Source organism: Methylobacterium sp. NPDC097929, assembly GCF_049543375.1.
Lineage (GTDB): Bacteria > Pseudomonadota > Alphaproteobacteria > Rhizobiales > Beijerinckiaceae > Methylobacterium.
Window position 1 is genome coordinate 223,168 of sequence record NZ_JBMVEP010000002.1, and the last position, 111,739, is coordinate 334,906.

Sequence of the window (111,739 nt, forward strand, 5' to 3'; positions counted from 1 at the left end):
CCGATGATCGCGGGCAGGGCGCCGAACTGCTCGGTGCCGATGTTCCAGGCGGAGGAGGTGACGAAGCCGAAGCCGAACTCGGAGAAGGCCGGCCACGCTCCGTAGATGATCGAGCCGAGGATGCCCGCGAGCACCAGCAGCACGAGGAGGGCGGAGGCGTAGGCGGCACCCTGGAAGAGGCGGTCGCCGGTCTTGCTCGGCGCGATACGGGCCACGCTGCTCTCGCGGGCCACGGTGAGGGTCTGGGTCAAGGCGGTCATCCGCGGAGGCTCTTCGGCTGGTGAGCGTTTAGCGCGACGTCGCGCGCGAGGCGAGCGGACCACTTCGGGAAAGGCCCCCTTCCGGCTGGAAGAGGGCCCTTCTCTCTACGCTTACTTGCTGGCGAAGACCGGCTTGCCGTCCTTGCCCTTCACGGCCTTCCACTCCTCGTGGATCAGGCCGACGACGGTGTCGGGCAGCGGCACGTAGTCGAGCTCGGTCGCGAGCTTGTCGCCGTGCTTGTAGGCCCAGTCGAAGAACTTGAGCACGTCGGCAGCCTTGGCCGCATCCGCCGGCTCCTTGTAGACGAGGATGAAGGTGGCGGCCGTGATCGGCCACGCCTCGTCGCCGCCCTGGTTGGTCAGGGCGATGCCGAAGCCGGGGGTCGACTTCCAGTCGGCACTGGCGGCGGCGGCCTGGAAGGCCTTGTCGTCGGGCTGCGGGAACTTGCCGGCCTTGTTCTCGATCAGAGCGTGGGCGAGCTTGTTCTGCTTGGCGTAGGCCGACTCGACGTAGCCGATCGCGTTGGGGACCTGCTTGACGGTGGCGGTGACGCCCTCGTTGCCCTTGCCGCCCTGGCCGACCGGCCAGCTCACCGTGGTGGCCGCACCGAATTCCTTCTTCCAGGCCTCGGAGACGGCCGAGAGGTAGGTGGTGAAGATGTTGGTCGTGCCGGAGGCGTCTGAGCGGTAGACCGGGGTGATGTTCGCCTCGGGGAGCTTCAGGCCCTCGTTGAGCTTGGCGATCTTCGGGTCCGACCACTTCAGGATCTTGCCGGCATAGATCTCGGCCAGGATCTCACCGGTCAGCTTGAGCTTGCCCGGCTCCAGGCCGGCGATGTTCACGACCGGAACGACGCCGCCCATCACGGTGGGGAACTGGAGAAGGCCGTCCTTCTCGAGCTGGGCAGGCTTCAGGGGCGCGTCGGTCGCGCCGAAATCGACCGTCTTGGCCTGGATCTGCTTGATGCCGCCGCCCGAGCCGATGGACTGGTAGTTGAGGCCCGTGCCGGTCTCCTTGCGGTAGGCTTCGGCCCATTTCGAGTAGACGGGGAAGGGGAAGGTGGCGCCGGCGCCGGTGATGTCGGCGGCCAGGGCCGAGGTCGCGAGCTGAGCGGCGGCGAGGCCGACCGCCAAGGCGTAAGCGAAGGGTTTCACGAGAATCTCCGTAGGGTGTCAGGCTCTGATCCCGGCCGGCATCGGACCGGAACCGGCCTCGCTGCGGCAAGGCTGCCGTCTAGTTCACCGACGCGCCGCCTCTATGACGGCGACATGACGAAGACATGACAGGCCCCTTCTGCGCCGAATTCTACAGAGGATGGGACCGCTTGCGGCCTGTCGAGCGTTGTTCCGACAGCGCCCGGGCCGCGAGGTTCGGGCTGACGAGCCTCAGGAGGCTTTCGGCGTGACCGAGCCGGACGTGAAATCAGACCGGGATCGCTTCCTCGATCCCAGCGATCCCCAAGAGGCGGCTTATGAGGCGGCTTATCTTGCGCTCCATGCCGAGCGGGCGGCCCTGGAGGACGAACTCGTGCTCCTCCAGCACCGGCAGCGGTTCGGGAGCGACGAGGACGAGGTTGCCTCCGCGCGGGCGACCGAATCCGCCCTCTTGAAGGATCTCGACCGCGTGCTGACGATGATTCGGGCGGCCGAGATCAAGCGCCAGCAGCCGCAGGCGCGGCGCTGGCAGTAGCGTAGGATCGGCCTCGCCGTCCTGGGGGCGGACGCGTCTCAGCCCGCCCGGCGCTGGTCGCGTTCCTTCTGGCGCAGGCGCAGCAGCAGCTCGACCTGGGCATCGGTGATCGGCTGCGCATCGCAGCGGTCGACGTAGACCTCGCGCAGCCCCTTGCCGATCCGGTCCCGCGTCTCGCCGTTCAAAGCCGGCATCGCGGCCTCGACGATCGAGCCTACGGAGCAGTTCGTCGCGAGATGTGCCATGGATCGGCAGGGCCAAATCTGAAGGAACGGTGTTGCTCCGGGACGAATGGAGCGGCGACGGCCTATCTTGCACGAGGATGGTTAACGAGAACTTACCGTTGCAGAGGTCCGGTGCCGTGTAACGAACGACCTTCCCGCCGTCGGGCGCGCCGCTCCAGAGGAGCCCTGCCGGAATGCGTCGGCCCGAGGCTCGGTTCCCGTCGGACGTCGCACCCCTCTTCGGGTCTTTTGGGGGGTGCGATCAACCGACGGATGAAACGGCGTCCTTGAGCCGTTCCTTCCTATGTCGTCGGGCTGCCCGCCCATCTGCGGTACGCAAGCGACGGGCGGATCGGCCCATTATCGGAATGGCCCGATCCGCCGCGCCCGGCGTTTCCACGCCCCACCCGCAGGCTCACTCCGCGCCGGCTCGCAGCGAGCGACGCGAGGGACAGTGCGGTTTTCTGACGGTACGGCAGGCGCCACCAGCGCGGCTCTCGAAGCCGGAGCGGGGTCTGTGCGGATGAGGATCTGCGGAGCACGCCGACAAGCGAAGCGGACGGCCTGAGCCGACGCAGAGGCAAGATCATCGGCCCGGCGAGGGGTCTGCCCGAAGATCAGCGCGTTGCTTGAAAGGTTTTGGCTCCCCGAGCAGGACTCGAACCTGCGACAAAGCGATTAACAGTCGCTTGCTCTACCAACTGAGCTATCGGGGATCACCCGGCCGCCTCGGCGGCGCTGGCGGGTCATTAGCCGTCGCCGGTTGCGGGCGCAAGGGTCCTGGCGAAGGTTTTTGCACCTGCGCGCCCGGCGCAGCGGTCGGGCTCTCCCGGCGCCCCTGCGAAACCGCATCTTGTATCGTTTTCGTTTGATCGCCTCGGCCTTCACCCCACTCCGTCATCGCGAGGCGGAGCCGAAGCGACCCAGAGCGCGACCTGTCCGGAAGGGACGGTGCCCTGGATTGCTTACGTCTCGCCTCGCAAGGACGACGGAAGAGACCGAAGCGATCAAACGGAAACCCTATTATGCCCGCTCTTCCGTCGATCGCACGACAAGACCGTTGCCGAGCGGGCAGAGCCTCTGCTAGAGACGCCTCGCTCCGGAGCGGCCGCTCGGCCCGGAGCGTCGCGCCTCGGCGCGGTGAGGCCTCGTGGCGGAGTGGTTACGCAGAGGACTGCAAATCCTTGCACCCCGGTTCGATTCCGGGCGAGGCCTCCAAAATTCCCGGCAGTGCCGGACCTCCTCCATCATCGCCCGTGACGACAGGCCGGAAACCGTCGCGATAGCGCGGGACGTCCGTCAGCCTGAGCCTTGCAATTCCGAGGGCGATCCACGACAACGCGCCCGCTCGCATCGGCGCCGCTCGACGGGCGGGCTGAAGGACGGTCTGGCGCAGCGGCGAGGGATGGACGGCTCATGCTCGATTATGCCCAGGCGCGGCGCCTCATGGTCGATTGTCAGCTCCGGACCTTCGACGTGAACGACGTCGCGGTGCTCGATGCCTTCGATTCCGTTCCGCGGGAGCGCTTCGTGCCTCCGGGCCGCGCGGATTTCGCCTATATCGATCAGACGCTGACCTTCGACACCGGGGCGGACGGGGCCCACGCGATGCCCGCGCCGATGGTGCTGGCCCGCATGATCCAGGCACTCAAGGTCCGTCCCGGCCTGCGCGTCCTCGACGTGGCCAGCGGCTACGGCTACGGCGCGGCCATCCTGCAGCGTCTCGGGGCGGAGGTCGTCGCCCTCGAATCGACCGCCGAACTCGCGGATGCCGCGCGCGAGCGCCTGGGCGGTGGGGTCGAGGTGATTCACGGCGCGCTGGACGCCCCGTTGAAGGGCGATCCCTTCGACGCGATTCTCGTCGAGGGCCGCGTCGAGACACGGCCCCAGGCCCTGCTCGACCAGTTGCGCGACGACGGACGACTCGTCTGCGTGTTCGGCCCCCATCGCAACGCCAAGGCGACCCTGTTCGTGCGGGCGGGCGACGCCTTCGGATCGCGCGCGCTGTTCGATGCGTCGCTGCCGGGCCTGAAGGCGTTCGCGACCGAACCCGGCTTCGCCTTCTAAAGAACACGCCACGACGGCCTCAGTCACGCAGCGTCCGGCCGGAGTCTTGCCGGGCGAGGCGGAGGCTTTTCGCGCCGTTCGCCAAGACTGGTCCCGCCGCCGAGAGCGGCGGGGTACCTCGGTACACAACTTCGCGGGCGTGGATTAAGCGGGACCGGGTGTCGCTTTTTTGAGCCACCCACCGGCAATCCACCATCGCAGTGCGGTAACCCCTGTCACCGGCGCCACAAGCTCGGCTACTCTTCCGCTTGAGGCGGGCTGGCCATCCCGACGCACGAGTGTGCGAACGACGGTCACGTCGCGACCCTTGCGGAGCGGATCGTTCGACGGGCGTCCTCGGGGGCGGACCGGAAGACGACCGACCGGGTCGGACGCGACGGTGCGGCGGGACGGCAAATCGAGAAACCGCAAGGGCTGATCGACGTGAAAGAACGCAACCTTGCGGCGCGGTCCGCGCTTCGGCTGGCTGGCGCCGTCGCTTCGGTGCTGGCTGCCGCAAGTCCGGCTGCCGCCGAGACCCTCGAGAGCGCGCTGTCGCGCGCCTACCAGGCGAACCCTGCCCTCAACGCGGCGCGGGCCAACCTGCGCGCGACCGATGAGGACGTGAACCGCTTCCAGGCCGGCTACCGGCCCAACGCCGCGATCTCGGCCGACATCGGCATCCAGCAGTTCCAGGGCAAGATCGGTGGCATCGGCACAAGCGGCCCCATCAACCTTCTCACCCGCCCGGGCGGCGCCGGCCTGACCATCAACCAGAACGTCTTCGACGGGTTTCAGACCGACAACCGCGTCCGTTCGGCCGAATCGACCGTGCTCAGCACGCGCGAGGGCCTGCGCCAGACCGAGATGAACACGCTGTTCAACGCGGCCCAGGCCTACATGAACGTGCTGAGCGACACGGCGACGCTCGAATTGCAGCGCAACAACGTCGAGGTTCTGGAGGAACAGCTCCGCCAGACCCGCGACCGCTTCAACGTCGGCGAGGTGACCCGCACCGACGTGGCCCAGGCCGAGGCGCGCCTCGCCGGCGCCCGCTCCCAGGTCAGCGCGGCGGAAGCGGCCCTGCGCGCCTCGATCGGCATCTATCGGCAGATCGTCGGCGTCGAGCCCCGCCAGCTCGCCCCCGGGCGACCCCTCGACCGCTACGTGCCGGCCTCGCTGGATCAGGCCATCCTCATCGGCCTCAAGGAGCATCCGCAGATCCTCGCCTCCTTCCACGCGGTGGACGTGGCGGAGTTGCAGGTGAAGGTGGCCGAGGGCGCGCTCTACCCGCAGGCGCAGATCACCGGCGCGGTGCAGCAGCGCTACGATCAGCAGTTCTCCGGCGACAACGGCGTGACCGCTTCGATCGTCGGGCGGGTCAACATCCCGCTCTACCAGGGCGGCGGCGAGTACGCGGTGATCCGCCAGGCCAAGGAGAATGCCGGGCGCGCCCGCCTCATCGCCGAGCAGGACCGCGACACCATCCGCGCCTCCATCGTCCGCACCTGGGGCAATCTCGAAGCCTCGAAGGCGCAGGTGATCGCCTCCCAGGCGCAGGTCCAGGCCAACGAGGTGGCGCTGAACGGCGTGCGCGAGGAGGCCCGCGTCGGCCAGCGCACGACTCTCGACGTGCTGAACGCGCAGCAGGAACTGCTCTCGGCCCGCGTCGCCCTGATCCGCGCCCAGCGCGACCGGGTCGTGAACTCCTACGACGTGGTGCAGGCCGTCGGCCGGCTCACGGTGCGCTTCACCAGCCTGCCGGTGACGCCCTACAGCGCCCGCGAACACCTCGATCAGGTCCGCGATCTCTGGTTCGGCGTGCGCACGCCCGACGGGCGCTGAGGAGCACCCGCGCCCGGAACTTTCCTGTTGGCCGGCGCGGGATCATGGTTGATGCGGCACGAGATGATGAAATAGTTCGTTAACCGTTTCGTCGTCTTGTCAATCGTCACCGAGTATCGTCCAGATGAGCGCAGCGAGCCCGAAGGTTCAGGACAAGACGCAGGAACCCTCCATGGAGGAGATCCTGGCTTCGATCCGCCGCATCATCGCCGACGATCAGGCGCCCAAGCCGGCCGAGGCCGAGGCTCCGCCGCCGCCCCCGCCCGCCCAGGACGACGACGTGCTCGACCTCGCCGAGGTAGCCGAGCCCCTGCGCAAGGCCGAGCCCGTCGATTTCGACATGCCCGAGATCGACTTCCGGATGCCGGAATTCGACCCCGAGCCGGAGCCCGAACCCGCCTTCGAGCCGCCGCCGAAGCCCGAGCCGGCCTTCGTGCCCGAGCCGGAGCCCGCACCCGCCCCGAGGGCCGCCGAGCGCATCCGCGCGGCGGTGGAGGAGGGGGTGAGCGAGCGGCTCGTCTCCTCGCACACGGTCGAGAGCGTGGGGCAGAACTTCCAGCTTCTGGCCCAGACGGTCCTCTCGCAGAACGCCCGCACCCTGGAGGATCTGGTCCAGGACATGCTGCGGCCGATGCTGAAGGGCTGGCTCGACGAGAACCTGCCGCACATGGTCGAGCGGCTGGTGCGCGCGGAAATCGAGCGGGTCGCCCGCGGGCGCTGAGCCGTGCCCCGGCGGGTGACGGTTGACGGGGACACCGCCCCGGGCCGATAGCGGCGGCATCTCCCTGACGACGCCGCACGCCTGAAAAGCCCGCCCCGCCCATGATGGACAAGATCTTCGACCCCGCCGCTGTCGAGGCGCGCGTCTCCACGGCCTGGGACGAGGCCCAGGCCTTCCGCGCCGGCCGCCCCGAGCGGGCCGGCGCCGAGCCCTTCAGCATCGTGATCCCGCCGCCGAACGTGACGGGCTCGCTGCATATGGGCCACGCGCTCAACAACACGATCCAGGACATCCTCGTCCGCTTCGAGCGGATGCGCGGGCGCGATGTGCTGTGGCAGCCGGGCACGGATCACGCCGGCATCGCCACGCAGATGGTCGTCGAGCGCCGGCTCGCCGAGACGCAGCAGCCCGGCCGACGCGAACTCGGTCGCGAGGAGTTCCTGCGCCGGGTCTGGGCCTGGAAGGAGGAATCCGGCGGCACCATCATCGGCCAGCTCAAGCGGCTCGGCGCCTCCTGCGACTGGTCGCGGGAGCGCTTCACCATGGACGAGGGCCTGAGCCGCGCCGTGCTCAAAACCTTCGTCGATCTGCATGCGCAGGGACTGATCTACCGCGACAAGCGCCTCGTGAACTGGGACCCGAAGTTCCAGACCGCGATCTCGGATCTCGAAGTGCAGCAGGTCGAGGTGAAGGGCCATCTCTGGCACTTCGATTACCCCGTCGTGGACGAGACCGGCGCCCCGACCGGCGCGGTCATCACCGTGGCGACCACCCGTCCCGAGACGATGCTGGGCGACACCGCGGTGGCGGTCCACCCGGACGACGAGCGCTACCGCGACCTCGTCGGCCGCCGGGTGCGCCTGCCGCTCGTCAACCGGCTGATCCCGATCGTCGCCGACAGCTATTCCGACCCGGAGAAGGGCACCGGCGCGGTCAAGATCACGCCCGCCCACGACTTCAACGATTTCGAGGTCGGGCGCCGCCAGGGCTGCCGGCCGATCAACGTGCTGGACCCCGAGGCGCGGATTCAGATCGCCGGCAATGCCGACTTCCTCGACGGCGCCGAGCCGGAGGAAACCGCGCTGGCGCTCGACGGCCTCGACCGCTTCGAGGCGCGGAAAGCGGTCGTCGCGTTAATGGAGGAGCGCGGCCTCTTGCGCGCGGTCGAGCCCAACACCCACGCCGTGCCGCACGGCGACCGCTCGGGCGTGGTGATCGAGCCGTATCTGACCGACCAATGGTACGTGAACGTCAAGCCGCTGGCCGAGCGGGCGCTCCAGGCCGTGCGCGACGGGCAGACCCGCTTCGTGCCCGACAACTACGAGAAGATCTTCTTCCAGTGGCTGGAGAACATCGAGCCGTGGTGCGTCTCGCGCCAGCTCTGGTGGGGCCATCAGATCCCGGTCTGGTACGACGGGGAGGGCGGCATCTTCGTCGCCGAGAGCGAGGCCGAGGCCGCCGCCCAGGCCAGGGCCAAGCACGGCACGGACGTCGCGCTGACCCGTGACCCGGACGTGCTCGACACGTGGTTCTCCTCCGCGCTCTGGCCGTTCTCCACGCTCGGCTGGCCGGACAAGCCCCCGGATCTGGCCCGCTTCTACCCCACCAACACCCTGGTGACGGGCAAGGACATCATCTTCTTCTGGGTCGCCCGGATGATGATGATGGGCCTCCACCTCACCGACCGGGCGCCCTTCGAGACGGTCTACCTGCACACCCTCGTCCGCGACGAGAAGGGTGCCAAGATGTCGAAGTCGAAGGGCAACGTGGTCGATCCGGTCGATCTCATCGACCGCTTCGGCGCCGATGCCCTGCGCTTCACCCTGGCCGCGCTCGCCGCCCCCGGCCGGGACATCAAGCTCGGGCCCCAGCGGGTCGAGGGCTACCGCAACTTCGCGACCAAGCTCTGGAACGCGGCCCGCTTCGCCGAGATGAACGGCTGCGAACTCAAGGCCGATTTCCGGCCCGAAGCCGTGCGCGAGACGCTGAACCGCTGGGCGCTCACCGAGGCCGCCAAGGCGGTGGCGGAGGTGGCGCAGGGCATCACGGTCTACCGCTTCAACGATGCGGCGGCCGCCGCCTACCGCTTCGTCTGGAACGTGTTCTGCGACTGGTATCTCGAACTCGCAAAGCCGGTGCTTCAGGGCGAGGGCGTCGATCCGGCCGCGCGCGCCGAGACGCAAGCCACGGTCGCCTTCCTGATCGACCAGATCGCCAAGCTCCTGCACCCGTTCATGCCCTTCCTCACGGAGGAGCTGTGGGCGATCAAGGGGCAGGCTCTTCCCGGGTCGCGCGGACTGCTCACACTCGAATCCTGGCCGGATCTCTCGGCCTATGCCGACGCGCAGGCCGAGGCCGAGATCGGCTGGCTGGTCGATCTGATCTCCGAGGTGCGCTCGGCCCGCTCGGAGACGAACGTGCCCGCCGGCGCGCAGGTGCCGCTGGTGCTGGTCGGCGCCGACGAGGCGGTTCGCGCCCGCGTCGATCGCTGGAGCGAGACGCTGACCCGGCTCGCGCGCCTGTCCGAGATCGGCTTCGCCGAGACCGCCCCGAAGAACTCGGTGCAGCTCCTCGTGCGCGGCAGCGTCGCCGCCCTGCCGCTGGAGGGCATCGTCGATCTCGCGGCGGAAGTCGCGCGGCTGAAGAAGGAGGCGGGCAAGGCGACGTCCGAGATCGCCAAGATCGAGGGCAAGCTCGGCAATGCCGACTTCCTCGCCCGCGCCCCCGAGGAGGTGGTGGACGAGCAGCGCGAGCGCCGCGATGCGGAGGCCGCGCGGCTGGCCAAGATCGAGGAAGCGCTGGTCCGCCTGAGCGACGCATGAGGTGGCGGCGGCGGCTCGGCGCGCTCGTCGCCGGGCTCGCCGCCGCGCTCATGGGGCTCACCTTCTGGACGGCGCGGCCGGGCGATCCGGCGCTCTATCCCGCCTCCGGCCCGGAGGCGGTCACCGTTCTCCTCGTCAGCCACGGCTGGCATTCCGGCCTCGTCCTGCCCCGCGACCGGCTGATGGGGGAGGGCGCGGGCGCGGCCTTGCGCAGCATCGCCACGCGCTTTCGCGCCTACGGCGATCTGGAATTCGGCTGGGGCGAGGCCCGCTTCTACCGGGCGACGCCCACCTTGCAGGCGTTCGACGGGCGGCTCGCCCTCGAAGCCCTGTTCACCCCCGGCGGCAGCGACGGCGTGATCCAGGTGGTCGGCCTCGAACGCCCCGCCCGCGAGAGCTTTCCGCAGGCCGAGATCGTGCCGGTCCACGTCTCGCGCGAGGGCCTGACCCGGCTGCTGGCGCGGCTCGAGGCCGGCTTTCGCCTCGGCGATGGCCAGCCCGTCGCGTTGGGGCCGGGCCTCTACGGGCCGAGCCTGTTCTACGTCGGCGCGGGGCGCTTCTCCTACGCCAACCTCTGCAACCACTGGGCCGCCGACCTGCTCAACGCGGCGGGCCTGCCGGTGACACCGGTGCTGGACACGCATCCGTTGGGGCTCATCGCCGATCTGCGCTGGCGGGCCGGCGCGCGGGCGATGGAACGGCCCGACCTGTCCAAACCGTAATCTTCGCGCCATCCGGCGGTCAGGCGGGACAGCCTAGATCTTCGCTCACGGCACCGCCGCCCCTCGCCCGGCCCCCTTGTCCGGCGCGCGCGGGCGGCACGCCCCAGCGATCGATCCTCGGAGATTTCCATGACCCTGACTGTCCGCCGCCGCGCCATCGCCTCCGTCGCCGCGGCCGCCCTCGTCGCGGGCGGCGCGGCCGGCTTCGGCCTGAGCGAGTCCGTGACCCCGGCCTACGCCCAGGCCCTGCCCAAGACCCCGATCGAGGCCCCCGAGCACCCGCCGGGCTCGTTCGCCAGCGTCGTCGACAAGGTGAAGCCCGGGGTCGTCGCCGTGAAGGTGAAGCTCGACGACAGCGCCGGCGACGACGACGACGACAGCCCCGGCGGACCCAACATGCAGCAGGTGCCGCCGCAACTGCGCGAGTTCTTCAAGCGCTTCGGCCAGGGCGGTCCCGGCGGGCGCGGCATGCCGCAGCAGCGCGGCCAGCGCGGCGCGGTCGGCTCGGGCTTCATCATCTCGGCGGACGGCTACGTGGTGACCAACAACCACGTCGTCGACAAGGCCAAGACCGTGCAGGTCACGCTCGACGACAACCGCACCCTCGACGCCAAGGTGATCGGCAAGGACGCCAAGACCGATATCGCTCTCCTGAAGATCAGCGAGAGCGGCAGCTATCCCTACGTTCAGTTCGGCAAGGGCGCGCCCCGCGTCGGCGACTGGGTGGTCGCCATCGGCAACCCGTTCGGCCTCGGCGGCACGGTGACGGCGGGCATCGTCTCGGCCCGCGGCCGCGACATCGGCGCCGGCCCCTACGACGACTTCCTGCAGATCGACGCGCCGATCAACAAGGGCAATTCCGGCGGCCCGACCTTCAACGTCAGCGGCGAGGTCGTGGGCGTGAACACGGCGATCGCCTCGCCCTCGGGCGGCTCGGTCGGCCTCGCCTTCGCGATCCCCGCCGAGACCGTGCAGACGGTGGTCGAGCAACTCCGCACCGACGGCAAGGTGGTGCGCGGCTATCTCGGCGTGCAGGTCCAGCCGGTGACCAAGGACATCGCCGACGGCCTGGGCCTCGACAAGGCCAAGGGCGCCCTCGTCGATCACGCCGAGAGCGGCACGCCGGCCGCCAAGGCGGGCCTCAAGTCGGGCGACGTGATCGAATCGGTCAACGGCGCGCCGGTCAACGACGCCCGCGAGCTCTCGCGCCGGATCGCCGGCCTCAAGCCCGGCACGGAGGTGAAGCTCGCCTATCTGCGTGGCGGCAAGAGCGACGTGGCCACCGTCGAACTCGGCACGCTGCCGGGGGACGGCAAGGTGGCGAGCCGCGGCGAGAGCAGCTCGAGCGGTCAGGCCCGGCTCGGCCTCAACCTCGCGCCGGCCAGCGAGATCGGCCTCGGCGACGAGGGCGTCGCGGTGATGGATGTCGACCCGACCGGGCCGGCCGCCTCCAAGGGCATTTCCCAGGGCGACGTGATCCTGGATGTCGGCGGTACCAGCGTCTCGAAGCCTTCCGAGGTGCAGGCGCAGATCCGCGCCGCGGAATCGAACGGCCGCAAGGCCGTGCTGATGCGGGTGAAGAGCGCCAAGGGACAGACCCGCTTCGTGGCCGTCTCGCTCAGCAACAAGGAGGGGTGATCTCGTCTCAGGCGGGACCGCGACGGTCCCGCCGCTCCTGCGGTTTCCTCACGACTTCGCGCCCGCTCCTCGGAGCGGGCTTTTTTCTGCCGCGGCTCTCGCCATGTGTGGCGTCGGCGCCACGCTCGGCCGGGCCGTAGTTTAACCTCAGGTTTACAACACGCGATTTGTTGACGTTGAGTTAAGTCACGACTTATCTCGCGACCTGAGGTTGGGTCGGGGGCGGTTCCGTGGTGCGGCGTCGGCGGAAGGGCGGAAGAGCGGTGTGGGCGGCCCTGGCCGTTCTGCTGTCAGCCCCCGTCTGCGCCGCCGGGCAGGATCGAATTCTGTCCTGGCCCGAAACGGTGCAGATCGAGCACGAGGACCGCCTCACGCGGCTCAGGTCCCTGGCGATGCGCAGCCTCGGCGCGGTGCCGCGGATCGACACCTACCGCGTCGACCGCTCAGCGCTCCCGCGCTCCATTCCCGTCGACATCCCGATCTCGCGCTGGGTCTTCGACCAGCGGGTGTTCTTCGACACGGATTCCGACCTGCTCCGGCCGGAGGGGCAGGCGGTGATCGAGGTCGTGGCCGAGGTGCTGCGGGGCGAGGCGGCCGACACGGCGGTGTTCGTGGCCGGCCATACCGATTCCCGCGCCGACGACGGCTACAATTACGCCCTCTCGGTGCGCCGTGCCCGCAGCGTCGCCCTGGCGCTCCACGCCCGCAAGGTCCGTCAGGCCCAGATCTGGCAGGTCGGCTTCGGCGAGGCGATCCCGCTCGCGCCCAACACCTCCGAGACCGGCATGGCCCGCAACCGGCGGGTCGAATTCCTGTTCGGGCGCAAGGCGGAGGCCGTCGGCGTCTGGCTGTCGCGCCAGCGCGACCTCGTCTGCGCGGGAGCGAGCGCGGCGCAGCGGCAGGTCTGCCTCGACGCCTTCGAGCGCCTGCCCGGCGTCGTCGCCACGCCGGTCCAGCAGGCCGCCCCGATCGCGCCGCCCGCGCTGCCGCCCCCCACGATCGCCCGGGCGCCGGTGGTGATCGGGGAACAGACCTTCGTGCCCCTCGAGAACCGCCAGACGGTGACGCTGGAAGCGAAGCGCGCCGTCGAGGTCGAGGGGCCGGCCGTGCCGAAGGAGGCGGTCGCAGCCCCGCCCAAGGCCCCGCCGGCCGAGGTCGTCATCGCCCGCAACACCCCCGTCCTGATCGACCTGCGCGAGCGGCGCGTCCTCGTCGAGAGCCTTGAGCGATGAGTCCGATTGTCATGAGGCGAGTTCCATGAGTCTGGTCGAGTACCAAGCCCTGGATGTCGGCCCGGAGGGCGTCCTCGCGCGCGATCTCGCGGCCCGGCTCGAGGCGGAGGCGGATCAGCCGATCCTCTCGTTGTCCGCCCCCCACGGCGCCAGCGCCGAGAGCCCCGCCCTCCTCACCAGCGCGATGCGCGCGTGGTACCAGCAGCACGTCGCGGCGGCCCGCCAGTCGGCGCTGGGCGAGGTGCGGCGCGGCCTCGCCGACGAGAAGACGGCGGCCGGCAACGAGGGCTTCCTGCTGGAGGCCGAGAAGGACGGCATCGAGCAGGCAAAGCAGAACAACCTCGCCACCGAGCGGGCGAACTTCTTCCAGCGCAAAGAGATCATCGACCTCAACGCCGAGATCGCGCGCCTCCACACCGAGTACGAGCGCAAGCGCGCTGAGCACGGCCGCGACGCCCAGACCTGGCGGCCGGGTCTGTATTACTTCGGCCTGTTCCTGTTCGTGATGGCCGAGTTCCCGATCAACCTCTCGGCCTTCCTCAAAATCGACTTCCTGACGCCCGCCTTCGCGACGATGAGCGTGACGCTGATCGCCTTCGGACTGGCCTTCTCCAGCCACCTGATCGGTCAGGTGATCCGACAGTGGAGCGAGCGGTTCGGCGAGAACGTCACGGGGCGGCTCAAGGCCGAGAGCCTGCGCCTCCTCGGGGTCGGCGTGCTGCTTCTGCTGATCGGCGCCGCGGCCATCGTGTTCAGCCGCTCCTACCTCGTTGCGGAGGCGGTCGCGCGCTCCGATGCGCTCGGGGAGGGGGGCGCCAGCACCGTCTCGATCTACGGGCTGGCGCTGATCATGAACGTGTTCGTCTACGCGATCGGGCTGGCCTGGGCGATCGTGTTCCACGATCCGGTGCCGAACTTCATGGAGGAGCGTCACCGGCTGGAGGTGCTGCGGGCGCGGCTGCGCAAGCGCTACCGCACGCTGCTGGAGCCCAAGCAGCGCCAGCGCATCGAGGAGGCGCAGCGCGCCCGCGACGGGGCCGACCGGCGCGAGGCGGACCAAACCAAGAGCCTGCGCAACCACACGCGCCACCGCGCCCGCTTCGAGGAGGTGCGCAAGCTCGACGCCCGGGTGCTGGCGCTGCTGGAGAACTACCGCAGCCGCCTGCTCGCCGCCGCCCGCCAGCGCGGCCTCCACACCCGCTTCGTCTACGAGGACCTGACCTCGGGCGATGTCGACACCAAGCGCGACCTCGACGGCGAGGCCTACCTGCGCCAGCGCCTCCACCTCGGCTACGTCTGACCCGGGGCTCCTGCCATGCGTGCGACCGCTCTCTCCCTCCTCGTCCTCGCCGCGGCCCTGTCCGCACCCGGTGCAGCCGCCCAGACCGGCTACGAGGCCGTGCGGCAGGAATCCGCCTGCCCCCGCGAGCGGGAGCCGAGGCCCCTGCGCCAGACCGTCGTCGTGCTCGACGAGGCGATGGTGGAGGCCAAGCCCGAGGCCAACGCCCTGTGGAAGCGCATCGTCGTCGAGGCGGCCGATGCCCGGGAGGTCGGGACCGGCACGCTCGGCCCCCGCGAGCGCCTGACCCTGCTGGTCGCCCGCCGCGACGGCAGCGAGGTGCTGCCGCTCTTCGTCGGCTGTTCGCCCAACCTTCCGACGGAAGAGATCGAGCGGGCGCGGGCGGCCGACACCCAATGGGACATCTTCACCGGCGGCGACAGCGGCGCGCGCCTCAAGAAGACCCGCGAGGCCTTCTCCAACGGCCTCGCCCGGGCCATGGCGCAGGTCGCCAAGCGCGCCGAGGCGATCGCGGCGGTGCCGCCGCCGCCCGGTGCCCTGCTGCGCGCGCTGCAGAACGCCGGACGCCTCGCCGACCCGAACCACGGCCTGCCGCGCTTCATCCTGGTCAGCCCCTTCGCCGTCGCGGCCAAGGGCGAGGCGGCCGAGGCGGCGACGGCCCGGGAGAAGGGTTTCGCGCTCGCCGAGCGCAGCGGCCTCGATTTCGGCCGGGCCGAACTCTACCTCGCGGGCGCGCAGCTGGGGGAGGGGGCGAGCCTCGAATTCGCCCGCGCCCTCGTGCTGGGCGCCAAGGGCGTGCTGGTCGCGGCCCGCTCGGATGGGCTGCCGCGCCTCCAGCCGGAGCCGGTCTCGCTGCGGACCTATGCCGGCTTCATCGACTACGTCGACCAGCGCGTGCCGCTTCAATTTCGGCTCGCCGCCACCGCCCAGGGCGATCTCGTCAACAGCTGGATCGAGACGACCTTCTCGAAGAGCACGGCGACGCCGGTCGCCGGCAAGATGCTGTGCCGGGGCAGCGCCTGCGAGGTGCGCGGCGACGGACGCTTCGCGCAGGTCTGGTTTTCCGCCCCGCACGGCGAGCCGAAGAACCGCTCGAAGCTTCCCTTCGGCGGCGCGCGCAATCTCGAATTGACGCTCAAGGGCACGACCGCTTCCGGCCGGATCTCCGACCCGGCCGTCGTCTTCGGCGGCTCCGACGCGACGAAGCGGGACGACCTGCGCTTCGAGATCGAGCGGATCGAGGACGGGCAGTTCTGACGGATCGGAGCGGCACGGGCCGGGCCGCTCCCCACTCGACGAGACGGCCCCGGGGCACCCTTCGATGTTGCGACGTTCCATCAAGGCAGGCGGCACGGCCGTCTGCGCGGGCCTTCTCGTGGGCGGGCTGCTCGGAGGCTGCGTCAGTTCGCGGCCGGCCGGGTCCGGGCCCGCTTCCGCCGATCCGGTGGCGGAGGCGATCGGGCGCTGCGCCGCGGCCACCATCGGCGGCGCCGTGGTCGGCACCCTGATCGGCGCGGCGGCGGGCGGTGGCCGGGGGGCGGGAACAGGCGCCCTCATCGGCGGGGCGGTCGGCGGCGTCGGCTGCGCCGTGCTCACCGCCCTCGATGCGCAGGACAAGGAGCGCATCCGCAACGCCCAGATCGCCGCGGCGGCGACCAACCAGCCGCGCTACCTCAACTACCAGGGCAGCGACGGGCGCCCGCGCCAGATCACCGTGCGCCCGCAGGCGGCGCAGGCGGCGGAGACCGGGCGCCTCTGCCGGGTGCTCGACACCTCCGCCTCGATCGGCGGGGGCTCGGCCGAGCTGCCGCCGGCCAAGGTCTGCCGCACCGACAGGGGCGAGTGGCTGCCGGCCTGACCGGGCGCCGTCCCGACGGGCGAGGGGTGGAACGGGTTGCTTCCCGGGCGATCCGTTTCGCTCGAACGAGGCCGGCGGATTGGCGGGCCACCCCTCGGCGTCTATCGGGGAGAGCGCGACCTCACCCGGAGCGGAAAGCCCACGATGCCGCCGTCAGCGTGCCTGGAGAGAGGCCCGGTCCTCGACCGTGTGCCGTCCGACGCGACGGCGCGGCGGGCGTTTCGTGGGAGGCGCTGAGCCGGTTCGGGCCGGCACGGAGCCCCGCCTGATCCGGCCCGGCCTCGCAAGGGTGCTGATCGGCTGCGCGGCCTTGAGCGCCGCCCATGGCGGCTCCGCTCGAGCGGAACCGCTCGCCGCGCAGCGGCCGCTCATTCCCGAGCCGATGGTGTTCGACCTCGTCCGGCCCCTCGGCGCCCGGGCGGGGGAGCGCGAGGTCAACGTGCTCGCCATCCGCCCCTTGCGCCGGGGGCCGACGGACTGGGCGCCCGAGATCGAGATCGCCTATGCCGACGGCCAGTCGGTCGAGTTCGAGCTTCCCTTTACCGACGGACGCCTCGCACAGGTGAAGGCCGCGCTCCAGGGCACCTTCGGGACGGGGGCGGACGGGCGCTGGATTCACGGCTGGCAGTATATCGGCCTGTACGACCGCGACCGCGCGAGGGCCGAGAATTCCCTGCTCTACATCTCCGGCTACCGCTTCGACGCCCGCTGGAGCAGCCTCTCCATGGCCGGCCTGAGGCAGGTCGGGCTCCGGCCGCTCGGGCCGACCGACCTTCTGCTCAACCAGTCGATCTTCTACGATCTCGGGCCGGCGACGGTCCTCGGCCTCGAACTCAATCTCCGCCGGGGCCTCGCCGCCGCCGGGACGACGCGCCTCCTCGTCATCCCGCAGCTGCATGTCCGCCTCTCGCAGGCGACGAGCCTTCAGGCGGGCCTGGGCGCGGAATTCCGGACCGGGCGCGCGGCCGGCCTCGTGGCGGCCCTGCGCCTGATCCGCGATTTCTAGGGCGCCCGCCGCCGCCGGATCGGACACGCCGGCCCTCTCCGGGGTTGGACCGGCACCGGGATTCGGCCCGGGAAGGAGACAGGCATGGCGGGCGTCCAGGCATCCGGCACCTTCGCGCTGGGCGGAGATCTCACGGTCCACCGGTTCGGCTTCGGCGCGATGCGCATCACGGGCGCCGGCATCTGGGGCGATCCGCCGGACCGCGCGAAGGCCCTGGCCACGCTGCGGGCCGTTCCCCGCCTCGGCATCGACCTGATCGACACCGCCGACAGCTACGGTCCTTTCGTCAGCGAGGACCTGATCCGCGAGGCGCTCCACCCCTATGACGGCCTCGTCATCGCCACGAAGGGCGGCCTGACCCGCCACGGCCCCGATATCTGGCGGCCCGTGGGCAATCCCGACTACCTGCGCCAATGCGTGCTGATGAGCCTGAGGCGCCTGGGCCTCGAGCGCATCGATCTCTGGCAGCTCCACCGGATCGGACCGGACTGCCCCCGCGAGCTGCAGTTCGAGGCCATCGCCCGGATGCGGGACGAGGGGCTGATCCGCCATGTCGGCCTCTCCGAGGTGTCGGTCGAGGACATCGAGGTCGCGCAACGCGTCTTCCCCGTGGCGAGCGTGCAGAACCGCTACAACCTCGTGGATCGCACCAGCGAGGCGGTGCTCGCCCATTGCGAGCGGCACGGCATCGGCTTCATCCCCTGGGCGCCGCTCGACAAGGGCGCCCTGGCCGGTCCCGGCTCGACGCCGGAGACGGTGGCGAGCCGCCTCGGTGCCAGCGGCGGCGCGGTGGCGCTGGCGTGGCTCCTGAAGCGCTCGGCCGTCATGCTGCCGATCCCCGGCACAGGCGATCCCGATCACCTCGCGCAGAACGCGGCGGGCGCCGACATCACCCTCAGCGACGAGGATTTCGACGCCCTCGACCGGGCGGGCCGCGCGGCGTGGCAGACGGCGTCGGCCTGAGCCGGATCGCGTGTTCCCGCGCACCCGGCGTCCGGCCGGCGAAGGAACCCGGCGCTGGCGCGGGGCTTGCTTACCGGTTGCGGACCTTCGGTTCGCCGGGCAGGGAGCCACGGACGCGATGACGGCAGCGCACTTCGTTCGTCTCGGCCTGATCGGCGGCCTCGCCGTCGCGGCTCTGGGAGCCGGTCCGGTGCAGGCGCGGACCGGCTGGGTCTCGGGCACCTACGTCTATGCCGACCTCTGCACGCTGCCCGAGGACGGCGCCCGGGCGGGGCGGCGCGTCACGCTCAAGCGGTGGCCGACGGGCGACAACCTCGTCTACGAGGGCGCCGGCCTGTCCGCGCCGATCGAGACGGCCGTCACCGTCGACGACACGACCAAGGACGTGGCGTTCCATCTCCAGACCGGGGCGGGCCTCGTCAGCTTCCGCGGCACCGCCGGCCCCGATGCCCTGGTCGGCACCCTGCACAGCGCCGACGGCTCCGAGCCCGTGCGCCTCAAGCGGATGATGCGAACCCGCGCCCCCGAAGCCTGCCCCGGGGAGACCACGGGCTCGATCAACTGACGCCCGCGCCGCATCGCCGCCATTGACGCCGCCGCGCCCCGGCGCGAGGGAAGCGCCGGGGCTTCCAGCGAAGGCGAGCGGCATGGGCGAGGCAAAGCGCAGCTACAGGATCGCGGTCATTCCGGGTGACGGCATCGGCAACGAGGTCGTGCCGGAAGGCGTGCGGGTGCTCGAACGGGCCGCCGCGCGCCACGGATTCGAGATCAAGCAGGACTGGTTCGATTTCGCCTCGTGCGATTACTACGAGGCGAACGGGCGGATGATGCCCGAGGACTGGAAGGAGCGGATCGGCAGCCACGACGCGATCTTCTTCGGCGCCGTCGGCATGCCCGAGCGCGTGCCCGACCACATCTCGCTCTGGGGCTCGCTGATCCAGTTCCGGCGGGAGTTCGATCAGTACGTCAACCTGCGGCCCGTGCGCCTGATGCCGGGCGTGCCCTCGCCGCTCGCCGGCCGCGAGCCCGGCGACATCGACTTCTGGGTCGTGCGCGAGAACACCGAGGGCGAGTATTCCAACGCGGGCGGACGCATGTTCCCCGGCACGGAGCGCGAGTTCGCCGTGCAGGAATCGATCTTCACCCGCCACGGCGTCGACCGGGTGCTCAACTTCGCCTTCGCGCTGGCCCAGAGCCGGCCGAAGCGGCACCTGACCTCGGCCACCAAGTCCAACGGCATCTCGATCACGATGCCCTACTGGGACGAGCGGGTGCGCGCGGTGGCCGAGGGCTACCCCGATATCCGCTGGGATCAATACCATATCGACATCCTGACCGCGCATTTCGTGCTCAATCCGGATCGGTTCGACGTGGTGGTCGCCTCGAACCTGTTCGGCGATATCCTGTCCGATCTCGGACCGGCCTGCACCGGCACGATCGGCATCGCGCCCTCGGGCAACATCAATCCGGAGCGCCGCTTCCCCTCGGTGTTCGAGCCGGTCCACGGCTCGGCCCCCGATATCGCCGGGCAGGGGATCGCCAACCCGATCGGGCAGATCTGGTCGGGCGCGATGATGCTGGAGCATCTCGGGGAGCGGGAGGCCGCGGCCGAGATCGTCGCCGGCATCGAGCGGGTTCTCGTCGAGCCGTCCCTGCGCACGCGCGATCTCGGCGGCAGCGCCGACACGCAGACCTGCGGCCGCGCGGTCGAACAGGCCCTGGGCTGAGGGGGCCCGCCGCCATGAGACCCGTCGTCGTCACGGTGGCGATCACCGGCTCGGTCGCCCGCAGGGCCGACAACCCGACCGTGCCGATCACGCCCTCCGAGCAGATCGAATCGACCCACGCCGCCTACGAGGCCGGGGCGGCGCTGGCCCATATCCACGTGCGGGAGGACGACGAAAGCCCTTCCCTCGATCCCGAGCGCTTCGGGCGGGTGCAGGAGGGCATCCGCCGGCATTGCCCGGACATGATCGTCCAATTTTCGACGAGCGGGGCGGGAAGCGATCCGGCGGAGCGGGGCGCCTGCCTGGTCCATCGGCCGGACATGGCCTCGCTGACGACGGGCTCGGTCAATTTCGGCGAGGGCGTCTACGAGAACCCGGCCGGCCTCCTCACGGCCATGGCCGGGCGGATGCGCGAGCACGGCGTGCGGCCCGAACTCGAGATCTTCGATCTCACCCACCTCCACAACGCCCGCCGCCTCGTGGACGAGGGCCTCATCGACCCTCGGGTCCACGTGCAGTTCGTCCTCGGCATCCGCAACGCGCTGCCGCCCGACCCGCACCTCCTCGACCTGCTGCTCGCCGAGACGGGCCGGCTCCTGCCGGAGGCGAGCTGGGGCGCCTTCGGCATCGGCCGCTATCAGAGCATCGCCATGGGCTGGGCGCTGGCCCGCGGGGCGGCCGGCGTGCGCACGGGGTTGGAGGACAACGTGCGTCTCTCCAAGGAGCGGCTGGCCGACGGCAACGCGGATCTCGTGCGGCTCGCCGCCGCGATCTGCGCCGAGCACGGCGGCCGGCCGGCCACGCCCGCCGAGGCGCGGGCGATCCTGCGCCTCGGCTGAGACTCCGTCAGGCCGCCGCCGGACGGAGTTTGCGTCCCAGCGCCTCCTCGACGGTGCCGTCGCCGTCGAGATAGCCGTGGCGCTTCGGGTTCGGCATCACCAGCGAGGCGATGAAGGACACGCCGAGGATCACGGCGACGTACCAGAAGAACGTGCTCTCCATTCCCCAATCCTTGAGCTGGAGCGCCACGTACTCCGCCGTGCCGCCGAACAGCGAGTTGGCGATGGCGTAGGAGAGCCCCACGCCGAGCGCCCGGACCTGGGTCGGGAACAGCTCGGCCTTCACGATGCCGCTGATGCCCGTGTAGAAACTGATGATGGTCAGCCCGACCATGACCAGGGCGAAGGACAGCACGGGGTCGGTCGTGGCACCGATGGCGGTCATCAGCGGCACGATCGCCACCATGCCGAGGCCGCTGAACAGCAGCATGCTGGTCTTGCGCCCGATCCGGTCGGACATCCAGCCGAAGAAGGGCTGCATCAGCATGTAGACCAGCAGCGCCACCGTCGTGATCCGCGAGGCGGTGACCTTGTCGAGATGGGCGGTGTTGAAGAGATATTTCGGCATGTACGTGGTCAGCGTGTAGAAGGCGAGCGAGCCGCCGGCCGTGTAGGCCAGCACCACCGCGAAGGCCCGCCAATGCCGGAGCAGGGCGGCGAGGGTGCCCGATTCCGCGTCGTTCCGGTCCGCGGCGCTCGTTGTCTCCTGAAGGGAGCGGCGCAGGAACAGGGCGACCACCGCCGCAAGCGCCCCGATCACGAAGGGGATGCGCCAGCCCCAGGCGGTGAGCTGGGCCTCGGTCAGCAGGCTCTGCAACACCACGAGCACCAGCGAGGCGAGGAGTTGCCCGCCGATCAGGGTGACGTACTGGAACGAGGCGTAGAAGCCGCGCTGGCCCTTGGCGGCGACCTCGCTCATGTAGGTCGCGCTGGTGCCGTACTCGCCGCCGACCGAGAGGCCCTGCACCATCCGCGCGAGGACCAGCAGCACGGGGGCGAGGCCGCCGACGGTGGCGTGGGTCGGCAGCACCGCGATGGCGAGCGAGCCGGCGCACATCATCAGCACCGAGATCATCAGCGAGGTCTTGCGCCCGAGCCGGTCGGCGATGCGCCCGAACAGCCAGCCGCCGATCGGCCGCATGAAGAAGCCCACCGCGAACACCGCCGCCGATTGAAGCAGCTGGCTGGTCGCGTCGCCCGTCGGGAAGAAGACCGGGGCGAAGTAGAGCGCGAAGAAGGCGTAGCAGTAGAAGTCGTACCACTCGACGAGATTGCCCGACGACGATCCGACGATCGCCATGATCCGGCGGCGGCGGTCGGCGGCATCGTCCTGGTCCGGTCCCGTCTCGGCGATCTCCGCCATGTCTTCCTCCCGAAAGCGGCCTCGGAGGGCCGTGAAGCGTCGCTGGCGGCACCGTAGCTAGGCGCCCGCCGCGCGGCGCCGACCCGGCGGGCGCCCGGAGAATGACAGGCATGGGGCGACCGTCTCAGCCTCGCGCGTCGCTCCACCCGTTTCCCGCGTCGTCCGGGTAGGCTCGCGGCCTTCCGGAACGCTCCGGTCGAAGGCGAGCGGAGCGGCGGCGCCAAGTCATTGCCCCGCTTCTCTCACAGATTTTCCAGACACATAGCGATGTTCCCGTTCGCCGCGTCAGTCTTCCCGGCGAAAGTATATGAATTGCCAAGATAGAGCCGGCGAAGAATCCCGATCGCCTTGGTGCCGGAACGGTTTTCAGCCTTGCGCCGTTGCGAGCGCAGTTTGGGGGCCGCGTCCGGCCGCCGGCATCAAGAGGACCTTGAACATGACGAAGTTCTTTCGCAGCACGGCGACGGCGGCGATCCTCGTACTCGGCGCCGCGACGGCCCTGGCTCAGGGTGGCGGCGCGGGCGGCGCCGGTGGTGGCGCAGGCGGCGGAGCCGGCGGTGGTGCGGGCGGCGGAGCCGGCGGTGGCGCCGGAATGGGGGCCGGTGGCGCGGGCGGCGGCGGTGGCCCCGGCGGCGGTGCGGGCGGCGGAGCCGGAAGTATCGGCGGCGCGGGCGGCGGCGCCCGTGGCGGTGCGGGTGAGGTCGGTGGCGGAGCGGGCGGCGCCCGCGGTGGTGCGGAGACCGGCGGAGCCCGCGGCGGCGAGGCGGGCGGCGGTGCGGCCGGCGGAGCCGGGGGTGCCGCGCGCGGCACCGGCGGCAGCGAGACGGGTCCTCGCGGCGACCGCGACGGCGGCCCGGCCCGAGCCGGCGAACAGGGCGGGCGCGCCGGTCAGGGAGAGCGCGGCGACCGCGAACCCGGCAAGGCCGACCGCGACGGGGCGGGCGACCGCGACGGCCGCGGTGGACGTGACGCGGCCGGCGAGCGCGGCGGCCGCGACGGAGATCGTGCGGGCGACCGGGGCGGCCGAGGCTCGGCCAGCGAGGCGCGCGGGGCCTCCAAGAGCCTGAGCACCACTCAGCGCACGGAGTTCCGCCAGTCGATCACCCGCACCAACATCCGCCCGGTCACGAACGTGAACTTCTCCGTCCGCGTCGGCACGGCGATCCCGCGCTCCGTGTCGCTGCACCCGCTGCCGCCGGCCATCCTCTCGGTCGTGCCGGCCTATCGCGGCCTGCAGTTCGTGCTGGTCGGAGACGACATCGTCATCATCGATCCCGATACCTACGAGATCGTCGACGTGATTCCCGCCTGATTCGACGGGCGAACGGTCGAGAACGGAGGCGGCGGGGCGAGGGCTCCGCCGCCTTTCGCGTGTCGCGGCACGCGCTTGCGGAACAGGAGAGGAACGTCTAGGCTGTTCGTGCTTTGTTTTCCACGATTCTGCGGCGCCCCCGGCCCGCGGTCGACAGCAGGTGCCGCATGCTGACCCGCAAGCAACTCGAGCTGCTCCAGTTCATCCAGCAGAGGATGCAGGAGAGCGGCGTGCCGCCGTCCTTCGACGAGATGAAGGACGCCCTCGACCTCAAGTCCAAGTCCGGCATCCACCGCCTGATCATGGCGCTGGAGGAGCGCGGCTTCCTGCGCCGCCTTCCGAATCGGGCGCGGGCCATCGAGATCCTGCGCATGCCCGACGCGCCGGCGGCCAGGCCCGCGGCGGGCGCCGAGCCGCGCCGCTTCACCCCGAGCGTGGTCGAGGGGGGCCTTGCCGGCAAGCCGCCCGCGCCGAAGCCGCCGATGCTGCAGGCCCAAGACGGGAACGGACGTTCGGTGATGGTGCCGGTGATGGGCCGCATCGCCGCCGGTACGCCGATCTCGGCGATCGAGAGCCAGAGCCACACCATCGCGATGTCGCCGGACTTCCTCTCCGGCGGCGAGCACTACGCCCTGGAGGTGCGCGGTGATTCGATGGTCGAGGCCGGCATCCTCGACGGCGATCTGGTGGTCATCCACAAGCAGGACACCGCCAATAATGGCGACATCATCGTCGCCCTGATCGACGACGAGGAGGCGACCCTCAAGCGCCTGCGCCGCCGCGGCACCTCCATCGCCCTCGAAGCGGCCAACCCCGCTTACGAGACCCGCGTGCTCGGCCCGGATCGCGTGCGCATCCAGGGCAAGCTGGTCAGCCTCGTGCGCCGCTACTGAGGCTCGTCGGGCGGCGGATCGACCGGGTCCGCCGTCTCCGGGCCGGCGGTCGGCGCCTTGTCCGGCGCGGCCGCCGGCATCGGCGGGGCGACCGGGGGCTGCGGATGCCAGGGTTTGGCCGCGCCGGCACCGCGGGCCGTGACGATGTCGGGGCCGGCCGGGCGAAGGCGAATCGCCGTGGCGCCCCGCTCCACCAGGAAGGCGCGATCGACGACCAGGGGCGCTGCGCAGCCCGGCGGCGCGCGCAGGCGGCTGATCAGGATCTCGGCCCGGGCGCAATCCTCCGCGAAGGCGCGCTTGTCGGTCACGAAGGCGACGGCGCGCCCGTCGGCGGTCGTGAGGGTGCAGCCAAGACGGTCGCAGCGGGGGCCTGCCGCAGCCAGGGCGGCGTCGGGACGGCGCGGATCGCCGTCGGCCTTCAACCATTGCTCCAGAACGAAGACCGGTGGGCGCCCCAGCACGATCAGCCGGCCGTCCCTGCCGCGGACCGCCGCGCCGCCGCCATCGCGATCGACGTAGAGATCGAAGCGATCCGGAGCGCCGGCCAGGGCGAGGCCGATCGTGGCCGGTAGCAGCGCCAGAAGGCGCAGCCGCGACACGGCCAGGGTCGCCACGAGAAGCGCGGCGGCGAGCAGCGCCAGGGCCGCCGGGCCGAAGGCCGGCAGCACCACGGTGGCCTGCCCGAACCCGGCGATCCAAGACGAGATCTCCAGCATCCCGCGCACGGCGAGGCCCATCAGCCACCAGACCGGGCGGTCGAGGGCGAAGGGATAGGCCAGCATCCCGATGACCGCCGAGGGCATCACCGCGAGCGAGACGAGCGGCAGGGTCAGCGCGTTGCCGACGAGACCGAAGGGCTGCACCGTCTGGAAGTGATAGGTCGCGAAGGGCGCCGTCGCGACCTGCGCCACGAGGGTCGTGGCGAGCGTGCCGAGAATTGCCGCCGCCGCCGAGGCCGCGACGCGCCCGAGACGGGAGCGGCCCTCCGCCCGCAGCAGCCGGCCGTCGATCAGCGGCGCGCAGGCGATCAGGCCGGCCACCGCCCCGAACGACATCTGGAAGCTCGGCCCCAGCAGCGCCTCCGGCTCGCGCGCCAGCGCGACGAGGGCGGCCAGCGCGAGGTTGCGCATGCTCAGCGCCGGACGATCGACGAGGATCGCGCCGAGCATGATCAGCGTCATGATCAGCGCCCGCTCGGCCGCCACGTCCCAGCCGGAGAAGGCGCAATAGGCGGTCACGCCGACCATCGCCGCCCCGGCGGCGATCTTCTTGATGGGCCAGGTCAGCGCGAGCGCCGGCACCAGCGCGAGCCCGGCCCGCACCAGCCAGAACACCACGCCCGCGGCCAGCACCATGTGCAGGCCGGAGATCGAGACGACGTGGTAGATCCCGGCTGCTCGGAGCACGTCGTTGGTCCCGGCCGCGATCAGGCCGCGCTTGCCCGTGACGAGCGCCGCCGCCACGGCCCCGGCCTGCCCGCCGATCGCGTCGGTGATCCGCCGGGTCAGGCCGTTGCGGGCGTCGTCGATCGCCGCGGCCAGCCGCAGGGTCAGGGGCGGGGTCTCGGCCGGCGGCCCGACCTCGACCTTGCCGACGAGGGAGCCGACGGCCCCGATCCCGCGGAAATAGGCGTCGCGGGCGAAGTCGTAGCCGCCCGGCTGCACCGCCTCCGGGGGCGGCAGCAGGCGGGCGGTGGCGCGGATGGCGTCCCCCGGCCGCACCGCTTGAGCCGCCCGGTAGGAGACCCGCACCCGGCGCGGGCGGGTCGCCGCGTCGAGCGTGCCGAAGCTGTCGACCCGCACGATCAGGCGCGCGCCGCCCTCGCGCTCCTCGAGCCCTTCGACGAGGCCGGAGAGTGGTGCGATCGTCACCCGGGTGAGAACCGGCCCCGACACCGCGGCGACGCGCCGGACACCCGCGGCGAAGCCGAGGAAGACGGCCGCGACGGCCAGCGCGAGCGCGAGCCATCCGGGCCGGGCCCTAAGCAGCGGCGTCACGGCGAGGCTCAGGCCGGCGCCGACCAGGGGCGCGACGAGCGAAGGCTCGCCGTCGGTCGCCGTGAAGAAGAGGAGGATGCCGGCCCCGAACGCCACGGCGAGCCAGGGGAACAGGCGGCGCTGCTCCGCCTCGCGGGCGAGGCCCTGGCCGAGCCAGTGCCGGCCGCCCTGCCAGACGCCCGCCGGCCCGAGGAAACGGCCGGCGGCGAGGGCTGGGATCGCCCCCCGCACCACCCTGCCGCCGCCCTCCGCCATGATGTGCGCGCCCTCGGACCGATGCGCTCGACGCACGACCGGCGATGATGACGGATTCTTAACGCATCCGCTTCCTCGTGCTACACGCCCGCCGAGACCGGCCGAGGCCGCCCTCCCGCCATCCCGTACTTTTTCAAAGAAGCCTCCCAGCCGCCGATGTCGTCACCGGTCGTCACGCGCTTTGCGCCTTCGCCCACGGGCTTCCTTCACATCGGGGGGGCGCGCACGGCCCTCTTCAACTGGCTCTATGCCCGCCGCTTCGGCGGACGCATGCTGCTGCGGATCGAGGACACCGACCGGGAGCGCTCGACGCAAGGGGCGATCGACGCGATCCTCGACGGGATGCGCTGGCTCGGCCTCGATTGGGACGGCGACGTGATCTACCAGTTCGCCCGGGCCGACCGGCACCGGGCGGTGGCCGAGAGCCTGCTCGCCGCAGGCCACGCCTATCACTGCTACGCCACGGCGGACGAACTCACGCAGATGCGCGAGACGGCCCGCGCCGAGGGCCGCGCGCCGCGCTACGACGGGCGCTGGCGCGACCGCGACCCGTCCGAGGCGCCGGAGGGGGTCAAGCCGGTGATCCGCCTGCGCGCGCCCACCGAGGGCGAGACCGTGGTCGAGGATGCGGTGCAGGGCCGCGTCACCTGGGCCAACCGCGACCTCGACGACCTCGTGCTGCTGCGCTCGGACGGCACCCCGACCTACATGCTGGCCGTGGTGGTCGATGACCACGACATGGGCGTGACGCAGGTGATCCGCGGCGACGACCACCTCACCAACGCCGCCCGCCAGAGCCAGATCTACCGGGCGCTCGGCTGGGACGTGCCCGCCATGGCGCATATCCCGCTCATCCACGGGGCGGACGGGGCCAAGCTCTCGAAGCGCCACGGCGCGCTCGGCGTCGAGGAGTACCGCGACCGCGGCTACCTGCCCGCGGCCCTGCGCAACTACCTCGTGCGCCTGGGCTGGAGCCACGGCGATCAGGAGGTCTTCTCCACCGAGGAGATGATCGCGGCCTTCGACCTGAAGGCGATCGGCCGCTCTGCGGCGCGGTTCGACTTCACCAAGCTGGAGAGCCTGAACGGCCTCTACATCCGCGGCAGCGCCGATTCGGATCTCGTCGATGCGATCGAGGCGATTCTGCCCGCCCGCGGCGCCGAGCGCGGCCTGCCGGAGACGCTGACGCCGGCCTTGCGCGAAAAGCTGACGGCCGCGATGCCGGGCCTCAAGGAGCGGGCCAAGACCCTCGTCGAACTCCTCGACAGCGCCTACTACCTCACCGCATCCCGGCCGCTCGCCCTCGACGCCAAGGCCGAAGCGCTGCTGGCGGGCGAGGCGCCGGCCCGGCTGCGGGCGCTCCTACCCGCGCTCGAAGCCCTGCCGGAGTGGGACGCGGCGAGCACGGAGGCCGCCGTGCGCGGCTTTGCCGAGAGCGAAGGCGTCAAGCTCGGTCAGGTCGCCCAGCCGTTGCGCGCGGCGCTGACGGGCCGCGCCACCTCTCCGCCGGTCTTCGACGTGATGGCCGTGCTCGGTCGGGACGAGGCGCTCGGGCGCCTGCGCGACCGGCTCTCCGCCTGAACGCCCAAGGCTCGAAGGCAAGCCTCGAAGGAAACGCTCGAAGGCAAGCCTCGAAGGAAACGCTCGGGCCGCGAGGCACGCGGCCTATCGGCGCGGCAAGCGGCGCCGATCCGGCTCCAGGCCGCGGCGTCGCACCCTTCCGCGCCGGCTTCGGCCGGCTTTCGCGGGACGCAAAGGGCTTACAGGCGACGGCCACCCGAAGAATCGCGGCGCAGGGCGACTTGCGGGCGGGGCCGTCTTGAGACCATGATCCCCCGTATGGCCGAACCGGGTCGGGCGGCGTGGGCCGGAGCGGCGTCGAAGGCGGCAAGGAAGAGAGATTAATCCTTTCCGGCGGGTGACAGAACCGGCCCGTTTCTCGCATCTGCGAAGAAGCCGCGCGCGGTGGACCGTTGTAGGGCGTCGGCCGATCCGCTAACCCGGTGCCTCAGTGGGCGGGCGCAGCCTTTCGCTGCGGCGCCACAACGGAGCGGAAGTCGGCCTCGACTCTCGCTCCGGTGCTGTTCCCGTCGCGAGAAAGGGTCCGCGATCCCATGAGCGCTTCCGCCAGCACCATCATCGTGGGCGACAAAAACGTCGAACTGCCCATCAAGACCGGAACGATCGGCCCGGACGTGGTCGATATCGGCAAGCTCTATGCCCAGACCGGCAAGTTCACCTTCGATCCCGGCTTCACCTCGACCGCCTCCTGCGAGTCGAAGATCACCTATATCGACGGCGACGAGGGCGTGCTGCTCTATCGCGGCTACCCGATCGAGCAGCTCGCCGAGAACGGCGACTTCCTCGAGACCGCCTACCTGATGCTGTTCGGCGAATTGCCGAGCTCGGCCCAGAAGGCCGATTTCGACTACCGGGTCACGCGCCACACCATGGTGCACGACCAGATGAACCGCTTCTTCCAGGGCTTCCGCCGCGACGCCCACCCGATGGCGGTGATGGTGGCCTGCGTCGGCGCGCTCTCGGCCTTCTACCACGACTCGACCGACATCTCGGACGAGCAGCAGCGGATGATCGCCTCCCTTCGCATGATCGCGAAGATGCCGACGCTGGCGGCGATGGCCTACAAGTACACGATCGGCCAGCCCTTCGTGTATCCGAAGAACGACCTCGACTACACCTCGAACTTCCTGCGGATGTGCTTCGCGGTGCCGTGCGAGGAGTACGTCGTCAATCCGATCTACGCCCGCGCGCTCGACAAGATCTTCATCCTGCACGCCGACCACGAGCAGAACGCCTCCACCTCGACGGTGCGGCTCGCTGGCTCCTCGGGCGCCAACCCGTTCGCCTGCATCGCCGCCGGCATCGCCTGCCTCTGGGGCCCGGCTCATGGCGGCGCCAACGAGGCGGCGCTCAAGATGCTCATGGAGATCGGGCATCCCGAGAACGTGCAGAAATACGTCGCCAAGGCGAAGGACAAGAACGACCCCTTCCGCCTGATGGGCTTCGGCCACCGGGTCTACAAGAACTACGACCCCCGCGCGCGCATCATGCAGAAGACCACCCACGAGGTGCTGAACGAGCTCGGCCTGAAGGACGACCTCCTCGAAGTCGCCATCCAGCTCGAGCAGATCGCCCTCAAGGACGACTACTTCATCGAGAAGAAGCTCTACCCGAACATCGACTTCTACTCGGGCATCACCCTGAAGGCGCTCGGCTTCCCGACCTCGATGTTCACGGTGCTGTTCGCGCTGGCCCGCACGGTCGGCTGGATCGCGCAGTGGGCGGAGATGATCGAGGACCCGTCCCAGAAGATCGGCCGTCCGCGCCAGCTCTATGTCGGCGCCGACCGGCGCGACTACGTGCCGATCGGCCAGCGCAGCTGATCGCGGCGACGATGGGGGCGCTCCGGCGCCCCTTTTTCGTTTCCGGGCCGAGGACACGGTGGTCCCCACGATGACGACGTGCGGTCGAAGCCGCGGCTATCATTCCAGGGCCGGTTCTCTCGCCGATGCGAGTTGGGGCCCAATCTTCGTCCGATCAAAGCCCCAGGTCGCGCTTCAAGCGCACCACGACGCGGTCCAGCGCGCCGAGGAAGGCCGAGCGGTCCTTCGGCGAGAAGGGTCTGGGGCCGCCGGTGATCGCGCCGGCCTCGCGCAAATCCTGCATCAGGTTCCGGGTCGCCAGCGCAAGGCCGACGGAGGATTCGGTGAAGGCCTTGCCGTTCGGAGCGAGCGCGACCGCGCCGGCCTTGACGCAGCGGCTCGCGAGCGGAACGTCCGCCGTGATGACGACGCTGCCGCGGCCCACCCGCTCGGCGATCCAGTCATCGGCCGCATCGAATTTGTCGCCGACGACGACACGCTCGATCCAGGGCTCCCGCGGCAGGTTCAGGAAGCCGTTCGAGACCACGTAGACGTGGAGCCCGTAGCGGGCCGCGACGCGGTAGACCTCGTCCTTCACCGGGCAGGCATCGGCATCGACGTAGATCGCGATCACCGGGGCCGTCGCGTCCTCGCTCATGCCGCTCGCCGCGCCTCCAGCACGATCCGCGCCGCCGCCCGGCTCGGCTCGTCGTCTTCCGAGAGCCGCATCCGCCCGTCGATGCGGGCGAGCGCGTCGAGTTGGGCGCGCCGGGCCGGGCCGCCGGCCATGAGGGGCGCGAGCGTTTCGGCGAGGCGCTCCGGGGTGCAGGCGGCCTGGACGAATTCGGGCATCGCGTTCTCGGAGAGGATCAGGTTCGGCAGCACGATCGTCGGCACCTGGATCAGGCGGCGGGCGATGACTTCCTCCACCCGCGAGACCTTGTAGGCCACCACCATCGGCACGCCGGCCAGCGCCAATTCGAGCGTCACGGTGCCCGAGGCCGCGAGCGCGGCGCGCGCCCGGCGGAAGGCGGCGTGCTTGGCCGCCTCGCCGTGGACGATGCGCGGCGGGCGCTCCCAGGCGACGGCCAGACGCTCGATCAGGGCGCGGTGGCGGCTCACCGCCGGCAGCTCGATCTCGAACGGCCCGATCCGCCGGGCCAGATCCGCGACCGTCCGGCCGAAGACCGGCATCAGCCGCTCGATCTCGGAGCGGCGCGAGCCCGGCAGCACCGCGAGGATCGGCGGGCGCCCCTCGCGGATCGCCGCCTCTTCGGGCGAGGGCCGGAGTTCGGCCAGACGCTCGATCAGGGGATGGCCGACATAGGTGCAGGCGGGCCCGCCCAGGCGGCGATGCGCCTCCGGCTCGAAGGGCAGCAGGGCGAGCACGTGGTCGATGAAGGGCACCATGCCCTTGGCGCGCCAGGGCCGCCAGGCCCAGACGCTCGGCGAGACGTAATCGACGATAGGCAGGTCCGGCAGTCGCTTGCGCACGCGGGTCGCCACGGCGTGGGTGAAACCGGGGCTGTCGATGATGACGAGCACGTCCGGCCGCGCCGCGACCACGTCGTCCACGGTCTCGCGGATGCGCCGCAGCAGCGTGCGGGCGCGGGCGAGAACCGGGAGATATCCCATCACCGCCACGTCATCGATGGAGAAGAGCGAGCGGAAGCCCTCCGTCTCCATGGCCTCGCCGCCGACGCCGCCCAGCGTCAGCGCCTCGGGGGAGAGCGCGCGCAGCGCCCGGATCAGCTTGGCGCCGAGCTGGTCGCCGGAATCCTCGCCCGCGACGAGCCAGATGCGCCGATGGGTCGTGCGGGGCGTCGCGCCGTGCGTCATGGCGCGACCTCCACGCCGATCAGGAACAGGCCGGCGGCATCCGCCGCCGCGACGGTCTGCGGCGCATCGATCACCAGGGTATGGCCGGCACCGATGGCGATGCCGGCGCAGCCCGCATCCGCGGCCCGGCGCACGGTGCGCGGGCCGATAGCGGGCAGGTCGATGCGCAGATCCTGGCCGAGCTTGGGCAGCTTGACGAGCACGGTGCCCTTGGGCGCCGTTCCGCGGCCGAAGGGCTTGCGGCCGAGCGCGCGGGCGCGGGCGAGCATCCGGTCGGTGCCCTCCGGCCCCTCCACCGCGACGATGCGCTCGGCGGCCACCACGGCGGCCTGGCCTACGTCGAACGGACTCAGCGCGCCGAGCATGGCCCGACCCGTGGCGATCGAGAGGGCGGCGGCGGCGTCCGGCTCCAGGCGGCCGAGCCGGCCTGGCCGGCCGAGCAGATCGGGCGCCACCTCGTGGACGCCGAGCACCCGGTGCCCGTTCTCCTCCAAGAGCGCGAGGACCGCGCGGAGCAGCCGGTCGTCGCCGCCGGCGAGACTCTTGAGGATGTCGCGGTTGCGCACGGCATGGGCCGCGTTCAGCAGTGCCGCCGGGCTCGGGCGGGTCACGCCGCCCGCCGGGACCACCGCGGCCGGCGCCCATTCCCGCAGGATGTGCAAGGTGCCGGGGATGTCGAGAAGGTCGACCACGGCATCGGCCCGGCGGCGCATCGCCCGCTCGGTGAAGCCGCGAACCGCGAGCACCCGGAAGGGACGGCCGGCCCGGTCGAGCGAGGCCGCCACGAGTTCCGGCAGGCGGCCCGCACCGGCCACCAGGGCGAGGGGCCGGGCGGGATCGACCACGCCGATGGCCTCAGGCGGCCGCGGCGACGGCGCGGGGCGTGCAGATCGAGCGCTTGCCGCCCTCCCGGATGAAGGCGAGGATCTCGCGGATCGCGGGATGGGTGTCGAACTCGGCGGCCACGTCCTCGACGCGCTCCATCAGCGTGCCCTCCTGCGCGAAGAGCAGCCGGTAGGCCCGGCGCAGGGCATGGATGTCCTCGCGCGAAAAACCGCGGCGCTGCAGGCCGATGATGTTGAGACCGGAGAGGTAGGCGCGGTTGCCGAGTGCCATGCCGTAGGGGATGCAGTCGTTCTCCAGGCCGGACAGGCCGCCGACGAAGGCGTGATCGCCGACGCGGGCGAACTGGATCACCGCGGCGCCGCCGCCCAGGATCGCGTAGTTGCCCACCGTGCAATGGCCGGCGAGCATGACGTTGTTCGAGAAGACGACGTGATCGCCCACCCGGCAATCGTGGCCGACATGGCTGTTGGCGAGGAAGGTGCAGTGGTTGCCCACCACCGTCTCCAGGCCGCCGCCCGCGGTGCCGGGATTCATGGTGACGCCCTCGCGGATCAGGCAATCCGCGCCGATGGCGAGCGTCGAGGGTTCGCCGCGGTACTTCAGGTCCTGCGGCGGGTGGCCGATGGAGGCGAAGGGATAGAGGCGGGTGCGCGGGCCGATTGTGGTCCGGCCGGCGAGCACGACGTGGCTGACGAGTTCGCAGCCCTCGCCCAGCACCACCTCGGGCCCGATATGGCAGAACGGACCGATCCTGACGCCGTCCCCGAGACGGGCGCCGTCCTCGACGACGCTGCTCGGGTGGATTCCCTCGGGCACAGACTTCACTCCGTCACCAGCATGGCGCCGATCTCGGCCTGCGCCACGAGCGCGCCGTCGACGCGGGCCTCGCCGCGGAACCACCACATCGTCTTGCGCTGGTTCATCTTCGTCATGTGGAAGCGGACTTGGTCGCCGGGCACGACGGGCTTGCGGAACTTGCACTTGTCGATGGTCATGAAGAAGACCTGCTTGGTGCGCAGCTCATCGCTCATGATGTGGCGGCAGCAGATCGCCCCGGCCGTCTGGGCCATGCCCTCGATCAGCAGCACGCCGGGGAAGACCGGCAGGCCGGGGAAGTGCCCGGTGAATTGCGGCTCGTTGGCGGTGACGTTCTTGATGCCGATGCAGCTCTCGTCCCGGTCGATCTCGATGATGCGGTCGATCATGAGGAAGGGATAGCGGTGGGGCAGCAGTTCCAGCACCTTCTGGATGTCGGCCGAACTCAGCTCCCGCGTCTCGCTCATCGGTCCCAACACTCCCAGCCCACGCTTGCCCGGCGGCTTCCGCCACTCGATCCGGTGACCTTTATCCGGTGAAGGCCGCCCTCTTCGGCAGAAAATCGGGCGGATGCAAGACTTTTGCGATTCCGGACGCTTCCCGGGCCGGGATACGTGCCGGTTGTCGGGAGAGAAGCGGCCTCAACCGCCGAGCGTCTCCTCGACGAGGCGCGGATTCTTCTCGAGCAGCGCCAGCAGCACGCGGGCCGGCCCTTCCGGCCGCCGACGACGCTGCTCCCAATTGCGAAGGGTGCCGACGGCGACGCCGATCCGTCGCGCGAAGGCGTCCTGCGACAGCGCGGAGGCCTTTCGCACGGCCGCCACGTCGATGTCGTCGGGGACGTGCACCCGAAGACCGGGAACGGTCTTGCCACGGGCGTGCGCGCCGGCCTGCTCCAGGCTTCGTTTCAGCGCATCGAAGGTCGACTCGTCCATCGCCCCGTCCTCAAAACAGCGTCTCGACCAACCGCGCCAGCATCTGCGCCTGGGCCGGCGTCAGGTTGGCCTGCTCGTTCTTCGCGTAGGCCAGGAGCAGATACACGCCGCGCGCGTGCACGAAACACGTGATGACCCTTGCTCCCCCGCGCTTGCCGCGCCCGGCCAGCGGCACACGCACCTTTCGCAGTCCACCCGTGCCGGGGATCACGTCGCCGGCCGATGGGTCGGCCGCGAAGAAATCCACGACCGCGGCGCGCTCCTGTGCAGTCATCAGGCGCTCCGCCGACCGAAGGTCGATCTCGGTCTCGATGACGGTCTGGAGCGGGTCGGCCATGAAGACAGATGAGCGGACCGCCAACCTACGTCAATGGCGCAGAGACGACAATTCGGACGAGTCGGCGCGAGCGGGCCGGCCGTCACGCCGGCGATCAGACGATGCGGCGGTCGAGCCGGATGATCCGGCAGGGATCGCCGGCCCGGGCGGGGGGCGCGTCGGGCGGACGGATCAGCAGGGCCTCGCTGGCGCCCAGCACCGCGAGCATCGAGGAATCCTGCCGCGTCTCCGGGTGGACGACCGGCAACCGGTCCGGCGCCAGCTCCAGCCGTGCGCGCAGATAGTCCTGGCGCGCGTCGTTCTCCGGCATGTCGCGGCCGAGGAGGGCGGGCTCGCTGCGGTCCTCGCCCGCGCGCGGATCGCCGAGCAGGGCGCGGAGCGCGGGCACCACGAAGAGCAGGCCGCAGACGATCGAGGAGACCGGGTTGCCCGGCAGCCCGATCACGAGCATCGGCCCGAGACGCCCGTGCATCAGGGGCTTTCCGGGGCGCAGAGCCACCCGCCAGAAGCCGAGCTCCATGCCTTCCGCGCCGAGCGCCGCCTGGACGAGATCGTGGTCGCCGACCGAGGCGCCACCGAGGGTGACGAGGAGATCCGCTCCCGCCGTCCGGGCGCGGCTCACGGCGTCCCGCAGGGCGCCGATATCGTCGGCGGCGATGCCGAGATCGATGGTCTCGGCGCCGGCCTCCTGCCCGAGGGCGGCGAGCGCGAGGCCGTTCGAGGCGACGATCTGATCCCATTCGGGCCGCTCGCCCGGCCGCACCAGTTCGTCGCCGGTCGCGAGCACGGCCAGCCGCGGCCTGCGGCGCACCGACAGCGCGGCGTGGCCGGCGCTGGCGGCGAGCGCGAGCCGGCGTGCATCGAGGGTCTCGCCCGCTCTCAGGAGGGTGTCGCCCTCCCGGAAGTCGAGCCCGGCCCCGCGCAGGAACCGGCCCGCGGCGACGGGCTCGCGGGCGGTCACGGTCTCGCCGTCGGCCTCGGCGTTTTCCTGGATCAGGATCGCGTCGGCGCCGGCCGGCACGGGTGCGCCGGTGAAGATGCGGACCGCCTCGCCGGGTCCGAGCGTCCCGGAGAAGCCGTGGCCGGCGGCGCTGGTGCCGATCAGGCGCAGGCTTGCCGGAACCGGGGCGATGTCGGCGGCGCGCACGGCGTAGCCGTCCATGGCGGAGGCCGGGAAGGGGGGCTGCGTGCGGGTGGCGGCGAGATCGGCGGCCAGCGTCCGGCCGGCCGCACTCTGCACGGCCACGGTCTCGGCCTCGACCGGACCGGGGATCGCCGCGAGGATTCGGGCCAGTGCGTCGGCGACGGAAAGGAGGCCGCTCAAGCCCCGGCCTCCGCGCTCCAGGACCCGGACTTGCCGCCCTCCTTCGACAGCAGGCGGATGCCCTCGATGCGCATGCCCCGATCGGCCGCCTTGACCATGTCGTAGACCGTCAGGCAGGCGACCGAGACGGCGGTGAGCGCCTCCATCTCTACGCCGGTCTGGCCCTGCACCTTCACCTCCGCGGTGAGCCGCAGGCCCGGCAGGGCGTCGTCGGGCTCGCAGGTCAGGCGCACCTTGGTGATCAGCAGCGGGTGGCAGAGGGGAATCAGCTCGTGGGTGCGCTTGGCCGCCATGATGCCGGCGAGCCGCGCGGTGCCGATCACGTCGCCCTTCTTGGCATCGCCCTCGCGGATCAGCGCCAGCGTCTCGGGCCGCATCACCACCACGCCCTCGGCGAGCGCCGTGCGGGAGGTCGCGGCCTTGTCCGAGACATCGACCATGTTGGCCGCGCCGGTGCGGTCGATATGCGTGAGGGCGCCGCTCACCGCCCGGCCTCGCCGAACAGCAGCGCGCGGGTCGCCGCCGTCACGTCGGGCCGGCGCATCAGGCTCTCGCCGACCAGCACGGTGTTGAGCCCGTGCTCCTTGAGGCGCCGCACGTCTGCGTGGGAGCCGATACCGCTCTCGGCCACGGCGATGCGGTCGGCGGGGATGCCCGGCTTCAGGGAGATCGCCGTCTCGAACGAAACCTCGAAGGTCTTGAGGTTGCGGTTGTTGACGCCGACCAGCCGCGTGCCGAGCGGCAGGGCGCGCTCCAGCTCCTGCGCGTCATGGACCTCGACCAGCACGTCCATGCCGAGATCGTGCGCCGTCTCGGTGATGGCGGCGGCCTCCGCATCGTCGAGGCAGGCCATGATGACGAGGACGCAATCGGCACCCCAGGCGCGCGCCTCGTAGACCTGATAGGGTTCGAACAGGAAGTCCTTTCGCAGGACCGGCAGATCGCAGGCCGCGCGCGCTTCCGTCAGGAACTCGGGCGCGCCCTGAAAGGAGGGGGTGTCGGTCAAGACCGAGAGGCAGGTGGCGCCGCCCTCGGCATAGGCCCTCGCCAGCGTCTTCGGGTCGAAATCGGCGCGGATCAGACCCTTGGAGGGCGAGGCCTTCTTGATCTCGGCGATCAGGGCCGGGCGGTCGGCGGCGATGTGGGCGGCGATGGCGTCGGCAAAGCCGCGCGGAGCCTCGGCCCTGGCGACCTGCTTCTCGAGCTTGGCGAGCGGTAGGCGCAGCTTCGCCTCGGCGATCTCGCGGCGCTTGTAGGCCTCGATGCGCGCCAGCACGCTCGTCCGTTCCGGCGCCGAAGCGGCGGTCACGTCGGCCACGATGTCGTCCATCGGCTATTCCTTGGAAGCGTTCGAGGCCGTCTATCACGCATTGGAAACGGCGACGAGGCGGGCGAGCGTCGCCCGCGCCGCGCCCGAATCGATCGCGTCCTGCGCTCGCGCGACGCCCTCGGCCAGCGTGCCGGCCGCGCCCGCCACCACGAGCCCGGCGCCCGCGTTCAGCACGGCGATGTCGCGATAGGCGTTGCGGGCGCCCTCCAGCACCGCGCTCAGGGCCACGGCGTTGTGCTCGGGGTCGCCCCCGCGCAGATCCTCCAGGGTCGCGAGCGGCAGGCCGACCTCGCACGGATCGACGGTGAAGTGCGAGAGCGCGCCGTCCTCCAGAGCGACGACGGCGGTCGGGCCGGTGGTGGTGATCTCGTCGAGCCCGTCCGAGCCGTGCACGGTCCAGACCCGGCGGCTGCCGAGCGTGGCCAGAACCCGCGTCAGCGGCTCGGCCCAGGCGGCGCGCGAGACGCCGAAGACCTGCGCCGTCACCCCGGCCGGGTTCGAGAGCGGCCCCAGCATGTTGAAGATGGTGCGGAACGGCAGTTCGGTGCGGATCGGCGCGACGTGGCGCATGGCGCCGTGATGCGTCTGCGCGAACATGAAGCAGAGCCCGGCCTCCGCGAGGCATCGAGCGAGCGCGTCCGGGGCCAGGCCGATCTTGACGCCGAGCGCCGCGAGCACGTCGGCGGCACCCGAGCGGGAGGTGGCGGCGCGGTTGCCGTGCTTGGCCACCGGCACGCCGCAGGCGGCGGTGAGGATCGCGGCCAGCGTCGAGACGTTGTAGCTGCCCGAATGGTCCCCGCCCGTGCCGACGATGTCGATGGCGCCTGCCGGCGCCGCGACGGGCAGCATCCGCGCGCGCATCGCCGAGACCGCGCCGACGATCTCGTCCTCGCTCTCCCCGCGCACCGCGAGCGCGGTGAGGAAGGCGCCGGCCTGGATCGGCGTCACCTCGCCCGAGAGCAGGTCGTCGAAGGCGGCGCGGGCCTGCTCCCGGCTCAGCGGGGCGCCGGCCGCGATGGCCGCAAGGTGGGATTTGAAGGCGTCCATGGGTCGGGCTCTGCTCAACTCCTCTCCCCTCCGCGGGAGAGGGTGGCCCTCGCGTCGGCGAGGGTCGGGTGAGGGGAGCGCCGCGTCCGGAAGAACCTGAGCCGGCCCCTCTCCCGCCTCGCATCCGCGAGGCACCCTCCCCCGCAGAGGGGGGAGGGAGGAGGGTCGTGCCTCGTCAATGCACGGCTCGCCCGCCCTTGTCACGCGCGGGCCGCGGACTCCTTCCGCCACGCGGCGGCGATGTCGAGGAAGTTGCGCAGGATCTGCGTGCCGTGGTTCGAGAGGATGCTCTCGGGGTGGAACTGCACGCCGTGGACCGGCAGGTCGCGGTGCTGCAGCCCCATGATGAGCCCGTCCGCCTCCGCCGTCACCGCGAGATCGTCGGGGCAGCTCGCCCGGTCCACCACCAGCGAGTGGTAGCGGGTGGCGGAAAAGCCCTCGTTGATGCCGCGGAAGACGCCCTTCGCCTCGTGCCGGATCGTCGAAATCTTGCCGTGCATGGGGGAGGGCGCCCGCACAACATCGCCGCCATAGGCCTGCCCGATGGTCTGGAGGCCGAGGCAGACGCCGAAGATCGGGATCTCGGCCCCCAATTCCCGCACCGCGTCGAGGCAGATCCCGGCCTCGTTGGGCGTGCAGGGCCCGGGCGAGAGCACGAGCGCGTCCGGCGCCCGCTCGCGGATGCCGGCGACGTCGATCGCGTCGTTGCGCACCACGTCGATGCGCCCGCAGAGCGGGCCGATCAGGTGGACGAGATTCCAGGTGAAGGAATCGTAGTTGTCGATGACGAGGACGTTGGACATCGAAACTCAGCCGTGGCGCCTTGCGTCCCAGACACGCTCTCATCCTGAGGTGCCGCGGAGCGGCCTCGAAGGATGAGGGTGGTGTCGGGATAGCCGTGAGCGAGAGGGGTGGCGCTGGGCCGCCGGCAAGTCAAGACGGCGCGCCGGCGCGCCTACTGCCCCCGCTTCGCCCGGCTCGCGAAGAGCACCGCATCCTCCGCCGCGCGGAACAAGGCCTTGGCCTTGTTCACGCATTCCTGCTGCTCGGAAGCCGGATCGGAATCGTAGACGATGCCGGCCCCCGCCTGCACGTGCATGCGTCCGTCCTTCACGATCGCCGTGCGCAGGACGATGCAGGTGTCCATCTCGCCGCGCGCGCCGAAATAGCCGATGCAGCCGCCATAGGGTCCGCGCTTCTCGCGCTCCAGCTCGTCGATGATCTCCATCGCCCGCACCTTGGGCGCGCCCGAGACGGTACCGGCGGGGAATCCGGCGGCGAGCGCCGAGAGGGCGTCGTGGGCCGGATCGAGATCGCCCTCGACGTTCGAGACGATGTGCATGACCTGGGAATAGTATTCCAGGAAGAACGAACCCGTGACGGTGACGCTGCCGATCCGCGAGACGCGGCCGACATCGTTGCGGCCGAGATCGAGCAGCATCAGGTGCTCGGAGCGCTCCTTCGGGTCGGCCAGCAGTTCCTCCGCCAGGTCCTTGTCCGCGGCGGGCGTCGCGCCCCGCGGCCGGGTTCCGGCGATCGGCCGGATCGTCACCTTGCCCTCGCGCACCCGAACCAGGATCTCCGGCGAGGAGCAGACGACCTGGAACGCCTCGAAGTCGAGGTAGCATAGGAAGGGCGCCGGATTCGTGCGGCGCAAGGAGCGGTAGAGCGCGAAGGCGGGCAGGGTGAAGGGCGCCTCGAAGCGCTGCGACAGCACCACTTGGAAGATGTCGCCGGCGACGATGTACTCCTTCGCCCGCGCCACCATCCCGAGGAAGGCCTCCGGCTCGGTGTTCGAGACGGGGGAGGGCGGGGGCAGGCTCGCCCCATCCGCCCGGGCCTCGACCGGCAGAGGGCCTTCGAGGGCCTCCGCCACCCGGTCGAGGCGGGCCTGCGCCGCCTCCAGGGCGGCCGTCGCGCCGACGCCGTCGGCGGGGCGCACCGGGGTAACGACGGTGAGCGCGTCGGCCACCGCGTCGAACACCACCATGACCCGCGGGCGCACGAGGATCGCATCCGGCACGCCGAGCGGGTCGGGGTTGGGCTCGGGCAGCCGCTCCATGGCGCGGACCATGTCGTAGCCGAGATAGCCGAACAGGCCCGCCGCCATCGGCGGCAGGGCGGCGCTCTGCGCGTCGTCCCCCACCGCGCTTTCGGCGATCAGGGCCCGCAGCGACTCGAGCGGCGCGCGCGTGTCGGGCGCGAAGTCGGTGAGCGCCGCGTCGCGGGCGATCTCGGGGCGCCCGTCGCGGCAGCGCCAGATCAGGTCGGGGTCGAGCCCGATCATCGAGTAGCGCCCGCGCACGGCGCCGCCCTCGACCGATTCGAGCAGGAAGCCGGGGCCGGCATGCCCCGCCTTCAGCTTCAGGAAGGCCGCCACCGGCGTTTCGAGATCGGCCACCAGGGTGAGGCCGAGTAGGCTCGGCCGTCCCGCCGCGTAGGCTTGCGCCACCGCCTCGTGAGCAGCCCCTTGCGCAGGCCCCTGTGCAGACTGGCTCATCGACGCCTCAGTACTCGCCGCCCAGCGCCCGCCGGAAGGCGGTCTGGTTGACCTTCACGCCCGCGCTCTTCTGCACCTCGGAGATGAACTCGCCGAGGACGTCGTCGGCGAGCGCCGTGCGCAGGGAGTTCACGAGCTGCCCGTCGGCCGCCGTGCCCGGCACGAAGGCCGGCATGGTCGCGGCCGTCACCTTGAACACGGCGCGCCCGTCGCCGGAGGGCGCCGAGGCCGCTTTGCCGACCGGCGTGGTAAAGATCCGCTCGACGATCTCGGGAGAGAGGTCGTCCTTGCTCTGGCTGCGGCCGATCTCGGTCACCTCCTTGAGCGGCAGGCCGGTCTCCTGCGCCAGGGTCTCGATGGCCTCGCCCTTCTCCAGGCGCTCGGTCAGCTCCTTGGACTTGGCCACGAGACGCCGGTCGGTCTCGGCCCGGGTCCAGCCCTGCACGACGGCGTCGCGCACCTCCGCCAGCGTCTTCTCGCGGGAGGGGTCGATCTTCACGACATCGTACCAGATCGCGCCGCCGCTCTTGGTGCGCAGGGCCTCGGTGTCGTTGCCGACATCGGCGCGAAAGGCGGCCGGAAGCGTGGTCTCCTTGTCGGGAATGCCGGTGACGGGCTGGCCGGACGGGTCGTTGCCCTGGGCGTCCACGGCGGGAATCGTCACGAGCGTGAGTCCGCGCTCCCCCGCGATCTCGGCGAGCGGCTTGGCCGCGGCGCGGGCATCCTCGATGGCATCCTGCGCCTTGTCGAAGCCGCTCTCGCGGACGCGCCGCAGCGCCACCTCCTTGCGGACCTCGTCCTTCACCTCCTCGAAGGGCTTGATCGAACCGGGCTCGATCGCGGTCACGCGCAGGAGCACGGTGCCGAAGCGGCCCTTGACCGGCTCGCTCACCTTGCCGGGCTCCAGGGCGAAGGCGGCGTTGCCGACCGCCGGGTCGAACAGCTCGGATTTGGCCAGCGTGCCGAGGTCGAGCTGCTTCGGGTCGAGCCCGCGGGCGGCGGCCACCGCCTCGAACGGCTCCTCGCCGCTCTCGATCTTGGCCCGCGCCTCCCGGGCGGCGGCCTCGTCGGGGAAGCTGATCTGCTGGATCGTGCGCCGTTCCGGCTTGCCGAAGCGGCTCTGGTTGGCCTGATAGGCCGTCCGGGCATCCTCCTCGGTGACCTCCTCGGGCTTGGCCAGCGCCTCGGGCTCCAGCACCAGCAGGTTCAGGCTGCGGTATTCGGGGGCGCGGTAGGAGGCCTTGTTGTTGTCGAAGTAGGCCGTGAGCTCCTCGTCCGTCGGCGCCGGGATCTCGCCCGCGGCGGAGGGCGCCAGGCTCAGCACCGCGGCGGCGCGGCGCTCGGTGGAGTAGCGGTGCACCGCCTCGCGCAGCGCCTGCGGCACCGGCAATTCCGAGACGATGGAATCGGCGAGCTGCAGCCGGGCGATGACCGAGCGCTGCTCGCGCACGAACATCGGCTCGTTCAGGCCCGCCCGCTGCAGCGTCTGATAGAACAGCGTGCGGTCGAAGGTGCCGTTGGCGTTCTTGAAGCTCGGCTCGTCCTGGATCGCCCGCAGCACCGCCGCGTCGGAGACGGCAAGGCCGAGATCCGTGGTCTTCTGGTCGAGCGCCGCCTCGGTGACGAGCTGGGCCAGAACCTGGCGCTCCAGGCCCATCGCCCGCGCCTGGTCGGGCGTCAGCGTCCGCTTCATCTGGGCCTGATAGCGCTGGAGCTGGTTCTGGTAGGCGGTGCGCACCTCCTCGGCCGAGATCGGGGTCTTGCCGACCGTGACCACGGTGCTGCTCGAGCCGCCGCGGAAGAACTCTTCCACACCGAAGATCGCCACGCCCGCGATCAGGAAGGTGAAGATCACCGACAGCACGATCTTGCCGAGCCAGTGCTGGCTGGCGCTGCGAATGGACTGGAGCATCGGACGCCCGGACCTGAAACCACGCGAAAAGAGGCCCGAACGCGCGCGAGCGCGGGGACCGTGTCGAGCCTCGCGATAGACGATCGGGGCGCCCGCGCAAAGGGCATGCCGTCGGCGTCACGCGAACGGCCGTGGACCCGTTTGCGCGCCCAAGCCCGCTCTGCTAGGCCCGCCCGCACAGGGTCGAGCTTCACCATCCAGACAACGGAGAACCGAGAGACCATGGCAAGCGAGGGACGCCGTCCGCTGGTTGCCGGCAACTGGAAGATGAACGGCCTGCGCTCCTCCGTCCCGATCGTCGAGGCGATCCGCGACGGGTTGTCGCCCGCGCTCGTCGAGAAGATCGACGTCCTCATCTGCCCGCCCGCGACGCTGATCTCCTCCTGCGTCGCCGCAGCCTACGGCTCGCCCGTCGCCATCGGCGGCCAGAACCTGCACGCCCGTCCGAACGGCGCCTTCACCGGCTCCATCTCAGCGGAGATGTTCGCCGATCTCGGCGCGACCTACGTCATCGTCGGCCATTCCGAGCGGCGCGCCTACCATTACGAGACCGATGACGGCGTCCACGCCAAGGCGCTCGGCGCCCGGCGCGCGGGCCTGCGCGGCATCATCTGCGTCGGCGAGACCATGGAGGAGCGCCAGCAGGGCCGGGCGCTGGACATCGTGCGCGCGCAGCTCGCCATCGGCCTGCCGAAGGGCGCCACCAGCGAGGACACGGTGATCGCCTACGAGCCGGTCTGGGCCATCGGCTCCGGCCGCACCCCGACGGCCAAGGAGATCGCCGAGGTCCACGCCTCCCTGCGCGAGATGCTCGACAAGCTGGTCGGCCACGAGGCCCACAAGATCCGCATCCTCTACGGCGGCTCGGTGAAGCCCTCGAATGCCCGCGAGTTGATGGCGGTGGAGAATGTCGACGGCGCGCTGGTCGGCGGTGCCAGCCTCGTGGCGGAAGACTTTCTGGGGATCTGCCGCGCCTACGAGGGCTGATGTCGCCGGGATCTGCCGCCGGCCGCATCCCGGCGGGCGCGCGGCGGTGGGCTCACTTGGCCGCGATCGCGGCGCTGCTTCTTCCGCCCGGCGGCGCATCGGGGACCGAGACGAGCACGGCCGAGGCGCCCGAAGGCGGGTGCCGCTTGACGGTCGATATCCCCGACGGATTCGTCGCGCGGCAGGATCGGAACGGCCTCGTCCTGCAACCGATCGGGCAGGAGGGCCGGCGCGCCCTCTTCGAGATCCGGCTCAGGCCGGGATCCGGCGGTGATGCGGCCGCCCTGACGAGGGTCCGCACCCTCGGTCCACACCGTGTCCGCTACCGTCTGGACCGGGACACCGTGGGCTCGGGCGGCCAGGAGAGCACGCTGGTGGCCGAGAAGCCCATGACGGACGGCCGCGTGCGGATGGAGGCTTGGCTTCAGCGGGACGACGGGGCGGAGCCCGATTTCGGTCCCGCCTGGCTCGCGCTCGCGGCGGCAAGGTGCAGCGCCTCCGGACCGTCCAGCACGCTCCCGAAATGATGCCGCCACAGGGTGGCCCCGAGGGCGCCCGAGCGGTCGAGGGACGACCCGACGCTGAGCCATCGCAGCAGGGTCGGGCGCAGTCCGGCATCGAACAAGAGGAAGCCGGCGGCGAGGCAGCAGGTCTCGGCCTGCACGCCGCAGACGAGGACGCGCTCCACCCCCACCGCCCTGAAATGCTCGATCAGCTCGGGGGGCGGCAGGTAGCCGTGCTTGACGAAGACCCGGTCGGCCGGAACCAGCGGCGCCGCGTCCACCGGCGGCGTCCAGCCGAGCTGCCCCGCGAAGGGCGTCACCGCTTCGTCGTGCCGCTCCACCGTCGCGACGGTGTGCAGCCGGCGGCTCAGCGCGGCGATCCCGGCGACGACCGCCTCCGGCACGGGGAAGCCGGGCTGGACATCGACGACGAGCAGGGCCTGCCCGCCGGCCGGAAGTCGCTCGCGCCGGGTGTCCAGGGACGTGCTCAGGCCTCGCGGGCCGGCGACTTGGCCACCGCCTCCTTGGTCCGCTCGATCATCGCGAGCACCGCGACGTAGAAGGCCTGCTGCAGCGGGCTCATCGCGTCCGGGCGGATCTCGTCGGAGAGCGCGGCCTGCAGCTCATCCATCGCCCGTGCCCGGCCCGCCGGATCGGGCCGATCCAGGGCGATGCGCAGGAGGTCCGTCTGGACGGCGGCCATCTCCTCGCGGTCGGCGCGGTCGATGAAGGCGCGCAGGCGCCCGGCTTCGGCTCTGAAATCGGTCATCTCCGTCCTTCGCACGGAGCGCGCCCGCAAGGCCAGCCACGGTCGCGGACCGGAGGCGATTGTCCCGCCTCGGGGCGCGATGCCCGGTTGGCGCGGATGGGCAAACGGTGTAGGAGCCCCCACTTCGTGCGGCGGAACCCGCGGGCGCGCCGCTTTTGCGCGCGACCAGTGTTTCGCAGGCCGCACCCCGAGAGCGTCCGCGCCGAGCGGGCACTGGAATCGCAATGCAGACCGTCCTCATCGTCGTCCACCTCATCATCGTGCTGTCGCTCATCGCCGTGGTGCTGCTTCAGCGCTCGGAGGGTGGTCTCGGGCTCGGCGGCGGCGGGGGCGGCGGCGTCTCCGGCTTCATGACCGGCCGCGGCCAGGCGAACGCGCTGACCCGTGCCACCGCGATCCTCGCGGCCCTGTTCTTCACCACCAGCATCGCGCTCGCGATCATGGCCCACCGCAGCGCCGCGCCGCGCTCGATCCTCGACGGGACCGAGCAGCAGGGCCAGACGCAGACCGACAAGCCGGTGAACGCCGACAACCTGCTCGACACGCTGCGCCAGGGCGGCGCCGGCCAGCCGAGCTCGGTCCCGACCGACGCGCCGGCCAAGGCGGCGACCCCGGCTCCCGCGGCTCCGGCTCCTGCCGCACCGGCGGCGCCTGCGCCGGCCGCGCCCGCCCCCGCGACGCCCGACGCGCCGCAATCGCGCTGAGGATGACCCGTCCGCCGCACCGGCGGTCGGACGATCTGCGGAGAAGACCCTCGCGGCCGGTGCTTCGGCCGCGAGACCCTGAACGAATTTCCTCAACGGCATCAGGGGCGTTGCGCCCATGTCGCTCTCCGCGCGGCCGGCGGGGTGCGGCAACCGTTGCGGTTTGGCGAATCGCTTGAGCCCCTTTATGGACCAAAGCCCATGACGCGGTACGTCTTCATCACCGGCGGCGTGGTTTCCTCCCTGGGCAAGGGTCTCGCCTCCGCCGCCCTCGCGGCCCTGCTCCAGGCGCGCGGATACCGGGTGCGGCTGCGCAAGCTCGACCCCTATCTCAACGTCGATCCGGGGACGATGAGCCCGACCCAGCACGGCGAGGTCTTCGTCACCGACGACGGCGCCGAGACCGACCTGGATCTGGGCCATTACGAGCGCTTCACCGGCTTGGCCGCGAGCCGCGCCGACAACGTGACCACGGGGCGGATCTACCTCGACATCATCACCAAGGAGCGGCGCGGCGACTATCTCGGCGCCACCATCCAGGTGATCCCGCACGTCACCAACGCCATCAAGGCCTTCGTCCTCGACGGCAACGACGCGTACGACTTCGTGCTCGTCGAGATCGGCGGCACGGTCGGCGACATCGAGGGCCTGCCCTTCTTCGAGGCGATCCGCCAGATCGGCCAGGAGCGCCCGCGCGGCAGCGTCTGCTACCTGCACCTCACGCTGCTGCCCTACATCCCCTCGGCCGGCGAGCTGAAGACCAAGCCGACGCAGCACTCCGTGAAGGAGCTGCGCTCCATCGGCATCCAGCCCGACATCCTGCTCTGCCGCTGCGACCGGCCGATCCCGGTGGACGAGCGGCGCAAGCTCGGCCTGTTCTGCAACGTGCGGGAGAGCGCGGTCATCGAGGCCCGCGACGTCGACACGATCTACGCCGTGCCGCTCTCCTACCGCGAGGCGGGGCTCGACCGGGAGATCCTGGCCCATTTCCAGATGGAGCCCGAGGGCGAGCCGAAGCTCGAGCGCTGGCAGAACATCCTCGAACGGGTGCGCAACCCCGAGGGCGAGGTCACCATCGCCATCGTCGGCAAGTACACGGGGCTCAAGGACGCCTACAAGTCGCTCACCGAGGCGCTGACCCATGGCGGCATCGCCAACAACGTGCGCGTCAACCTCGAATGGATCGAGGCGGAGGTGTTCGAGCGCGAGGACCCGGCGCCGTTCCTCGAAGGCTTGCACGGCATCCTCGTGCCCGGCGGCTTCGGCCAGCGCGGCGCGGAGGGCAAGATCCGCGCGGCCCGCTACGCGAGAGAGCGCAACATCCCGTATTTCGGCATCTGCTTCGGCATGCAGATGGCCGTGATCGAGGCGGCCCGCTCGCTCGCCGGCATCGAGAGCGCCAATTCCACCGAGTTCGGCGAGACCCGCGAGCCGGTGGTCGGCCTCCTCACCGAGTGGATGCGCGGCAACGAGCTGGAGCGGCGCGCGGCCGAGAGCGACCTCGGCGGCACCATGCGGCTCGGCGCCTACAAGGCGACGCTCGGTGCGGGCACCAAGATCGCGCAGATGTACGGCGGCACCGAGATCTCGGAGCGCCACCGGCACCGCTACGAGGTCAACATGGCCTACCGCGAGTGCCTGGAGGCCAAGGGCCTGCGCTTCTCCGGCACCTCGCCGGACGGGCTCCTGCCCGAAACGGTGGAGCACGAGGGCCATCCGTGGTTCATCGGCGTCCAGTTCCACCCGGAGCTGAAGTCGCGTCCCTTCGAGCCGCACCCTTTGTTCAAGGGCTTCATCGCCGCGGCGATCGAGCAGAGCCGATTGGTCTGAGGCGAGGAGCGACAGGGTGACGACGATCGCGGGCCTGCCGGCCTTCCTGGCCTACTTCGCCGTCTCGCTGGGGCTCGTTGCCCTCTACCTCGTCACCTACCTCACCGCGACCGCGCATCGGGAGATCGCCCTGGTGCGCGAGGGCAACCTCGCCGCCGCGCTCGCCCTCGGGGGAAGCCTGCTCGGCTACGCGATCCCTCTCTCGGCGGCAGTGCGCTATTCCGGCTCGCTCCTCGACTGCATCGTCTGGGGGCTCGTCGCCCTCGTCGTGCAGGTCGCCGTCTACTGGCTGATGCGGCCGCTGCTGCCCGAGCTGTCCCGGCGCATCGACGAGGGGGAAACGGCGCCGGCGGTGCTGCTCGGGGCCGCCTCCCTGGCGGGCGGCCTCGTGAACGCCGCCTGCATGAGCTACTGACGCCGTGGCGGACGAGCGCGCGCCCGCGAAACGCTTCGGCCGCCGGATATCGGGCGAGCCCGCGCCGGCCGTCACCCCGCCCGACAGGGGCGCGATCAAGCGCTCGCAGACGGTCTCGACCGTGCTCGTGGCGGGCGCCGGCCTCGCCGCGCTCAGCCTCGGCAGCGTCACCCGGACCGCCCCGTCCCGGGACGTTCTGGTCTATGCCGATCCGTCCGCCTGCGCCGCCGAGGGCATCCGGCCGGCGGGCGAATGCCACAGCGAGTACCGCATCGCCCGCGCCGCCTATCCGGGCACGGCGCCGCACTACGACAGCCAGGGCGCCTGCGAGCGCCACCACGGCGGGTCCCGCTGCCTCGACGACGCGACGGCGGTCGGCTCGCTCCGCTTCGTGCCGCGCATGGCGGGCTACATGATCGGCCGCAGCGCCGCGCAGGGCGTCACGCCCGAGCCCGTCTACGACCACGCCAGCGGCCATGGCGGCCATGGCGGAAGCTACTGCACCGGTTCCGGCACGAAGGTCTCGACGGGATCGGGCGGCTCCGCCTCGTCGGGCAAGGTCCACGCGTCCTCCCCCGGCAGCAAGGTCTCGTTCGGCGGCTTCGGGAGCAGCGGCAAGGGCTTCTCCTCCTTCGGCGGCAGCTGATGCGACGCCTCGCCTGCGGAGAGCGGCCCGGCTGGCGGGCGATCGCGGAAGCGGCGGGCTTTGCCTTCCACACCATCGACGGCGCGCCCTACTGGGACGAGAGCTACGCCTACGCCTTCAGCCTGCGCGAGATCGAGGACGACATCGAGGCCCCGGCCGCCGAGCTGCACGCCCTCTGCCTCGACTTCGCCGCCGCGGCGGTGGAGGACGAGCGCATCCTCGCCTCGCTGCGCATCCCCGAGGCGGCCTGGGACGCGGTGCGCACGAGCTGGCGCCGGGGCGATCCGAGCCTGTACGGCCGGCTCGACTTCTCCTACGGCGGCACGGGGCCGGCGAAGCTCCTCGAATACAACGCCGATACGCCGACCGCCCTCTACGAGAGCGCCGTCTTCCAGTGGCACTGGCTGGAGCAAGGCCTGCGGGACGGACGGCTGCGGGCGGGCAGCGATCAGTTCAACGCGATCCACGAACGGCTGATCGCGCGCCTGACCGAGATCGTGGCGCCGGGGCTGACGGCCTTTGCCGCCGACACGAGCGGGCCGGAGGATCTCGGCACGGTGGCCTACCTCCAGGATTGCGCGGTGCAGGCGGGCCGCGAGACCGTGCTGCTCGACCTCGCGCAGATCGGCCTGCGGGCCGACGGCGCCTTCTGCGGGCCGGACGAGCGCCCCGTCGCGACGCTGTTCAAGCTCTACCCCTGGGAATGGGCCTTCCAGGACGCCTTCGGCGCGGCGGTGGCCGCCTCGTCCACGCGCTTCCTCGAACCGCCCTGGAAGATGGTGCTCTCCAACAAGGGCCTGCTCGCCCATCTCTGGGCGCGCGAACCGGGCCACCCGAACCTGCTGCCGGCCTTTTTCGAGGCGGACCCGGCCTGCGCCAGCGTGAGCGGCGCCCATGTGCGCAAGCCGCTGCTCTCGCGCGAGGGCGCCAATGTCGAGATCTTCTCGGGGGAGGGCGCCCGCATCGCCGGGGAGGAGGGGCCCTACGGCGCGGAGGGTTTCATCCGCCAGGGGCTGGCGGAGCTGCCCTTCTTCGACGGGCGGCGCCCGCTGGTCGGCGCCTGGATCGTCGGTGATGCGCCGGCCGGCCTCTGCATCCGCGAGTCGGACGGCCCGATCACCGGCGACGGCGCGCTGTTCGTGCCGCACCTCATCGAGCCGGCCTGAGAGCGCCCGCGCAAGGGAAAGGGGGCCGGATCGGCTCCGGCCCCGTCACCCCCGCGACTTCAGTCCCGCTCAGCGGGCGCCGGTGCCACCCGAGGCGCCGCCTGCGCCGCTGGTGCCCATCGTCCCGCCGGTCGTGGCGCCCGGGGCCATGGTGCCCGTCGAGCCCGTGGTGGCGCCGGGGTTGTCGTTGGTCGGCCGCATGCTGTTGCCGGTGTTGTTGCGCACGGGGCTGGCGCTGTCCGTGGTGCCGCCGGTGCCGCCCTTGCCGGTGCTCGATTGGGCGAGGGCCGCCCCCGAGACGGCGAGGGTCAGCGCGGCGGCCAGCGCCAGGGTCTTGGTGAGATCGTTGGTCGGCATGGTTCGTTCCTTCCCTTGAATCGATTGTGGAGGACGAACCCGCCGCCGCAGGCATTGTTTCAGAGCGAAGCCGCCACGAGGCCCGCCGGGCCGGAATTCGAGCGACCGCGACGCTGCGTCCGCACTGCCGGTGGACCGCCGAACCCTATATGCAGCCGAGCCGTGACCGAGATCCTCTTCTACCACCTCCAGCGCCAGCCCCTCGAGAAGGTGCTGCCCAACCTGCTCGAGAAGTCGCTGGAGCGCGGCTGGCAGGCGGCCATCCAGGCCGTGACCGAGGAGCGGCTGCAGGCGCTCGACGACGGCCTGTGGACCTACACCGACGAGAGCTTCCTGCCCCACGGCACCGACCGCGACACCGATGCGGCGACACAGCCCGTCGTGCTGACCTTGAGGGAGATCAATCCCAACGGCGCCTCGATCCGCTTTCTGGTCGAGGGAGCGGAGCTGCCGGAGGATGCCGGGGCCTACCAGCGGATCTGCATCCTGTTCGACGGCACCGACACGGACGCCCTGCTCCATGCCCGCGAGCAGTGGCGCGGCGCCAAGGCCGCCGGGCACGCGGTCGACTACTGGCAGCAGGACGAGAGCGGGCGTTGGACCAAGAAGGCGTGAGGCGAGCGCCCCGCCTCCCATCGAACCCCGACGAGGATCGCAGACGAGCCATGAGACGAGTCATGACGCAGCCCCTCACGCCCCCTCGTCCGCCCCGCGCGATCCGGATCGGCCTCGCCGGCCTGCTCTGCGTCGCCGTCGGCCTCGGCCCGCTTCCCGTCCTCGCCCAGCACGGCCAGCCGCCGGCTCAGGGGCCGCGACAGGAGCAGGGCCCCGCCCGCAAGGCGCCCGAGGGGCGCCGCCTGCCGCCGGATTCGACCACCGAGCACAGCCTCGACCTGCCGAACGGGCGAAAGCTCGGCTTCACCGCCACCGCCGGCAGCCTCGCGCTGGTCGACGAGGACGGCAAGCTCCAGTCCGAGATCGCCTTCATCGCCTATCAGAAGGCCGGCAAGCCCGAGGAGCGCGCCGAGCGGCCCGTCACCTTCGGCGTCAACGGCGGACCCGGCGCGGCCTCGGCCTATCTCAACATCGGCGCGATCGGCCCCTGGCGCCTGCCGACCGACGGCGCCTCGATCAGCCCCTCGCAGTCGATCGCCCTGCAGCCGAACCCGGCCACCTGGCTCGACTTCACCGACCTCGTCTTCATCGATCCCGTGGGCACCGGCTACAGCCGCGCCGCGGACGGGGACGCCAAGAAGTACTGGGGCGTCGATTCCGATGCCTCCGTCCTCGCCGCCGCCATCGCCCGCTACCTGCGCCAGAACGACCGGCTCGCTTCCCCGAAATTCTTCGTCGGCGAGAGCTACGGGGGCTTTCGCGGACCGCTGATCGCGCAGAAACTCCAGCAGGACGTGGGCGTGGGGCTGTCGGGCCTCGTGCTCGTCTCGCCCGTGCTCGATTTCAACTGGCTGCAGACCGCCCGTACGACGCCCTGGGGCTTCGTCACCAAGCTCCCCTCCTTCGCCGCCGCGGCCCTGGAGCGCTCCGGCACGACGCCGAGCCGCGCGCTGATGCGCGACGCGGAGAGCTACGCGGCCGGGGAATATCTCACCGACCTGCTGAAGGGTCCGAGCGACCGCGAGGCGGTGGCCCGGCTGACGGGCAAGGTCGCGGCGCTGATCGGCCTCGACCCCGAGACCGTGCGGCTGCAGGCGGGGCGGCCCACGGTCCACAGCTACCAGCGCGAGATCGGGCGGGACATGGGCCGCGTCGCCTCCGCCTACGATACGGGCGTGACCGGCTGGGACCCCGATCCGACCGCGCCCCATTCGGGCTTCGAGGATCCGGTGCTGACCGCGCTCCAGGCGCCGCTCACCACCGCCATGGTGCAGCTCTATACCGGCCGTTTGAACTGGCGCGTCGAGAACATGCGCTACGAACTGCTGAACGGCGCGGTCAATCGCGGCTGGAACTGGGGCTCGGGCCGCTCGGCCCCGGAGGTGATGGGCGCGCTGAAAGACGTTCTCGCCCTCGACGGGACCCTGCGGGTCCTCGTGGTGCACGGCTTCACCGACCTCGTGACTCCCTACTTCGCCTCGAAGCTGCTGATCGACCAAGTGCCCGCCTACGGAACGGGCGACCGGCTGAAGCTCTCCGTTTATCCCGGCGGCCACATGTTCTACACGCGGCCCGATTCCCGCAACGCCTTCCACGACGATGCGGCCGACCTGTTCGCCCGCGCCCTGGAGGCCCGCTCCGACGGAAGCGCCCGCCCCGGGCGGGCGACGGGCGAGACCGGACCGGAGAAGAGACCGACGCCTTGAGACGACCGACCGCGCTGATCCCCATCCTCCTCCTGGCGGGCTGCACCACGTCCGAGCGCGCGGCGCCGCTTCGGCCGCCGCCCCCGCCGAGCGCCGTGCTCCCCGCCGCCCCGGCCGCGCACGCCGTCTCCGGACCGGTGCTCGACGGGAGCGGCGCCTGCACGGGAACGGCACCGGGCGGCGCGGCCGCCATCGAGACCGGCATCGGCGAGTGCGAACTCGTGCGCCTGAAGGGCCGCCCGCCCACCGACGTGCTGATCGGCGAGGGGCGCTCGGGACGCGAGGTGCAGGTGCTCTACATGGAGCCCGGCGCCAAGGAGCTGTATTTCTTCGTGAACAACCGCCTCGATCGTATCGTACGTTAGCGCGGGACCCGACTGGGCTGGCGCTTGCTTGTCCCTCGGCCGGTTCTGTGAACCGCCGGGCGGAAGGCGAGAAGCCATGGCTCACGAGTATCGGTTCGGGATCGAGGAAGAGCTGTTCCTGGCGGACGGCCGCACTCGCTCGGCGCCACGCGAATCGGTCTCCGACTTCCACAAGGCGGCGCGCAGCCGCCTCGACGGCGTCGAGCGCGAATTGCTGGAGAGCCAGGCGGAGATCTGCTCCAAGCCCTCGACGAGCTTCGCGGAGACGCACGAGGCGCTGGCCAAGCTGCGCACCGGCCTGTGCGCCATCGGCCGCGAGCACGGCCTGAAGGTCTTCGCCGCCGGCACCCACCCGACGGCGGTCTGGACCGACCAGCGCGAGACCGCCAAGGTCCGCTACCGCAGGATGATCGAGACGCTTCAGATGGTGGGGCGGCGCTCCATCGTCAGCGGCCTTCATATCCATGTCGAGGTGCCCGAGCCGGGCCAGCGGATCGCGCTGATCAACCGGCTGATGCCGTTCCTCCCCGTTCTCCTGGCACTCTCGACCTCCTCGCCCTTCTACGAGCGCCACCGCACCGGGCTGGCGGGCTACCGCCTGCGGGCCTATGCCGAGCTGCCGCGCACCGGATTGCCCGAGCTGTTCGCCGACGATGCGGATTTCGAGCGCTACGTGCGGGTGATGACGCGGGCCGGCGCGATCGAGGACGCGACCTTCCTGTGGTGGCACATCCGCCCCTCGGTCCGGTACCCGACCCTGGAATTACGGGTGGCCGACAGCTGCACCCGCCTCAAGGACACGCTGGCGATCGCCGCCCTCTACCGCTGCCTCGTGCAGCTCTGCGTGCGCCGGCCCGAGCTGAATGCCGGGCCGACCGGCGCCTCGCGCGGCTTCGTGATGGAGAACCTCTGGCGGGTGCAGCGCGAGGGCATCCACGCCGCCCTGATCGACGAGGCGGCGGACGAGGCCGTGCCCCTGCGCCGGCTCGTCGAGCGCCTGCTCGACCTCGTGGCGGAGGATGCGGCGGCGCTCGGCTGCGCCGCGCAGGTCGCCCACGCGCTCACCATCGTCGAGTGCGGCTCCAGCGCGGACGGGCAGATCCGCGCCTACGAGGCGTCGCTGGCGGCGGGGAGCAGCGAGCGCAAGGCGCTCTCCTGCGTCATCGACTGGCTCGCCCGCGAGACCGCCGACTGCGCCCTCTGAGGGCGCGGCATAGGGCATCGAACAGGAACCTCGAAGGCGCGCTCCGGTTGCCCAAGCACATCCGCGTTCGCCTTGAGGAGACTTCCATGAGAACGTCAATCACCGCCGCCGCCTGCCTGCTCCTGCTGGGCGCGGCGGGGATGCCGGCCCATGCCCAGTCGGTTGGGGAGAAGACCGGCGTGAACTCGCTGATCGGGGTCGCGCCCTCGTCCCAGGACTTCGTGACCCAGGCCGTGATCAGCGACATCTTCGAGACCGAGTCGAGCAAGCTCGCGCTCGAGAAGGCCGACGAGAAGACCAAGGCCTACGCCAAGAAGATGATCGACGACCATAAAAAGGTCTCGGACGAGCTGAAATCCGTCGTGCAGACGGGCGACATGAAGCTGAACATCCCGACCGCGCTGGATTCGGCCCACCAGAGCAAGATCGACAAGCTCAAGGGCCTGAGCGGCGACGACTTCACGAAGCAGTATCACGACGATCAGGTCACCGGTCACAAGAACGCCGTCGACCTCTACAAGCGCTACGCCGACAGCGGCGACAACGCGGCGCTCAAGGCCTTCGCCGTCAAGACGAAGCCGCACCTGGACGAGCACCTGAAGATGGCCCAGGACCTCGACAACAAGAAGTAGGTCTTTCGCGACGTGCGGCGGTTCGTCTTCGGGCGGACCGCCCTTGCCTCGGGCCAAGCGAAACGCCCGAAAACGGCGTGGGCCGGACGCGCTACGAGCGTTGGCCGAACATCGTCGCCTTGGCGCGGATGACCTCCGCCGCCCGCTCGATGCCGGCCCGGTCCACGTCGAGATTGGCGGTGGCCCGGATCTGATGCGTGCCGATGGCGCGCACCCGCACGCCGTCTTCGAGACAGGCGGCGGCGAAGGCGGCAGCCGGGATGCCCAACGCCTCCACCGTGAAGCACAGGATGTTCGACTGCCCCGCCGTCGGATCGAAGCCGAGGCCGGGCACGTCGGCGATGGCCCGGTGCAGGCGGCCGGCATTGGCGTTGTCCTCGGCGAGCTGCGTCATGTGGTGGTCGAGGGCGTAGAGCCCCGCCGCCGCCAGCACGCCCGACTGGCGCATGGCGCCGCCGAGCCGGTACTTCCACTGCCAGGCCCGCTCCACGAAGTCGGCCGAGCCGCACAGCACGGCCCCGACCGGGCAGCCGAGCCCCTTGCTGAGATCGATCCAGGCGCTGTCGAAGCCGGCCGCGTAATCGGCCGCGGCGATGCCCGTGGCGACGACCGCGTTCAGCAGCCGGGCACCGTCGATATGGGCCTTGAGCCCGCGCGCCTGGGCGTAGTCGCGGATCAGGCGCATCTCGCCCACGTCCCAGACCGTGCCGCCGGAAAAGCTCGTGGTCTGCTCGATCGACACGAGCCGGGAGCGCGGCGCCGTGCGCTGCGGAACCCGGATCGCCGCCTCGACCTGCGCCAGGGTGAACAACCCCACCCGCGTCGGCAGGGCCTTGACCGAGACCCCCCCGACCGCCGCCGCGCCCGCGGCCTCCGTGTTGTAGATGTGGGACTGATCGTCGACCACGATCTCGTCGCCGGGCCGGCAATGCACCAGGATCGAGGCGAGGTTGCACATCGTGCCGGACGGCATGAACACGCCCGCCTCCATGCCGAGCAGTTCCGCCACCCGCTCGCACAGGGCGTTGGTCGTCGGGTCCGAGCCCGACTGCTCGTCGCCGACGTCCGCCCGGGCCATGGCCTCGCGCATGCCCGGGGTCGGCCGCGTCTGCGTGTCGCTGAACAGGTCGATCATCGCGTGTCTGTCCCGTGGCAGGCCCTCACCCGTCGGCTCCGGCGGAGTCGGTGCAAACCGGGCGATCGCTCAGCCGGTCATGCATGAAAAATACAATCCGCGGCAAGCGTGACGCGCCGCGGCACCGCCCGATCCCCGACCGACCTCACAAGCATTTTGATGTGTCCCAGGGAGTTGGGCAGGCCGCCGTATCTCGACAGGCGTTGGCGTCGTGCCTAGAGCTAGTGACGCGAAGTATCGCATTAAAAATGATTTGAGTGCTCGATGAATAGAATTGAGCCCAGTATCGGGATCAGCCGCCGCTACCTGCACGACGAGGTGGCGGACCGCATGCGCGAGTTGATCAACGAAGGCGAACTGGAACCGCGCGCCCGCGTCAACGAGAGCGAGTTGACCGAGCGGTTCGGCATCTCGCGCACGCCCTTGCGAGAGGCGATCAAGATCCTCGCCACGGAAGGGTTGCTCGAACTCCTGCCCAATCGCGGCGCCCGGGTCGCGAGCATCTCGCGCAACGAACTCGAAGAGATGATCGAGATCATCGCCGGACTGGAGGCAACGGCCTGCGACATCGCCTGTCGCACCATCACCGAGGACGATCTGGCCCAGATCGAGGAGAAGCACCGGGGCATGATGGCCGCGTGGCAGAACCGCGACGAGGCGGTCTACTTCCGGCTGAACCGGGAGATCCACGAGGCCATCATGCTGGCCAGCCGCAACTCGAAATTGTACAGCCTGTATATGGGCTTGACGGGCCGCATCCAGCGCTCCCGCTACATGGCGCACCAGACCGAGGAGCAGTGGGCCCAGGCGGTCGACGAGCACGAGCGGATGATCCCGCTCCTGCGCGCCGGGGACGGGGATGCGCTGGCGGCCCTGATGCGGCGGCACATCCGCTCGAAGAAGCCGGTGATCGCAGCGATGTACGGCGAGGAGGGGGCCGAGCCGGCCTCGGCGGCGCGATGAGGGCGCCGCCCGTCAGCGCCCCTTGAAGTTCGGCGGGCGCTTGGCGAGGAAGGCTTCCATGCCCTCGCGAAAATCCTCGCTCATGTAGGTCATCACGATCAGGTCGTCCCCGGGCCGCTCGCCCTCGGACGCCTCGGGCGCGCCCTCCTGGGCGATGCGGCGCAGGCCTTCCTTGGTCGCCTGGAGGGTGAGCGGCGCGTGGCTCGCGAGCAGGGTCGCGAGCGCCCCGGCCCGGGCCTGCACGGCGGCGGCATCCTCCACCACCTCGTTGACGAGCCCGATCGCCAGCGCCTCCGGCGCCTCGACCAGGCGGGCGGTGAACAGGATGTCCTTCACCCGCGGGGCGCCGATCAGGCTCACGAGCCGGCGGAGCGTGTTCTGCGACAGGCAATTGCCGAGGGTGCGGGCGATGGGGATGCCGAAGCGGGCATCGCGGCTGGCGATGCGCATGTCGCAGGCCGCCGCGATGGCCGCGCCGCCCCCGGTGCAGGCCCCCGCGACCGCGGCGATGGTCGGCACCCTCAAGGATTCCAGGCTGCCGAGCACCCGGTCCATGAAGCGTTCGTAGCCGAGCGCGTCCTCCGGCTTGTCGAAGGCGCGGAACTGGGAGATGTCGGTGCCGGCGGCGAAGGCCTTGTCGCCCGCGCCCGTGACGATCACCGCCTTGATCGCGCGATCCGCCTCGATCCGCTCGCACAGCTCGACCAGCCCGCGATACATCGCGAAGGTGAGCGCGTTGCGCGCCTTCGGCCGGTTGAGGGTGATGCGGGCGATGCCCGCCTCGTCCACCGCGAACAGGAGTTCGTCGGTCGGTGCGGTCTCGGCGTCAGCGGTCATGGGGCGTCCCTCGCAGCATGGTTTCAGGCCGTGGTCTCGCCCACGACGCCCCGGGCGATCAAGTCGTCGATCGCCGCCGCATCGTAGCCCGCTCGGCCCAGAATGGCGCGGCTGTGCTCACCCAGAAGCGGCGCCGGCCCGTGCACGCGTCCGGGCGTCCCTGAGAACTTCACGGGCAGGCCGAGCGTGCTCATCGGCCCGGCGCGGGGGTGCTCGACCTCGACCACCATCTCCCGCGCACGCGCCTGCGGGTCGGCCTGCATGGCCAGCACGTCGAGGACCGGGCCGGCCGGCACGCCGCCCGCTTCCAGCCGCGCGAGCCAGTCGGCCGAGGGCGCGGTGCGGAAATGCGGGGCCAGCGCCTGCGCCAGCGCCGCGCGATGGGCCATGCGGTCGCGGTTGGCGGCAAAGCGGGGATCGCCCGCGAGCGCCTCGGCACCGAGCACGGACAGCAGCCGCAGCCAGTTGGTCTGGTTGGCCGCGCCGATGGTGATCCAGCCGTCGGCCGTCTCGAAGGCCTCGTAGGGCGCGTTGAGCGGATGGGCCGAGCCCATCGGCCCCGGCGCGACGCCGGTCGCCATGGCGATGGCCGATTGCCAGTAGGTGAGGGTGATGCCGGCCTCGAACAGGGAGGTGTCAACCACCTGCCCCTCGCCGGTCTTCAGCTTGTGCACGTGGGCGGCGAGCACGCCCATCGCCGCCAGGATGCCGGCGGTGATGTCGGTCACCGGCGGTCCGCACTTCATCGGCGGGCGCCCCGGCCCTTCGCCGGTGATGCTCATCAGCCCGCTCATGCCCTGCGCCACGAGATCGAAGCCCGCCCGCTCGGCATAGGGACCGGAGCGGCCGAAGCCCGAGAGCGAGCAGTAGATCAGCCCCGGAAACTCGGTCTTCAGCACATCGTAACCGAGGCCCAGTCGCTCCATGGTGCCGGCGCGGTAATTCTCGATCAGCACGTCGGCATCGGCCAGCAGGCGGCGCAGCACCGCCTTGCCCTCCGCGCTCTTGAGATCGAGGGCGATGCCGCGCTTGCCGCGGTTCATCATCATGTAGGCGGCGCTCTCGCCCCCGATCGCGGGCGGGACCGAGCGGCGGGTATCGTCGCCGCCGTCGATCTTCTCGACCTTGATGACCTCGGCCCCCATGTCGCCGAGCATCAGCCCGCAGACGGGTCCGGCCATGATGTGGGCGAGTTCGACGACCTTCAGGCCGGCGAGCGGCCCGGAACGGGAGGTCTCCTGCATCATCCCGCCTCAGCTCCGATCGGAACGGGCTCTGCACGCAGGACGCGAAGCGCATGTCCGGCAACGGCTCATCGGACGGATCCTCCCGGATTGCGGCCTCCTCGAGGACGGCTCGCCGCGTGGCGCGGTGATCGCGCCCCCTTTCGTATTATGCATTGAGACTACGGCCCGATGCGGCGGCGAGGCAATCGCTTTGTATGCGTTTTACCGGGCGCAGTATGCTTCCCGCCCGGCGGATTGACCATAAGAGGCAGCGATCCGTGCCCGCAATGGAACGCGTGCGCCGGCTCCCGGTTGATCGGCCAAAGCGTGGCCGGCGGGGAAGGCTCCGTGGCGGCCCTGGCGAGCGGAGAGAGCGATGCGCGGGTTGAGGTCGGCACTCGGGATGGCGGCGGCCCTCGTCACCCTGGCCGCTGCGGGAACGTCGTCGGCGCAGGCCGGCTGCACCCGGCAGATCATCAACAAATCCGGCTACACCGCCCTCGTCAGCCGCGATGGCGGCCCCTGGGTCGCGGTGCGCCCGCACCGCTCGCAGACGATCCGCTACAACCAGTCCGGCCGCATCGACGTGGCTCTGACCTGCGGGCCGGGCGCCCTGCCGGAGCAGGCCGCCTACCGGGCCAATTTCGACACGGTGGCGGTGATCGACCGCTGCTACATCCGCTTCGGCGACGGCTTCTTCGAGGACCAGCTCGGCGGCGGCTTCTTCGCCCGGAAGGACACCGCGCCGCTGGCGCTCAACAACCCGCGCCAGGGCGACCTCGTCGTCGGCCCGCAGGCGGGCGGCTGCGCGGTGGAGCGCGGAGCGATCAGCGCGCGCTATTAGGCGCGAGCGCGCGAAGCGTGCTAACCCGCGCGCCCCGTCGTCCGCGACGACGCGCCGAGACGAGATTCATGCGCTCGATTCTTCCCATAGCCGGAGCCATCGCCCTCGCCATGACCAGTGCCGCTTCCGCCGCCCAGCCCGTCACGCTGCCCTCGGGCCTCAGCTACACCGACGAGGTGGTCGGCACCGGCCCCGAGCCGAAGACCGGCCAGCAGGTCACCGTCCACTATACCGGCTGGCTCGACGAGGGCGGCGGCAAGCGCGGCAAGAAGTTCGACTCCTCCCGCGACCGCGGCCAGCCCTTCTCCTTCACCATCGGCGCCGGACAGGTGATCCGCGGCTGGGACGAGGGCGTCGCCACGATGAAGGCCGGCGGCCGCCGCATCCTGACGATCCCGCCGGATCTCGGCTACGGCGCCCGCGGCGCGGGCGGCGTGATCCCGCCGAACGCCACGCTGATCTTCGACGTGGAGCTGATCGGCTCGCGCTGATCCGGCCTCAGGCTCCGGCGCCCTTCGCGGGCGCCGGGCTACGGAGCGCCGCTCAGATCAGCCGGTGCTCGCGGGCAAGCGCCAGCAGGTCGCGCTGCGGGCGGGCGCCGATATGCTCGATCACCTCGGACGCCGCGAGGGCACCCAGCCGGGCGCTCGCCACGTAGTCGATGCCGCGGGTATAGCCGGCCAGGAAGCCTGCCGCGAAGAGATCGCCGGCCCCGGTGCTGTCGACCACCTCGCGGGCGGGGAAGGCTTCGACCGAACGGACCTCGCCGCCGCGCACCACGAGCGCGCCTTCGGCCGAGCGGGTGACGAGACCGAGCAGGTGCGTGCCCTTGACGCCGCGCTCCTCGCGAAGGGCCGCGACCGCCGCCTCCGGGTCGTCGGTCTGATAGAGGCTCTGCAGCTCGCCGATATTGGCGAACAGGATGTCGATGCTGCCGTTGCGCAGGAGTTCGAGGAATTCCTCGCGGTAGCGGCCGACGCAGAAGGCGTCCGACAGCGTCAGGGCCACGGCGTTGCCGGCGGAATGCGCCACCTTCACCGCCTTGCGGAAGGCGTCCTTGGCGGCCGGCGGATCCCACAGGTAGCCTTCGAGATAGGTGACGCGGGCCGCGCGCACGGTGACCTCGTCCACGTCGTCGGGCGAGAGCCCCTGGCAGGCGCCGAGATAGGTGTTCATGGTGCGCTCGCCGTCGGGCGTCACCAGAATGAAGCAGCGGGCGGTGGCCGGCCCCTCGGCCGTCGGCGGAACCGTGAAGCGCACGCCCGTCGCCTTCAGGTCGTGGCTGAACAGGTGGCCCAGTTCGTCCTCGTGCACCTTGCCGATGAAGCCGGTCTTGGCACCGAGCAGGGCGGCGCCGACGGCAGTGTTGGCGCCCGAGCCGCCGGACACCACGGTCGCCGGCCCCATCACCTCGAACAGGGCCTCCGCGCGCGGCTCGTCGATGAGCTGCATCGCGCCCTTCGTCACGCCCTGCGCCGTCAGGAAGCTCTCGTCGGCATGCGCGATCAGATCGACGATCGCGTTGCCGAGGACGAGGAGGTCGAGGGTGTCGTCGGACATGGAACCGTCCCGTGTCTGGTCAGCTTTGCCGGGGCCTGTCGCACCGTGGCCAAGGGCCGTCAAGCAAGGGCCGCCTCACGGCTCGGCGAACAGGCTTCCCACGCCGATTGTGAGACCGGGGGGATCGAGGAAGAGTTCGCCCGCGGCGGCGATGCGCGTCTCGATCAGGTCGCCCGCGCCGCGGCGATGGTGAATCACCGTGCGCCGCTCGGTGTCGAGGATGAGGTAGTGCTGCACGCTCGGCAGCCGGAAGTAGCCTTGAAACTTGAAGCCGGTATCGACGTGCTTCGTACGCGGCGAGAGGACCTCCACGACAATCAGCGGCTCGGAAACCGTCGTCGCGTCGGGATCGAGACGCGCGCCGCAATGGACGAGGGCGTCCGGCTCGAAGACCGTCCGATCGTCGACCCGGACGGACAGGCCGTCGGGCAGCATCTCGCACGGGAGACGACCAGCACGGATCGCGGCGCGCAGAGCCGTCTGCGCGGCAAACTTCGTCACCGCGTGCCGGACACGCTCCGGCGACATGGAAAAAACTTCCCCGTCGGCGAGTTCGTGCCGTCCCGGACGGCCCTCGGCCCAGGCCAAAAATTCATCGGCGGTCATGCGGACTTTGGGCTGCACGCTCATCGCCCGAAACCTATCACGCCTGCCGGAGACCGCGAAGGCACGGCGCTACTGCTGCAGCGCCTTCACCTCGCACTGCGCGTAGTCCGAACTCGCCTTGACGTAGGCGTTGAGCTTCTGGACGTAAGCCCCTGCGATCGAATGGAAAGCCTGGGCTTGCGCGTTGTAGGCCTTGATCGCATCGTTGTAGCTGTAGGCCTCCCAGCCGGGGCAGCCCTCCTTCTTGTCGAGGCAGGCGGGCTTTTCGGGGAGCTTCGGCTTTTCCGGCCGCGCTTCGGCCGGCGGGGGCGTCGGCGGCGTGCAGGGGGCGGCAAGCGCCGGCCCCGCGAGGCCGGCAAGCGCCAGTGCCGTGATGATGCGTCCTGCCATGGTCCGTCCTCGAGCCGTCGTTTCGAGGGTTCTGACGGCCGAGTTGTGGCGGGAATGGGGTCGCCAAACCGCGAGCGTTAACGCACCGTCGTGCGAGATGCGGTAAATGCGGCTCATGCCGCGCACGTCGATCTCCGCCGCCGTCGAAGCCCTGAGCGAGGAGGCCGCCCAGTCGCGCCATGCCGAGCTGTCGCGGGCGATCGAGCGGGCGAACCAGCTCTACTACAACGAGGACGCGCCCGAACTCTCGGACGCCGAGTACGATGCCCTGCGCCAGGAACTGGAGGCCATCGAGGCGCGCTTTCCCGCGCTGACGGGCACCACCGAGGCGAGCGCGGGCGTCGGCGCCAAGCCGTCGGAAAAATTCGCCAAGGTCCGGCACGCCGTGCCGATGCTCTCGCTGGGCAACGCCTTCGCCGACGAGGATGTGGAGGAGTTCGTCGCCCGCGTGCGCCGCTTCCTCAACCTCTCCGCCGAGGAGCCCGTCGCCTTCACCGCCGAGCCGAAGATCGACGGGCTGTCGCTCTCCCTGCGCTACGAGGCGGGCAAGCTCGTCACCGCCGCCACCCGGGGCGACGGCGAGGTCGGCGAGAACGTCACGGCCAACGCGCTCACCGTCGAGGACATCCCGGAGAAGCTCTCCGGCGAGGGCTTTCCCGCCGTGCTGGAGGTGCGCGGCGAGGTCTACCTGTCGCACGAGGATTTTTCCGCCATCAACGCGCGGCAGGAGGCGGCGGGCAAGCCGCTTTTCGCCAACCCCCGCAACGCCGCGGCCGGTTCGCTGCGCCAGCTCGATCCGGCGATCACCGCCTCGCGGCCCTTGCGCTTCTTCGCCTATGCCTGGGGTGAGGTCTCGGAGCCCTTCGCCGACACGCAATCGGCGGTGCTGGAGCGCTTCCGGGGCTGGGGCCTGCCGGTGAACCCGCGGACCAAGCTCTGCGCCTCGGCCGGCGAGATGATCGCGCATTATCGCGCCATCGAGGCGGAGCGGGCCGGTCTCGGCTACGACATCGACGGCGTCGTCTACAAGGTCGACGATCTCGGCTTCCAGCGCCGGCTCGGCTTCGTCAGCCGGGCGCCGCGCTGGGCGCTCGCCCACAAGTTCGCGGCGCAGGAAGCCTTCACCGAGCTTCTGGCCATCGACATCAATGTCGGGCGCACCGGCTCGCTCAACCCGTTGGCGCGCCTGAAGCCCGTCACGGTCGGCGGCGTCGTGGTCTCCAACGCGACGTTGCACAACGAGGGCTACGTGCAGGGCGTGGGCGGCGACGGCGAGCCGATCCGCGAGGGCCGCGACATCCGCGTCGGCGACACGGTGATCGTGGTGCGCGCCGGCGACGTGATCCCCAAGGTGCGGGACGTGGTGCTCGACAAGCGCCCGGCCGGGGCCGTGCCCTTCGTCTTCCCCGAGACCTGCCCGGCCTGCGGCAGCAAGGCTGTCCGGGAGTTGAACCCGCGTACGAAGAAGATCGACGCCGTGCGCCGCTGCACCGGGGGGCTGATCTGCCCGGCGCAGGGCGTGGAGCGGCTCAAGCACTTCGTCTCGCGCAACGGCTTCGATCTCGAAGGCTTCGGCCAGACCTATGTCGAGGTGCTGTTCGAGGCCGGCCTCGTGAAGCAGCCCGCCGACCTGTTCCGCCTCGATTTCGAACCGCTCAAGGCGGCGATCGTCGCGCGGCGCGAGGCGCTCTCGGCGCAGCGCCGGGCCGAGGGCGAGCCCGCCCCGAAGAAGCCGACCAAGAAGAAGGGCGAGGAGGAGGACAAGGCGATCAAGAACCTGCTCGCCTCGCTGGAGGCGCGCCGGTCCATCCCGCTCAACCGGTTCCTGTTCGCCCTCGGCATCCCGCAGATCGGCGAGTCGACCGCTAAGGCGCTGGCCAAGCGCTTTCCCGACATGGCGGCACTGATGACCGCCATCGCGGCGGCGGCGCAGGAGCAGGCGGGGCCCGACTGGCTCGAACTCTCGAGCCTCCCCCGCATCGGGCCGGGCACCCGCGACCGTCTGTTCGAGACGCTCGATCCGCTGCCGGGCGAGGCTCTGGCGGAGGCGTCCCTCGGCGCTCGCCTGCGCGGGCGGCTGACGCCGTCCCAGCGCGAGGCGGTGCTCGCCCATTACGGCAGCGAGGACGCCGTCGATGCGGCCCTGGAGCGGGCCGCCTCGCAGCGGCCCGGCGACGCCTACCGGCTGTTTGCCGACGACGGCGAGATCGGTCCGGTGGCGACGGATTCGCTGATCCAGTTCTTCACCGAGCCGCACAACGATGCGGCCGTGCGCGCCCTCCTCGACGAGGTGAAAACCGAACCGCTGGCGGCCACGACTTCGGCCGCGGCCTTTGCCGGCAAGACCGTGGTGTTCACGGGCACCCTTGAGAAAATGACCCGGAGCGAAGCCAAGGCCACCGCCGAGCGCCTGGGCGCCAAAGTCTCGGGCTCGGTCTCGGCCAAGACCGACCTCGTCGTCGCCGGCCCCGGCGCGGGCTCGAAGCTCAAGGATGCCGAGCGCCACGGGGTGAAGGTCGTCTCGGAGGACGATTGGCTGGCGATGCTGGCGGAGGCGTGAAGCGTCTCTCACGAAACGCCCGCTGCGCCGTCGCGGGCGGTGGCGAAACGGTCGGTGACCGGGAGTTTTGTGAGGCATTCCAAGACGCATTTGGCTTGACCCCGGGGTGCCCCGCGGCGCAAGCCGGCGCCGGATCAGTCGGCCGGGCGGCCGCTCCGTCGTCAGACGGGGAGGAAAGTCCGGGCTCCATGGAGAGACGGTGCCGGATAACCTCCGGCGGGGGCGACCCCAGGGACAGTGCCACAGAGAGCAGACCGCCCTGCGAAGGTTCGTCCTTCGCAGGGTCAGGGTGAAAGGGTGCGGTAAGAGCGCACCGCGGACGCGGCAACGCGGACGGCACGGCAAACCCCACCGGGAGCAAAACCGAATAGGGGCGACACGCTCCGCCCCGCGAGGGGAGGGGCAGGCCCGCTCTCCAGGCGCGTCGCCCGGGTTGGTTGCTCGAGGCGGCCGGCAACGGTCGTCCCAGAGGAATGGCTGCCACGTCCGTGAGTTCGCTCGCGGGCCCTACAGAACCCGGCTTACAGGCCGGCTGATCCACCTCACCCCGCAGCGTCGATGCCGGCGCCGGCCACGGGCCGGCGAAGGGCTCGCCGCGCCTAGCGGTGAGGGGGCCGGCGGAACGGGGGCGGACGCATGATCCGACCCCGGCGCGGTGTGGCAAAGCCGACGAAAGCGGACGCCGCATTGACGCTCGGTTAACCTTGATACGGTCAGATCGGGTCAGCCTGCATGGTCAAGCTCGTTGACGCGTTTCGAGGGCCCATGTTACCCCGCGCCATCCCGTTGACGCCCTATTCCGGATCGGCCAACACTCGTTCAGGTTGCCCGGCGAGAAGGCGCGCGCGTGGCCGGAGCCGCCCGCGGATCGGCGTCGCCACCACCGTTCGGGCCGCCGCCGCGTGGTCCGCCCATGCAGCAGGCCTCCATGATTCCTCCCTCGCCGGACGGCGCCCGCGCTTTCTTCGGCAATCCCGAGAAGCCAGTGCGGTCCCCGGAGCGCTGCCGATGAGCCGGACACCGCGGCCGGGCAAGCCGGACCGGAGCGAGTCCGACCGGGCCGCGCAGGCGCGCCACGTTCCCGTCCTGCTGCCCGAAGTCCTCGCCGCGCTCGCCCTCGACCGGCCGGGGCTCGCCGTGGACGGCACCTTCGGCGCGGGCGGCTACACGCGGGGGCTGCTCAACGCCCAGCCGGAGCTTCAGGTCGTCGCCATCGACCGCGACCCGACCGCGATCCGCGCGGGCGCCGATCTCGTGGCGGCATCCGGGGGGCGCCTGCGTCTGGTCCAGGGCCGCTTCGGCGAACTCGACGCGCTGCTCGCCGATCTCGGCGAGGGGGGGGCCGACTGGGTCGTGCTCGATATCGGCGTGTCCTCGATGCAGCTCGACGAGGCGCAGCGCGGCTTCTCGTTCCGGCAGGACGGGCCGCTCGACATGCGCATGGGCGGCGACGGCCCCAGCGCGGCCAACCTCGTGAACGAATCCGACGAGACCACGCTCGCCGACATCCTCTACCATTTCGGCGAGGAGCGCCGCTCGCGGGCGGTGGCCCGCGCCATCGTCGAGGCGCGCCGCCGCGCCCCGATCGCGACCACGGCCGAACTCGCCGATCTCGTGGCCGGCGTGGTGCGGCCCGAGCCGGGCAGCCCGATCCACCCGGCCACCCGGAGCTTCCAGGGACTGCGCATCGCGGTGAACGACGAACTCGGCGAGTTGGTGCGCGGCCTGCACGCGGCCGAGCGCGTGCTGCGGCCCGGCGGGCGGCTGGCGGTGGTGACCTTCCACTCGCTGGAGGACCGCATCGTCAAGCAGTTCTTCTCCGCCCGCAGCGGCCGGGCCGCGCAGGCCTCGCGGCATCTGCCCGGCGTCGAGCGGCCCGTCCCGAAGAGCTTCAAGCCCGTCACCAAGGGGCCGGTCCTGCCTTCGGATTCGGAGACGATGGTCAATCCGCGGGCGCGCTCGGCGAAGCTGCGCGCGGCCGAGCGGACCGAGGCCCTGGCGCCGGACCCGCTCACGGCGATCGAGACGCTGGCGAGCCTGCCCGCCGCGCAGGGACGGGGGACGCGGCGGTGATCCGACTCCTCAACGTCCTGGCGATCGTCGGCCTCATCGGCTCGGCGGTCTACGCCTACTCGACGAAGTACGACACGCTCTACCAAGCGGGTCAGGTCTCGAAGCTCAAGACCGGGCTTCACAAGGAGCGTCAGGCCATCGCGGTCCTGCGCGCCGAGTGGCAGCTCCTGACCCGGCCCGACCGGCTGCAGAAGGCGGTGGAGCGCCACCTCGTCCTCGAGCCGATCAGCGACGGGCACCTCGCCCGCCTCTCCGACCTGCCGGAGCGGCCCGAGCGCGGCGACGAGATCGCCCGCCTGCTGGCCTCGACGGCGACGCCGACCGCGACGCCCAAGGACAGGCCTTCGGGCGCCCGCGACGAGCCCCGCACCACGGGCTCGGTCACCACCCGCACCGTCTCCACCCGCCCGCCCGCGGCTTCGAGGTAGCGTTCCGTGTCCCAGGATCCGTCGCAAGACCCGTTGCAAGATCCGTCACGCGATCCGACGCATCACGACCCGGACGGGGCGGCGCAGGCCGCCTCCGCTCCGCTGCCGGCATCCATGCCGGAGCCGATGCCAGAGCGCGTCGTGACGAGCGAGCCGCCGGCCTCGGCCCTGACGCGGCTCACCCGGATGATGTTCCGCCTCGCCATCGAGCGCTCGCACGCCCGCGTGGCGGTGGTCGGCCTCGCCTTCGCGGTGGTGTTCGGCGCGATCTCCATGCGCCTGCTCGTGATGGCGGCGACGCCGGGCACGAACAGCGACGACCACCGCGTGGCGGCCGCCGCCACGACCACGATCCGCCCGGACATCATCGACCGCAACGGCGAGATCCTGGCCACCGACATCCGCACCGTCTCGGTCTTCGCCGAGCCGAGCCGGATGGCGCGCACCTTCGACCGGGACGAGGCGGTCGAGCTCCTGACCGCGGTGCTGCCCGAGCTGAACGCGGCGGAGCTGCGCACCAAGCTCTCGTCCAAGAAGGGCTTCGTCTGGATCAAGCGCGAGATCACCCCGAAGCAGCAGCTCGAAGTCCACCGCCTGGGCATTCCGGGCGTCGGCTTCCTGCCCGACCACAAGCGCGTCTATCCGAACGGGGTGGCCGCCGCCCACGTCATCGGCGCGACGAACCTCGACAACATCGGCATCGCCGGCATCGAGAAGTACATCGACAACCGGGGCAACCGGGCGCTCAACGAGTTCGGCCTCGTGGCCAAGCAGACGGATCTCTCGCCCGTCCAGCTCTCCCTCGACCTGCGGGCGCAGTTCGCGGTGCGCGACGAGCTCGTGAAGGGCGTGGAGCACTTCAAGGCCAAGGCCGGCGCCTCCATGATCCTGGACGTGAACACCGGCGAGATCCTGGCGCTCGCCTCCTACCCAGACTTCGACCCCAACGAGCCGAAGGACGCGCTCTCGGACGACCGCATCAACCGGATGAATGTCGGCGTCTACGAGATGGGCTCGACCTTCAAGGCGATGACCCTCGCCATGGCGCTCGATTCCGGCAAGTACAACGTGAATTCCACCTTCGACACCCGCGGTGGAGTGCTTCACTGGGGCCGCCAGAAGATCCACGAATATCACGGCACCAACCGCGTCATCACCATGCCGGAGGTGTTCACCCACTCCTCCAACATCGGTTCGGCGAAGATGGCGCTCGGCATCGGCGTGCCGGGGCACAAGGCCTTCCTCAAGCGGATGGGCCTGATGGACCGCATGCGAACGGAGCTGCCGGAATCGGCCGCCCCGATCGTCCCGCCGCGCTGGACCGAGATCAACACCATCACCATCGCCTTCGGCCACGGCCTGGCCGTGGCGCCGCTCCAGGCCGCGGCGGCGGTGGCGGCCATCGTCAACGGCGGCGAGCTGATGACCCCGACCTTCCTCAAGACCGACGAGGAGACGGCGCGGGCCAAGGCCACCCGCGTGGTCAAGCCGGAGACCAGCGAGGCGATGCGCTTCATCATGCGCCTCAACGCCGTCGAGGGCTCGGCCAAAAAGGCGTCCGTGCCGCTCTACTACGTCGGCGGCAAGACCGGCACGGCCGAGAAGGTCATCAACGGGCGCTACGCCAAGAACCGCCTGTTCACGACCTTCATGGCGGCGGCGCCGATGGACAAGCCGAAATACCTCTTCCTCACCATCATGGACGAGCCGCAGGGCCTGCCCGAGAGCGGCGGCTACGCCACCGCCGCCTGGAACTCCGGCGTGGTCACGGGCAAGATCATCGAGCGGGCCGCCCCCATCCTCGGCCTGCCGCCGAGATTCGAGGCGCCGGCCAAGCCGTTCCCGCTCATGGTCAAGCTCGGCGCCTACCACGCCACGCAGGTGGGCGGGCCGTGACGGCGGACCGCCGCCGGCCGGCCTGACCCGCGAGGACGCGTTCCCATGAGCCAGCCGACCAGCCCGTCGACCAACCCATCGACGGGTCATTCGACCCTCGGCGACCTGTTTCCGGAAGCGGAGGCCGCGCTCGCCGCGAAGTCCGTCGCCGGGCTGACCGCCGACAGCCGCCGGGTCGTGCCCGGCGGCGTGTTCGTGGCCGTGCCCGGCACTAGCGCCGACGGCCGGCTGTTCGCGGCCGCCGCCGCGCGGGCCGGCGCCCTCGCCGTGGCCGGGGAGGGCACGCGCCCCGACGACCTGCCCGAGGCGACGGCCTGGATCGCCGTGGCCGATGCCCGCCGCGCGCTCGCGCTCGCCGCCGCCCGCCGCGCCGGCCGCCAGCCGGAGACGGTCGTGGCGGTCACCGGCACCAGCGGCAAGAGTTCGGTGGCCGACTTCGTGCGGCAGATCCTGTCGCGGCTCGGGCGCGATGCGGCGAGCCTCGGCACGGTCGGCATCGTCACCAACCGGGGCGCCGCCTACGGCTCGCTGACGACGCCCGACCCCGTCACCCTGCACGAGACCCTGGCCCGTCTGGCGCAGGAGGGCATCACCGATCTGGCCATGGAGGCATCCTCCCACGGGATCGAGCAGCGCCGCCTCGACGGCGTCGACCTGACGGCCGCAGCCTTCACCAATCTCGGCCGCGACCATCTCGACTACCATCCGACGATCGAGGACTACCTCGAAGCCAAGCTGCGCCTGTTCACCACGCTCCTGCCCAAGGGCCGTCCCGCGATCGTCAACGCGGACGGGGCCTATGCCGAGCGGGTGATCGGCGCCGCCGACGCCGCCGGGCACACGATCCGCTCGACCGGGCGCGGGGGCACCTTCATCCGACTCGTCGAGGCCGGCACGGACGGCTTCTCGCAGGGTCTGACCCTGGTCCACGAAGACCGGGAATACCGCGTGCGCCTGCCGCTGGTCGGCGGCTTCCAGGTCGAGAACGCCCTCGTGGCGGCGGGGCTGGCCCTCTCGACACCCGCGGGCGCGGCCGATCCGGCCGGCGTCTTTACCGCGCTCGAAGGCCTGACCGGCGTGCCGGGCCGGATGGAGCGGATCGGTGAAGCGAATGGCGGGCTCTGCCTCGTCGATTACGCCCACAAGCCGGAGGCGCTGGAGCACGTGCTGGCGGCCCTGCGCCCCTTCGCCAGCGGACGCCTCGTCGTGGTGTTCGGCTGCGGCGGCAACCGGGACGCCGGCAAGCGGCCGATCATGGGCGCCATCGCGCAGCGCCTCGCCGACCGGACCATCGTCACCGACGACAACCCGCGCAACGAGGAACCCGCCGCGATCCGCGCCGCCATCCTCGCCGCCGCACCGGGTGCCGAGGAGATCGGCGACCGGGCCGAGGCGATCCGCGCGGGCGTGCGGGACCTGCGGCCCGGCGACGTGCTGGTGGTCGCCGGCAAGGGACATGAAACCGGCCAGATCGTCGGGCCACGCGTGCTTCCGTTCTCGGATCACGAGACTTTGCGCGCCGCGATCGCGGAGGTGAACGGATGACCGACGCCCCTCTCTGGACCCAGGCCGCCCTGGAGGCAGCGACCGGCGGCACCCTGCGCGGCGCGCCGCGCGCCGTCACGGGCGCCTCGATCGACACCCGCAGCCTGGAGCCCGGCGACCTGTTCTTCGCGATCCGCGGCGAGGCGCGGGACGGCCACGACTTCGTGCGCGCCGCCCTGGAGAAGGGCGCCGGCGCGGCGGTGGTCGCGGCGGCGCGTGCGGACGCGTTCGAGGGGATCGGGCCGGTTCTGGCCGTGCCGGGGGAGGGCGAAGACCCGGTGCTGGAGGCGATGCGCCGCCTCGGTCTCGCCGCCCGCGCCCGGACGGGGGCGGCCATCGTCGCCGTGACCGGCTCGGTGGGCAAGACCGGCACCAAGGAGGCCTTGCGCCACGTGCTCGCGGCGCAAGGCGCGACGCACGCCTCGGTCGCCTCCTACAACAACCATTGGGGCGTGCCGCTGACGCTGGCGCGGACGCCGGCGGAGACCCGCTTCGGCGTGTTCGAGATCGGCATGAACCACGGCGCCGAGATCCTGCCGCTGACCGCGATGGTGTGGCCGGACGTGGCCCTGATCACCACGGTCGAGCCGGTGCATATCGAGCATTTCCACTCGGTCTCCGCCATCGCCGACGCCAAGGGCGAAATCTTTTCCGGGCTGAAGCCCGGCGGCGTCGCGGTGATCAACCGCGACAACCCGAATTACGAGCGGCTGCTGGCCCACGCCCACGCCTCGCGGGCGGGCCGCGTCGTCACCTTCGGCGAGCATGCGGCGGCGGATGTGCGCGCGAACCGCATCCTGACCCGGCCCGACGTCTCGGTGGTCGATGCCACGGTGATGGGCGTGCCTCTCACCTACCAGCTCGGCACGCCGGGCCGGCACGTGGCGATGAACTCGCTCGGCGTGCTGGCCTGCATTCACGCGCTCGGCGCCGACCTCGCCCGCGCCGCCCTGTCGCTGGCGAGCCTGAAGCCGCCGGTCGGGCGCGGCGAGCGCACCGCCCTGCGGATCGGCGAGGGCGAGGCCTTCCTGGTCGATGAGAGCTACAACGCCAACCCCGCCTCGATCCGCGCGGCGCTCGCGACGCTGGCCGGCATCGAGACGGCGGACAAGGGCCGCCGCATCGCCGTGCTCGGCGACATGAAGGAACTCGGCGCGGCGAGCGAAGCCCTCCACCGCGAACTCGCGGACGCGGTGAGCGCCCACGGCATCGATCTCGTCTTCACCGCCGGCACCCAGATGGTCCACCTGTTCGAGGCCCTGCCGATGGCCGTGCGCGGCGCGGCGGCCCCCAGCGCCGAGGAGTTGACCGACGCGGTGCTCGCCACGCTCCGGCCGGGGGATGCGGTGATGGTCAAGGGCTCGAACTCCATGCGCATGGTCCGCATTGTCGAAGCGGCCAAAGCCCGCTACGCGGTCGCGCCGGACCCGCGCGAAGCCTCGCTGAACGCGGTTCGCTGACGATCCGATCATCGGCCGGGCTCTCGCGCCCGGTCCATCCTTCCGGCCGCGCGCAACGCCGTGCCGGGCGTGTCGACGAAGAACCTGCCGCGGGCGGACGAACGCATGCTCTATCTGCTGTCGGAACTGAGCGGCACGCTCACGCCCCTCAACGTGTTCCGCTACATCACCTTCCGCACCGGCGGCGCGCTGTTCACGGCGGGCTTCTTCGTGTTCTGGTTCGGGCCCTGGATCATCTCCCTGCTGCGCCTGCGCCAGGGCAAGGGCCAGCCGATCCGCGAGGACGGCCCGGCCAGCCACCTGACCAAGCGCGGCACGCCGACCATGGGCGGCCTGATGATCCTGGCCGGCGCCGTGTTCTCGGTTCTGCTCTGGGCCAACCCGCGCAACCACTACGTCTGGGTGACGCTCGCGGTCACCCTCGGCTTCGGCGCGATCGGCTTCTACGACGACTACCTCAAGGTGACGAAGCAGTCGCACAAGGGCTTCTCCGGCCGCTTCCGCCTCCTCCTGGAATTCGCGATCGCGGGCGCGGCCTGCCTCCTGATCTCGGTCTACTCTCCGGCCGCTCTTCAGAACCAGCTCGCCTTTCCCGTCTTCAAGGACGCGCTGCTGAACCTGGGCTGGTTCTGGGTGCCGTTCGCCGCCTTCGTGATCGTGGGGGCGGGCAACGCGGTCAACATCACCGACGGCCTCGACGGGCTCGCCATCGTCCCCGTGATGATCGCCTGCGGCACCTTCGGCGTGATCGCCTACCTCGTCGGCAACTCCTTCACCGCCGGCTACCTGCAGGTGAACTACGTGCGCGACACCGGCGAACTCGCCGTGGTCTGCGGCGCGGTGATCGGGGCGGGGCTCGGCTTCCTCTGGTTCAACGCGCCGCCCGCGCAGATCTTCATGGGCGATACCGGATCGCTGGCGCTGGGCGGCCTGCTCGGCGCCATCGCCGTGGCCGCCAAGCACGAGATCGTGCTCGCCATCGTCGGCGGCCTGTTCGTGCTGGAGATCATGTCGGTGATCATCCAGGTCCTCTCGTTCAAGCTCACGGGCAAGCGCGTCTTCCGAATGGCGCCGATCCACCACCATTTCGAGCAGAAGGGCTGGAAGGAGCCGCAGGTCGTGATCCGCTTCTGGATCATCGCCGTGGTCCTGGCGCTCGTCGGCCTCGCCACGCTGAAGCTGCGCTGAGCCCGGCAGGACGGACGAGAGACGCATCCATGACGCCAGCCACCACCTTCGCCGGCCGGAAACTCGCCCTGTTCGGCCTCGGCGGGTCCGGGCTCGCCACCCTCCGTTCGCTCATCGCGGGCGGGGCCGACGTGCTGGCCTGGGACGACAACGCGGGCAGCCGCGACCGCGCCCGGGACCTCGGCATCACCGTGACCGATCTTGGCGAGGCCGACTGGTCCGGCTTCTCCGCCCTGGTGCTGGCGCCGGGCGTGCCGCTGACCCATCCCGAGCCGCACTGGACCGTGGCGCGCGCCCGCGAGGCCGGCATCGAGATCATCGGCGATATCGAGATCTTCTGCCGGGAGCGGGCGGCGCTCGCGCCCGACGCGCCCTTCGTGGCGATCACCGGCACCAACGGAAAGTCGACGACGACGGCGCTGACGGCACATCTGCTGCGCCATGCCGGCCGCGACGTGCAGATGGGCGGCAATATCGGCACCGCGATCCTCTCGCTCGCGCCGCCCGCCGACGCCCGCATCCACGTGATCGAGCTGTCCTCGTTCCAGATCGACCTCACGCCCTCGCTCAAGCCGGGCATCGGCATCCTGCTCAACCTGACGCCGGATCATCTCGACCGCCACGGCACCATGGAGAACTACGCCGCGATCAAGGAGCGGCTGGTCGCGAGCGCCGACCTCGCGGTGATCGGCGTGGATGACGCCCCCTGCGCCGCCATCGCCGAGCGGCGTGGACCCGAGCGCATCCGCATCCATGTCGAGGGCCACGGCGACGCGCAGGGCGATTTCGTCTGCGCCGGCAGCGCGGTGCGCGGTCCGGACGGGACCGTGATCGCCGAGGTCTCCGGCGTCCCGTCCCTGCTCGGCGACCACAACCTCCAGAACGCCGCCGCTTCGGTCGCCGCCGCGATCCGGCTCGGCCTCACGGGCGACGAGATCGCCGCGGGTCTGAGGAGCTTCCCCGGCCTCGCCCACCGCATGGAGCCCCTGCGCCGGATCGGCCGGGTGGCCTTCGTCAACGATTCCAAGGCGACCAACGCCGACTCCACCGAGAAGGCCCTGCTCGCCTTCCGCGACATCCACTGGATCGTCGGCGGCAAGGCCAAGGAGGGCGGCATCGAGCCCCTGGCGCCGCTGTTCGGGCGCGTCGCCCACGCCTACCTGATCGGCGCGTCGAGCGACGCCTTCGCCGCGACGCTGGAGGGGCGCCTGCCCTTCACCGCCTGCGGGACGCTGGAGGCGGCGACCGCCGCCGCCGCCGCGGCCGCCCGCGCGTCGGGCACCGGGGCGCCGGTGGTGCTGCTCTCGCCGGCCTGCGCGTCGTACGACCAGTTCCCGAACTTCGAGGTGCGCGGCGACCGCTTCCGCGCGCTCGTCGCCGCCCTGCCGGAGGATGCGGACGCCTGAAGGCCGCCGCGTCCTCCGGCACGCAGCTCCGGCCCCGCTCCATGAACCTCTGGCTCCGCCTTTTCTGGCTCATCGCGACGGCGTGGCGACGCCCGGCGCTCGTCCTGCCCAACGGCGTCTCACGCTTGAGACTCCGCGTCTGGCCGCACGACATCGACGTGTCGATGCATCTCAACAACGGCCGCTACTGGACGCTGATGGATCTCGGCCGCACCGACCTGCTGATCAAGTCCGGCCTGTGGCGCCCGCTGCTGCGCCAGGGCTGGACACCGGTGGTGAGCGCCGGCCAGATCCGTTTCCGCCGCGAATTGCGGCCGTTCCAGGTCTTCGATCTGGAGACCCGGCTCGTGCATTGGGACGACACCCAGGTCGTCATCGAGCATCGCCTGATCATCCGGGAGACCGATCTCGTCGCGGCGATCGCCCTGGTCCAGGCCGGCCTCTACGACCGCAAGCAGCGACGCTTCGTCCCCGTGCGGCACTTGTTCGAGACGATCGGGGTGGAGGCGGAGAGCCCGCCGACGAGTCCGCAGGTCGAGGCGTTCCTGTCGGCGGGGACCACCCTGCGGCGGGCGACGACCTCGGCCTGAACCGTTCTTGCGCTTCGAGCCTGTTTGACCGGCTTTTCCTACCAACCGCCTCATCCTGAGGTGCTGCGAAGCAGCCTCGAAGGAGGGCTCCCATTCTCGCCGTGCGTTCTGGAGCCCTCCTTCGAGGCTCCGCTTCGCTCCACACCTCAGGATGAGGATTGAGGATTGGACATCACCACATCGGAAGAGCGGTCGAATTCGATGAGCCGAGTCGAACAGGCTCTGAGGCGCTCAGGCGCTCTTTCTCAGGCGCTCTTTCTCAAGCGCTCTTGCCGACCGGCCGCGCTTCGGCGCCCGGCTCCGCCGGCTTGCCTTCGCTCTCGGCCCGGTTCCCCTTGCCGACGGTGCGGCGGGCGCGGAAGGCGGGACGCGCCTCCGCCTGCTTGCTCTTGAGGATGGTGCGGAACTCGTCCCGGCGCTCGTGGATCGAGGCGATGACGTGGCCCATCGGCACGCCGACATCGACGAGGACCGCCTCGGAGAGCTGGAGCGAGGCCTCGATCGTCTCCGGCACCGCGTCGTCGACGCCCATCTCGTAGAGCTGCGTCGCGTGGCGGGCGTCGCGGGCGCGGGCCACGATGGTCAGGTCCGGCCGCTCGGCCCGGGCGGCCTGCACCACCGCCTCCACGGCGCGGGGATTGTCGAGGGTCACCACCAGGGCGCGGGCGGCGGCGATGTCGCAGCGGCGCAGCATCTCCGTGTTGGCCGAATCCCCGAAATAGACCGGGCTGCCGAGCCGGCGCTGCTCGGCCACGCGCACCGGATCGGAATCGAGGGCGATGTAGGGGATGGCGTGGCGCTTGAGCATCTCGCCGACGAGCCGGCCGACCCGGCCGTAGCCCGCCAGGATCACCCGGTTCTGCTGCGGGTCGGGCACCGGCTCCGCCCGCGCCCGGCCGAGCTGCTCCTTCGAGACCCGGCGGCCGATCCGGCGGGCGAGCGCCGCCAGGCCGGGAATCGCGATCATGGTCACCGTGGTGACGATGAGGGCCGCCCCGCCCACCGGCTCGGGCACCAGCCCCGCCGCCATGGCCCCGCCGATGAGGACGAAGGCGAACTCGCCCCCCGGTCCGATCAGCAGCGCGGTCTCCAGCGCCACCGGGGGGCCCAAGCCCATAAGGCGGGCGCCGGCCAGCACCACGGCCCCCTTGATGACGAGGAGCCCCAGCGACAGGCCGAGGATCGCGCCGGGCGCGGCGAGAAGCTGCGCCGGATCGAGGCTCATGCCGACCGAGACGAAGAAGACGCCGAGCAGCAGCCCCTTGAACGGATCGATGGTGGCCTCGATGGCCCGGCGGTACTCGGTCTCGGCCAGGAGCAGGCCGGCGACGAAGGCGCCCAGCGTCATCGAGAGGCCGCTGGCCGCCGCGACCAGGGCGGTCGCCACGATCACGAGCAGGCAGGCCGCCATGAACAGCTCGGTCGAGCGGGTGCGCGCCACGAGTTGGAAGAGCGGGCGCAGCGCCACCCGGCCCGCCACCACGATCAGCACGAGCGCGATCACCGCCTGCCCGAGCGCCAGGGCGAGCGCGCCGCCGAGATCGCCCCCGTCCCGGCGGCCGAGCACGGCGATGGCGAACAGGATCGGCGCCACCGCCAGATCCTGGAACAGCAGGACCGCGAAGCTGGTGCGCCCGGCCGGCGTGCCGAGCCGCTTCTGCTCGGCGAGCACCGGCAGCACCACGGCGGTGGAGGAGAGCGCGAGCGCCAACCCCACCAGCACCGCGCCGGCCACCGGCTGGTTGAGCGCGATGAGGATGAGCGCGATCACCGCCGCCGAGGCCGCGACCTGGATCGAGCCGAGGCCGAAGACGAGCCGGCGCAGCACCCGCAGCCGCTCCCAGGACAGCTCGATCCCGATCATGAACATGAGGAAGATCACGCCGAACTCGGCCAGATGCGCGATCTCGGAGCGGTTGCCGATGGTGAAGGGAGCGAGCCAGGGATGCGCGTCGGCGAAGCGCCCGAGGCCGAAGGGCCCGAGCAGCGCGCCCGCACCGATGAAGCCGAGCACCGGGCTCACCCGGAGGCGGTGGAACAGCGGCACCACGATCCCGGCCGTGACGAGGAAGAGGATCGCCTCCCGGTAGCCGGCCCCCGCATGCGCACCGGCTTCAGCGGCGATCTGGGTTCCGGCCTGTACGGGATCGGTCATCGGGGGTTTACGCTGACGCCTGAACGGAAACGGGGGAGGGGAGCTGCACCCCGCCGTCGCGGCGCCGGGAGGGCCGGCCGCATCATGGGCGGCGGGAATGCCGCAGTGCAACCTGTTTCGACGCTGCGCGGCAGGTTTCGTGCCGGGTGCGGGTCCGGCGCCCGGGGCGGCACCCGTGCCGCGGACGGACGCGGTGCAACCATCCACCGCTGATCGCGGCGGCCGGCACAACTTCGGCACAATACGCGCTTACGCTGAGGTAACGCGATGTTAGGGGATGGCGGGCGCCGCCCCCCGACGGAGGCCCGCAGCGATCCTTAGGCCCATGAGATTTTTTGCCAGTAAGCTTCCGAATCGGGACGTGCAGCGCGAGCGGCGCGAATGGGTGCTCGACCAGCAGCGCTGGAAGCACCAGCGCGACATCGAGCGCGGCTACCGCATCAAGTGGGGCTACGTCGCCATCGCCTATCTCGTCGAGTTCATGGTCATCGGTGCCTCGCTCTGGGGCGCGTGGCTGTTCGCGGGCTATTACAGCGACGGCGACGAGCGCGCCTTCTACTTCATGCTGCTGGCGCCCCTGGTCTACGCGGCGGTGGAGCTGTGCCGCGTGCCGCTCGGCATCCTGGCGCGCACCCAGCGCTCGTGGTTCGTCAAGGGGCTGGCGATCATCGGCATCGTCTTCGCCGCGGGCGTCACCACGAAATCGGTCTCGCAGCTCGGCGAGATGATGTTCCATCCCCGCCTGATGGATGCGGCCAAGGCCAAGACCGCGCTCAAGGACGCCCAGGCCGACCGCGACAGCATCGACACCCGCATCGCGGCCGCCAACGCCCGGGTCGAGCAGTACACGACCGAGCTGGAGCAGATCGAGCGGCGCTCGGCCGAGAACGCCACCCAGCTCGCGGGCCTGCCGGCGCAGCGCTGCGAGCGCGTCTACGGCACCAACAGCCGCGGCGCGCGCTACTCCAACCTCAAATGCGTCACCGATCCGCGCACCGCGACCCTCAACGCCGCGGTGGCCAAGGCGGGCAGCGACCGCAGCGCCATCGTCAAGGAGCTGGAGGAGGCGCGCAAGGCGCGCAGCCTCCTCGACCGCGGTGCGGCCGACCGCAAGGTGGCCGATGCCGAGCAGGCCTACCGCAACTCGGTGAACCGCTCGCAGCTCCACTCCTTCACGGCGATGGTCTACGGCGTCGATCCGATCGAGGTGACCGACGCGCAGGTGCACGCCTTCCTGCGCATCTTCGTGTTCGTGCCCGCGCTCTGCGCCGCCTTCGCCTCGACCATCCTGGCGCTCTCGGCGGTCTCGGTGCGCAAGACCTTCATGGACGAGGACGATCTCGGCGCCGCCGTGAACCCGGAGGCCACGCCCTACCTCCTGGCCTCCATCGCCGAGGGCGTGCGCCAGGAGATGGCGCTCGCCCAGCCGAGACCGGCCGCGCGCGAGGCCTCCGTGATCCCGCTTGAGCGGCGCACGGCGCCGGTGGTGCCGCCGCCGCCTCCCCCCGCCAACGCCCCCGCCAATGCGGGCGCGAGCGCGTAAGCCTGCCCGAGTGAGCCCCCGGTCATGAGCATCCACACCGAAGGCACGCACGAGAACATCGTGCTCGCGCAGCACGTCAACGGACGCCTGCGGGCGGAGGCGCGGATGGCCTTCGCCCGCGCCTTCCTGCTGCGGGCGATCGGCACCGGCGCCTTCGTGGCCCTGGCCGGCATCGGCATCGGCGCCGCGAGCTACGGCTACGCGTATCTCAACCAGTTCGACACGGCGGCCGAGAAGATCGCGGCCGCGATGCAGACGGCTCTGTCCGACGTGACCCTCAAGACCAAGGGCGAGGTCACGCTCACCGACAACACCCTGAAGCTCGAAGCCCTGCCGGCCCAGAAGACCAGCGCCGTGCCGACGCCGACCAAGGCGCAGCTCGGCACCGACGCCGCGCCGAGTTCGCAGGCCCCGGTGCAGACGAGCTTCACCGTCTTCAAGCAGGTGCCCTATCTCGACGGGGCGATCGTGACCGGCTGGAATTACAGGGCCAACGAAGACCGGCCGTTCCAGCAATATTGCTACTTCTCCCGCCCCTCGAACGATCCCAAGATCCAATCCATGATCCAGATCGATCTCGCCCGGGACGGCAAGACCCTGCCGCAGCCCCAGAAGTCGGACGTGAACCTCGGCATCCTGGCCACCAACTGCGTGTGGCACGACGGGAAGACGCTGTAGCGGACGGGCACCGGCCTATCAGCCTTTCCCGATGCCCGTTGCCGAGCCGCTTCGCACCGGGTTACTGCGGGCCGATCATTCCCCGACGCGAGGCCCCATGCGCTTCACCGGAACCGAGTCCTACGTCGCGCCGCCCGATCTCACCACGGCGGTCAACGCCGCGATCGTGCTGGAGCGCCCGCTCCTCGTGAAGGGCGAGCCCGGCACCGGCAAGACGGTGCTCGCCGAGGAGATCGCCCGGGGCTTGAGCGCGCCGCTGCTGACCTGGAACATCAAGTCCACGACCAAGGCGCAGCAGGGCCTCTACGAGTACGACGCGGTCTCGCGGCTGCGCGACTCGCAGCTCGGCGATCCGCGGGTCTCGGACATCGCCCACTACATCCGCCGCGGCAAGCTGTGGGAGGCCTTCACCGCGCCGCAGCGCCCGGTGCTGCTCATCGACGAGATCGACAAGGCCGATATCGAGTTTCCCAACGACCTGCTGACCGAACTCGATCGGATGGAGTTCCACGTCTACGAGACGGGCGAGACGATCCGCGCCGTCGAGCGCCCGATCGTCATCATCACCTCGAACAACGAGAAGGAGCTGCCGGACGCCTTCCTGCGCCGCTGCTTCTTCCACTACATCAGGTTTCCCGACGCCGAGACGCTCAAGGCCATCGTCGAGGTGCACTATCCGGGCATCAAGCACCGTCTCGTCGAGGAGGCCCTGCGCGTCTTCCTGGAGACCCGCGAGGTGCCGGGCCTGAAGAAGAAGCCCTCGACCTCGGAACTGCTCGACTGGCTCAAGCTCCTCGTCTCCGAGGACGTCTCTCCCGAGACCCTGCGCGAGCGCGATCGCGCCAAGCTGATCCCGCCGCTGCACGGCGCGCTCCTGAAGAACGAGCAGGATGTCGGCCTGTTCGAGAAGCTCGCCTTCATGATGCGCCGGGAGGGCAGGGGCGGCTGAGCCGCCCCCGTCCGTGAGCGGTCAATTCGTCCGGCGCGAGAGCGAGACCGCGTAGGCCGGGGAGCGGATCGCGAACATCGGGTCGTCGCTCGGGCCGGCGACGCCCTCCGGCAGCTCCACTACCGGGTCGAAGGTCCGCGCATCGCAGGTGGCATCCGGCTCGATAGCCGTGATCGCCAGGGTGCCCAGCGCCTCGGTCTTCCGCTGCTCCTCCGGCCACGGCACGGTCGGATCGGCGGTCGGGTCGCCGGGCTCGGCCAGGATGGCGACGAGGTCGAAGCGGGCCGGGCCCCGGCCCAGGCGCTCCTTCAGCTCGTCGGCGTAGAAGCTGTCGGGCTTGGCCTTCAGCTCGTCGTCGCTGAGACCGGCCTTGTCGGCCGAGACGAACTTCAGCTTGGCCGTCTTGGCCTCGCCCTTGGCGTTGGTGAGCGTGTAGGCGTGGACGCCCCAGTAATCGACGCCCGCGAAGCTCGCCGGCACCGGCCGGGCGTTGAGCCAAGCCGCCTGGCGCGCCGTCTCCGGGTTGGCCGCCACGAAGGCCTTGACCTTCTCGGCATCCGGCTTGCCGTCCGGCCCCGGCGCCCGGGCCTGGAGGGAAGCGAGGAGCTGCTCCGGCGTGCGCGTCGAGAAGACGGGCGCGGAGATCACCACGAAGACCATGTCGCCGGATGGGTCGCTCATCCGCATCGCGAAGCCGCGGGTGACGGGCTTGGCCTTGTCCGAGACCTTCGGGTTGCTGCCGCCCATGGAGAAGCGCGCCGTGACCGGCACCGCCTTCTGGAAATGCGGCGCCTTGGACAGGGCGGCGGCGCCGGGCGCCGGGGTGAACGCGCCCTTGAGGCAGACGCCCTTGGCGCCGCTGGCGCGCACGCCGGCCTGATTGCCGCCGGCCGCGAACATGCCGGCGACGATGGCGGCCGGATCGGCCTCCTCGGCGCGGGCCGCGCCCATGAGGCAGCCGAGCGCTGCCGTGCAACCGAGGAGCATGCGGAGATGGACCATGGGACACTCTCTCAGTTTGGAATCACGCCAAGCCGGACGCCCTCCTTCCATGAGTTGCGCGCAATCTTTTTGCAAGCCGGGTTTATTCGCGAGGGCGGCCGGTTCCACGCGAACCGCGCGCCGCCGCGGTGACGATCCGCGCCGCCGCCCCATGTAAGGGCGCATCGCCACCCGCACGATGCTCCGCCATGAAGACGAAGAAACTCGGCCGCACCGGCCTCGACGTGTCGCCGCTCTGCCTCGGCTGCATGACCTACGGCGTGCCGGAGCGCGGCCCGCATCCCTGGACGATGGGCGAGGAGGAGAGCCGGCCGCTGATCCGCCGGGCGCTCGACCACGGCATCAACTTCTTCGACACGGCGAACTACTATTCCGACGGCACCTCGGAGGAGATCGTCGGGCGCGCACTCAAGGACTTCGCGGATCGCGACAGCATCGTGCTGGCGACCAAGGTCTACTACCCGCTCAGAAGCCAGCCGAATTCCGGCGGCTTGTCGCGAAAAGCGATCTTCTCGGCCATCGACGCGTCCCTGAAGCGGCTCGGGACCGACTACGTCGATCTCTACCAGATCCACCGCTGGGATTACGGCACGCCGATCGAAGTGACGCTGGAAGCGCTCCACGACGTGGTGAAGGCGGGCAAGGCCCGAACCATTGGCGCCTCCTCCATGTTCGCGTGGCAATTCGCCAAGGCGCTCTACACCGCCGACCTGAACGGCTGGACGCGCTTTTCCACCATGCAGAACCACCTCAACCTGCTCCACCGGGAGGAGGAGCGCGAGATGCTGCCGCTCTGCGCCGACCAGGGCATCCCGCTGCTGCCCTGGAGCCCGCTCGCCCGCGGTCGGCTGACCCGCGACTTCGATGCGGGCAGCGCCCGGCAGGCGAGCGATCTCGTGGGCAAGAACCTCTACGACGCCACCGCCGAGGCCGACCGCCGGGTCGTCGAGACGGTGGCGGCGGTGGCGCGCGAGCGCGGCGTGCCGCGGGCGCAGGTGGCGCTGGCCTGGGTGCTCCAGAAGCCGGGCGTGGCCGCGCCGATCATCGGCGCCTCGAAGCCGCAGCATCTCGACGACGCGGTGGCGGCCCTCGACCTTCAGTTGACGGAGGACGAGATCGCCCGGCTCGAAGCGCCCTACGTCCCGCACGCCGTGGTGGGCTTCCAGTGACGCGCCGCCTCCTGCTCCTGCGCCACGCCAAGTCGGCCTATCCGGCGGGCGTGGCCGACATCGACCGGCCGCTGGGGGAGCGCGGGCGCAAGGCCGCGCCGCTGATGGGCGCCTACATCGCCCGGGAAGACCTGCAGCCCGAGCACGCCATGGTCTCGCCCGCGCGCCGCACCCAGGAGACCTGGGAGGCGGTGCGGGCCGAGCTGGACGACACGCCGATGGAGACGGTGCCCTCGATCTACGAGGCGTCGGCCCGGCGCATCCTCGACGCGATCCACTCCGCCCCGGTGGAGGCGACGAGCCTCCTCGTCATCGGCCACAATCCCGGCCTCGGCGACCTGGCGCTGCACCTCGTCGGGGAGGGGCGGGAGGACCTCCAGCGCGATCTGCGCGAGAAATTCCCGACCGCGGCCCTGGCCGTGCTGGAATTCGACGCCGACGACTGGTCCGGCATCGGCGACGGTACCGGCCGCCTCACGCACTACGTGCGGCCGCGCCAGCTCGCGGCGGAGATGGACGACGATTGAGGGCAGCCCTTCGGCCGGGCCGGATCGGCGAACCCTTTGGCCGCCGCCACCGTTTCCGGTCGTACGGTCGAGCTGTTGCACCGTGACGGGGGACGCGCCGCGTGCTTCTCGAAACGCTCCTTGCCTTGACGGCGCTGATGCCGCGGATCGAGCCCGCGGCGGCGGGCGCGTGGGCACGTCTTCCGCCGCTGCCCCGGACCGCCCCGGCGGCCCCGGAGCCCGCGCCGAGCTTCAGCCTCGTGGCGCGGGCGGTCTCCAACTGGCGCATCCAGGCGGGCGAGAACCTCGCGCCGACCTCGCTGGCCTTCGTCGTGCGGCACGCGGCGGAGGAGCCGCGCTTCGTCGCCCGCTGCGTGCGGCTCAACAATTACTGGTGCATCAAGCAGGCCCGCTGGTCGGGCGAACTCGGCGGCGATGCCGAGGGCCATACCGGCTTCGCCACCGCCGCGGACAGCGCCGACGCGGCGGTCCAGCTCCTGCGCCGCTACCGGCGCGACTATGGCCGCCGCTCGGCTCTGGCCATCGTGCGGCGCTGGGCGCCGGCCGAGTGCGGCCCGGCGCGTCCCGCCGTCTCCTCGGCCGCAGCGGGGCCGACATGGCGGCCGAGAGGGCCGGCCGTGTCGAGTGCGGTCGCGCCGAAGGGCATCGGCGGCACCCTGCGCGCCCGCTTCCTCGCCCGCCACGGGCGGGGCGGGGTCGCACGGGCCGCCGCGCCCGCGCCGGCGGGGGCGCTGCGGGTGCAGCCCTGGTCCGCCCGCGCTCGGCTCGCCGGGCATCCGGGCCGCACCGCCCGGACCGCGCCCCTCCCGCGTCCGACCGCTGACATCGCGACCGGCCTCGTTCCGACGTCTTCCACGGCAAAGCGCGGGGGCGAGGCCGCGCCTCGCGCGCCCATCCGCTCCGGCGCGGCCGATCCCGCCGCCCTGCTCGCCCCCGATCGGATGATGGCGGAGGCGGCGGCGCTGCCGTCGATCGCGGCCTCCCTGCCGAAGGGCAGCCTGCTCGATCTCAGCCTGCCGGCCCCGGTCTGCGCCAGCGACGAGACCCGCATCCGCAACTACGCCGCGCGCATCGCCGGCAGCGTCGGCCTCAAGCCCGACGACGACCTGCGCCTGTTCCGCGACGACGGCGGCCCGGGAGAGAACCTCCTGCCGGTGATGCTCGCCATGTCGACCGTCGAACTCGGCACGCTTCACGCCTCGAAGGCCCTGGTGAGCGCGGCCATCGCCCGGGCCGAGGCCCGCGCCACGGCCTCGTCCGAGTCGCCCCGCAAGTCCGCCCTCTGATACGAATTCCGCTCGATCGCTTCGGTCTCTTCCTGCGTCCTTGCGAGGCTCAGCGAAAGCAATCCAGGACTCCGCACTGTCCGGACAGGTCGCGCTCTGGGTCGCTTCGGCCCCGCCTCGCGATGACGGAGCGGGGCGAAGGCCGAGGCGATCAAACGGAGACGATATGAGTGGGCGAGACGCTCGCTGCCGGGCGGCCCGGCCGGACCTGCATCCTCGCTTGCCGTCAGAGCTTCGGAATGGTTAATTTGAGCGGGCAAGATTGATAAAGCGGGGTGACCGTCATGGCGGTGTCGCTGATGATTTATGGAGCCATCGGCGTCGGCCTGCTGAGCATGGCGTTCATCATCTATGAATTGAAGAATGCGCCCTATTGCGACTCCGTCGATCCCGAGCATGTCCTGAGCCAGATCGAACGGCAGCGGCTGAGATACTGGACCTGGGATTAGGCGTCCTATCCGGCGAGGTCGAGCCCGGGGGCATCCTGCGCCGTCTCGTTCCGGCGCCCGTATCGCGCGATCCGCGGGAAAACGGTCAGGCGATGGCGCGCTGCGGAGCGGCACGGGCCGCCAGCGCCCGCCGGTAGAGGGCGACGAGGGCGGCGGTCGTCGCCTCTTCGGTCCAGTCGCGCAGGTAGGCCGCCCGCGCCGCTTCGCCCATGCGGCGCGCCTCGTCAGGCCGGGAGGCCAGCCACTCGATCGCGCGGGCGAGGTCGGCGGGATCGCCCGGCGTCACGAGCAGACCCGTGACGCCGTCCTCGACGAGGCCGGCCAGCGCGCCGATGCGCGAGGCGATCACCGGCGTGCCCGCCGCGAAGGCCTCGGCCACCACCATGGGCAGCCCCTCGTACCAGAGGGAGGGGACGACCAGGGCCGCGGCCCGGCCCATGCGGGCACGCATCTGCGCCGGGGGCAGGGCGCCGAGCAGGGTCAGCCCGGGCGCGCCCTCCAGCGTATCGCGCAGCGGGCCGTCCCCGGCGACCTCGATCGGGAGCGACAGCCCCGCCGCCGCCTGCTTCAACACCGCGACGCCCTTCTCCGGGCTGAGGCGGCCGGCGAACAGGATTCCTTCGCGCGGTCCCGCGAGTGGGGGACCGGGATCGGGCAGGCCGTTCGGCTTCACGAATAGGCGCTGCGCCGGCAGCCCCGCCGCGATGAAGCGGCCCCGGGCGAATTCGGTGAGGACGACGAAGGCATCGACATCCCGCGTCCAGGTTCCCGCCTTGCGGTGGCGGTCGATCATCCGCGCGACCGCAAGCGTGCCCAGCCGCGAGCCGCGGTAGCAGGCATGCCGCACGGCGGCGTAGGGCGAGCCCGTGACGCAGGTCTCGCAGGGCGCGCCGTCCCGCATCAGCAAGGCGCCCGCGCAGGCGATGCGGAAGTTGTGGAGGGTCTGCACCGTCACCGGTCCCAGCGCCCGCACGGCGCCGTGCATGGCGGGCGAGACCAGCGGGAAGGTGTTGTGGGCGTGAACCACGTCCGGCCGGAACCGGCGCACCGCCTCCAGCACCCGGGCGACGCCGCGAGGCGCGTGCGGCGCCTCGAAGGCGGTGCGCAGCCGGTCCAGCGGGGTGCGGATCTCGTCGTTGTGGAAGGTCAGCGTCTCGACGGTGCAGCCGGCGCGGGCCAGCGCCTCCGCCTCGTGCGCCACCACCGCGTCCTCGCCGCCCCGGATCTGATAGTGGTTGTGGACGATGAGGACGCGCATGGCCGGGGTCGTCACGAATTGCGCGGTTCGGGCTGGCGGGCCATCTTCCAGAGGAAGGCCGGGGCCATCACGAGGTAGCGCCGCCACAGGCGCCGCGGCTCGCTCATCAGCCGGTGCAGCCATTCCAGCGCCAGCGCCTGCATGAGTTTCGGCGCACGCTTGACCGCGCCGGAATGGAAGTCGAAGGCCGCGCCGACCCCGATCAGGACCATGCCCGGCAGGCGGTCGAGGTGGTCGTTCATCCAGATGTCCTGCTTGGGCGTCGACATGCCGACCCAGACGATGTGCGGCTCGGCCCGCCGGATGGCGTCGGTGAGCCCCGCGTCGCGCTCCGGCGAGACGGCCCCGAAGGGCGGACATTCGAGGCCGCAGACCTCGGTGCCGGGATACTTGCGGGCGAAGTTCTCCGCGACCTGCTCGGCCACGCCCTCCTTGCCGCCGTAGAGATAGTGGCGGATGCCCGTGCCTTGGGTCGCCGCGAACATCTCCTCCATCAGCGTGGGGCCGGGCACGCGGCCGGTGCCGTGCGCGCGCAGGAGCCGGCTGATGATGGTGAGGGGCGCGCCGTCCGGCGTGATCATGCTGGCGCGCTCGTGGGCCGCCCGCAGGTCGGGCTGCTCCTGGGCGCACATGATCCCGTGCACGTCGCGCACGCAGATCATGCTGGTGCGCCGGCTCAGCGCCCAGTCGATGATGGTGCGCACGGCCATGGGCATGTCGATGACGCTCACCGGCACGCCGAGGATGCGGGTCGCGGGCAGGCGATGCCCGACGCGCCCGTCCGAGGCGACGAGGTGAGGGTCGTTCCGGTTGATCCTGAGCGCGTAGGGCTCGGATATCGGCATGGCGGCTGCATCACTCATACGCGCGCTCCCATCACTCTCAGGCATCGGCCACGTGTTCGCGAAACCAGGCATAGGTCTGCGCGATGCCCTCGCGCAGCGGGACCTTCGGCTCCCAGCCGAGCCCCCTCAGCCGGTCCGCCGACATCAGCTTGCGCGGGGTGCCGTCGGGCTTGCTCGGATCACGCACGATCGCGCCCTCGAAGCCGACCACGCCGCAGACCAAGCGGGTCAGGTCGTAGATCGGGATGTCCTCGCCCGAGCCGACATTGACGTGCTCGTCCTGCGAATAGGTCTTCATCAGGTGGACGCAGGCGTCGGCGCAGTCGTCGACGTGCAGGAACTCGCGGCGCGGCGAACCGGTGCCCCAGATCACCATCTCCTTCGCCCCGTTCAAGCGCGCCTCGTGCGCCTTACGGATCAGGGCCGGCAGGACGTGGCTCGAGTTCAGGTCGAAATTGTCGCCCGGCCCGTAGAGGTTGGTCGGCATGGCCGAGATGAAGTCGCGGCCGTGCTGCCTGCGATAGGCCTGGGCCAGCTTGATGCCGGCGATCTTGGCGATCGCGTACCACTCGTTGGTCGGCTCGAGCGATCCGGTCAGGAGGCTCCCCTCGACGATCGGCTGCTCGGCGAATTTCGGATAGATGCAGCTGGAGCCGAGGAACAGCAGCTTGGCCACATCCGCGCGGAAGGCCGCCTCGATGACGTTGGCCTCGATCATCAGGTTTTCGTAGAGGAAGTCGGCGGGACAGGTCGCGTTGGCGAGGATGCCGCCGACCTTGGCCGCCGCCAGGAAGACGGCGTCCGGCCGCCGGTCCCGCATCCAGGCACGCACGGCGGCCTGGTCGCACAGGTCCAGTTCCGCCCGGGTGGCGGTGAGGATCTCGCAATCCTCACGCCGCAGGCGCCGCACCAGGGCGCTGCCGACGAGGCCGCGATGGCCCGCGACGAAGACGGTCTTGCCCGCCAAGCTGTCCATGGGTCGGCCCTTACAGAAGCGGGTTGGAATCGGTCGGGGCGGGGTTGGCGCGGTACCACGCGACCGTGCGCTCGATGCCCTGGACCAGGGAGACGGAGGGCGCGTAGCCGATCGCCTGCATCTTGCCGATATCGGGGCAGCGGCGCGGCGTCGCCCCGGCCGCGGCCGGACCGGCGATCAGCTCGACGCGGGTGCCCATCGCTTCCGCGGTAATGCGGGCGAGATCGCGGATCGCGACCTCCTCGTTCGAGCCGATATGGTAGACGTTCATCGTCTCGCCCGACCGCCACATGCGGACGATGCCGTCCACGACGTCATCGACGTAGCAGAAGGCCCGCGTCTCGCTGCCGTCGCCCTGGAGCGTGATCGCGCCGCCGTCGCCCGCCGCGACGATCTTCTCGATCAGCTGCGGCACGACGTGCTTCCAGCCCATGTCCGGGCCGTAGACGTTGTGGGGCCGGAAGACCTGGACCTTGCGCAGCTTGTCCCGGCAATAGTTGAAGGCGATCAGTTCCGAGATCAGCTTCGAGCCGCCGTAGGAATAGCGCGGATTGAGCGAGTCCGGGATCACCATCTCGATGTCCTCGCTCGTCGGCACCACCCGCGGGGTCTGGTAGACCTCCGCCGAGGAGGCGACGACGAGATCGGGCACGCCGGCCTCGATGCAGGCCTCCGAGACCGCGAGCGCCCCGCGCACGCCGACATCGAGAACGAGCTGCGGCTGCTTGTAGAAATTCTCCGTCCCGTTGACGGCGGCGAGGTGGAAGACGCACTCGACGCCGGCGAGCGCGTCGACCAAGGCATCCTTGTCGCGCACGTCGAGCGTCACCCGCCGGATCGCGCCCTGCGCTCCGGCCAGGCGCGATTCCTGGCCGCGGATGTAGTTGTCGATCGCGACGACCGTGTGCCCCTCGGCGAGGAGCGCCCGGGTCAGGTGCGCGCCGATGAAACCGCCCGCGCCGGTAACAGCCACTGTGCTCATTGGAACTTACCTACGAGGTTGCCGACGGTGACGTAACGATGGGCCAGAACCTCCGCCGGCATCTCGCTGAGGTTGTTCCAGTAATCGTAAACGAAGGCGTCATCCGACATGGTGCCGATGATGGTTTCGAGGTCGAGCTTCGAATATTCCGGGTGATTGTTGGCGATGACGAGCACGTCGGCGCCCGCGCAGGCCGTATGCAGGTCCTCGTAAGGCGAAATTCCGGACGAGATCGCCCGGATGTTCTCCATGGGCACGACGCTGTCGTAGACCCGGATCTCGGAAAACTGCTCGCTGGCCATCATCTCGCGGATGACGTGCAGCGACATCGACCCGCGCAGGTCGTCGGTTTCCGGCCGCCCCTTGAAGGCGAGGCCGGCCACGACCGCCCGGTAGGGACCGGCGCGGCGTGCCTTCAACCGCTGCAGGATGTTGCCCACGGTCTCGCAGGGCTGGCGCTCGTTCACCAGCCGGGAGGCGGCGGTGATCTCGAGATGGATGCCCTGGCCGGCGACCGAGGAGAGCAGGATGTGCGGGTCCTTCTCCAGGCAGGGCCCGCCGACGAGGCCGGGTGCGGCGACGTTGGTGCGGGTGTAGCCGAGCTTGCCGTAGCGGATCACGTCGTTGGCGTTGATGCCGAGCGCGTCGCAGGCCCGCGCCACCTCGTTGGCGAAGGCGAAGCGGACGTCCCGCGAGGTGTTGTCGACGAGCTTGATCATCTCCGCCGTCTCCGGGCTCGCGACCCGGACGATGGTGTGCGTGAGCCGGCTGAACAGGGTGGCGGCGTTGTCGGTCGCGTCCGGCGTCTCGCCGCCGACGATCTGCGGCAGGTTGATGAGTTCGCGCATGGCGTCGCCCTCGAGCGTCCGCTCCGGGCACATGGCGAGGTGGTAGGATTTGCCGGTACGCTCGAGGATCGGCTTCACCACGCCGGTGGTCGTGCCGATGCGGACGGTCGAGCGCAGGATCACCGTCGCGCCCTCCGAGAAGTGCTCGGCCACCTCGCGGGTCGCCTCCTCGATCATGTCGAGGCGGGGCTCGTGGGACTGAGGGTGGAGCGGCGTACCGACGGTGATGATGTAGTACTCGGCGCTCGGCACCTCCGCCGTCGTCGTGCTGGCGACGAAGCGGCCCTTCCGCACCACGTCGGCGAGCGCGGATTGCAGGCCGACCTCGGCGAAGTGCGGAACCCCGGCATTGGTCTTCTCGACGACCTCGGCCCGCTTCTCGACGCCGTAGACCTGGACGCCCCGGCGGGCGAGCGCGACCGAGAGGGTCAGGCCGACATAGCCCAGGCCGATGACGACGACGGTGGGCGCTTTTCTCGCTTCCATGGCTGGGCCCCGTACTCGGTGGGCCTGCGAACGAGCATGTTCGATCGAAGGCCGGGATGCGGCGACCGGCCCTTCGGCACGGTCCCTCGCGATTGATCTCCCGCCCCGTTCCGCAAGGCCCGTGCCCGCCAAAACACGTTCCAGAACGGGATTTCTGGCCCGCTGCCGGACAAGTGCGGCGGCGGACCTGGAGATTTCGGGACTTGCCCGTCAATTCAGGTCCGAATTCGGCAAACACCGTTCAGGGCTGATCTGAATTTTCATCCGCGCGGCCGATCGCCTCGGCTCCGCCCGCGGCTCGGGCAGGCAACACTTGGCAGGTCGGTCCGTTTGTCTGCCGCAACGCCGAGAGCGCGACCGCGCGGACGGCTCGAGAGAGGATGATGCGGATGCCGGTTCGGATGACCCAGGAGAGGCAGGCGGTGAACGACGGACAGCGTCAGGTCGTGGTGCGCGTGCTGTTCGACCCGACCGATGCCGATCGCGGCTTCGTCGAAGTGGCCGCCACCGTCCGCGTGCCCGACATCGCCTCGGAGGCGCAGAACGAGAGCGCCGCGCGGCAGATGGCGCGGCAGGCGCTGGAACGGGCGCTGACGGCCTTCCCCGTCTGAGCATCCCCCGCCCACGACGCCGTCGGCGCAAGCTCCGCCGTGGTTGCGGGCCGCTCCCGTGGCGCCGCGGCGGCGTCGCGGCCATGGCGGGAACCCTGCGCGAGACCCGAGACACCGCCGCGTCATGTGCGGTTTCTCACGCGACGCAACTGCGGGTACCGATTCCGCTTTCGTGTCCGCCCCCCCGACCGGGTATGGACTGATCACACTCGCGTGCCGTTTGCGTGCCGTCCCGCCCGTCGGGCGGGGCACCCCGGCATGCCGATCCGAGCCAACCTCCCCGTCGGGCCGGTCCCGAGCCTCCATCTCGCCAGGGTTGATGTCGTCCAACGCACTTCTCGCCACGGCCTCCGTCCTGCCCTTCGCCGGGGCCGTGCTCGTGGGTGCCCTGCCGAGCCGGGCGCGCAACGCCGCCGCGGCGCTCACCGGGCTCGTGACGCTGGTCTGCCTCGGCTGCATCCTGGCGCTGACCTCGCAGCTCTCCGCGGGCGGGCGGGTCGTCCACACCGTCGAGTGGCTGCCCAGTCTCGGCGTCAACCTCGTCCTGCGGCTCGACGGGCTCGCCTGGCTCTTCGCGGTCCTGGTGCTCGCCATCGGCACGCTGGTGGTGCTCTACGCGCGCTACTACATGGCCGCCGCCGATCCCGTGCCGCGGCTGTTCTCCTATTTCCTGGCCTTCGTCGGCGCGATGCTCGGCATCGTGCTGGCCGGCAACCTGATCCAGCTCGTCCTGTTCTGGGAACTGACGAGCATCGTCTCGTTCCTGCTGATCGGCTATTGGTACGACAACGCCGCCGCCCGTGACGGCGCGCGCATGTCGCTCACGATCACGGCGGCCGGCGGCCTCTGCCTCCTGGTCGGCACCATTCTGATCGGGCGCATCGTCGGCAGCTACGACCTCGACACCGTGCTGGCCTCGGGCGACGCCATCCGCAACAGCCCGCTCTACCTGCCGACCCTGGTGCTGGTGCTCGCGGGCGCGCTCACCAAGTCGGCGCAGTTCCCGTTCCACATCTGGCTGCCGCGGGCGATGGCCGCGCCGACGCCGATCAGCGCCTATCTGCACTCGGCCACGATGGTGAAGGCCGGCATCTTCCTGATGATCCGGCTCTGGCCGGTGCTCTCGGGCACGGAGAGCTGGTACTGGATCGTCGGCGGGCTCGGCATGGCGACCCTGCTGATCGGCTCGTGGAGCGCGATCTTCCAGCACGACCTGAAGGGCCTGCTCGCCTACTCCACCATCAGCCATCTCGGGCTCATCACCCTGCTCCTCGGCCTCGACTCGCCGCTGGCCGTGGTCGCGGCGATCTTCCACACGGTGAACCACGCGACCTTCAAGGCCTCGCTGTTCATGGCGGTCGGCATCATCGACCACGAGACCGGGACGCGGGACATGCGCCGCCTCTCCGGGCTGTGGCGGGCCATGCCCTATACGGGCACGCTGGCCATGGTGGCCGCGGCGGCAATGGCCGGCGTGCCGCTGCTGAACGGCTTCCTGTCGAAGGAGATGTTCCTGTCGGAGGCCGTCGACAACATCGGCGACCACCCGCTCCACTACGCCTTGCCGGTGCTGGCGACCTTGGCCAGCGCCTTCACCATGCTCTACTCGCTGCGCTTCATCCGCCAGACCTTCTTCGGACGCCCGCCCCACGACCTGCCGCACACCCCGCACGAGCCCGTGCGCTGGATGCGCATCCCGATCGAGATGCTGGTGCTGGCCTGCATCGCCATCGGCCTCGTGCCGAACCTGACCATCGGCCCGGCCCTGGAGCGGGCGGTGCAGGCGGTGTTCGGGGCGGCCTCGCCCTCCTACAGCCTCGCGATCTGGCACGGCTTCAACGCGCCGCTGGCGCTCAGCATGATCGCGCTGTTCGGCGGCGTGGCGCTCTACCTCCTGTTCGGGCGGCGCATCAACACCAACCCCCGCGGCGGCCCCTGGCTGATGGACCGGCTCGACGGCGGCTGGCTGTTCGAGCGGACGATGACCGGCCTCACCGTCGGAGCCCGCTGGCTGGAGCGGGTCGCGGGGGCCGAGCGCCTGCAGGCGCAGCTGCGCATCTTGTTCCTCACGGCCCTCGTGGCGTCGCTGGGCGTGGGGGTGATCCGCGGCTTCGCCCTGCCGGTCGCCGTCCACCAGACGGGCTTCGATCCGGCCTTCGCGCTGATGTGGATCGTCGGCGCCGCCTGCGCCGTCGGCGCGGCGGAGCGGGCCAAGTACCACCGGTTGACGGCCACGATCTTCGTCGGCGGCGCCGGCCTCGTCAGCAGCCTGACCTTCCTCTGGCTCTCGGCCCCCGATCTCGCGGTGACGCAGATCCTGGTCGAGATCGTCACCACCGTGCTCTTGCTGCTCGGCCTGCGCTGGCTGCCCAAGCGCGACGCGGCCATCCCCGCCCCCGCCTCGGAGCGGGCGCGGGCGCGCCGCCGCCGGCTGATGGATCTCGGCATCGCCGCCGCGGTCGGCCTCGGCATGGCGGGGCTGGCCTACGCGGTGATGACCCGCCCGGCCGGCGACGGCATCGCCCGCTGGTTCGTCGAGGAAGCCTATCCGAAGGCGGGCGGGCGCAACGTCGTCAACGTGCTGCTGGTCGATTTCCGCGCCTTCGACACGCTCGGCGAGATCTCGGTGCTCGGCGTGGTCGGGCTCACGGTGTTCGCGCTGCTGCGCCGGTTCCGTCCGGCGCCCGACAGCCTGGAGCGGCCCAAGCAGCAGCACCACCACGACGCCTACGACCGCGCCCGCGAGGGCCGGAAGCCCGGCGACACCACCGCCGACGCCATGCTGGTGCCGCAGGTGGTGATGACGTGGCTGTTCCCCTTCATCGTGCTGCTGTGCCTGCACCTGTTCCTGCGCGGGCACGACCTGCCGGGCGGCGGCTTCGCGGCGGGCATCGCGCTCACCATCGGCTTCACCCTGCAATACATGGCCCACGGCGCGCAGTGGGTGGAGGAGCGCCTGCGCATCCAGCCGATCTCGTGGATCGGGCTCGGCCTGCTGATCTCGGTCCTGACCGGCGCCGCCTCCTGGCTGTTCGGGCGGCCGTTCCTCACCACCTACTTCGCCTATTGGGAACTGCCCGTCGTCGGGAAGATCCCGGCCGCGAGCGCGCTGCTGTTCGATCTCGGGATCATGGTACTGGTGGTGGGCGCGAGCGCGCTGATGCTGGTCGCGCTGGCGCATCAATCCCTGCGCCGCACCCGCAGCGCGGAGGCCGAGGCGGAGCGGATCGAAGCGAGGGAGACGGCCTGATGGAGATCGTCCTCTCCCTCGGCATCGGCCTGTTCGCCGCCTCGGGCGTCTGGCTGATGCTGCGCCCGCGCACCTTCCAGGTCGCGCTCGGGCTGTCGCTCCTGAGCTACTCGGTCAACCTGTTCATCTTCGCCATGGGCCGGCTGACGGTCGGCGCGCCCCCGGTGCTGGGCAAGGGCGCCGAGGTGGTCTCGGTCGACGACCCGGTTCCGCAGGCGCTGGTGCTGACCGCCCTCGTCATCAGCTTCGCGCTCACCGCCCTGTTCCTCGTCGTGCTGCTCGCCGCCCGCGGCATCACCGGCAACGACCACGTCGACGGCCGCGAGCCGCACGAGGCCGAGCCGCATCCGGGGAATCCGCACCCATGACCGCCGGATCCTTGAACAACGAAACGCTCGGCAGCTGGGCCGACCACCTCGTCATCCTGCCGATCGTGCTGCCGATCGCGGTGGCCGGGGCGATGTTCCTCCTCGACGAGCGGCGCCGCCGCCTGAAGGAGGGGCTCGCCACCGCCACCGTGCTGGTGCAGCTCGCGACCGCGATCGCCCTGTTCGTGCGGGTCGGCACCGCCGCGGAGGTCTATCGCCTCGGCAACTGGGCCGCGCCCTACGGCATCGTGCTGGTGGCCGACCGGCTCTCGGCCATGATGCTCGTGCTCGCGAGCCTCTTGGGCCTGGCCGCCCTCGTCTTCTCCTTCGCCCGCTGGAGCCGGGCGGGGCCGCGCTTCCACGGCCTGTTCCTGCTGCTCCTGATGGGCGTGAACGGCGCCTTCCTCACCGGCGACCTGTTCAACCTGTTCGTCTTCTTCGAGGTGATGCTGGCGGCCTCCTACGGGCTCGTGCTGCACGGCTCGGGCGAGACGCGCATCCGCACGGGGCTCGGCTACATCGCCGTCAACCTCGTCGCCTCGCTGTTCTTCCTCGTGGGCGTCAGCCTGATCTACGGCACCATGGGCACCCTCAACATGGCCGACCTCGCCCGGCGCCTCGCGGCGCCCTTGGCGGAGACGACCCTGTTCGAGATCGGCTGCGCCATCCTCGGCATCGCCTTCCTCATCAAGTGCTCCGCCTGGCCGCTCGGCTTCTGGCTGCCGACGACCTATTCCGCCGCCACCGCCCCGGCGGCGGCGATCCTCGCCATCCTCAGCAAGGTCGGCGTCTACGTCGTGATCCGCCTCAGCCTGCTCCTGTTCGGAGCGGGCAGCTCGGCGGGCTTCGGGCAGACCTGGATCCTCGCCGCGGGGCTGGCCACGATCGCCTACGGCACGGTCGGCATCATGGCCGCCCGCGAGTTGACCCGGGCGGCGGGCTACGCGGTCATGATCTCGTCGGGCACCGTGCTCGCGGCCCTCGGCACCGGCCGCGAGGGCACGCTGTCGGGGGCGCTCTACTACCTCGTGGGCTCGACCTTCGCCGCCGGCGCGCTGTTCCTGCTGGCCGAGATCCTCCAGCGCGGGCGCGACCCGGCCGACGCCGCCCAGCCCGTCTTCGCCGACGAGTACCGCGACCCGTTCGACGATGCGGGCGCGACCGAGATCGGCCGGGCGATCCCGGCCGCGGTGGCGATCGTCAGCGGCGGCTTCCTGCTCTGCACGCTGATGCTCGCGGGCATCCCGCCGCTCGCGGGCTTCGTCGGCAAGCTGGCGATGTTCTCCGGGCTCGCGAGCGGGACGATGACGGCCGCGTCCTGGGGGCTGATCGCCGCCCTGACCCTGTCCAGCCTCGGGACCCTGGTCCCCCTGGTCCGGCTCGGCATCTTCAGCCTGTGGGTGCCCCACGACGACCCGCCGCCGAGGCTGCGCTCGCCCGAATTTGCGGCGCTCGCCGGCCTTCTCGCGGCCTGCGTGGCGCTCGTGCTCTGGGGCGGACCGGCCCTGGCCTACGCCGAGGAGACCGTGCGCTGGCTCTCGCAGCCGCAGGACTACATCCGCGCCGTGCTGGACGGGGCGACGGGAGCCGGATTATGAACCGAGCCCTCGCCCGCCTCGTGCCCTATCCGCGCCTCTCGGCCGGCCTCACGGTGATGTGGCTGCTCCTGAACGCGCCGCTCACTCCGGGCAGCGCGCTCGTGGCGCTCGCACTCGGCTTGTGCGTGCCCGGCGTGATGCGAGCCCTGCGGCCCGAGGGTGTTCGGGTGCGCCGTCCCGGCACGATGCTGCGGCTCCTCGCCCTCGTCCTCTACGACATGCTGCGCTCCAACATCGACGTGGCGAAGATCATCCTCGGACTGCGCCGCGGCGAGCGGCGCACCGGCTTCGTCTCGATCCCCCTCGACCTGCGCGAGCCGATCGGGCTGTCGGTGCTGTCGATCATCCTCACGGGCACGCCGGGCACGCTCTGGGTGCAGTACGATTCCCATACCGGGCGCCTGCTGATGCACATCCTCGACCAGAGCGAGGGGGACGACTGGGTCCGCCGGGTGAAGGACCGCTACGAGCGCCCCCTGATGGAGATCTTCTCGTGAGCGCCGTGACCGTCTCCGTCCTCGATTGGGGCCTCGGCCTCGCCCAGGGGATGCTGGTGCTGGCGATGGCGCTCGCCACTTGGCGGATGCTGCGCGGCCCCCGCGCCCAGGACCGGATCCTCGGCCTCGACACGCTCTACCTCAACGGCATGCTGGCCATCGTCGTCCACGGCATGCGCACCGGCAGCGGGCTCTATTTCGAGGCCGCCCTGATCCTCGGCATGATCGGCTTCACCGCGACCGTGGCGCTCGCCAAATTCCTGATGCAGGGCGAGGTGGTGCAGTGACCGGCCAGAACCTGCCCGCCTGGGCCGCCTGGATCGTGGTGGTGCTCGCGGTGGCCGGCGCCGGCTTCTCGCTCACGGGCGCGTTCGGCCTCATCCGCCTCAAGACCTTCTACGAGCGCGTCCACGCCCCGACGCTCGGCGCGACGCTCGGCACGGCCCTGATCCTGGCCGGGTCGATGCTGCTGCTCTCGCTGATCGAGGGCCGGTTCGTCCTGCGCGACGCACTGATCGGCGTGTTCATCAGCGTGACCACGCCGGTCACGATGCTGCTGCTGGCCCGCGCCGCCGCCCACCGCGACCGCACCGAGAAGAACCCGGGCGCGCCGCCGGAGCCGTGAGCTTCGGCCTCGGGGGAGGCGGCCGGCCCGGCCGCGCGCTGCCGGTCTCCGCCGATCTCGCGGTGCGGGGCGCGAGCGGCTTCGGCCCTGACGGAGGTGTCGGGGATCGGCCTCAAAACCGGCACGTGCTGCAGACGCTGCGGGCGCAGCAGCTGGTCGCGCTGAGGGGACGCCGGCTCACCCTTCCGAACCTCCAGGCCCTGGAGCAGGCGGCCCTGTTCAATCCGCGCTATCTCCGGCTCGGCCGGATCGGCGCGCGCGCCGAGGCCTGAGAAGGCTCGGCGCGCGGGCCCGCTCCCGTCACAGCCGCAGTGTGCCGGCCGCGAGCTCCGCGTACAGGGCCCGATCGATCCGGCGATAGGCGCCGTCGCGATCCAGGTAGAGCGGGTCGTCGGTCCGGGCCGGATCGAAACCCTCTTCGGCGAGCGCTGCCTTCTTCTGCTTGAAGGTCTCGGTGTGGCCGAGTTCGTTGCTCAAGCGCAGGAAGAGCGGTCGGGCGTATGGAGGCAGGCGCCCGGCCAGGGCGGCGTGCAGGTGCGCGAGGTCGAAATCCGGCCCGACGGCGAGCGCCGCCATGCCGGCGCGGCCCTCGGCGCCGGGCACGGGCACGCCGTAGACGTTGGCCTCGCGCACGCCCTCGACCCGATGCAGCGCCTCGGCCACCTCGGTGGTGGCGACGTTCTCGCCCTTCCAGCGGAAGGTGTCGCCGATCCGATCGACGAAGTAGAAGAAGCCCTGCGCGTCCCGGCGCATCAGGTCTCCGGTGCGCATCCAGGCATCGCCCGGCGCGCAGACGTCGCGCAGGATCTTGCGCGCGCTCTCCTGCGCGCTGGTATAGCCCTCGAAGGTGTATTCGGCCCGGTCCGAGAGCCGCCCGAGCAACTCGCCGGCCTCGCCGAAGGCGGCGGGGATGCAGCGCCCCGCCGCGTCGCGGGCGGGCAGGCCGGTCTGCGCGTCGTGCCGCACGATCAGGGCGGGGGAGCGCCGGGCCATGAAGGGAGGCACGCGCCCCACCGCGCCGACCTTGCCCTCGACGTTGTAGAGCGAGAGCGTGCCCTCCGTGGCGGCGTAGAATTCGAGGATGCGCGGCACGGAAAAGCGCGCCTGGAAGGCCTCCCACACCTCCGGCCGCATGCCGTTGCCGGTGCAGAGCCTGAGGGAATGGGCGTGCTCGGCCGGATCGGGGGGCGCCAGCGTGAGGTAGCGGCACAGCTCGCCGATATACTGGAACAGAGTCGCGCCGCTCGCCGCCACGTCGGCCCAGAACCGGCTCGCCGAGAACTTCTCGCGGATCACTACGGAGCCGCCGCCGAGCAGCACCGAGCCCGGCGCCACGACGCCGCCGACGCTGTGGTAGAGCGGCAGGCAATCGTACATCCGGTCCTGCGGCGTCGGCTCGATCAGCCCGGCGAACCAGTGCGTCCACATCATCACCCGGTGGTGGCTCACCCGGGCGGCCTTGGGCAGGCCGGTGGTGCCGGAGGTGTAGATCAGGAGCGCCGGGTCGCGCAGCGTCACGGCGGGCGCCTCGTCGGGGCCGAGCGGCGCGTCGCGGAAGGCCGCGGCCGCGGCGGCGAGCGGTGCGGCGGCGTCCCCTCCCTGCCAGACGATCTCCGGCAGCGCGTCGAGATGGGGCAGGGCGCCCCGCCACGCCTCGGCGAGATCGGTGCCCGCGATCAGCAGGCGCGGTGCGGCGACGGCGATGCAATGGGCGAGGCCGCGCTCGCGCAGGTGGGTGTTGAGCAGCGCCACGCAGATCCCGACCCGGCTCAGGCCGAGCCAGATCGCGAGATAGTCCGGGCCGTTGCGCATCAGCAGGGCGACGGTGTCGCCCTTGGCGAGCCCTCGCGCCAGCGCCCAGCGGGCGTAGCGGTTGCGGCGCCCGGCGAAATCCCGGTGGCTCAGGGTCTCCTCGGTGCCGATCAGGGCCGGCGCGTCGCCCTGCGCCTGCGCGACCTCGTCGAGGACGAGCGGGAAGATCCGCTGCGGCTGCGCGTCGATCCGGGCCGTGCGCGCCAGCGCGCCGATCCAGCCGGCGCTGGAGGAGGCGCGCGGCGGACCGCCGGCTTCGGGCGCGGCCTCCTCGATCGTCTCCGCGCGGGGCGTGGCCGACATCGCCATGGCGCCCCCCCTCAGGCCGCGAGCGGGGTGGCGCGGCGCACCGCCACCAGCCCGAGCCAGTTGCGGAACAGCCCGGCCGCGCCCTCCTGCCAGCCGTTGGGGCGGGGCGGGGTCGAGGCCATGGTCGGGAACTCGGCGTGCAGGGCCGGCGAGCGCTGACTCTGCGCCCAGTCGGCGAAGGTCGCGAGGTGCCGGGCCGCATCCTCGGCATAGTAGTTCTCGGGCAGATCCGGGCAGGTCTCGCGCTCGCCCTCCAGGAAGCGGCCCATGTCGCGGCGGTACTCGCGGGCGAGGGTGTCCGTCTCGTATTCCGGGTGGCCCTGAAGGAAGACCATCAGGCCCCCGCCCGTCTCGCGCACGAACAGGTCGGCGCCGACCTCGTCCGAGCGGCGCAGGATCCGGTAGCCGCGGGCGATGAGGTCCGCCTCGGCCAGGTCGTTCCAGCGCGAATGCGGCACCGGCACGCGCGCGGGAAGCCCCGCCAGGAGCGGGTGGGCGGCGGTGGCCGTGCAATCGTAGACGCCGGAATGCTTGGCGGGCAGCCGGCGGCGCTCGATCCGGTCGAGGTGCAGCACGGCGGCATGCGCGGCCAGACAGGAGAACAGGGTCGGCAGGCCGGTCGCGGCCGCCCAATCCACCACGCCCGCGAGCGCCGCGAAGTAGGGCTCCTCGTCGAGGCGCGCCGCCTTCGGTTCGGCGCCAGTGATCACGAGGGCGTCGAGGCCGGCTCCGGCCAGGGCGCCTGCGGGCTCGTAGAAGCGGTCGAGATGCGCCCGGGCGAGCGGACCCCGCGTCACGCTGTCGAGGCTGAACAGGCGCAACTCCGCCGCAGGGCCGATCAGGCCGCGGAACTGCCGCTCGGTCTGGACGAGGGCGGCGTCCGGCATGTTGTTGAGGAGGCCGACCCGCAGGGACGGCACCGGCTCCGCGTCGGGATGGCCGAACCCGCTCGACGCGTCCCGGTCGGGCTCCGCCGGATACGTCCTCGCGATACCAAGATCCAGCATGGCGGGTCTCCTCTCGAACGGGGCGAAAAAGGGTCAGGCCGCGAGCGCGGCGGGTCTCGCGGCGGCGAGCGCTTGGTCGAGATCCTCCAGGATGTCGTCGCTATGCTCGATGCCGACGCTGAGCCGGATCGTCTCCGGCAGGACGCCGGCGACCCGCTGCTCGTCGGGGGTCATCTGCCGGTGCGTGGTCGAGGCCGGGTGGCAGGCGAGCGACTTGGCATCGCCGATATTGACGAGGCGCTTGACCAGCTTGAGGGCGTCGTAGAACGCCTTGCCGCCCTCGAAGCCGCCCTCGACGCCGAAGGTGAGGAGCGAGGAACCCTCGCCCTTCAGGTACTTGCGGGCCATCGGGTGGTTCGGGCTGTCGGGGAAGCCGGCATAGTTCACCCAGGCGATCCGCGGGTGCGCCCGCAGGTGCTCGGCGACCTTGCGGGCATTCTCGACATGGCGCTCCACGCGCAGGGCCACGGTCTCGATGCCCTGCAGGAGCAGGAAGGCGGACATCGCCGGCAGCACCGCGCCGGTGGTGCGCTGGTAGACGCTGCGGGCGCGGGCCGCGAAGGCGCCGCGGCCAAAATGCTCGGCGTAGACGAGCCCGTGATACGAGACGTCCGGGGTCGTGAACATCGGGAAGCGCGCGGGGTGGGCCGCCCAGTCGAAGCGCCCGGAATCGACCACGATGCCGCCGAGCGTGGTGCCGTGGCCGCCCATGAACTTGGTGAGCGAGGCGACGACGATGTCGGCCCCGTAATCGATCGGCCGCATCAGGATCGGGGTGGGCACGGTGTTGTCGACGACGAGGGGCACGCCGTGCGCGTGGGCCACCGCCGCCAGGGCCTCGATGTCGCAGATGTTGCCGGCCGGATTGCCGATCGACTCGCAATAGACCGCGCGGGTGTCGCCATCGATCAGCGCCGCGATGTCCTCGGCCCGGTCGCTCGCGGCGAAGCGGCAGGTGATGCCCTGCCGGGGCAGGACATGGGCGAGCAGGGTATGCGTCGTGCCGTAGAGCTGCGGCACGGCGACGATGTTGCCGCCGTGGTCGGCCAGGGTGGCGAGGGCGTAGTGCAGCGCCGCCTGTCCCGAGGCGACGGCGAGCGCCGCGTGGCCGCCCTCCAGCTCCGCCACGCGCCGCTCCAGCACCGCGACGGTGGGATTGGCGATCCGGCTGTAGCGGAAGCCCTCTTCCTCCAGATTGAACAGGGCCGCGCCGTGATCGGCGCTGTCGAAGGCGTAGGCCACGCTCTGGTAGATCGGCACCGCCACGGCGTGCGTCGTCGGATCGTGGTCGAAGCCGGCGTGAACGGCGATCGTTTCGCTGCGCATGGTGTCGTGTCGTCCGAGGAACCGCAGGGTCGCGACGGCAAGCGCAAGGCCGGGACCAGACGGGGCCGTGCCGAAACGGGATGGCCGGCCGCACGCCCTGTCGGTCTCCGTCCCGCTCCGCGGCGCCCTGCGCGCGCCGCGCGCGAAGGAGCAGGGGCTGGAGCGCGCGGACCGGCCGGACCGTTTCGTCCAGATGTTCCGGCCGCCGGGCCACGTCCCAAATCGGATCATCCGTCTCAATTCGGATCTCGTCGCTGCGCTCGACTGAACAGACGGACCGATCGACTGGACTGATCTCGGACGCGTTCATCATAACGCGACCTTCGACTTGCTCGTCCGGCCCGATCGTGATTTCCGTTTGCTGGGTTGCTCCGGAACGGGTCCGGACATCCGCCCACCGACAGCGAGGCTGACGTGTCGAACACCGCGATGATTCCGTCCGTGACCTCGGTCGAGCTGCGCGCCGCGCCGATCGAGCCGAGCTGGATTCACGAGGGCCAGCCGACGGCGCGCAACACGATGCTCTCGCGCAGCGCCGACGGCATGGCCTGGACGCTGGTCTGGGACTGCACGGCGGGCCGGTTCGAGTGGCACTACGACATCGACGAGACGATCCACTTCATCGAGGGCTCGGCCACGATCAGCGACGGGATCTCGCCGGCCAAGACCTTCCGGGCCGGCGACGTGCTCTTCATCCCCCGCGGCGCGGTCTGCCACTGGCACGTCGAGAGCTACGTGCGGAAGGTCGCCTTCTGCCGGAAGACGCAGCCGAAGGTGGTGGCGCTCGCCCTGCGCGCGGCCGGCAAGGCCAAGCGGATGCTGAGCCGCCGCGCCGGCACCGGCGGCGCGCTCGAAGCCGCTTGAGGGGCAGGGAGGCCCGGCCGCGATGACGCCATCCCATCACGACACGTCAAACCAAGACCCTTCCAAGCATGACACCTGGACCTTCTTCGAGGGTGCGTGGCACCCCGGAAACGTCCGGATCATGGGGCCGCGCACCCACGGCGCGTGGCTCGGCTCGACGGTGTTCGACGGCGCCCGCGCCTTCGAGGGCGTCACGCCCGACCTCGACCTGCATCTGGCCCGCGTCAACCGCTCGGCCACGGCGCTCGGCCTCGAGCCGAAGGTCGGCGTCGAGGAATGGACGCGCCTCGTCGCGGAGGGCTTGGCGCGCTTCGCGCCCGAGGCCGAACTCTACATCCGCCCGATGTACTGGGCCGAGAGCGGCTTTGCCGGGGGCGTGCGCTTCGATCCCGCCTCCACCAACTGGTGCCTGTCGCTCTACACGGCGCCGATGCCGCTGCCCTCGGGCATCCGGGCGACGCTCTCGCCCTTCCGCCGCCCCTCCATCGAGGTGGCACCCGTCGATGCTAAGGCGGGCTGCCTCTATCCCAACGGCGCCCGGGCGCTGACCGAGGCGCTGTCGCGCGGCTTCGGCAACTGCCTGATGCTCGACGGGCTCGGCAACGTCGCCGAGTTCGCCAACGCCAATGCGTTCTTCGTGAGGGAGGGGGTGGTCTATACGCCGGTCCCGAACGGCACGTTCCTGGCCGGCATCACCCGCGCCCGCGTCCTCGCGCTGCTGCGCGGGGCCGGCGTCACGGTGGTGGAGAAGACGCTGCGCTACGAGGATTTTCTGGGTGCCGACGAGGTCTTCACCGCCGGCAACTTCGCCAAGGTCGCCCCGGTCACCGGGCTCGACGACGTGCGCTTCGAGCCGGGGCCGATGTTCCGCATGGCGCGCCAGCTCTACTGGGATTTCGCGCACGGGCGGCTGGGCTGACGCCTGCGCGAGCCCGTCCGGCCCTGCGGGAACCCCGCTCCGGACACCGGACCCGGGGCGGTGCCCCGACCCTCTGCCGCCGCATCGTTGTTTCCCGGCGGCCGCAGATCACCGCTCGGGATGATGCGCCAGCGCCCGCTCGCGGATGGCCGCAAGGCTCGTTCCCGGTGCGATCGCGTCCACGGAGAACTTCACGTGGATGATCGACGGGCGCCCGGCGGCGAGCGCCGCATCGAGCGCGGCCGGAAAATCCTCGGTCCGCTCCACCGTGAAGCCGACGCCGCCGAAGGCGCGGGCATAGGCGGCGAAATCCGGATTCACGAGGTCGGTGGCGCAGACGCGGCCCGGAAAGTCCCGTTCCTGATGCATGCGGATCGTGCCGTAGCTGGCATTGTCGGCGACGATGCAGACGATGTTCAGGCCGTACTGCACGGCGGTCGCGAATTCCTGGCCGTTCATCAGGAAGTCGCCGTCGCCGTTGATCGAGACCACGATCCGCTCCGGGTGGAGCCGCTTCATCGCGACCGCGGCGGGCACGCCGTAGCCCATCGAGCCTGAGGTCGGCGCCATGTGGGTGGCGCGCCGCCGGAAACGGTAGAAGCGGTGAATCCAGGCGGCGTAATTGCCCGCGCCGTTGCACAGGATCGCGTCGGAGGGCAGCGCCTCGCGAAGCGCGATCATCACCGCACCGAGATTGACCGGGCCGGGCTGGGGCGTCGCCGTCTCGCTCCAGGCGAGATAGTCGGCATGCGCCCCCCGGGCGTTCCCGGACCAGGGCGTGGCGGCCGGCGCCGGCAGACGCGCGAGTGCGGCGGCCATACGGGTCGGCGCGGCGTTGATGGCCAGATGCGGGACGTAGACCCGGCCGAGTTCCTCGGGTCCCGGATGGATGTGGACGAGCCGCGTGCGCGGCGCCGGAATGTCGAGGAGCGAATACATCTGGCTCGCCACCTCGCCGAGGCGCCCGCCCAGCACGATCAGCAGGTCGGCGGCCTTGACCCGGGCCACGAGCCGCGGGTTGGCGGCAAGCCCGAGATCGCCCGCGTAATTGGGGTGGAGCGGGTCGAACAGCGGCAGGCGCCGGTAGCTCGTGGCGACCGGAAGGTCGAAGCCTTCCGCGAAGGCGCGGATGTCGGCATAGGCCCGCTCGTCCCAGCGGCTGCCGCCGAGCAGCAGGAACGGCGCCCGCGCCTCGGCCAGGAGCGCGGCCAGCCGCTCTACCTCCTCGACGCCGGGGGCGGCCTCGACCGGCACGAAGGCCGGGGCGGAGGGGCCGGGGACGGCGTCCTTCAGCATGTCCTTGGGCAGAGCCACCACGACCGGGCCGGGGCGGCCGCCGGTGGCGGCGTGGAAGGCGCGCGAGACGTATTCCGGCATCCGCGCCCCGGTCTCGACCTCGGTGGCCCATTTGCAGATCGGACCGAAGGCGGCGCGGTAATCGACCTCCTGCCACGCCTCGCGGTCGCGAAGCCCCCGCTCGATCTGGCCGACGAACAGAATCATCGGGGTCGAATCCTGCTGGGCGATGTGGATGCCGGCCGAGGCGTTGGTCGCGCCGGGGCCGCGGGTGACGAAGCAGATGCCGGGCCGCCCCGTCGCCTTGCCGTGGGCCTCGGCCATCATCGCCGCGCCCCCCTCCTGGCGGCAGACGGTGATCGCGATGCCTGATTCGTGGAGCGCGTCGAGCACCGGCAGGTAGCTCTCGCCCGGCACCGCGAAGACGTGCTCGACGCCGTTGGCGACGAGCTGGTCCACCAGCGCCTGGGCGGCATTGCGTCCGCCGGAGCGGGGAAGCGTCTCGGCGGGCTCGGCGTCGGGGGACATCGCGCGCATCTCGGGTCGCCTCTCGTTTCGGCTGCGGCCGGCGTCCCGGATCGGGACCGCGGCCCGGCCCGATCCCCGGATCGTGCCGGGACTGAACAGTTTCCGGCCCCTCCGGCCGGGTCCCGGACTTGCAAAGCTCAGCCGCAAGGACAGCAAACGACATAGCGATGAACCGATAACGACCGGTTTCGGCCGGCACGGACCGCACGCTCTTCCGAGCCTGCCGCAAGACCGACCCGACCCGCCGCCCCCGGCGCGGGCCGGGCCCTTCCCGGGATCGACCGACGGACTGCCCAACCATGCGCGCGCACCGGAGATCAGCGAAAACGTCTTCTCCCGCCGGAGGCCCCGCGTGATGGCCGCCGCCGCGATGCCGATCCCGCCGGCCGTCGACGCGCCGCTTCTGAAGCAGGCGATGCGCCGGCTGGCCGGGGGCGTGGTCGTCGTCACCGCCGGCATCGGCGAGGACCGGGTCGGCTTCACCGCCACCTCGGCCCTGTCGCTCTCGGTCGATCCGCCGACCATGCTGGTCTGCGTCAACCGCGCGGGCTCGACCTGGCCGGTCATCGCCCGGCGGCGGCATTTCTGCGTCAACATCCTCGGAGCCGACCAGCAGGACGTGGCCGAGCGCTTCGCCGGCCTCGGCGGGGTGGGCGGGGCCGCCCGCTACCGCGGCTGCGACTGGACGATCATGGCATCGGGCGCCTCCGGCCTTGCGGGGGCGCAGGCGGTGGTCGATTGCGCGCTGGAGGAAGTGATCGAGCGGCACAGCCACGCGATCCTGCTCGGGGCGGTGCGCGAGATCCGGCTCAGCCGGGCCGAGGGCGCGACGCTCGTCTACGGTAGCGGACAATTCCTGCCCTTCGTCAGGAGCTGAACGGCACGTCGACGCTTCAAGAGATTATCCTTCGAACCAACAGATCGCAATTAACCAATCAATCCATTAACCGCCATTATTGACTTTCTCGTCACGTCCAAAAGAGTATTGAACTTATCAAATCATCGTTCGAAGCCGAAACAGACGAAACCCGAACCGATCTGCCGAACGTCCAAGGACTACAGTCAATGTCTCATCTCATGCCAGCAAGCGTCGCGGACCGGACGATGGATCTCGCCTACGCGATCGCCGCGCGCCACGCGATCACGCCGGCCTTCGGCCAGGGGGACGCGCTGGTCGATGTCGGCCTCTCCTCCCTCGACCTCGTCAACCTGATGATCGCGGTCGAGGCGGAGTTCGACATCATGATCCCGCCCGCCAGCCTGACGCCGAAGAACTTCCACTCGATCGAAACCATCGCCCGGATGGTCGAGAGCGTGCGCGGCGCCGCCCACGCTTGACGCGGGCGCCGCTCGCGCGCCCCGCACCAACCCTTCGCGACTCGCCGGCCCGGCCGGCTTCCCCCTCGAAGCCAAGCCATGGGAGCCAAGCCATGACGATCCAACCCATGACCGTGCCGGACGGACGCGTCGAGGACGCGGCGGACCTGACCGCTCGCGCCACCGTCGCCGCCGCCATCGCCGCCGCCCACGCGGAGGCCGTGGACCGCGACGGGCGCTTCCCCGAGGAGGCCATCGCCGCCCTGCGCTCGCAGCGCCTGCTCGGCGCGGCCGTGCCGATCGCGCTCGGCGGGGAGGGCGCCTCGGTGCGGGCGCTCGCCGAGATCGCCTACCAACTGGGCCGGGCCTGCGCCTCCACGGCGATGATCTTCGCCATGCACCAGACCAAGGTCGCCTGCCTCGTCCGGCACGGAGCCGGCGAGCCCTGGCGCGACGGCCTCCTGCGCCGCATCGCCGACGCGCAGCTCCTGATGGCCTCCTCCACCACGGAGGGCCAAGGCGGCGGCAACGTGCGTGCGTCGGCCGCCGCGATCGAGATGGACGGCGAGGCGGTCACCCTGGAGCGCGCCGCCACCGTGATCTCCTACGGCGCGCAGGCCGACGGGATCGTCACCGTCGCCCGCCGCTCGGCCGAGGCCGGCCCCTCCGATCAGGTGCTCTGCGTCTTCCTGCGGGAGGATTACAGCCTGGAGCGCCTGAGCGGCTGGGAGACGCTGGGCATGCGCGGCACCTGCAGCAGCGGCTTCCACCTCAAGGCCCGCGGCCGCCCGGAACAGGTGCTCGCCGCCCGCTACGGCGACATCCACAACCAGACCATGACCCCGGTCTCGCACCTGCTCTGGTCGAGCGCCTGGGCCGGCATCGCGGCCTGCGCCGTCGAGCGGGCGCAGGCCTTCACCCGCACGGCGATGCGGGGGGCCGGGGGCGTGGCTCCGCCGGGCGCGCTGCACTACGCCCGGGCCGTCTCCAGCCTGAAGCAGGCGCGCGCCCTCATCACGCAGGGGCTCGACCGGTTCGAGGCCGCCGAGGGCGACCCGTCCGCGCTCGCCGCGCTCGATTTCCAGACCGCAATCACGATGCTCAAGGTCGAGGTCTCGGATCTGGCGGTCGCGGCCGTGTCGAGCGCGCTGCGCGCCAACGGGCTGGCCGGCTACCGCCAGGACGGCGCCTTCAGCATCGGCCGGGCCCTGCGCGACATCCTCTCCGCGCCGATCATGATCCACAACGACCGGATCGTGGCCAACCTCGCCACCGCGACGCTGATGTCGCCCGTCGCCGCCTCGCTCGGCGCCTGAGGGCGCCCGCCCCGCTCCCCGCACCGCCTGCCCGAGAGACTGACCCGCCATGAACATGCCCGTGATGAACGCGCCGGCCTCCCCGCCCGCGACCGACCCGCTCGACGCCCTGTTCGACGCGATGTTCAAGCCGATGAACGCGCAGGGCGTCTACGCCCGCACGGGCGCCTACGAGTCGGTGGTCGAGGCGCTGGCCGCCTTCGTCTCGGCCCGCCGGGAGGACGGCACGGAGGTGTTCCGCTTTCCCCCCGTGATGAGCCGGGCGCATCTGGAGCGGCACGGCTACCTCAAGAGCTTCCCCAACCTGCTCGGCTGCGTCTCCTGCCTGGAGGGCAGCGAGGCGGAGATCCGCGCCTCGGCCGACCGGCATCTGGAGGGCGGCGACTGGACCACCGGCCTGCAGACCGCCGACCTCGTGCTGACGCCGGCCGCCTGCTACCCGGTCTACCCGATCGCCGCCGCGCGGGGGACGGTGCCGGCGACCGGCTACCGCTTCGACGTGGCCTGCGACTGCTTCCGCCGGGAGCCCTCGCGCCATCTCGACCGGCTGCAATCCTTCCGCATGCGCGAATACGTCCGCATCGGCACGCCGGAGCAGATCGTCGCCTTCCGCGAGAGCTGGATCGCGACCGCCACCGCCATGGCCGACGAACTCGGCCTGCCCTACACCGTCGAGACCGCGAGCGACCCGTTCTTCGGCCGGCTCGGCCAGATCATGGCCTTCAGCCAGCTCGAACAGGCGCTGAAGTTCGAGCTGCTGATCCCGCTGCGCGGGGCCGCCGCCGGCACCGCCTGCATGAGCTTCAACTATCACCGCGAGCATTTCGGTACGACCTGGGGCCTGACGCTGGCCGACGGCGAGCCCGCCCATACCGGCTGCGTCGCCTTCGGCATGGACCGGCTCGCGGTGGCGCTGTTCGCCACCCACGGCGCGCAGGTCGCGGACTGGCCGGCCTCCGTCCGCTCCGCCCTGAAGCTCTGAGCGGGCGCCGCCGATGGCCCTCGATCCGCATGTCAGCCGCTTCCTCGACATGATGGCGCTCGGGGCCTCGGGCGGCATCACCCTGGCGGCCCGCCGCGAGGGCCTGCGCGGGCTCACCCGGCTCGCGGGCCTCGGCGCGGAGGGTGTCGCGACCCGCGAACTCAGCCTGCCGGGTCCGGCCGGGCCGCTCTCCGCGCGGCTCTACGCGCCGGACGGGACGCAGGACGGGCCCGGCCTGCTCTACCTGCACGGCGGCGGGCTGGTGACCGGCGACCTCGACAGCCATGACGGGATCTGCCGGGTGCTGGCCGAGGCGGGATCGCTGCGGGTCCTCGCGCTCGCTTACCGGCTCGCTCCGGAGCATCCCTTTCCGGCGGCCCTCGACGACGCCCTGGCGGCGACGGCGTGGGTTGCCGCGCACGCGAAGGATCTCGGCATCGATCCGGCCCGGCTCGGCATCGGCGGCGATTCCGCGGGTGCCGGGCTCGCCGCCCGGGTCTGCCAGGAGAGGCGCGGTGGTCGAATCGCGGCGCAGCTGCTGATCTGCCCCGTGCTCGACGTGCACGGGACGAGCGCCTCGCGCCGCGACTTCGCCCGCGGCTACTTCCTCGACGAGGCGACCATCCGGGGCGACCTCGCCGCCTGCGGGCCCGAGGCTGCCGCGCCGTCGGCCCGCCTCTCGCCCCTGCGGGAGGCCGATCTCGCCGGCCTGCCGCCGGCGCAGATCCACACCGCCGCATACGATCCCGTCCGCGACGAGGGCGAGGCTTACGCCGAGTGCCTGACCCGCGCCGGAGGCGAGGCCGCCCACACCTGCCATCCGGGCATGATCCACTTCTTCTACGGCCTCGGGCGCCTCGTGCCGCGCTCCCGTCCGATCCTGTCCGGCATCGCGCGCGACTTCGCCGTGTTGCTGCGCGCCGCTTCCCCGCCACCCGTTTCAGAGGAGAGAACCATGTCCCTGCGCACCACCGTCTTCGCCGAGATCGCCGCCATCGCCGCCGAGCAGGAGAAGCGGATGCCGCCGATCACCGACGACCTCGTCATGCTCGACACCGAGTTCGACTCGCTCTGCTTCGCGCTCCTCGTGGCGCGGATGGAGGATCTGACCGGCGCCGATCCCTTCGGCGAGATGGACGCCTCGGACCTGCCGGTGACGGTGGGCGACCTCGTCGCCCTCTACGACCGCGCCGCGACCCGTCTGGCGGCCTGACTCCGATGATCCTGCGCGAGAGACTTCTGGCGGCGGGCGGCCTCGACGGGCTGTTCCTGTCCGACCACCGCACCCGAAAAGATCTCGCCGGGATCGTCGTCGGCGGGCGCGACGCCGCGGCAGCGGAGGCGCTGGCCGGCCGCCGGGTGCTGCTCGCGGTCGGCGGGCAGATGGCGGCGGCCCGCGCCCTCATCGCGCTCGACGGTCTGGCCGCCCGCCTCGCCCTCGTTCCCCCAAAGCTGGCGCCGGAGCACGTGGCCCGGATCGCCGCGGACGCGGAGGCCGAGATCTGCGTCTGCGACGCCGAGGGGCTGGCCTCCGACGCGCTGCCGGGGCTGCCCCGCATCGACGTGGAGGAGGCCTGCCGCGCCGCCCCGGGAGGGACCCGCGCGACCGAGTGGGCGCTGGCCACGTCCGGCACCACCGGCGCGCCCAAGCTCGTCGCCCACACCCTCGAAGGCCTGGCCGGCGGCATCAACACCGCCGCCGCACCGGAGCCCGGCACGGTCTGGAGCACGTTCTACGACATCCGCCGCTACGGCGGGCTGCAGGTCTTCCTGCGGGCGATGCTCGGGCCGTCCTCGCTCGTGCTCTCGGAGGCGAGCGAGCCCCTGCGCGACTACCTCGTCCGCGTCGGCAAGGGGAGCGTCAGCCACATCCTCGGCACGCCCTCGCACTGGCGGCTCGCCCTGATGAGCGCGGCGCTCGACCGGCTGAGCCCCCGCTACGTGCGGCTGTCGGGCGAGATCGCCGACCAGACCGTGCTCGACGCCCTGCGCGCCGCCTTCCCCGACGCGCGCATCGCCCACGCTTACGCCTCGACCGAGGGCGGCGTCGGCTTCACCGTCGAGGACGGGCGGGAGGGCTTCCCCGCCTCCCTGATCGGGACGCGCGCCGGGATCGAGATCACGGTGCGCGAGGACAGCCTGTTCGTGCGCTCTTCCCGCACCGGCCGGCGCTATCTGGGTGCCGCACCCGAGGCGCTGATCGCCGGGGACGGCTTCATCGACACCGGCGACCTCGTCGAGCGCCGGGGCGAGCGCTACCACTTCCTCGGCCGGCGCAGCGGCGTCATCAATGTCGGCGGCGCCAAGGTGCAGCCGGAGGAGGTCGAGACCGTCATCAACGTCTTCCCGGGCGTGTCGATGTCCCGGGTGCGC

General features: G+C 71.2%; 106 protein-coding genes, 2 tRNA genes, 1 other RNA gene and 1 pseudogene (2 of these 110 running past the window's edge). 70 read left to right on the forward strand and 40 right to left on the reverse strand.

All coding sequences use genetic code 11. The features are described 5' to 3' along the window. A protein-coding gene (gene pstC / locus ACPCJR_RS09090) for a phosphate ABC transporter permease subunit PstC (protein ID WP_391511848.1) crosses the window boundary here: on the reverse strand, positions 1-260 show its beginning. 715 nt of this gene lie to the left of the window's left edge; the window shows 260 of its 975 coding nt (coding positions 1-260); its start codon is at positions 258-260; its stop codon lies off the left edge, out of view. 111 nt (positions 261-371) lie between these two features. Then, positions 372-1,415 carry a phosphate ABC transporter substrate-binding protein PstS gene (gene pstS, locus ACPCJR_RS09095; protein WP_391511849.1) on the reverse strand — a complete coding sequence of 348 codons (1,044 nt, stop codon included), beginning with the start codon at positions 1,413-1,415 and terminating at the stop codon, positions 372-374. Between the two features lie 247 nt (positions 1,416-1,662). Between pstS and ACPCJR_RS09100 the strand changes: the two genes are divergently transcribed. Next, positions 1,663-1,950: a hypothetical protein gene (locus tag ACPCJR_RS09100; RefSeq protein ID WP_391511850.1), complete on the forward strand. Its 288-nt coding sequence runs from the start codon at positions 1,663-1,665 to the stop codon at positions 1,948-1,950. Between the two features lie 38 nt (positions 1,951-1,988). Here the strand turns inward: ACPCJR_RS09100 and ACPCJR_RS09105 are convergent, their stop codons facing one another. Then, entirely contained in the window at positions 1,989-2,195 is a 207-nt protein-coding gene (locus tag ACPCJR_RS09105; RefSeq protein WP_331285484.1) for a hypothetical protein, read from the reverse strand. A 619-nt stretch (positions 2,196-2,814) separates the two neighbouring features. Continuing rightward, positions 2,815-2,890: transfer RNA gene (locus ACPCJR_RS09110), tRNA-Asn, on the reverse strand. A 428-nt stretch (positions 2,891-3,318) separates the two neighbouring features. Here ACPCJR_RS09110 and ACPCJR_RS09115 point away from each other — a divergent pair. From ACPCJR_RS09115 to ACPCJR_RS09190, 16 genes are all read left to right on the forward strand, one after another. After that, positions 3,319-3,392 (forward strand) — tRNA-Cys (locus ACPCJR_RS09115). A gap of 198 nt (positions 3,393-3,590) precedes the next feature. Next, positions 3,591-4,241 carry a protein-L-isoaspartate O-methyltransferase family protein gene (locus ACPCJR_RS09120; protein WP_391511851.1) on the forward strand — a complete coding sequence of 217 codons (651 nt, stop codon included), beginning with the start codon at positions 3,591-3,593 and terminating at the stop codon, positions 4,239-4,241. Positions 4,242-4,559: 318 nt separating this feature from the next. Continuing rightward, the gene (locus ACPCJR_RS09125) at positions 4,560-6,065 is read left to right on the forward strand and encodes a TolC family outer membrane protein (RefSeq protein ID WP_391512095.1); all 1,506 of its coding nucleotides are present in this window, start codon (positions 4,560-4,562) and stop codon (positions 6,063-6,065) included. Positions 6,066-6,426: 361 nt separating this feature from the next. Further along, positions 6,427-6,786, forward strand: coding sequence for a PopZ family protein (locus ACPCJR_RS09130; protein ID WP_391512096.1), 360 nt, complete (start codon positions 6,427-6,429; stop codon positions 6,784-6,786). A gap of 101 nt (positions 6,787-6,887) precedes the next feature. Continuing rightward, on the forward strand, positions 6,888-9,608 hold the full coding sequence (locus ACPCJR_RS09135) for a valine--tRNA ligase (RefSeq protein ID WP_391511853.1): 2,721 nt from the start codon (positions 6,888-6,890) through the stop codon (positions 9,606-9,608). Beyond that, positions 9,605-10,330, forward strand: coding sequence for a DUF2459 domain-containing protein (locus ACPCJR_RS09140; protein ID WP_391511854.1), 726 nt, complete (start codon positions 9,605-9,607; stop codon positions 10,328-10,330). Before ACPCJR_RS09135 ends, ACPCJR_RS09140 begins: the two co-directional genes overlap by 4 nt. A gap of 129 nt (positions 10,331-10,459) precedes the next feature. Beyond that, positions 10,460-11,968, forward strand: coding sequence for a Do family serine endopeptidase (locus ACPCJR_RS09145; RefSeq protein WP_391511855.1), 1,509 nt, complete (start codon positions 10,460-10,462; stop codon positions 11,966-11,968). Between the two features lie 263 nt (positions 11,969-12,231). After that, positions 12,232-13,200 carry an OmpA family protein gene (locus ACPCJR_RS09150; protein WP_391511856.1) on the forward strand — a complete coding sequence of 323 codons (969 nt, stop codon included), beginning with the start codon at positions 12,232-12,234 and terminating at the stop codon, positions 13,198-13,200. A 25-nt stretch (positions 13,201-13,225) separates the two neighbouring features. Next, the gene (locus tag ACPCJR_RS09155; RefSeq protein WP_391511857.1) at positions 13,226-14,500 is read left to right on the forward strand and encodes a hypothetical protein; all 1,275 of its coding nucleotides are present in this window, start codon (positions 13,226-13,228) and stop codon (positions 14,498-14,500) included. Positions 14,501-14,515: 15 nt separating this feature from the next. Next, positions 14,516-15,757 (forward strand): hypothetical protein, encoded by a 1,242-nt coding sequence (locus ACPCJR_RS09160; protein WP_391511858.1) that lies wholly within the window; start codon positions 14,516-14,518, stop codon positions 15,755-15,757. A 64-nt stretch (positions 15,758-15,821) separates the two neighbouring features. Further along, positions 15,822-16,358, forward strand: coding sequence for a hypothetical protein (locus ACPCJR_RS09165; RefSeq protein WP_391511859.1), 537 nt, complete (start codon positions 15,822-15,824; stop codon positions 16,356-16,358). 223 nt (positions 16,359-16,581) lie between these two features. Next, the gene (locus ACPCJR_RS09170) at positions 16,582-17,364 is read left to right on the forward strand and encodes a hypothetical protein (RefSeq protein ID WP_391511860.1); all 783 of its coding nucleotides are present in this window, start codon (positions 16,582-16,584) and stop codon (positions 17,362-17,364) included. A gap of 84 nt (positions 17,365-17,448) precedes the next feature. Further along, positions 17,449-18,327 (forward strand): aldo/keto reductase, encoded by an 879-nt coding sequence (locus tag ACPCJR_RS09175; RefSeq protein WP_391511861.1) that lies wholly within the window; start codon positions 17,449-17,451, stop codon positions 18,325-18,327. A 118-nt stretch (positions 18,328-18,445) separates the two neighbouring features. Beyond that, positions 18,446-18,892 carry a hypothetical protein gene (locus ACPCJR_RS09180; protein ID WP_391511862.1) on the forward strand — a complete coding sequence of 149 codons (447 nt, stop codon included), beginning with the start codon at positions 18,446-18,448 and terminating at the stop codon, positions 18,890-18,892. An 82-nt stretch (positions 18,893-18,974) separates the two neighbouring features. Next, positions 18,975-20,054 carry a tartrate dehydrogenase gene (locus ACPCJR_RS09185; RefSeq protein WP_391511863.1) on the forward strand — a complete coding sequence of 360 codons (1,080 nt, stop codon included), beginning with the start codon at positions 18,975-18,977 and terminating at the stop codon, positions 20,052-20,054. A 14-nt stretch (positions 20,055-20,068) separates the two neighbouring features. After that, complete coding sequence (locus tag ACPCJR_RS09190; protein WP_391511864.1) at positions 20,069-20,893, forward strand: 3-keto-5-aminohexanoate cleavage protein; 825 nt, start codon at positions 20,069-20,071, stop codon at positions 20,891-20,893. A gap of 7 nt (positions 20,894-20,900) precedes the next feature. On the opposite strand, the gene ACPCJR_RS09195 is transcribed toward ACPCJR_RS09190, so the two are convergent. Further along, positions 20,901-22,256, reverse strand: coding sequence for an MFS family transporter (locus ACPCJR_RS09195; RefSeq protein ID WP_391511865.1), 1,356 nt, complete (start codon positions 22,254-22,256; stop codon positions 20,901-20,903). Positions 22,257-22,692: 436 nt separating this feature from the next. Between ACPCJR_RS09195 and ACPCJR_RS09200 the strand changes: the two genes are divergently transcribed. Together ACPCJR_RS09200 and lexA are read left to right on the forward strand one after the other, a co-directional pair. Continuing rightward, on the forward strand, positions 22,693-23,568 hold the full coding sequence (locus ACPCJR_RS09200) for a DUF1236 domain-containing protein (protein ID WP_391511866.1): 876 nt from the start codon (positions 22,693-22,695) through the stop codon (positions 23,566-23,568). Positions 23,569-23,735: 167 nt separating this feature from the next. Further along, positions 23,736-24,461 (forward strand): transcriptional repressor LexA, encoded by a 726-nt coding sequence (gene lexA, locus ACPCJR_RS09205; protein ID WP_391511867.1) that lies wholly within the window; start codon positions 23,736-23,738, stop codon positions 24,459-24,461. Here the strand turns inward: lexA and ACPCJR_RS09210 are convergent. Then, positions 24,455-26,713, reverse strand: coding sequence for a ComEC/Rec2 family competence protein (locus ACPCJR_RS09210; protein ID WP_391511868.1), 2,259 nt, complete (start codon positions 26,711-26,713; stop codon positions 24,455-24,457). The genes lexA and ACPCJR_RS09210 overlap by 7 nt on opposite strands. Before the next feature lie 156 nt (positions 26,714-26,869). Here ACPCJR_RS09210 and gltX point away from each other — a divergent pair, with 156 nt between their 5' ends. Both gltX and gltA read left to right on the forward strand, forming a co-directional pair. Next, positions 26,870-28,294 (forward strand): glutamate--tRNA ligase, encoded by a 1,425-nt coding sequence (gltX, locus tag ACPCJR_RS09215; protein ID WP_391511869.1) that lies wholly within the window; start codon positions 26,870-26,872, stop codon positions 28,292-28,294. Positions 28,295-28,827: 533 nt separating this feature from the next. After that, positions 28,828-30,117, forward strand: a complete 1,290-nt coding sequence (gene gltA / locus ACPCJR_RS09220) for a citrate synthase (protein WP_391511870.1) — start codon at positions 28,828-28,830, stop codon at positions 30,115-30,117. Positions 30,118-30,271: 154 nt separating this feature from the next. Here the strand turns inward: gltA and ACPCJR_RS09225 are convergent, their stop codons facing one another. From ACPCJR_RS09225 to ACPCJR_RS09290, 14 genes are all read right to left on the reverse strand, one after another. Further along, positions 30,272-30,754, reverse strand: coding sequence for a YaiI/YqxD family protein (locus ACPCJR_RS09225; protein ID WP_391511871.1), 483 nt, complete (start codon positions 30,752-30,754; stop codon positions 30,272-30,274). Then, entirely contained in the window at positions 30,751-31,935 is a 1,185-nt protein-coding gene (gene lpxB, locus ACPCJR_RS09230) for a lipid-A-disaccharide synthase (RefSeq protein ID WP_391511872.1), read from the reverse strand. Before lpxB ends, ACPCJR_RS09225 begins: the two co-directional genes overlap by 4 nt. Beyond that, positions 31,932-32,780, reverse strand: a complete 849-nt coding sequence (locus ACPCJR_RS09235) for an LpxI family protein (protein WP_391511874.1) — start codon at positions 32,778-32,780, stop codon at positions 31,932-31,934. The genes lpxB and ACPCJR_RS09235 overlap by 4 nt, the downstream gene beginning before the upstream one ends. Before the next feature lie 10 nt (positions 32,781-32,790). Beyond that, positions 32,791-33,597, reverse strand: coding sequence for an acyl-ACP--UDP-N-acetylglucosamine O-acyltransferase (gene lpxA / locus ACPCJR_RS09240; protein WP_391511875.1), 807 nt, complete (start codon positions 33,595-33,597; stop codon positions 32,791-32,793). A 5-nt stretch (positions 33,598-33,602) separates the two neighbouring features. Next, positions 33,603-34,064: a 3-hydroxyacyl-ACP dehydratase FabZ gene (gene fabZ, locus ACPCJR_RS09245; RefSeq protein WP_391511876.1), complete on the reverse strand. Its 462-nt coding sequence runs from the start codon at positions 34,062-34,064 to the stop codon at positions 33,603-33,605. A gap of 174 nt (positions 34,065-34,238) precedes the next feature. After that, positions 34,239-34,532, reverse strand: coding sequence for a helix-turn-helix domain-containing protein (locus tag ACPCJR_RS09250; RefSeq protein ID WP_391511877.1), 294 nt, complete (start codon positions 34,530-34,532; stop codon positions 34,239-34,241). 10 nt (positions 34,533-34,542) lie between these two features. Further along, complete coding sequence (locus ACPCJR_RS09255) at positions 34,543-34,869, reverse strand: type II toxin-antitoxin system RelE/ParE family toxin (protein WP_391511878.1); 327 nt, start codon at positions 34,867-34,869, stop codon at positions 34,543-34,545. 94 nt (positions 34,870-34,963) lie between these two features. Further along, a complete protein-coding gene (gene glp / locus ACPCJR_RS09260) occupies positions 34,964-36,193 on the reverse strand; it encodes a gephyrin-like molybdotransferase Glp (RefSeq protein WP_391511879.1) in 1,230 nt (409 codons plus the stop codon). After that, a complete protein-coding gene (gene moaC, locus ACPCJR_RS09265; RefSeq protein ID WP_391511880.1) occupies positions 36,190-36,678 on the reverse strand; it encodes a cyclic pyranopterin monophosphate synthase MoaC in 489 nt (162 codons plus the stop codon). Before moaC ends, glp begins: the two co-directional genes overlap by 4 nt. Next, positions 36,675-37,523, reverse strand: coding sequence for an indole-3-glycerol phosphate synthase TrpC (gene trpC / locus ACPCJR_RS09270; RefSeq protein ID WP_391511881.1), 849 nt, complete (start codon positions 37,521-37,523; stop codon positions 36,675-36,677). The genes moaC and trpC overlap by 4 nt, the downstream gene beginning before the upstream one ends. A 33-nt stretch (positions 37,524-37,556) precedes the next feature. Beyond that, positions 37,557-38,570, reverse strand: a complete 1,014-nt coding sequence (trpD, locus tag ACPCJR_RS09275; protein ID WP_391511882.1) for an anthranilate phosphoribosyltransferase — start codon at positions 38,568-38,570, stop codon at positions 37,557-37,559. 200 nt (positions 38,571-38,770) lie between these two features. After that, positions 38,771-39,373, reverse strand: coding sequence for an anthranilate synthase component II (locus ACPCJR_RS09280; RefSeq protein ID WP_391511883.1), 603 nt, complete (start codon positions 39,371-39,373; stop codon positions 38,771-38,773). 152 nt (positions 39,374-39,525) lie between these two features. Further along, entirely contained in the window at positions 39,526-41,070 is a 1,545-nt protein-coding gene (trpE, locus tag ACPCJR_RS09285; protein WP_391511884.1) for an anthranilate synthase component I, read from the reverse strand. Positions 41,071-41,077: 7 nt separating this feature from the next. Beyond that, entirely contained in the window at positions 41,078-42,982 is a 1,905-nt protein-coding gene (locus ACPCJR_RS09290; RefSeq protein ID WP_391511885.1) for a peptidylprolyl isomerase, read from the reverse strand. 222 nt (positions 42,983-43,204) lie between these two features. Here ACPCJR_RS09290 and tpiA point away from each other — a divergent pair, with 222 nt between their 5' ends. Both tpiA and ACPCJR_RS09300 read left to right on the forward strand, forming a co-directional pair. Then, complete coding sequence (tpiA, locus tag ACPCJR_RS09295; protein WP_391511886.1) at positions 43,205-43,969, forward strand: triose-phosphate isomerase; 765 nt, start codon at positions 43,205-43,207, stop codon at positions 43,967-43,969. Continuing rightward, positions 43,969-44,496, forward strand: coding sequence for a Tsi3 family protein (locus ACPCJR_RS09300; RefSeq protein ID WP_391511887.1), 528 nt, complete (start codon positions 43,969-43,971; stop codon positions 44,494-44,496). The genes tpiA and ACPCJR_RS09300 overlap by 1 nt, the downstream gene beginning before the upstream one ends. Here ACPCJR_RS09300 and ACPCJR_RS09305 read toward each other — a convergent pair. Next, on the reverse strand, positions 44,394-44,876 hold the full coding sequence (locus tag ACPCJR_RS09305; RefSeq protein WP_391511888.1) for a hydrolase: 483 nt from the start codon (positions 44,874-44,876) through the stop codon (positions 44,394-44,396). The genes ACPCJR_RS09300 and ACPCJR_RS09305 overlap by 103 nt on opposite strands. An 83-nt stretch (positions 44,877-44,959) precedes the next feature. Continuing rightward, the gene (locus ACPCJR_RS09310) at positions 44,960-45,241 is read right to left on the reverse strand and encodes a hypothetical protein (RefSeq protein WP_391511889.1); all 282 of its coding nucleotides are present in this window, start codon (positions 45,239-45,241) and stop codon (positions 44,960-44,962) included. 224 nt (positions 45,242-45,465) lie between these two features. On the opposite strand from ACPCJR_RS09310, the gene secG reads away from it, so the two are divergent. From secG to ACPCJR_RS09335, 5 genes are all read left to right on the forward strand, one after another. Continuing rightward, positions 45,466-45,945: a preprotein translocase subunit SecG gene (secG, locus tag ACPCJR_RS09315; protein WP_391511890.1), complete on the forward strand. Its 480-nt coding sequence runs from the start codon at positions 45,466-45,468 to the stop codon at positions 45,943-45,945. A gap of 201 nt (positions 45,946-46,146) precedes the next feature. After that, positions 46,147-47,775, forward strand: coding sequence for a CTP synthase (locus ACPCJR_RS09320; RefSeq protein ID WP_391511891.1), 1,629 nt, complete (start codon positions 46,147-46,149; stop codon positions 47,773-47,775). Between the two features lie 16 nt (positions 47,776-47,791). Then, positions 47,792-48,190, forward strand: a complete 399-nt coding sequence (locus tag ACPCJR_RS09325; RefSeq protein WP_391511892.1) for a DUF350 domain-containing protein — start codon at positions 47,792-47,794, stop codon at positions 48,188-48,190. Positions 48,191-48,194: 4 nt separating this feature from the next. Further along, a complete protein-coding gene (locus ACPCJR_RS09330) occupies positions 48,195-48,836 on the forward strand; it encodes a DUF1190 domain-containing protein (protein ID WP_391511893.1) in 642 nt (213 codons plus the stop codon). After that, a complete protein-coding gene (locus tag ACPCJR_RS09335) occupies positions 48,836-50,002 on the forward strand; it encodes a glutathionylspermidine synthase family protein (RefSeq protein ID WP_391511894.1) in 1,167 nt (388 codons plus the stop codon). Before ACPCJR_RS09330 ends, ACPCJR_RS09335 begins: the two co-directional genes overlap by 1 nt. Positions 50,003-50,071: 69 nt before the next feature. Here ACPCJR_RS09335 and ACPCJR_RS09340 read toward each other — a convergent pair whose 3' ends face one another. Continuing rightward, on the reverse strand, positions 50,072-50,359 hold the full coding sequence (locus ACPCJR_RS09340; protein ID WP_391511895.1) for a hypothetical protein: 288 nt from the start codon (positions 50,357-50,359) through the stop codon (positions 50,072-50,074). 162 nt (positions 50,360-50,521) lie between these two features. On the opposite strand from ACPCJR_RS09340, the gene ACPCJR_RS09345 reads away from it, so the two are divergent. The 5 genes from ACPCJR_RS09345 (at position 50,522) to ACPCJR_RS09365 (ending at position 54,881) form a co-directional block, all read left to right on the forward strand. Beyond that, on the forward strand, positions 50,522-50,974 hold the full coding sequence (locus ACPCJR_RS09345) for a DNA polymerase III subunit chi (protein WP_391511896.1): 453 nt from the start codon (positions 50,522-50,524) through the stop codon (positions 50,972-50,974). Between the two features lie 62 nt (positions 50,975-51,036). Beyond that, complete coding sequence (locus tag ACPCJR_RS09350; RefSeq protein ID WP_391511897.1) at positions 51,037-52,680, forward strand: S10 family peptidase; 1,644 nt, start codon at positions 51,037-51,039, stop codon at positions 52,678-52,680. After that, on the forward strand, positions 52,677-53,045 hold the full coding sequence (locus ACPCJR_RS09355; protein WP_391511898.1) for a hypothetical protein: 369 nt from the start codon (positions 52,677-52,679) through the stop codon (positions 53,043-53,045). The genes ACPCJR_RS09350 and ACPCJR_RS09355 overlap by 4 nt, the downstream gene beginning before the upstream one ends. 76 nt (positions 53,046-53,121) lie before the next feature. Next, positions 53,122-54,249 (forward strand): carboxylate-amine ligase, encoded by a 1,128-nt coding sequence (locus ACPCJR_RS09360; RefSeq protein WP_391511899.1) that lies wholly within the window; start codon positions 53,122-53,124, stop codon positions 54,247-54,249. 86 nt (positions 54,250-54,335) lie between these two features. Then, positions 54,336-54,881, forward strand: coding sequence for a DUF4142 domain-containing protein (locus ACPCJR_RS09365; protein ID WP_391511900.1), 546 nt, complete (start codon positions 54,336-54,338; stop codon positions 54,879-54,881). A 91-nt stretch (positions 54,882-54,972) separates the two neighbouring features. Here the strand turns inward: ACPCJR_RS09365 and ACPCJR_RS09370 are convergent, their stop codons facing one another. After that, a complete protein-coding gene (locus tag ACPCJR_RS09370) occupies positions 54,973-56,016 on the reverse strand; it encodes a threonine aldolase family protein (protein WP_391511901.1) in 1,044 nt (347 codons plus the stop codon). A gap of 264 nt (positions 56,017-56,280) precedes the next feature. Here ACPCJR_RS09370 and ACPCJR_RS09375 point away from each other — a divergent pair, with 264 nt between their 5' ends. Then, positions 56,281-56,979 carry a GntR family transcriptional regulator gene (locus ACPCJR_RS09375; protein ID WP_391511902.1) on the forward strand — a complete coding sequence of 233 codons (699 nt, stop codon included), beginning with the start codon at positions 56,281-56,283 and terminating at the stop codon, positions 56,977-56,979. A 12-nt stretch (positions 56,980-56,991) separates the two neighbouring features. On the opposite strand, the gene ACPCJR_RS09380 is transcribed toward ACPCJR_RS09375, so the two are convergent. Together ACPCJR_RS09380 and ACPCJR_RS09385 are read right to left on the reverse strand one after the other, a co-directional pair. Further along, a complete protein-coding gene (locus tag ACPCJR_RS09380) occupies positions 56,992-57,816 on the reverse strand; it encodes an enoyl-CoA hydratase/isomerase family protein (protein ID WP_391511903.1) in 825 nt (274 codons plus the stop codon). A 23-nt stretch (positions 57,817-57,839) separates the two neighbouring features. Beyond that, positions 57,840-59,060 carry a CaiB/BaiF CoA transferase family protein gene (locus ACPCJR_RS09385; RefSeq protein ID WP_391512097.1) on the reverse strand — a complete coding sequence of 407 codons (1,221 nt, stop codon included), beginning with the start codon at positions 59,058-59,060 and terminating at the stop codon, positions 57,840-57,842. Positions 59,061-59,418: 358 nt separating this feature from the next. On the opposite strand from ACPCJR_RS09385, the gene ACPCJR_RS09390 reads away from it, so the two are divergent. Both ACPCJR_RS09390 and ACPCJR_RS09395 read left to right on the forward strand, forming a co-directional pair. Further along, positions 59,419-59,886, forward strand: a complete 468-nt coding sequence (locus tag ACPCJR_RS09390; RefSeq protein WP_391511904.1) for a hypothetical protein — start codon at positions 59,419-59,421, stop codon at positions 59,884-59,886. Positions 59,887-59,954: 68 nt separating this feature from the next. Continuing rightward, positions 59,955-60,377: an FKBP-type peptidyl-prolyl cis-trans isomerase gene (locus tag ACPCJR_RS09395; RefSeq protein ID WP_012456877.1), complete on the forward strand. Its 423-nt coding sequence runs from the start codon at positions 59,955-59,957 to the stop codon at positions 60,375-60,377. Between the two features lie 52 nt (positions 60,378-60,429). Here the strand turns inward: ACPCJR_RS09395 and ACPCJR_RS09400 are convergent, their stop codons facing one another. The 3 genes from ACPCJR_RS09400 to ACPCJR_RS09410 form a co-directional block, all read right to left on the reverse strand. Next, a complete protein-coding gene (locus tag ACPCJR_RS09400) occupies positions 60,430-61,446 on the reverse strand; it encodes an adenosine kinase (protein WP_391511905.1) in 1,017 nt (338 codons plus the stop codon). Between the two features lie 75 nt (positions 61,447-61,521). Beyond that, entirely contained in the window at positions 61,522-62,076 is a 555-nt protein-coding gene (locus ACPCJR_RS09405) for a Uma2 family endonuclease (protein WP_391511906.1), read from the reverse strand. 45 nt (positions 62,077-62,121) lie between these two features. Then, positions 62,122-62,442 (reverse strand): hypothetical protein, encoded by a 321-nt coding sequence (locus tag ACPCJR_RS09410; protein WP_391511907.1) that lies wholly within the window; start codon positions 62,440-62,442, stop codon positions 62,122-62,124. Between the two features lie 115 nt (positions 62,443-62,557). Here ACPCJR_RS09410 and ligA point away from each other — a divergent pair, with 115 nt between their 5' ends. The 10 genes from ligA to ACPCJR_RS09460 all read left to right on the forward strand — a co-directional run bounded on the left by ligA (position 62,558) and on the right by ACPCJR_RS09460 (position 75,588). Further along, on the forward strand, positions 62,558-65,002 hold the full coding sequence (gene ligA, locus ACPCJR_RS09415) for an NAD-dependent DNA ligase LigA (protein ID WP_391512098.1): 2,445 nt from the start codon (positions 62,558-62,560) through the stop codon (positions 65,000-65,002). A gap of 134 nt (positions 65,003-65,136) precedes the next feature. After that, positions 65,137-65,542, forward strand: an RNA gene (gene rnpB, locus ACPCJR_RS09420) — RNase P RNA component class A. A 468-nt stretch (positions 65,543-66,010) separates the two neighbouring features. Further along, the gene (gene rsmH, locus ACPCJR_RS09425) at positions 66,011-67,075 is read left to right on the forward strand and encodes a 16S rRNA (cytosine(1402)-N(4))-methyltransferase RsmH (protein ID WP_391511908.1); all 1,065 of its coding nucleotides are present in this window, start codon (positions 66,011-66,013) and stop codon (positions 67,073-67,075) included. After that, positions 67,072-67,503: a cell division protein FtsL gene (ftsL, locus tag ACPCJR_RS09430; RefSeq protein WP_110351203.1), complete on the forward strand. Its 432-nt coding sequence runs from the start codon at positions 67,072-67,074 to the stop codon at positions 67,501-67,503. The genes rsmH and ftsL overlap by 4 nt, the downstream gene beginning before the upstream one ends. 6 nt (positions 67,504-67,509) lie before the next feature. After that, the gene (locus ACPCJR_RS09435) at positions 67,510-69,399 is read left to right on the forward strand and encodes a peptidoglycan D,D-transpeptidase FtsI family protein (RefSeq protein WP_391511909.1); all 1,890 of its coding nucleotides are present in this window, start codon (positions 67,510-67,512) and stop codon (positions 69,397-69,399) included. Between the two features lie 45 nt (positions 69,400-69,444). After that, the gene (locus ACPCJR_RS09440; RefSeq protein WP_391511910.1) at positions 69,445-70,944 is read left to right on the forward strand and encodes a UDP-N-acetylmuramoyl-L-alanyl-D-glutamate--2,6-diaminopimelate ligase; all 1,500 of its coding nucleotides are present in this window, start codon (positions 69,445-69,447) and stop codon (positions 70,942-70,944) included. Continuing rightward, positions 70,941-72,404: a UDP-N-acetylmuramoylalanyl-D-glutamyl-2,6-diaminopimelate--D-alanyl-D-alanine ligase gene (locus tag ACPCJR_RS09445; RefSeq protein ID WP_391511911.1), complete on the forward strand. Its 1,464-nt coding sequence runs from the start codon at positions 70,941-70,943 to the stop codon at positions 72,402-72,404. The genes ACPCJR_RS09440 and ACPCJR_RS09445 overlap by 4 nt, the downstream gene beginning before the upstream one ends. A gap of 105 nt (positions 72,405-72,509) precedes the next feature. Beyond that, positions 72,510-73,592, forward strand: coding sequence for a phospho-N-acetylmuramoyl-pentapeptide-transferase (gene mraY, locus ACPCJR_RS09450; protein ID WP_391512099.1), 1,083 nt, complete (start codon positions 72,510-72,512; stop codon positions 73,590-73,592). 29 nt (positions 73,593-73,621) lie between these two features. Continuing rightward, positions 73,622-74,998, forward strand: coding sequence for a UDP-N-acetylmuramoyl-L-alanine--D-glutamate ligase (murD, locus tag ACPCJR_RS09455; protein ID WP_391511912.1), 1,377 nt, complete (start codon positions 73,622-73,624; stop codon positions 74,996-74,998). A 41-nt stretch (positions 74,999-75,039) separates the two neighbouring features. After that, positions 75,040-75,588, forward strand: a complete 549-nt coding sequence (locus ACPCJR_RS09460) for an acyl-CoA thioesterase (RefSeq protein ID WP_391511913.1) — start codon at positions 75,040-75,042, stop codon at positions 75,586-75,588. Positions 75,589-75,847: 259 nt separating this feature from the next. On the opposite strand, the gene ACPCJR_RS09465 is transcribed toward ACPCJR_RS09460, so the two are convergent. Continuing rightward, entirely contained in the window at positions 75,848-77,743 is a 1,896-nt protein-coding gene (locus tag ACPCJR_RS09465) for a cation:proton antiporter (RefSeq protein ID WP_391511914.1), read from the reverse strand. Positions 77,744-78,068: 325 nt separating this feature from the next. On the opposite strand from ACPCJR_RS09465, the gene ACPCJR_RS09470 reads away from it, so the two are divergent. The 3 genes from ACPCJR_RS09470 to ACPCJR_RS09480 all read left to right on the forward strand — a co-directional run bounded on the left by ACPCJR_RS09470 (position 78,069) and on the right by ACPCJR_RS09480 (position 80,913). Beyond that, on the forward strand, positions 78,069-79,286 hold the full coding sequence (locus tag ACPCJR_RS09470) for an ATPase (protein WP_391511915.1): 1,218 nt from the start codon (positions 78,069-78,071) through the stop codon (positions 79,284-79,286). 24 nt (positions 79,287-79,310) lie between these two features. Continuing rightward, the gene (locus ACPCJR_RS09475; protein ID WP_391511916.1) at positions 79,311-79,964 is read left to right on the forward strand and encodes a hypothetical protein; all 654 of its coding nucleotides are present in this window, start codon (positions 79,311-79,313) and stop codon (positions 79,962-79,964) included. A 97-nt stretch (positions 79,965-80,061) separates the two neighbouring features. Continuing rightward, positions 80,062-80,913, forward strand: coding sequence for an AAA family ATPase (locus ACPCJR_RS09480; protein WP_391511917.1), 852 nt, complete (start codon positions 80,062-80,064; stop codon positions 80,911-80,913). Positions 80,914-80,934: 21 nt separating this feature from the next. Here ACPCJR_RS09480 and ACPCJR_RS09485 read toward each other — a convergent pair whose 3' ends face one another. Further along, positions 80,935-81,915, reverse strand: a complete 981-nt coding sequence (locus ACPCJR_RS09485) for a catalase family peroxidase (RefSeq protein WP_391511918.1) — start codon at positions 81,913-81,915, stop codon at positions 80,935-80,937. 188 nt (positions 81,916-82,103) lie between these two features. Here ACPCJR_RS09485 and ACPCJR_RS09490 point away from each other — a divergent pair, with 188 nt between their 5' ends. From ACPCJR_RS09490 to ACPCJR_RS09505, 4 genes are all read left to right on the forward strand, one after another. Then, the gene (locus tag ACPCJR_RS09490; RefSeq protein ID WP_391511919.1) at positions 82,104-83,084 is read left to right on the forward strand and encodes an aldo/keto reductase; all 981 of its coding nucleotides are present in this window, start codon (positions 82,104-82,106) and stop codon (positions 83,082-83,084) included. Continuing rightward, positions 83,081-83,611 carry a SixA phosphatase family protein gene (locus ACPCJR_RS09495; RefSeq protein ID WP_391511920.1) on the forward strand — a complete coding sequence of 177 codons (531 nt, stop codon included), beginning with the start codon at positions 83,081-83,083 and terminating at the stop codon, positions 83,609-83,611. The genes ACPCJR_RS09490 and ACPCJR_RS09495 overlap by 4 nt, the downstream gene beginning before the upstream one ends. 101 nt (positions 83,612-83,712) lie before the next feature. Continuing rightward, positions 83,713-84,897, forward strand: coding sequence for a hypothetical protein (locus ACPCJR_RS09500; protein ID WP_391511921.1), 1,185 nt, complete (start codon positions 83,713-83,715; stop codon positions 84,895-84,897). A 284-nt stretch (positions 84,898-85,181) separates the two neighbouring features. Further along, entirely contained in the window at positions 85,182-85,346 is a 165-nt protein-coding gene (locus ACPCJR_RS09505; RefSeq protein WP_391511922.1) for a hypothetical protein, read from the forward strand. An 85-nt stretch (positions 85,347-85,431) separates the two neighbouring features. On the opposite strand, the gene ACPCJR_RS09510 is transcribed toward ACPCJR_RS09505, so the two are convergent. From ACPCJR_RS09510 to ACPCJR_RS09530, 5 genes are read right to left on the reverse strand one after another with little or no spacing between them, the layout of a single operon-like run. After that, on the reverse strand, positions 85,432-86,604 hold the full coding sequence (locus ACPCJR_RS09510) for a glycosyltransferase (RefSeq protein ID WP_391511923.1): 1,173 nt from the start codon (positions 86,602-86,604) through the stop codon (positions 85,432-85,434). 11 nt (positions 86,605-86,615) lie between these two features. Further along, entirely contained in the window at positions 86,616-87,467 is an 852-nt protein-coding gene (locus ACPCJR_RS09515) for a WecB/TagA/CpsF family glycosyltransferase (RefSeq protein WP_391511924.1), read from the reverse strand. A gap of 19 nt (positions 87,468-87,486) precedes the next feature. Continuing rightward, complete coding sequence (fcl, locus tag ACPCJR_RS09520) at positions 87,487-88,425, reverse strand: GDP-L-fucose synthase (RefSeq protein WP_391511925.1); 939 nt, start codon at positions 88,423-88,425, stop codon at positions 87,487-87,489. A gap of 10 nt (positions 88,426-88,435) precedes the next feature. Continuing rightward, positions 88,436-89,407, reverse strand: a complete 972-nt coding sequence (locus tag ACPCJR_RS09525; protein WP_391511926.1) for an NAD-dependent epimerase/dehydratase family protein — start codon at positions 89,405-89,407, stop codon at positions 88,436-88,438. Then, a complete protein-coding gene (locus ACPCJR_RS09530) occupies positions 89,404-90,741 on the reverse strand; it encodes a nucleotide sugar dehydrogenase (protein WP_391511927.1) in 1,338 nt (445 codons plus the stop codon). The genes ACPCJR_RS09525 and ACPCJR_RS09530 overlap by 4 nt, the downstream gene beginning before the upstream one ends. Positions 90,742-91,142: 401 nt before the next feature. Here ACPCJR_RS09530 and ACPCJR_RS09535 point away from each other — a divergent pair, with 401 nt between their 5' ends. The 8 genes from ACPCJR_RS09535 (at position 91,143) to ACPCJR_RS09570 (ending at position 97,962) form a co-directional block, all read left to right on the forward strand. Continuing rightward, positions 91,143-91,352 carry a hypothetical protein gene (locus ACPCJR_RS09535; RefSeq protein WP_391511928.1) on the forward strand — a complete coding sequence of 70 codons (210 nt, stop codon included), beginning with the start codon at positions 91,143-91,145 and terminating at the stop codon, positions 91,350-91,352. Positions 91,353-91,671: 319 nt separating this feature from the next. Next, the gene (locus ACPCJR_RS09540; RefSeq protein WP_391511929.1) at positions 91,672-94,602 is read left to right on the forward strand and encodes a monovalent cation/H+ antiporter subunit A; all 2,931 of its coding nucleotides are present in this window, start codon (positions 91,672-91,674) and stop codon (positions 94,600-94,602) included. Then, positions 94,602-94,970 carry a Na+/H+ antiporter subunit C gene (locus tag ACPCJR_RS09545; protein WP_391511930.1) on the forward strand — a complete coding sequence of 123 codons (369 nt, stop codon included), beginning with the start codon at positions 94,602-94,604 and terminating at the stop codon, positions 94,968-94,970. Before ACPCJR_RS09540 ends, ACPCJR_RS09545 begins: the two co-directional genes overlap by 1 nt. Continuing rightward, a complete protein-coding gene (locus tag ACPCJR_RS09550) occupies positions 94,967-96,568 on the forward strand; it encodes a monovalent cation/H+ antiporter subunit D (protein ID WP_391511931.1) in 1,602 nt (533 codons plus the stop codon). The genes ACPCJR_RS09545 and ACPCJR_RS09550 overlap by 4 nt, the downstream gene beginning before the upstream one ends. Further along, positions 96,565-97,065, forward strand: coding sequence for a Na+/H+ antiporter subunit E (locus ACPCJR_RS09555; protein ID WP_391511932.1), 501 nt, complete (start codon positions 96,565-96,567; stop codon positions 97,063-97,065). The genes ACPCJR_RS09550 and ACPCJR_RS09555 overlap by 4 nt, the downstream gene beginning before the upstream one ends. Beyond that, positions 97,062-97,352: a K+/H+ antiporter subunit F gene (locus tag ACPCJR_RS09560; protein ID WP_110351180.1), complete on the forward strand. Its 291-nt coding sequence runs from the start codon at positions 97,062-97,064 to the stop codon at positions 97,350-97,352. Before ACPCJR_RS09555 ends, ACPCJR_RS09560 begins: the two co-directional genes overlap by 4 nt. Further along, positions 97,349-97,690: a monovalent cation/H(+) antiporter subunit G gene (gene mnhG, locus ACPCJR_RS09565; RefSeq protein WP_391511933.1), complete on the forward strand. Its 342-nt coding sequence runs from the start codon at positions 97,349-97,351 to the stop codon at positions 97,688-97,690. The genes ACPCJR_RS09560 and mnhG overlap by 4 nt, the downstream gene beginning before the upstream one ends. Continuing rightward, positions 97,687-97,962, forward strand: coding sequence for a hypothetical protein (locus ACPCJR_RS09570; protein ID WP_391511934.1), 276 nt, complete (start codon positions 97,687-97,689; stop codon positions 97,960-97,962). Before mnhG ends, ACPCJR_RS09570 begins: the two co-directional genes overlap by 4 nt. Before the next feature lie 28 nt (positions 97,963-97,990). Here ACPCJR_RS09570 and ACPCJR_RS09575 read toward each other — a convergent pair whose 3' ends face one another. From ACPCJR_RS09575 to ACPCJR_RS09585, 3 genes are read right to left on the reverse strand one after another with little or no spacing between them, the layout of a single operon-like run. Beyond that, on the reverse strand, positions 97,991-99,805 hold the full coding sequence (locus ACPCJR_RS09575) for a long-chain-acyl-CoA synthetase (protein WP_391512100.1): 1,815 nt from the start codon (positions 99,803-99,805) through the stop codon (positions 97,991-97,993). 17 nt (positions 99,806-99,822) lie between these two features. Beyond that, positions 99,823-100,818 carry a homoserine O-succinyltransferase MetA gene (gene metA, locus ACPCJR_RS09580; RefSeq protein ID WP_391511935.1) on the reverse strand — a complete coding sequence of 332 codons (996 nt, stop codon included), beginning with the start codon at positions 100,816-100,818 and terminating at the stop codon, positions 99,823-99,825. Between the two features lie 33 nt (positions 100,819-100,851). After that, on the reverse strand, positions 100,852-102,144 hold the full coding sequence (locus ACPCJR_RS09585; RefSeq protein WP_391511937.1) for an O-acetylhomoserine aminocarboxypropyltransferase/cysteine synthase family protein: 1,293 nt from the start codon (positions 102,142-102,144) through the stop codon (positions 100,852-100,854). 67 nt (positions 102,145-102,211) lie between these two features. Here ACPCJR_RS09585 and ACPCJR_RS09590 point away from each other — a divergent pair, with 67 nt between their 5' ends. The 3 genes from ACPCJR_RS09590 (at position 102,212) to ACPCJR_RS09600 (ending at position 103,927) form a co-directional block, all read left to right on the forward strand. Further along, a complete protein-coding gene (locus tag ACPCJR_RS09590) occupies positions 102,212-102,412 on the forward strand; it encodes a hypothetical protein (RefSeq protein WP_391511938.1) in 201 nt (66 codons plus the stop codon). Between the two features lie 161 nt (positions 102,413-102,573). Next, positions 102,574-103,008: a cupin domain-containing protein gene (locus ACPCJR_RS09595; protein ID WP_391512101.1), complete on the forward strand. Its 435-nt coding sequence runs from the start codon at positions 102,574-102,576 to the stop codon at positions 103,006-103,008. Between the two features lie 22 nt (positions 103,009-103,030). Next, positions 103,031-103,927 (forward strand): branched-chain amino acid aminotransferase, encoded by an 897-nt coding sequence (locus tag ACPCJR_RS09600; RefSeq protein WP_391511939.1) that lies wholly within the window; start codon positions 103,031-103,033, stop codon positions 103,925-103,927. Between the two features lie 108 nt (positions 103,928-104,035). Here ACPCJR_RS09600 and ACPCJR_RS09605 read toward each other — a convergent pair whose 3' ends face one another. Beyond that, positions 104,036-105,760: a thiamine pyrophosphate-binding protein gene (locus ACPCJR_RS09605; protein ID WP_391511940.1), complete on the reverse strand. Its 1,725-nt coding sequence runs from the start codon at positions 105,758-105,760 to the stop codon at positions 104,036-104,038. A 346-nt stretch (positions 105,761-106,106) separates the two neighbouring features. On the opposite strand from ACPCJR_RS09605, the gene ACPCJR_RS09610 reads away from it, so the two are divergent. The 6 genes and pseudogenes from ACPCJR_RS09610 to ACPCJR_RS09635 all read left to right on the forward strand — a co-directional run. After that, complete coding sequence (locus ACPCJR_RS09610) at positions 106,107-106,628, forward strand: flavin reductase family protein (protein ID WP_391511941.1); 522 nt, start codon at positions 106,107-106,109, stop codon at positions 106,626-106,628. 188 nt (positions 106,629-106,816) lie between these two features. Further along, positions 106,817-107,089 carry a phosphopantetheine-binding protein gene (locus ACPCJR_RS09615; protein WP_391511942.1) on the forward strand — a complete coding sequence of 91 codons (273 nt, stop codon included), beginning with the start codon at positions 106,817-106,819 and terminating at the stop codon, positions 107,087-107,089. Between the two features lie 92 nt (positions 107,090-107,181). Further along, on the forward strand, positions 107,182-108,384 hold the full coding sequence (locus ACPCJR_RS09620; protein WP_391511944.1) for an acyl-CoA dehydrogenase family protein: 1,203 nt from the start codon (positions 107,182-107,184) through the stop codon (positions 108,382-108,384). Positions 108,385-108,433: 49 nt separating this feature from the next. Further along, positions 108,434-109,366, forward strand: coding sequence for an amino acid--[acyl-carrier-protein] ligase (locus tag ACPCJR_RS09625; protein WP_391511945.1), 933 nt, complete (start codon positions 108,434-108,436; stop codon positions 109,364-109,366). A gap of 13 nt (positions 109,367-109,379) precedes the next feature. After that, a pseudogene (locus ACPCJR_RS09630) lies at positions 109,380-110,294 on the forward strand (alpha/beta hydrolase); the annotation flags it as partial. 290 nt (positions 110,295-110,584) lie between these two features. Then, positions 110,585-111,739 carry the 5' portion of a class I adenylate-forming enzyme family protein gene (locus tag ACPCJR_RS09635; protein WP_391511946.1) on the forward strand. Its footprint extends 207 nt past the window's final position, so only the first 1,155 of its 1,362 coding nucleotides appear in the window; its start codon is at positions 110,585-110,587; the stop codon falls past the right edge of the window.

Coding starts and splice junctions, on each gene's coding strand:
- ACPCJR_RS09620 (WP_391511944.1), top strand. CDS start 107,182: ATGACGATCCAACCCATGACCGTGCCGGACGGACGCGTCGAGGACGCG.
- ACPCJR_RS09255 (WP_391511878.1), bottom strand. CDS start 34,869: ATGGCCGACCCGCTCCAGACCGTCATCGAGACCGAGATCGACCTTCGG.
- fcl (WP_391511925.1), bottom strand. CDS start 88,425: ATGGACAGCTTGGCGGGCAAGACCGTCTTCGTCGCGGGCCATCGCGGC.
- ACPCJR_RS09540 (WP_391511929.1), top strand. CDS start 91,672: ATGTCGTCCAACGCACTTCTCGCCACGGCCTCCGTCCTGCCCTTCGCC.
- ligA (WP_391512098.1), top strand. CDS start 62,558: ATGCCGCGCACGTCGATCTCCGCCGCCGTCGAAGCCCTGAGCGAGGAG.
- ACPCJR_RS09510 (WP_391511923.1), bottom strand. CDS start 86,604: ATGCGCGTCCTCATCGTCCACAACCACTATCAGATCCGGGGCGGCGAG.
- ACPCJR_RS09600 (WP_391511939.1), top strand. CDS start 103,031: ATGACGCCATCCCATCACGACACGTCAAACCAAGACCCTTCCAAGCAT.
- ACPCJR_RS09105 (WP_331285484.1), bottom strand. CDS start 2,195: ATGGCACATCTCGCGACGAACTGCTCCGTAGGCTCGATCGTCGAGGCC.
- ACPCJR_RS09380 (WP_391511903.1), bottom strand. CDS start 57,816: ATGACCGCTGACGCCGAGACCGCACCGACCGACGAACTCCTGTTCGCG.
- ACPCJR_RS09155 (WP_391511857.1), top strand. CDS start 13,226: ATGAGTCTGGTCGAGTACCAAGCCCTGGATGTCGGCCCGGAGGGCGTC.
- ACPCJR_RS09480 (WP_391511917.1), top strand. CDS start 80,062: ATGCGCTTCACCGGAACCGAGTCCTACGTCGCGCCGCCCGATCTCACC.
- ACPCJR_RS09595 (WP_391512101.1), top strand. CDS start 102,574: ATGATTCCGTCCGTGACCTCGGTCGAGCTGCGCGCCGCGCCGATCGAG.
- ACPCJR_RS09485 (WP_391511918.1), bottom strand. CDS start 81,915: ATGGTCCATCTCCGCATGCTCCTCGGTTGCACGGCAGCGCTCGGCTGC.
- ACPCJR_RS09185 (WP_391511863.1), top strand. CDS start 18,975: ATGGGCGAGGCAAAGCGCAGCTACAGGATCGCGGTCATTCCGGGTGAC.
- ACPCJR_RS09475 (WP_391511916.1), top strand. CDS start 79,311: ATGAGCATCCACACCGAAGGCACGCACGAGAACATCGTGCTCGCGCAG.
- ACPCJR_RS09200 (WP_391511866.1), top strand. CDS start 22,693: ATGACGAAGTTCTTTCGCAGCACGGCGACGGCGGCGATCCTCGTACTC.
- ACPCJR_RS09310 (WP_391511889.1), bottom strand. CDS start 45,241: ATGACCGATTTCAGAGCCGAAGCCGGGCGCCTGCGCGCCTTCATCGAC.
- ACPCJR_RS09210 (WP_391511868.1), bottom strand. CDS start 26,713: ATGGCGGAGGGCGGCGGCAGGGTGGTGCGGGGGGCGATCCCAGCCCTC.
- ACPCJR_RS09460 (WP_391511913.1), top strand. CDS start 75,040: ATGAACCTCTGGCTCCGCCTTTTCTGGCTCATCGCGACGGCGTGGCGA.
- ACPCJR_RS09160 (WP_391511858.1), top strand. CDS start 14,516: ATGCGTGCGACCGCTCTCTCCCTCCTCGTCCTCGCCGCGGCCCTGTCC.
- gltA (WP_391511870.1), top strand. CDS start 28,828: ATGAGCGCTTCCGCCAGCACCATCATCGTGGGCGACAAAAACGTCGAA.
- ACPCJR_RS09550 (WP_391511931.1), top strand. CDS start 94,967: ATGACCGCCGGATCCTTGAACAACGAAACGCTCGGCAGCTGGGCCGAC.
- ACPCJR_RS09350 (WP_391511897.1), top strand. CDS start 51,037: ATGACGCAGCCCCTCACGCCCCCTCGTCCGCCCCGCGCGATCCGGATC.
- ACPCJR_RS09390 (WP_391511904.1), top strand. CDS start 59,419: ATGCGCGGGTTGAGGTCGGCACTCGGGATGGCGGCGGCCCTCGTCACC.
- ACPCJR_RS09525 (WP_391511926.1), bottom strand. CDS start 89,407: ATGAGCACAGTGGCTGTTACCGGCGCGGGCGGTTTCATCGGCGCGCAC.
- ACPCJR_RS09385 (WP_391512097.1), bottom strand. CDS start 59,060: ATGCAGGAGACCTCCCGTTCCGGGCCGCTCGCCGGCCTGAAGGTCGTC.
- ACPCJR_RS09250 (WP_391511877.1), bottom strand. CDS start 34,532: ATGGACGAGTCGACCTTCGATGCGCTGAAACGAAGCCTGGAGCAGGCC.
- ACPCJR_RS09375 (WP_391511902.1), top strand. CDS start 56,281: ATGAATAGAATTGAGCCCAGTATCGGGATCAGCCGCCGCTACCTGCAC.
- ACPCJR_RS09175 (WP_391511861.1), top strand. CDS start 17,449: ATGGCGGGCGTCCAGGCATCCGGCACCTTCGCGCTGGGCGGAGATCTC.
- ACPCJR_RS09280 (WP_391511883.1), bottom strand. CDS start 39,373: ATGTCCAACGTCCTCGTCATCGACAACTACGATTCCTTCACCTGGAAT.
- ACPCJR_RS09140 (WP_391511854.1), top strand. CDS start 9,605: ATGAGGTGGCGGCGGCGGCTCGGCGCGCTCGTCGCCGGGCTCGCCGCC.
- ACPCJR_RS09395 (WP_012456877.1), top strand. CDS start 59,955: ATGCGCTCGATTCTTCCCATAGCCGGAGCCATCGCCCTCGCCATGACC.
- lpxB (WP_391511872.1), bottom strand. CDS start 31,935: ATGACGCACGGCGCGACGCCCCGCACGACCCATCGGCGCATCTGGCTC.
- ACPCJR_RS09365 (WP_391511900.1), top strand. CDS start 54,336: ATGAGAACGTCAATCACCGCCGCCGCCTGCCTGCTCCTGCTGGGCGCG.
- ACPCJR_RS09190 (WP_391511864.1), top strand. CDS start 20,069: ATGAGACCCGTCGTCGTCACGGTGGCGATCACCGGCTCGGTCGCCCGC.
- ACPCJR_RS09575 (WP_391512100.1), bottom strand. CDS start 99,805: ATGTCGGCCACGCCCCGCGCGGAGACGATCGAGGAGGCCGCGCCCGAA.
- ACPCJR_RS09370 (WP_391511901.1), bottom strand. CDS start 56,016: ATGATCGACCTGTTCAGCGACACGCAGACGCGGCCGACCCCGGGCATG.
- ACPCJR_RS09625 (WP_391511945.1), top strand. CDS start 108,434: ATGAACATGCCCGTGATGAACGCGCCGGCCTCCCCGCCCGCGACCGAC.
- ACPCJR_RS09225 (WP_391511871.1), bottom strand. CDS start 30,754: ATGAGCGAGGACGCGACGGCCCCGGTGATCGCGATCTACGTCGATGCC.
- ACPCJR_RS09180 (WP_391511862.1), top strand. CDS start 18,446: ATGACGGCAGCGCACTTCGTTCGTCTCGGCCTGATCGGCGGCCTCGCC.
- gltX (WP_391511869.1), top strand. CDS start 26,870: ATGTCGTCACCGGTCGTCACGCGCTTTGCGCCTTCGCCCACGGGCTTC.
- ACPCJR_RS09445 (WP_391511911.1), top strand. CDS start 70,941: ATGACCGACGCCCCTCTCTGGACCCAGGCCGCCCTGGAGGCAGCGACC.
- ACPCJR_RS09555 (WP_391511932.1), top strand. CDS start 96,565: ATGAACCGAGCCCTCGCCCGCCTCGTGCCCTATCCGCGCCTCTCGGCC.
- metA (WP_391511935.1), bottom strand. CDS start 100,818: ATGCTGGATCTTGGTATCGCGAGGACGTATCCGGCGGAGCCCGACCGG.
- ACPCJR_RS09615 (WP_391511942.1), top strand. CDS start 106,817: ATGTCTCATCTCATGCCAGCAAGCGTCGCGGACCGGACGATGGATCTC.
- ACPCJR_RS09465 (WP_391511914.1), bottom strand. CDS start 77,743: ATGACCGATCCCGTACAGGCCGGAACCCAGATCGCCGCTGAAGCCGGT.
- ACPCJR_RS09290 (WP_391511885.1), bottom strand. CDS start 42,982: ATGCTCCAGTCCATTCGCAGCGCCAGCCAGCACTGGCTCGGCAAGATC.
- ACPCJR_RS09610 (WP_391511941.1), top strand. CDS start 106,107: ATGGCCGCCGCCGCGATGCCGATCCCGCCGGCCGTCGACGCGCCGCTT.
- ACPCJR_RS09360 (WP_391511899.1), top strand. CDS start 53,122: ATGGCTCACGAGTATCGGTTCGGGATCGAGGAAGAGCTGTTCCTGGCG.
- rsmH (WP_391511908.1), top strand. CDS start 66,011: ATGAGCCGGACACCGCGGCCGGGCAAGCCGGACCGGAGCGAGTCCGAC.
- ACPCJR_RS09535 (WP_391511928.1), top strand. CDS start 91,143: ATGACCCAGGAGAGGCAGGCGGTGAACGACGGACAGCGTCAGGTCGTG.
- murD (WP_391511912.1), top strand. CDS start 73,622: ATGACGCCAGCCACCACCTTCGCCGGCCGGAAACTCGCCCTGTTCGGC.
- ACPCJR_RS09300 (WP_391511887.1), top strand. CDS start 43,969: ATGTCGCCGGGATCTGCCGCCGGCCGCATCCCGGCGGGCGCGCGGCGG.
- mraY (WP_391512099.1), top strand. CDS start 72,510: ATGCTCTATCTGCTGTCGGAACTGAGCGGCACGCTCACGCCCCTCAAC.
- ACPCJR_RS09490 (WP_391511919.1), top strand. CDS start 82,104: ATGAAGACGAAGAAACTCGGCCGCACCGGCCTCGACGTGTCGCCGCTC.
- ACPCJR_RS09410 (WP_391511907.1), bottom strand. CDS start 62,442: ATGGCAGGACGCATCATCACGGCACTGGCGCTTGCCGGCCTCGCGGGG.
- ACPCJR_RS09195 (WP_391511865.1), bottom strand. CDS start 22,256: ATGGCGGAGATCGCCGAGACGGGACCGGACCAGGACGATGCCGCCGAC.
- ACPCJR_RS09470 (WP_391511915.1), top strand. CDS start 78,069: ATGAGATTTTTTGCCAGTAAGCTTCCGAATCGGGACGTGCAGCGCGAG.
- lexA (WP_391511867.1), top strand. CDS start 23,736: ATGCTGACCCGCAAGCAACTCGAGCTGCTCCAGTTCATCCAGCAGAGG.
- ACPCJR_RS09405 (WP_391511906.1), bottom strand. CDS start 62,076: ATGAGCGTGCAGCCCAAAGTCCGCATGACCGCCGATGAATTTTTGGCC.
- trpE (WP_391511884.1), bottom strand. CDS start 41,070: ATGAGCCAGTCTGCACAGGGGCCTGCGCAAGGGGCTGCTCACGAGGCG.
- trpC (WP_391511881.1), bottom strand. CDS start 37,523: ATGGACGACATCGTGGCCGACGTGACCGCCGCTTCGGCGCCGGAACGG.
- ACPCJR_RS09145 (WP_391511855.1), top strand. CDS start 10,460: ATGACCCTGACTGTCCGCCGCCGCGCCATCGCCTCCGTCGCCGCGGCC.
- fabZ (WP_391511876.1), bottom strand. CDS start 34,064: ATGAGCGAGACGCGGGAGCTGAGTTCGGCCGACATCCAGAAGGTGCTG.
- ACPCJR_RS09605 (WP_391511940.1), bottom strand. CDS start 105,760: ATGCGCGCGATGTCCCCCGACGCCGAGCCCGCCGAGACGCTTCCCCGC.
- ACPCJR_RS09515 (WP_391511924.1), bottom strand. CDS start 87,467: ATGAGTGATGCAGCCGCCATGCCGATATCCGAGCCCTACGCGCTCAGG.
- ACPCJR_RS09440 (WP_391511910.1), top strand. CDS start 69,445: ATGAGCCAGCCGACCAGCCCGTCGACCAACCCATCGACGGGTCATTCG.
- ACPCJR_RS09545 (WP_391511930.1), top strand. CDS start 94,602: ATGGAGATCGTCCTCTCCCTCGGCATCGGCCTGTTCGCCGCCTCGGGC.
- ACPCJR_RS09530 (WP_391511927.1), bottom strand. CDS start 90,741: ATGGAAGCGAGAAAAGCGCCCACCGTCGTCGTCATCGGCCTGGGCTAT.
- ACPCJR_RS09320 (WP_391511891.1), top strand. CDS start 46,147: ATGACGCGGTACGTCTTCATCACCGGCGGCGTGGTTTCCTCCCTGGGC.
- ACPCJR_RS09130 (WP_391512096.1), top strand. CDS start 6,427: ATGCCGGAATTCGACCCCGAGCCGGAGCCCGAACCCGCCTTCGAGCCG.
- tpiA (WP_391511886.1), top strand. CDS start 43,205: ATGGCAAGCGAGGGACGCCGTCCGCTGGTTGCCGGCAACTGGAAGATG.
- secG (WP_391511890.1), top strand. CDS start 45,466: ATGCAGACCGTCCTCATCGTCGTCCACCTCATCATCGTGCTGTCGCTC.
- trpD (WP_391511882.1), bottom strand. CDS start 38,570: ATGGACGCCTTCAAATCCCACCTTGCGGCCATCGCGGCCGGCGCCCCG.
- ACPCJR_RS09585 (WP_391511937.1), bottom strand. CDS start 102,144: ATGCGCAGCGAAACGATCGCCGTTCACGCCGGCTTCGACCACGATCCG.
- ACPCJR_RS09505 (WP_391511922.1), top strand. CDS start 85,182: ATGGCGGTGTCGCTGATGATTTATGGAGCCATCGGCGTCGGCCTGCTG.
- ACPCJR_RS09400 (WP_391511905.1), bottom strand. CDS start 61,446: ATGTCCGACGACACCCTCGACCTCCTCGTCCTCGGCAACGCGATCGTC.
- ACPCJR_RS09165 (WP_391511859.1), top strand. CDS start 15,822: ATGTTGCGACGTTCCATCAAGGCAGGCGGCACGGCCGTCTGCGCGGGC.
- ACPCJR_RS09335 (WP_391511894.1), top strand. CDS start 48,836: ATGCGACGCCTCGCCTGCGGAGAGCGGCCCGGCTGGCGGGCGATCGCG.
- ACPCJR_RS09120 (WP_391511851.1), top strand. CDS start 3,591: ATGCTCGATTATGCCCAGGCGCGGCGCCTCATGGTCGATTGTCAGCTC.
- ACPCJR_RS09340 (WP_391511895.1), bottom strand. CDS start 50,359: ATGCCGACCAACGATCTCACCAAGACCCTGGCGCTGGCCGCCGCGCTG.
- ACPCJR_RS09135 (WP_391511853.1), top strand. CDS start 6,888: ATGATGGACAAGATCTTCGACCCCGCCGCTGTCGAGGCGCGCGTCTCC.